The following is a 102,500-nucleotide window of genomic DNA, read 5'->3' as shown; positions in this document are numbered from 1 at the left end:
TAACCGAATAGGGGAGGCGTAGCGAAAGCGAGTCTTAATAGGGCGTCTAGTCGCTGGGAATAGACCCGAAACCGGGCGATCTATCCATGGGCAGGTTGAAGGTTGGGTAACACTAACTGGAGGACCGAACCGACTACCGTTGAAAAGTTAGCGGATGACCTGTGGATCGGAGTGAAAGGCTAATCAAGCTCGGAGATAGCTGGTTCTCCTCGAAAGCTATTTAGGTAGCGCCTCATGTATCACTGTAGGGGGTAGAGCACTGTTTCGGCTAGGGGGTCATCCCGACTTACCAAACCGATGCAAACTCCGAATACCTACAAGTGCCGAGCATGGGAGACACACGGCGGGTGCTAACGTCCGTCGTGAAAAGGGAAACAACCCAGACCGTCAGCTAAGGTCCCAAAGTTATGGTTAAGTGGGAAACGATGTGGGAAGGCTTAGACAGCTAGGAGGTTGGCTTAGAAGCAGCCACCCTTTAAAGAAAGCGTAATAGCTCACTAGTCGAGTCGGCCTGCGCGGAAGATGTAACGGGGCTCAAACCATACACCGAAGCTACGGGTATCACTTAGGTGATGCGGTAGAGGAGCGTTCTGTAAGCCTGTGAAGGTGAGTTGAGAAGCTTGCTGGAGGTATCAGAAGTGCGAATGCTGACATGAGTAACGACAATGGGTGTGAAAAACACCCACGCCGAAAGACCAAGGTTTCCTGCGCAACGTTAATCGACGCAGGGTTAGTCGGTCCCTAAGGCGAGGCTGAAAAGCGTAGTCGATGGAAAACAGGTTAATATTCCTGTACTTCTGGTTATTGCGATGGAGGGACGGAGAAGGCTAGGCCAGCTTGGCGTTGGTTGTCCAAGTTTAAGGTGGTAGGCTGGAATCTTAGGTAAATCCGGGATTCTAAGGCCGAGAGCTGATGACGAGTGTTCTTTTAGAACACGAAGTGGTTGATGCCATGCTTCCAAGAAAAGCTTCTAAGCTTCAGGTAACCAGGAACCGTACCCCAAACCGACACAGGTGGTTGGGTAGAGAATACCAAGGCGCTTGAGAGAACTCGGGTGAAGGAACTAGGCAAAATGGCACCGTAACTTCGGGAGAAGGTGCGCCGGTGAGGGTGAAGGACTTGCTCCGTAAGCTCATGCCGGTCGAAGATACCAGGCCGCTGCGACTGTTTATTAAAAACACAGCACTCTGCAAACACGAAAGTGGACGTATAGGGTGTGACGCCTGCCCGGTGCCGGAAGGTTAATTGATGGGGTTAGCTAACGCGAAGCTCTTGATCGAAGCCCCGGTAAACGGCGGCCGTAACTATAACGGTCCTAAGGTAGCGAAATTCCTTGTCGGGTAAGTTCCGACCTGCACGAATGGCGTAACGATGGCGGCGCTGTCTCCACCCGAGACTCAGTGAAATTGAAATCGCTGTGAAGATGCAGTGTATCCGCGGCTAGACGGAAAGACCCCGTGAACCTTTACTATAGCTTTGCACTGGACTTTGAATTTGCTTGTGTAGGATAGGTGGGAGGCTTTGAAGCGTGGACGCCAGTTCGCGTGGAGCCAACCTTGAAATACCACCCTGGCAACTTTGAGGTTCTAACTCAGGTCCGTTATCCGGATCGAGGACAGTGTATGGTGGGTAGTTTGACTGGGGCGGTCTCCTCCTAAAGAGTAACGGAGGAGTACGAAGGTGCGCTCAGACCGGTCGGAAATCGGTCGTAGAGTATAAAGGCAAAAGCGCGCTTGACTGCGAGACAGACACGTCGAGCAGGTACGAAAGTAGGTCTTAGTGATCCGGTGGTTCTGTATGGAAGGGCCATCGCTCAACGGATAAAAGGTACTCCGGGGATAACAGGCTGATACCGCCCAAGAGTTCATATCGACGGCGGTGTTTGGCACCTCGATGTCGGCTCATCACATCCTGGGGCTGAAGCCGGTCCCAAGGGTATGGCTGTTCGCCATTTAAAGTGGTACGCGAGCTGGGTTTAGAACGTCGTGAGACAGTTCGGTCCCTATCTGCCGTGGACGTTTGAGATTTGAGAGGGGCTGCTCCTAGTACGAGAGGACCGGAGTGGACGAACCTCTGGTGTTCCGGTTGTCACGCCAGTGGCATTGCCGGGTAGCTATGTTCGGAATAGATAACCGCTGAAAGCATCTAAGCGGGAAACTAGCCTCAAGATGAGATCTCACTGGGACCTTGAGTCCCCTGAAGGGCCGTCGAAGACTACGACGTTGATAGGTTGGGTGTGTAAGCGCTGTGAGGCGTTGAGCTAACCAATACTAATTGCCCGTGAGGCTTGACCATATAACACCCAAGCAATTTGACTACTCGAAAGAGCATCAGATTGCGGTGTGTGAAGACGCAATGAACCGAAAGTTCGACTGTGCACAAAGCCACACACAAATACCGAAGCTGTCACATACCCAATTTGCTGAAGCGAGGCCATCTGGCCACGGTTCGGTACCCGAATTTCTTGACGACCATAGAGCCTTGGAACCACCTGATCCCATCCCGAACTCAGTAGTGAAACGATGCATCGCCGATGGTAGTGTGGGGTTTCCCCATGTGAGAGTAGGTCATCGTCAAGATTAAATTCCGAAACCCCTATCTGCGTACGCAGGTAGGGGTTTTGTTTGTCCGGTGGAAAAGTACCTGAACCCTTCCTCACAAATTTGCACAGTTATTTTCGGTTCAGGCCACTAGAATAGGCCCACCTTTTTCGGAACAAGAGTCTCATATGCCAGATCCGGTTGACGCCCCAAGGCTGTCAGATTTACCGCTGGACGACTTGATAGCGTGTCATGAGTGCGACCTGCTGATGCGCAAGCCCGAACTCGCCCATGGCGAGAAAGCGCTCTGTCCACGCTGCGGTTATGAGCTCTATGCGCATCGGCACAATGTCATTCAGCGCAGCCTCGCCTTGGTCATCGCCGCACTGTTGTTATACATCCCGGCGAACTTTTTACCGATCATGCAGCTCAATCTACTCGGGCAAACGTCGCAAGACACTGTCTGGTCTGGCGTCCTCGGCCTGTTCAATACCGGCATGCAAGGCGTCGCAGTGGTCGTGTTCCTGTGCAGCATGGGCATTCCATTACTGAAGTTGCTCTGTCAGTTGGCCGTGCTCCTGAGCATTCGCTTTAATGTCGGGCGCAGTTACGGCTTATTGCTCTATCGCATTTATCACCACCTTCGGGATTGGGGAATGCTCGAGGTTTACCTCATGGGCGTGCTGGTCGCGATCGTCAAGTTGGCCGATATGGCAGCCATCACCGTCAGTCTTGGCTTGGCGTGCTTCATCAGTTTGTTGTTGGTCCAGGTGTGGTTGGAGGTGGTGATGTCGCCTCACCAGATCTGGCAGGCTTTGTCAGGAGAGGATGCCCATGCGGGCGATTGATGCAGGCATTCTGATGTGTATCGAATGCCATGAGTTGAACAAGCAGCAACCGGACATCGACGAGCAGATCTGCACCCGTTGCGGTGCGCAAGTGCATGCCCGTCGGCCAAACAGCTTGAAGCGCACCTGGGCATTACTGGTCACCGCCGCGATTCTCTACATCCCGGCGAATATGTTGCCGATCATGACCGTCAGCTCGCTGGGCAAAGGCGATCCGAGCACCATCATGTCCGGCGTGATTCAGCTGGTTCAGCACGGCATGATTCCGATTGCTGCCGTGGTATTTATCGCCAGCATCTTGGTGCCCACCTTCAAACTCGTCGGCATCGCGTTGCTGTTGTTTTCGGTGCAACGCCGCCAGCCCCTGTCGGCACGCCAGCGCATCGTGATGTACCGATTTATCGAATTCATCGGCCGCTGGTCCATGCTCGACATCTTCGTGATCGCCATCCTGGTGGCGGTCGTGAATTTCGGACGGCTTGCCAGCGTCGAAGCCAATCTCGGCGCCATCGCCTTCGCCAGTGTGGTGATTTTGACCATGCTTGCCGCAGTTACTTTCGATCCCCGACTGATTTGGGATAACACGGAGTCGGACGACGACCATGACTGATTTGCCAACCGCTAAAACCCGACCGGCCTCCAACTGGTCTGCAATCTGGGTCCTGCCATTGATCGCCCTGATCATCGGCGGCTGGCTCGGCTGGCGTGCTTACAACGAAACCGGGATCGAGATTCAAGTGCGCTTCGAGAGCGGCGAGGGCATCCAGGCCAACAAGACCGAAGTGGTCTACAAAGGCATGTCGGTCGGCAAAGTGAAGACCCTCAAACTCGACGACGAAGGCAGCTCCAAAGGGGTGATCGCCACTGTCGAAATGAACAAGGACGTCGAGCAATACCTCAAGACCAGCACGCGTTTCTGGCTGGTCAAGCCGAGCGTCAGTCTGGCCGGTATCACTGGCCTGGAAACACTCGTGTCGGGTAACTACGTGGCCATCAGTCCCGGTGAAGGCGAGCCGACGCGCAAATTCAAGGCGCTGGCCGAAGAGCCGCCGCTGTCGGACTCCAAGCCCGGTCTGCACCTCACCATCAAGGCTGATCGTCTCGGTTCACTGAATCGCGGCAGCCCGGTGTTCTACAAACAGATCAAAGTCGGCCAGGTCAAAAGTTACCTGTTGTCCGAGGATCAGAGCACGGTCGAGCTCAAGGTCTTTATCGAGCCGACTTACGCCAGCCTCGTGCGCAAACACACGCGGTTCTGGAACTCCAGCGGCATCAGCATTGACGCCAACCTGTCCGGCGTGAAAATCCGCAGCGAATCCCTGGCCAGCATCGTTGCCGGCGGCATCGCGTTCGCCACACCGGAGAACCGCAAGGACAGCCCGGCCACCGATCCGAGCCTGCCATTCCGGCTCTATGAAGACTTCGATGCGGCGGCAGCGGGGATTCGGGTCAAGGTCAAACTGAGTGATTTCGAAGGCCTGCAGGCTGGCCGCACGCCGGTCATGTACAAAGGCATTCAAGTCGGTAACTTGAAAGCGCTGAAGATTGATCCGGACCTGTCCGCCGCCACTGCCGAATTGACCCTGGATCCGCTGGCCGAGGATTACCTGGTCGCGGGCACGCAGTTCTGGGTGGTCAAGCCGTCGATTTCGCTGGCCGGCATCACCGGGCTGGAAGCGCTGGTGAAGGGCAACTACATTGCCATTCGTCCCGGCGACAAGGGCGGCGAGCCGCAGCGCGAGTTCGTCGCGCGGCCCAAAGCGCCGCCGCTCGACCTGCGTTCGCCGGGCTTGCACCTGGTGCTGTTCACCGAAAGCCTGGGGTCGCTGGAAGTCGGCAGCCCGATTCTCTACAAGCAGGTCAAAGTCGGTTCGGTGCAGAGCTATCAGTTCTCCAAGACCAAGAAACAATTGATCATCGGTGTGCACATCGAGAAGGAATACGAAGGACTGGTCAACGCTTCGACGCGCTTCTGGAACGCCAGCGGCGTCACGCTCAGCGGTGGTTTGACCGGCGGCATTCAGGTCAAAAGTGAATCGTTGCAAAGCCTGATGGCCGGCGGTATCGCTTTCGAAACCCCGGAAGCCAAAGCGCCGCTGCAAAAGAAAATCCCGCGTTTCCGTCTGTTCCCGAGTCACGACGAAGCGAACCAGAAAGGCGCTGTGGTCACCATCAAAGTTGATCGCGCAGACGGCTTGCGCACTGGCACGCCGATCCGTTTCAAAGGTCTGGACGTCGGCAAGATCGAGGACGTCGACCTCACGGACGATTTGCAGTCAGTGATACTCACGGCGCGGATCACCGAAGTGCCGGAGCGCATTGCGCGAGTTGGCAGTCAGTTCTGGGTGGTCAAACCCGAGCTTGGGTTGATCAAGACCTCGAACCTGGAAACGCTGGTCACCGGTCAATACATCGAAGTACAACCGGCAGCGAAAAACCAGGGGCCGCAGAAGAACTTTGTGGCGTTGGCCAATCCGCCGGAGCTGACCAAAGCCGAGGCCGGTTTGAGCCTGGTCTTGAGCGCGGCCCGTCGCGGCTCGCTGAAAACCGGGGTGCCGGTGACATACCGCGAAATCACCGTGGGCAAAGTGACCGGTTATGAACTGGGCCAAACCGCGGATCGCGTGTTGGTGCACATCCTGATCGAGCCGAAATATGCGCCACTGGTGCGCAGCGGCACGCGTTTCTGGAACAGCAGTGGGTTCGGCTTCGATTACGGCTTGTTCAAAGGCGCGACGATGCGCACCGAATCGCTGGAAACCCTGATTCAGGGCGGCATCGCTTTTGCCACGCCGGACGGCGAGCGCATGGGCAACCCGGCGCGACCTGAGCAGACCTTCCCGTTGTTCGACAAGTTTGAGGATGAGTGGCTGACCTGGGCGCCGAAGATTTCGCTCGGCAAGTAATGTTTGGGGTGGTTGTGCTGCCGCCATCGCGAGCACGCTCGCTCCCACAGTTTGATCGCATTCTCATGAAATAAACGCGGTCACCTGTGGGAGCGAGCTTGCTCGCGATGGGTCCCTGAAACTCACAACAAACCCCAAGCCATAAAAAAGGGCCGCGATCCAAACTGATCGCGGCCCTTTTTTTGCCTTTCAGCTAAAGCCGATCAAACCGCATCCAGCTCCGGCTCATCCGCTCCCACGTGCGCCGGCGCCTTCACCTCATCGTGGCGACGGATGTACTTCCAGTCCGCCTCATCAATGTAGATGCCGTTTGGCCCGCTGCCACCTTCCAGGTCGATCGCCACACTGGCGCAAACCTGCGGTTTCACACTCGCCAGAATCGGCACAAAGCCCAGTTGCAGACTGGTTTCCAGCAGCGCTGCCTGGTTCTTCTCGTCGATATCTGCCGCCTCGTCGAGGTAGTACGGCAGGCGCACGCGACCGGCCTGGTCGCGGTCCATCAAGTGCAGCAACAAATACATGTTGGTCAGCGCCTTGATCGTCATCGTCGTGCCGTTCGATGCCGCGCCATCGATGTCGGTATGAATCACCGGTTGACCGTTGACCTTGGTGATCTCGAAAGCCAATTCGAACAAATCCTTGAGCCCGAGCTGGTTGTGGTTCGCCGCCACCAGCCGCGCCAGGTATTCCTTGGCTTCTTCGTTCTTGTTGTCCTGATCGGCGCTTTGGCTCAGGTCGAACACCGACAGCGTTTCGCCTTCTTCATACTGGCCAGCGCTGTGGATGATCTGGTCGATGTGCTTGAGCGCTTCTTTGTTCGGCGCGAGGACGATGCGGAAGCTCTGCAGGTTGGAGACCTGACGCTTGTTGATCTCGCGGTTGAACAGCGCCAGTTGATGCTCGAGGCTGTCGTAGTCGCTGCGAATATTGCGCAAGGTCCGCGCGATATCGGTAACCGCCGCACGGCGCGCCTTGCCGAGGGTCAGCGCTTCGTCGGTGCGGTGCGCATAGGCGTTGATCAGCAATTGCAGACGCCGCTCCATGTCGTCTTCGCTGTCGAACTTGGCCACGCCCTTGAGGCGAACCTGCGCGTACAACGCTTCGATCTGCCCGTCGCTGCGCTGCAAACCCTGCCAACTGTCTTGGTAGTCGTTGAGCAGCGGCAACAGGTTATCCATGGAATCGTCGATCGGGTCCATGAACGGCGTGCCGAACGGCAAGTCGGCCGGCAACAACTGGCGGCGGCGCAGGGCGTCGTCGAGCGTGCGTTGCTTGGCTTCCATGTCGCCGATCTGCCGCCCGACCAGTTGCAGCTTGGCCGAGAGTTGCTGGACGCGTTCGGTGAAGGCGTCACTGGAACGCTTCAACTCTTCCTGCGCGGCTTCCATCTGCGCCAGTTGCTCAAGCTTGTCGTCTTCCTCGGCGCTCAGGGTTTGTGCGCGACGGAAATCTTCCAGCGCTTTCTGCGCGTCCAGCACTTGCTGGTACAGCGCTTCTGTCTGAGTCTTGCTCGCCGCGCGGTCGGCTGCCACGGCTTGCTGGGTTTTCAGCTGCTTGAGTTCTTTGTCCAGGCGTTCTTTCTGATCGCGCAACGCGGCGCGGTCCGCCAGGGCTTGCAGGGCCGGCGGCTCGATGTGCGAGATGTCGATCGACAGCCCCGGCACTTCGAAACGCTCACCTTTGAAGCCATCGAGAATCAGCTCCAGCGATTTCACCCACTGGCCATCTTCGTCGAGGGTAATCCCGTGTTCGCCCAACGGCAGGCTGAACAGCGCGCTGTTGAACAGACGCATAAGGCGCTCGACGTCTTGCTGTGAAAACTCTTCGCGCAGACGTGCGTAGCTGTTGTTGTCGGCATGATCGAGTTGCTGTTTCACCGACTTCAGGCGTTTTTCCAGTTCGCGCAAACGCTCTTCGAGGTCTTCGGCGCTGAACTGCCGCGACTGCGCCAGCGCACCGGCCAATTCGTCGTGCGCATCCTTGGCCGCGAGCAGTTGTTGCTCCAGAACCTTGACGTCGGTGACCAAGGCAAAACGATGCTTGAGCACCGACAATTCGCCGAGCCAGCGCTGGATGCCGGTGATTTCGCGCTCCAGGCGCATCAGTTCCTGAGTGCCGCCGCGCTGATCGTTTTGCAGCGCGTCCTGCTCGTTGCGGTAATGTTCGGCCTGAATCGTCAGCTCTTCCTTGCGCGCACTGGCGTAGTCCGACCATGTGCCGAGCAACGAATCGAGCAGCGGCGAAATGCGATGCAGCTTGCCGCGCAGGATATTGCGCTGGGCCACGCCCGACGCCAGCGCTTCAACCAACGGGCCGGCGGTGACCAGCGAGTTGTAGTCCTGTTCCATGCGTCGTACATCGCGGAAGGCTTCTTCGCACGCGGCGATGTAATCGACGCTACCGGAACGCAAGCTGTGCTCGAAGGCATCGAGGAACAATTGCTTGAGTTTGGCCGCGGTGATTTCGCGCATGTGCAGCAAGTTGATGAACAACGCGCGGAAGGTCTTCAGGCTCTGCTCGCTGGTGGAACGCAGCGGAATCAGCGTCAGGTCCAGCGGCACCGACGTGTGGCCGCCAACCAGCAAACGGCGCAATTCATCAGGCTTCAGTTCGTAGGCTTTCAGGCCTTCGCGCTCAAGGTTGGTGAACAGTTCTTTCTGGCGCAGGCAGGTGTCGTTCTTCTGGTAATGCGCCAGGTCCAGCTTGCCGGCGTAGGCAAAAAACTGGTGACCGAAACCACCGCCCGGGCCGCGACCGACCACGCCGATGACGTGTGGACCGTGGGGCAGCGAGACTTCCACCAGGATGTAACTGGTGTCCGAGGCGAAGTAGAAGCGCCGCGATTGTTCCAGGCTGTACTTGCCGAAACTCATGTCCGACATGCGCGCCAGAATCGGGAACTGCAAGGCGTTGATCGACGCCGATTTACCGAGGTTGTTCGCGCCGTAGACCGACAACGGTTCTTCCAGCGGAAACAGGCCGAGGCTGTAACCGGCGGTGTTCAACAGGGCGAAGCGGCGAATGCCGTAGCGTTCCTTGCTCATGCGTCGGTCTCCTGTTCTTCGGCAATGGCGCGGGCCATGGCGTCTTCTTCGCTTTCTTCAGCGAAGTCGCTCAGATCGAGCGGGTCATCGGTTTCCAGCAGTTTTTCGTCACTGTCGTCATCGATCAACACTGGCACCGGCAGCGGCAACACGCTGTGCAGACTGGCCGCCAGATCGCGGTCCTGCTGAACCGACAGGCAGACATCGAGGAAGCGGTGCATCGGCGGCAGGAAGCGGTAGATACCGTTTTCTTCGCCGGCGAAACCGAGTTGCGTCATGCGGCGCATGATTTTTTCTTCGAGTTCTTCGACGGTCTGCACTTCGGCCTGAATGAACAGGTCGCGGTACTTCTCCAGCAGCGACGGCAATTCATCGCGGCCGAGGCTGCCACCGTCGAGCACGGCGACCGGGTCGCGGCCCTGATCGGCCAGATGCTCGACGAGGATGAAGGTGAACAGCGCCAGGCGTTGTGCGGTTTTATTCACCGCTGCGGCAGCGAGTTCCGGGACGAAGTAATAAAAGCCACGGGTGTCGCAGACCAATTCAAAGCCCAACGCGCGAAACAGCGTGCGGTACTGGTCCTGGAAGTTCGACAGTTGCGCGTACAACTCCGGGTCGCGGCGGCTGACGTGGTAGCCCTTGAACAGCTCGCGAAAAATCGGCGCCAGCTGAGACAGTTCGGATAGATCAAGATGCATTGGGGATGCTCGCAGAATCCTCGGCGGCGCTGTCGCGGGCCGAGAGCAGGGCGAAGGAGCGCAGGCTGACCTGATGCTCATGAGTGTGGTAATCGCGGCGTTCCAGACGTTCGCGTTTGAAGCGTTTTTCCCGCGACAGGCGCGAGAACCAGTAAAGCAATTCGTCGGTGGCGCCGTCCGGTTCCTGCTCCAGCAGCCAGGTCATCAGGTCCGGCATCGGCAGCGCGTCTTCGCAGCGTTCGAGCATTTCCCGGACCGTGCGCGGGGCGCGCGGCGCTTCACCTTTCTGGGTTTTATGCGCCTTGGGGAAACGCGCCGGTTTCGGCTCGAAACGCGCCAGCGCATACACGTAGGCTTCAACCTGACTGGCGCTGCCGAGGAACGTGCTTTGCGGGCGAGTGAACATCGGCATCGCCGCTTGCGGCACCGCGTCGATGCCTTTGCGACGGATGGCCGACAAGGCCAGCGCGGCGCCACGGGTGACGGCGTTGTGGCGGCGCGCTTCTTCACGCAGCGGCAGCAGCAGTTCCCGGGCGTGACGCAACGTCAGTTGGGCGCTGGTCTGCATTTCGAGGATGCGCGCGTGGGTGCGCAGCAACATGTCGTCATCAACCAGATGACCGAGGCGCTGCTGTTCGGTGAGCATCTTCAGCAGAACGTTTTCGACCTTGCGCACGCCTTGCTCGAACGCACCGTCGGCGTTCACCAGTTGAATCATCGGTTCGACGTATTCGTCCCAGGTCGCCAGCACTTCGGCGTAACGCTGACGCAGCGGAATCTGTCGATCGCTGGTCTTCGCGCGCTCGGCGACCGCGATCAGCGCCTGTTCATCGTTGGCGAGTTTCTTCAGGACATCGCGCACGCGCATGTCGAGCAGGCGCAATTGACGCGCCAGATCGTGGCCGTCGCGGATGTCGAAAGCGTCCTGGATGTAGCCGGCCAGACGTTCGAGGTGACGCAGATACGCTTCGATTTCCAGGCACAGGCCCAAGCGGTGCTCACGGCGCAGGTAGGCGAGGAAATCGTGGATCTGCGCGTTCAGCTCGAAACGGTTCGGGCTTTTCGCCACGGGCACCAGAATGTCGAGGCGGATCCACACGTCCAGCAGGCTGGTGATGTCCTGCGGGGTACTGTCCAGTTGCTGGGCGGCCAACTGTGAACGCAGTTCGTTGAGGCTCAAAGTGCCTTGGTCGAAGTGCTCGCACAGTGGCTCCAGAAGTGCCCAGTGTTCAGCGAGGGCGCGCAAGACGCGCTTGGGTTCGATCATCGGGATGGCCGGCTGGTTGTCGAATAAAAGCGGCGATTGTACTGCATCGCGCCCGTTGCGATTCACTCTCGGGACGGGCAGTCGTTGTTTGCAGGTTCAAGAGATCGATCAAGCGCGGGCGATCTTCGGCGAAGGGCGGTAGAATCAGCGCACTTTCAGTTATCCACAAGTGGCCGACCTTTGCTTATCGAGTCCCGTCGCCGCGCTTATTTGACCGCCATGCAGGTGGTCAACTGGCTGCCGCGCACCGAATTGCCCTTTGCCGCGCCCTCGCGTCCCGAACTGCTGGAGATGCCCGAGCCGTTGGTCGTTGCGCCGCTGCTGCCGGTGTCAGTAGCCGCGCCGGTGGCCGAAGCGCCCGCAGAACCGGTGATCAAACCGAGCGAGCGGGTCAAGATCGAAGTGCCGCGTCCATCATTGGCCAGCACCCGTTCGGGCGCCAAGGTCGAAGAAGAGGCGGCGCCGGCCGTGGCCAAGGCGCCGGTGGTGCCGCCGCCGCGCTTTGCCCTGCAGTTATTGCGCGCCGGGCGCTGCTTGTTGCTGGTCGAGTTACCCACAGGCGAACCGTTCCAGACTCGCGACCCGGCCTATATGTTGCTCAAGGACATGCTGCGCGCCGCCGGTCTGCCGGACAGCCCGCAAATCGTCGGCGAACCGGTGCGCTGGCCGTTGCTGGTGCGCGGCACCATGGATCAAGGCCCGGAGGCCGCGCGCGACTTCGTGCAGGGTTTCCTCTCGGCGAGGATCGAAGACGCGCCGTGCGTCTGCCTGTGGCTGATTGGTCTGCCGGCGGTGCGTTTTGCCGGCGAAGCGAACGCCGAATCCTTCAACCGTGAACTCCAGGTCGAAGGCCTGGGCTCGGTCTGGGCCCTGCCGGGTCTGGAACTCTTAATGGAAGAGCCACAGCGTAAGGCTGATGTCTGGCAAGCCATGCGTCGGCTGATGGCGCGTTGGAAAGAATCAAATGAGTGACGCTGTATCGTTCCGCCCGATGACCGAGGCGGACCTCGACGCTGTACTGAAGATCGAATACGCGGCGTATAGCCATCCGTGGACGCGCGGGATTTTTCTCGATGGCCTCGGCAAATACCAGATCTGGCTGATGTTCGAAGGCTCGCAGCAAGTCGGCCACGGCGTGGTGCAGATCATTCTTGATGAAGCGCATCTGCTGAACATCACGGTCAAACCGGAGAATCAGGGCCGAGGCCTGGGTTTGACGCTGCTTGAGCATTTGATGTCGCGGGCGTATGCGGCCGAGGCGCGGGAATGTTTTCTGGAAGTGCGCGACAGCAATCGCGGCGCGTTTCGTTTGTATGAGCGTTACGGGTTTAACGAGATTGGCCGGCGTCGGGATTATTATCCGGCGGTGGGCGGGCGTGAAGACGCCGTGGTCATGGCTTGCACATTGGTTGACTGAATTTTAAAAGCTTCATTTAAAAGCTTCGCGGGCAAGCCTCGCTCCTACAGGGTATTTGTTTCGTACATGAAACCTGTGGGGCGAGCTTGCTCGCGATGGCGATCTATCAGGCGCTACGGATCAACGATTGCCGTCCAGCGGATCCCGCTGGGCCAGCTCCGCTTCATCCAGTCCATTGCCGCCGCCAATCTCGTCTTCATCGACAATGCTCAAATCCCAATCCGCTTGATCAGCTTCACCCGCTTCAGACGCGTCGCGCGCGCCGTCTTCACGGATCAGCGTTTCCGGGCTCATGTCGTCGTCGGTAGGTTCATGGTCATCGCTGGAGGCGCCGGTCATGCCGGCTTCGCGTACGCGTTCGCTGGGCATCAGGCGTTCGCGTTCGTTTTCCGGCAGTTCGTCGCCGATCTTGGCGCTGGGCTCTTCGTCGTCAAAGTCCAGCTCGTGCATCGAACCCATGCGATCTTCGTTATCATCGATCGGCTCGGGTTGCACCGCATCGTACGGACGTCGTGAATCAGTCATGGCAATTCCTCATACTGTGGGCCTTACTAAGGTGGACCCGCTGTGTGGCCGAGAATTCCACCGACATGGAGCGCCGGTTGGCTGTGACCGATTTCAGGGCATCAGGGCTATCTGCATCGCGCGCGTGACCTCGACGGGCGGCCGTCTGTCAAAGCTGCGCATCATTCTTGAGGCTTCTATGCATGAACGAATTACAAGATCTGATTGATAACAACGAGCGCTGGGCTGACGCGATCACCAAAGAAGATCCTGATTTCTTCGCCAAACTGGCCCGCCAGCAGACCCCGGAATACCTGTGGATCGGCTGTTCCGACGCGCGCGTGCCGGCGAACGAGATCGTTGGCATGCTGCCCGGCGACCTGTTTGTCCACCGCAACGTGGCCAACGTGGTGTTGCACACCGACCTCAATTGCCTGTCGGTGATTCAGTACGCGGTGGACGTGCTCAAGGTCAAACACATCCTGGTCACCGGCCACTATGGCTGCGGCGGCGTGCGCGCTTCGATGCAGGATCGGCAGTTGGGTTTGATCGACGGCTGGTTGCGCTCGATTCGTGATCTCTATTACGAGAAACGCGAAGAGCTGGCCAAGTTGCCGACCGAGGAAGAGCGCGTCGACCGCCTCTGCGAGCTCAACGTGATCCAGCAAGTGGCCAACGTCGGCCACACCAGCATTGTGCAAAATGCTTGGCATCGCGGGCAGAACCTGTCGATCCATGGCTGCATCTATGGCATCAAGGATGGTCGCTGGAAAAGCCTGAACGCGACGATCAGCGGTTTCGAGCAACTGCCACCGCAATATCGTTTGCGTCCGGCCGGCGATTCCTAACGCTCGGCTATCTGCAGCTGGCAACACAAGCGCCTTCGCGTGTGAACCTGGGTTCATGCGCGAAGGCGTTTTGCGTTTTAGAGCTTAGAGCTGGGGTGCCGGAGTGGCTGGCGCCGGGGCCGGTGCTTGCAGCTGTTTGAGTTCGGATTTGACCGGTGGGGTCGCGCATTTGGTCGCTGCGTCTGCCGGGCTCAAATCGCGGATCGAGGTGTAAAACAGCTCACAGGTCTTTTCTTTCTGGGTCACTTGCCACGTCTGCGTGCAGCTTTTCAGCTGAACCGCTGCATCGCCTCCCGGTTTGCTGCCCATCCCGGCCTGCCAGCACGCGGCGCTCAAATCCTGGCCCATGACCTTCAGGCCGGCGGCATCAGCTTTCGCCTCGGCGTCGGGGCCGGTGTAGGTCGCCGGGTCGGCGGCATACCAGATGTAACTCGGGTGATTGGAACCCAGCACCGGCACCTTGACCCCGGCGCTCGGGCTGATGCTCGCCAGGCCCAGCACGCCGACGGTCGCGCCGTATTGCTGTTTGATCCAGTTCCGAACCGGCGCGCCGAACGCAACCATTGGCAACGCCACGCCTTTGGCATTCTGGCTGACGTCCTTGACCATGGTCGTCTGATAATCCTTGAAGTAGTCGTAGACGCCTTCCAGATCCTTGCCGGCGCTGGACGGCGCGGCAATCGGCGCGATATCGATGATGGTCTGGTAACCCGGCGTCTGCTCGGGCGCAATGCCATTGGCGGTGAGCAGCGTCGCCCAGCGATCGGTGGTCGCGGATCGCAGATAATCCTGCGCCTGGGTCAGCGAATAATCCGGTGGAAAGTGCAGCAATTCGACACTTTTGCGATTCTCCAGGGCCATGCCCAACGGCAGGAACAGGTACCAGCTATACGCCCATTTGCCATCGGCATTCAGCTTGCTGGCGCCGGTGTAGGCCAGGTCGCCGGCATCGAGCAGCGCCGCCAGCGGTTTTTCATAACCTTTGGGCACGCCGCTGATTTCGACGTAAAGCTGATCGTTGTCGGTTTTTACCAAGACCTTCGCCGCACTGTAACCGTCGCGTTGCACGCTTTGGGTCAGGTAATGCTCGACGGTCTGCTCCAGCGTCCAGTTGCGAAAGCAGATCACGTTGCAATTGTTGGGATACGCGAAGAGCCGGGTGACGCGTTCGGTATTGCCCAGTTTCAGGTCGACATCGGCGTGGGCAGCGGCGCTCAACGTGAGCGCGGCGAGGGTAAGTCCTGCGAGTTTGAACATGCTCAGATCCTTTTCAGCGTGAGCCCCTCTTGCGGGGTGAGCGCCATACTGGATCAGCAGAAGTAGACAAAGAAGTAGTTGGAAACAGAATTTTTGCGCCATGCCGAGTCTTCGCTGTTTCCCGTCAACCCGCGAAAGGCCCCCAGTTCATTTGACTGAGGGCCGCCGACCGTTTGCGATTTACAGCAAGTGCAACGCGAGGTGACTGCCCGCGCGCAAATATTCGACTTGGGCAATCACTGCGTCTCTGACGATGGCTTCGCCGGTATCGGTCAACTTGGCTTTCTTCGCATCGATCACCGCCAGTTGCAGCAACTGCATGGAGACATCCATGGATTTTTGAAACGCGGTCAGATTGTTGTGCTGGCCAAATTCACAGATCACCGCGTCCATGCGCCGGTCGGCGTCGTCACGAAGCGTCCGGTATTCAACCAATGAAATTCGGCCGTCCTGGTACATCTCATTGATCATTTCTTCCAGCGATTTGGATATTGCAGGCATTGTTCAGGTCGTCCTTGGATAAAGCGGCAAGTAGTTGAAGATTCCGTTTCTGCGCACAGGAACGCGCCGCCAAAGTCTAATTCAGCCGTCTATGGATAAGAGATAGGAAGGGGCCGAGATTTATGTCAGGTGATGGCAGAGGTGTTTGTAGGAAGAGTCGATTTGGAGTGGAAGTTGATTAAATAACCGCCGCTCCCTCATTGGATTGGCGGTGTATTGGAGTTGATTTACGGCATCACCGGCGCCGTATAAACCAGCGTCGTCCCCAACGCCCACAGCAGCAGCAACACCAGCGGCGTATGCACCAGCAATTGCACGAACGAGAACCCGATCAAGTCGCGCGCCTTGAGGCCGAGTACGCCGAGCAGCGGCAGCATGTAGAACGGGTTGATCAGGTTCGGCAGGGCTTCGGCGGCGTTGTAGATTTGCACGGACCAGCCGAGGTGATAGTTGAGGTCGTTGGCCACTTGCATGACGTACGGCGCTTCAATGATCCATTTGCCGCCCCCGGACGGGATGAAGAAACCGAGGATCGCCGAGTACACGCCCATCAACAGCGCGTAGGTATCGTGGGACGCGATCTGTACGAAAAAGGTTGAGATGTGGTGGGCCAACGTCTGCGCGTCGGTGCCTTTGACGGTGGTCATCAGTGCGGCAATCGAGCCGTACAGCGGAAACTGGATCAGCACGCCGGTGGTGGTCGGCACCGCACGGGATACCGCATCGAGGAAGCTGCGCGGGCGCCAGTGCAGCAGCGCGCCGAGCATCAGGAACAGGAAGTTGTACGTGTTCAAACCGGAGATCGCGCTGATTGCCGGCTTGGTCGAGAACTCGTGAAACAGCCAGCCTGCCGCCAGCAACACCAGCAAAATCGTCAGCAGCGGGCTGTGCTCCAGCCACTCGCCGGGACGCGTGCGCGGTTGCAGCGGCGGCAGATTGAAGCTCGGATCGACCCCGCACGCAGCGGCGTCACGCGCAGTGTTCGGGCCGGGCGCGGTGGCGTAGGCGATGATCAGCGAGACCACGATCAGCGCCAGCAACAGCACGCCGGATTGCCAGAGAAAGATCGTTTCGGTGAACGGAATAACGCCGGTGATCGACAGAATCGACGGCGGCAGGCTCGCCGGGTTCGCCTGCAATTGCGCGGCGGACGACGACAGGCCCAGCGCCCACACAGCGCCGAGGCCCAGATACGCGGCGGCACCGGCGGCGCGATAATCCATTTTCAGGTCGACGCGGCGGGCTAGCGCGCGCACCAGCAAACCGCCGAATACCAGCGACAATCCCCAGTTCAACAACGAGGCGACCATCGAAATCAACGCCACCCACGCCACGGCGGAGCGCCCGTTTTTCGGGATCCGCGCCAAGCGGTCAATCAGCTTCACGGCGGGCGGCGAACTGGCCACCACATAACCGCCGATCACCACGAACGCCATCTGCATGGTGAACGGAATCAAACTCCAGAAACCGTCGCCGAACGCCATGGCGGCGTCGGTCGGTTTGGCGCCCATGGCCATCGTCGCCACGGCAACAATGATCACCGCGAGCGCGGCAAATACCCACGAATCGGGAAACCAGCGTTCGGCAAAACTGGAGCAGCGCAGGGCAAAACGGGCATAGCGGCTATCGTCGATATCAGCGGCCACGGGACTACCTCGAATTCTTATGATTATTGTGATGTTCCGGGCCGCAAGTGCCCGGCGGGTCAGGTGCCAACAGTAAAACAATCGATCGATTGTTGTGAGGGTGTTTTGGCCAAATCGGACTTTGGTCTAAGGCCTCACGCACGGTTCTAACGGCAAAGTCAGGCACGCGCCGGTCGTCATTATTTTGGCCAACCCCGGGCGCGCACTCTTCAGAAAATATCCACAGGGCCGATGGCTAGGCTGCATCCCGCACAATTTCCTGCCCATCGGTGCTTTCCTCATGTTCAACAAACGCTTGAAGCAGGAGCTCTCGGCTCTTCGCGAAGAACTCTCCAGCCTCCTGCAAGTGAAGCAAAGCCTGGAAAGCGAGATGCTGGTTCTGACACTCGAACCCGATGGGCGGATTCAATCGATCAACCAGAATTTCCTCGACGAGATGCTCTACAAGAGCAGTGATCTGGTCGGGCGGCCACTCGAAGACATCGTGCCGGCGCACGTGAAATCCGATGAATTCCATCACCGCTTCAAATCAGCGCTGACCCGTGGCGAACACTTTGCCGGCGCCGTGCGTCTGTTGCGCGGCAACGGTGACGAGGCGTGGCTGCGTTCGATCCTGCAACCGGTGCGTTCTTCTGACGGGCGAATTCGGCATTTCTCGATTTTTTCCAGCGACCTGACCCGCACCATCGAAGCGTCCCGCGAACACGAAAATCTGATCGGCGCGCTGGTGCGTTCGACGGCGGTGATCGAGTTCGACCTCGATGGCAATGTGCTGATGGCCAATGATCGCTTTCTCAACGGCATGGGTTACAGCCTGGCGCAGATCAAGGGCAAACATCACCGCACGTTCTGTGAGCCGCAGGAATACAACAGCGCCGAGTATCAGAACTTCTGGCGGCGCTTGAACAACGGCGAGTTTGTCGCCGATCGTTTCAAGCGCGTCGACAGCCATGGCCGCGTGGTGTGGCTGGAGGCGTCCTACAACCCGGTGGTCGACGCCAATAACAAGCTCTACAAAGTGGTGAAATTCGCCACGGTGATTACCGATCAGGTCAATCAGGAACAAGCCGTTGCCGAGGCCGCGAACATTGCCTACAGCACGTCGATCCAGACCGACAGCAGCGCCCAGCGCGGCACGGCGGTGGTCACGCAAGCGGTCAGCGTAATGCGTGATTTGGCCAAGCATATGCAAACCGCCGGGGAAGGCATCGAAGCGCTGAACGAGCAATCGCAGGTGATCGGCAATATCGTCAAGACCATCAGCGGCATCGCCGAACAGACCAATTTGCTTGCGCTCAACGCCGCCATCGAAGCAGCGCGCGCGGGTGAACAGGGGCGCGGATTTGCCGTGGTCGCCGACGAAGTGCGGCAACTGGCCTCGCGCACCAGCCAGGCCACCGAGGAAATTGTCAGCGTGGTGCGGCAGAACCAGGACATGGCGCGCAACGCCGTGAGCCTGATGAGCGGCGGCAAACTGCAGGCCGAGCAAGGGTTGGCGCTGGCGGCGGAGGCGGGCACGGTGATCGTCGAGATTCAGGACGGCGCGCAGAAAGTGGTGAATGCGGTCGGCCAGTTCGCTAATCAACTGGCGACTTGATGCGCGGCGGGCGGTTGCCGTTACAATCGCCGCTTTACCCTTGGAGCAGACATCCATGACCGTTTCCCATCGCCGTCCGGTGCCGTTATCCAAGGCCTATCGCCTGCTCAATCACGGCCCGACCGTGCTGGTCAGCGCCGCCCACGATGGCCAGCGCAACATCATGGCCGCCGCGTGGGCGATGCCGCTGGACTTCGAACCGCCGAAAGTCGCGGTAGTGCTCGACAAGTCCACCTGGACCCGGCAACTGCTCGAGGCGTCGGGCACATTCGTATTGAACGTGCCGTGTGCCGCACAAGCCGACATCGTCCAGACCGTCGGCTCGACGTCGGGCCTGGCGCTGAATCAACAGCACGGCGAGGACAAGTTTCAGGCTTACGACTTGCAGACTTTCAGCGGCGAATTGATCGACGCGCCGATGCTCGAAGGCTGCGTCGCGTGGCTCGAATGCCGACTGCTTCCCGAGCCGCACAATCATCAGCAATACGACCTGTTCCTCGCCGAAGTGATCGCCGCGCAAGCGGACGACCGCGTATTCAGCGAAGGGCGCTGGCACTTCGAAGGGCACGATGATTTGCGCACCTTGCACCACGTCGCCGGCGGGCACTTCCTGAAGATCGGCGATCCGCTGGACGGCAAGACGCTGGTGAAATAAGCCAAACGCAAAACCACCTGTAGGAGTGAGACTGCTCGCGATACCGGAGTGTCAGCCACCATCAATATCGCCTGACCCACCGCCATCGCGAGCAAGCTCGCTCCCACAGGGAGACCGGCGATCCGCTGGATGGCCAGGCATCAACCAGTAATCCCAAACACCCAAACCCTGTAGGAGTGAGCCTGCTCGCGATAGCGGAGTGTCTGCCACCACCAATATCGCCTGACACACCGCCATCGCGAGCAGGCTCACTCCTACAGGGGGTAGTGGTGGTTTAAATTCACAGGGTTCGCCGTGGAAATTGGTGATCCGCTGGGCGGCCAGGCGTTAACCTCGTAATCCCGAACACCCAAAACCCTTGTGGGAGCGAGCTTGCTCGCGATGGCGGAATGTCAGATGACATTGATGGCGCCTGACACTCCGCTATCGCGAGCAGGCTCGCTCCTACAGGGATCTGCTGGCCAATCGCTGATCAATTCAGCGCGGCAACTACCGGTTCATCCACCACCGCAGCCTGCCGGTCCAGCGTTTCCGGCATCGCCACCAGCAGCAATACCAGCGCGGCCGCTGCGACCGCCGCCAAGGTCAAGAACGCCGCGCTGTAACCCGCTTGCTGAACCACCAGACCAGCCAAGCCGTTGCTCAGCGCGGCGCCGAGGCCAAATACCGTCGACAGCGCGCCGAGGCTGACATTGAAGCGCCCGGTGCCTTGGGTCAGGTCCTTAATCACCACGGGAAACAACGCGCCGAAGATTCCCGCGCCGACGCCGTCGAGCAATTGCACGGCGACCAGCCAGTACGGATCGTCCGACAGCGTATAGAGCACGCCGCGCAACGGCAGAATCAGGAAACCGGCGAGCAGCAACGGTTTGCGTCCCCACACATCAGCTTTCCAGCCCACCAGCAACGCCACCGGCACCATCACCAACTGCGCAGCGACGATGCAGGCAGACGTCAGCGGCGTGGCCATTTGCAGATTGACCAAGGACAACTTCTGACTGACCAGCGGCAGCATGGCGGCATTTGCCAGATGAAACAGTCCACAGCAGATCGCAAAAATCAGCAGCGGCCGATTGTGCAGCAGCACGTTGAGCCCGGAAGGCTGTTCGCCGTGTGCCGGGCCTTGCGGATCGAAGCCTCGGGCGACGTCATGGTCGATGGCTTGCGGCGCGATAAAACTGATCGCAATCACACTGGCCAGCGCCATCACTGCCATCAAATAAAACACCGCCACCGGACCGAACAAATAGGCAAAACCACCGGCCAACAACGCCGCAGCCGCGTTGCCGGCGTGGTTGAAGGTTTCATTGCGTCCGGTGCGGCGGGTGAAGGCGCGCGGCCCGGTAATGCCCAGCGAAATCGCGGAAATAGCCGGGGCAAACGCCGATGCGGCGACCGCGCTCAGTGCTTGGGTCAGCGCCACCCAAGTGAACGAAGTAATGAAGGGCAGCAGCAGACAACTCACCGTCACCAGCAGCGCGGCGGCGATCACGACTGTGCGTTTGCGCCGGGTGCGGTCGATCAGCGCGCCCGCCGGGGTTTGCGTCAGCAGCGCGGCGATACCGGCAACGGTCATCACCAGGCCGATACTCGCCGGATCCCAGTTGTGCACCGCCAACAGATAAATCGCCAGGTACGGCCCGAGGCCGTCGCGCACGTCGGCGAGAAAGAAATTCAGCCCGTCGAGTGAGAGGGCGTTGCGACGATCGGTCGAAGCGTTCAAGGGCGGCCTCACAGGACGGGGCGCAGGCGCGTGCTGCGCATTCACAAAGACTCTTCAGCAATGACCGCCGGCCGCAGCGCGAAGTTGCAGTCGCTTTAAATCATCGGTGCCGCCGTGTTATGAAGCAGCACGTTCACGATGAGGCCAGGCAATGAGCAAGTTACGCGTTGGGATTATTTTTGGCGGCCGCTCGGCCGAGCATGAGGTGTCGCTGCAATCGGCGAAAAACATCGTCGATGCGCTGGATCGCTCACGCTTCGAACCGGTGCTGATCGGCATCGACAAGCAGGGCCACTGGCACCTCAACGATCCCTCGAACTTCCTGCTCAACCAGGAAAACCCGGCGCTGATCGCCCTCAATCAATCCAATCGCGAGTTGGCGGTGGTACCGGGCAAGGCCAGTCAGCAATTGGTCGAAACCTCCAGTCAGGAACTGCTGGGCCACGTCGATGTGATCTTCCCGATTGTCCACGGCAGCCTTGGCGAAGACGGTTGCCTGCAAGGACTGTTGCGCATGGCCGATTTGCCGTTCGTCGGTTCCGATGTGCTCGGCTCGGCAGTGTGCATGGACAAGGACATCACCAAGCGCCTGCTGCGTGATGCCGGAATCGCCGTCGCGCCTTTCGTTACCCTCAACCGCGCCAGTGCTGCGCGTATCGACTTCGCCGAGGTGCAAGGCAAACTCGGCTTGCCGCTGTTCGTCAAACCGGCGAATCAGGGGTCTTCGGTCGGCGTCAGCAAAGTCACCCATGAAACCGAATACGCGGCAGCAGTCGAACTGGCGCTGGGCTTCGACGAAAAAGTCCTGGTCGAATCCGCCGTTATCGGTCGCGAAATCGAATGCGCGGTGCTCGGCAATGACCAACCGATTGCCAGCGGCTGCGGCGAGATCGTGGTGCGCAGCGGCTTCTATTCCTACGACAGCAAATACATCGACGACCAGGCTGCCGAAGTCGTGGTCCCGGCCCACATCAGCGCCGAGTCCAGCGAACGCATCCGCGCCTTGGCGGTAGAAGCGTTCCAGTTGCTCGGCTGCTCCGGGCTGGCGCGGGTCGACGTGTTCCTGACCGACAGCGGCGAAGTGCTGATCAACGAAATCAACTCACTGCCCGGCTTCACCCGCATCAGCATGTACCCCAAACTTTGGCAGGCGACGGGCATGAGCTATAGCGAACTGGTGAGCCGCCTGATTGATTTGGCGGTGCAGAGGCATGAGGTGCGCAAGGGGTTGAAGATTAGTCGGTAGCGGATTGTTTGCGCCCCGAGTTCGTCGGCTCTATCTGAACATGCATCGACTCAAATGCCTCGATGAGGGTGATCATGGCTTCAAAGTAGACACCTTCCAGCGTTCCTGGCTCAGGCTCGTTGTCGAAGAGAGCGGACACGGTCCGTAACACCGCGCGGTATTGGGCGTCGGTGTTAATCGGATGGATATCGCTGTTCATGAATGACTCCATCTCGACGTTATCAGCGCCGATGATTTTTGGATTACCGGGAATGTGGACCGAATTTTACGTGCGTGTCTTCAAGTTGCGTGTAGGAAAACGCTGCGCTTGCCGGCAGGATCGGGAACATCTTCCACCAAAAAAGGCTTACCTCGCGGTAAGCCTTTTCTCCTGCCAGCGTAAGAATCAATCCCCCAATGCTTCTCCCTCACGTCGCGGGTCGGCCCCGCCGGCCAGTGCAGATTTTCCCTGTGGGTCCTTGATCCGAACGATCGCTTGGGTGCCGCTGGTCATGTCGATTTCGTTCACCGCGTGTCCCTTGTCGCGCAGCGCCTGGATCAGCGCCGGGCTGAATTGTCCTTGCTCGAGTTCGGTCGGGCCGTTGCGGCTGCCGAAGTTGGGCAGGTTGATTGCGGTTTGCGGGTCGAGGTTCCAGTCGAGCAGGCCGATGGCGGATTTGGCGACGTATTCGATGATCTGCGAGCCGCCGGGGGAACCGAGGGTGGCGAGGAATTCGCCGCTCTGGCGATCGAAAATCAGGGTTGGCGCCATCGACGAGCGTGGGCGCTTGCCGGGTTCGACGCGGTTGGCGACTTTCTGCCCGTTTTCTTCGGGGATGAACGAGAAGTCGGTCATCTGATTATTGAGCAGGAAGCCTTGGACCATCAGGTGCGAGCCGAACGCCGATTCGACGGTGGTGGTCATCGACACCGCGCCGCCCAGATCATCGACCGCGACCACTTGCGAGGTGGAAATGCGCAGCGGCGAACGGTCGGGCGCGTAGGCCACTTGAATGCCCGGCGGCGTGCCGGGTTTGGCCGTGCCCGTGCTCCGCTCGCCGATCAGCGCGGCGCGGCTGGCGAGGTAGTTCGGGTCGATCAGGCCTTTGACCGGCACCGGCACGAAGTCGCTGTCGGCGACATATTGCGCGCGGTCGGCGTAGGCCTGGCGTTCGGCTTCGGAGATCAGATGCACCGCTTCAGGCGTCGGTTCGATGCCGGCGGGTTTGTTGGTTTTCACTGGTTTCTGCGGCGCGAGCGCGAAGCGCGGGTCGCGGGTTTCCAGGGCTTGCAACGTGCCGAGAATCTGCGCGATGGCGATCCCGCCGGAGGAGGGCGGCGGCATGCCGCAAACTTGCCAGCGCTTGTAATCTGTGCACAGCGGCGCGCGTTCCTTGGCCTGATAACCCTGAAGATCGTTCAGCGACAAACTGCCGGGGTTTTGATGGCCCTGGACTTTGGCGACAATTTCTTCGGCAATCGGCCCTTTGTACAACGCGTCGGGACCTTCTTTGGCGATCCGTTTCAGCGCGGCCGCGAGGGGCGGATTCTTCAGCAATGTGCCGGTGGCTTTCGGGCTGCCGTCGGCGTTGAGAAAGTACGCCATCATGTCCGGCGAACGGCGCATCGACGAGTCGGAAGCAATCAGTTGATGCAAGCGCGGCGAGATCGCAAAGCCTTGCTCCGCGAGTTTGATCGCTGGTTCGAACAGCGTCGCCCACGGCAAGCGCCCGTGTTGCCGATGCGCCAGTTCCAGCGCGCGCAACACCCCCGGCGTACCCACCGAACGACCACCGATTTGCGCCTGAGTGAACGGCATCGGTTGGCCATCGGCCTGCAGGAAAAGTTTCTCGGTGGCGCCGGACGGAGCGGTCTCGCGGCCGTCATACGTGCGCACAGCTTTGCCGTCCCACAACACAATCAACGCACCGCCGCCGATGCCCGAGGATTGCGGCTCCACCAGGGTCAACACCGCTTGCATGGCAATTGCCGCATCAATCGCCGAACCACCCTGACGCAACATCGCCCGCCCGGCCTCGGCCGCCAGTGGATTGGCTGCCGCCGCCATGTGTTTCGAGGCGTGACGAGTTTGCAGATCAGTGCGAAAACCCGAAGCGGCTTCCGGGGCGAGGGGCAGAGTAGCGGTGGGTGGGGCGTTGCATGCGGCGAGGGTCAGCGCGGTGGCGATCAACGAAATCGCTGACAGGCGATAACGACTGAGGTGGAAGGCTGAGAACACGTGAGGCACTCCGTCCGTGGGAAAGGTCTGGCGACTGTATCGGCCGACCGGGCAGGACGCAAACCAGCGCCGAGCGCGACAGTGCTTTTGTCCTTCATCAACCGGTGGATTTTCTGTAGGTCGAAGGCCACCGCGCCGTCAGACATCAACTCTTCCCGGCGCTGGCTGCGATGCGCGCCCAACGCTTTGATTCACAAGACTTTTTTCGAGGCATAAAAAAACGGCCTACCTTTCGGTAAGCCGTTTTTAGTACTTGGTGGCTACACAGGGACTTGAACCCCGGACCCCAGCATTATGAATGCTATGCTCTAACCAACTGAGCTATGTAGCCAAGTGGCGCGCATTATTCACCTGGAATGCAGATGCGTCAAGCGTAAATCTAAAATATTTCTCTACACTTTCAACCGCTTATCCTCCTGACCTGAAAATACGGGGCGAAACGGCGGCTCAACTCAGCTGAAATCTCCCGGTATTGGCGCTTAACGCCTTGCTGCCTTGGCTCAACGTGTCGGCGGCGAGGTTCACGGCGCGTGCGCCTTCGAGCAATCTCACCGCAGCCTGATCGACTTGTTGAATGTTGCCGCTGACTTCATCGGCGGTGCTGGCCTGTTCTTCGACGGCGGTGGCGATTTGGGCGAGGGTGTCGGTGACGCTTTGCACAGCGCTGGCGATTTCGCCCAGGCGTTCGCCGAGGCCGGTGACGGCTTCGGCATCGGACTGCGCCTGGCCGCACGCCGCTTCCATCAAACTGACTGCTTCGTTGACCGTGTTGCGCAAGCTGTCGACCGTGCCGGCGATTTGCGCGGTGGACGATTGCGTGCGCTGGGACAAACTGCGCACTTCATCGGCGACCACCGCAAAGCCGCGACCTTGTTCACCGGCGCGCGCCGCTTCGATGGCGGCGTTGAGCGCCAGCAGGTTGGTCTGCTCGGCGACGCCACGAATGGTGTCGACCACCAATTGAATCTGTTGCCCTTGCTCACTGACTCGGCCCAACGCGGCGGCGGTGTCGTTGAGGCGCTGATTGAGCTGCTGGATGCTTGCCGTCGTGCGTTGGCTGTCGCGGCTGCTGTCGGCGGCGATGCGTTGCGTATGCTGCGCGCTGCCGGACGCCTGTTCGCAACTGTGGGCGACGCCTTGCGAGGTCGCGGCCAATTGCGTGGCAGCGGCGGCGATCTGGCTGATCTGAATCTGTTGCGCCTCGACTTCGCCGAGGGCGCCGCTGGAATGATCGTTGAGCGTGCGCACCGCGTTGCTCAGTTGCAGCGTCTCGTGATCGACGCCGAGCAAACTGTTGCGCAGTTGCACCACGGCTACGTTGAGCGCGGTGCTGATCGCCGCCAGTTCATCGCGTCCCTGCACCGGCACTTGCACGCTCAAATTGCCGTCACGCAGCGCTTCGGCGAGCACGGTGATGCCGCTGGCGCTGCGGCGGATCGACGCTTGCAGACACACAAACAGATACAGCGCCGCCAGCAGCAGGCAACCGAGCACGCTCGCAACAAGGATGAATTGGCGGATCGCCGAGTTGTGGTAGTAATCCAGGCGTTGATCCAGCGACGTCAGCGATTGTTGACGCAGCGACGCGAGGTCGCCGAGCAGCGAATCGAGATTGCGCTCGAAGTCTTCAGGTTTGAGGTTGATGCTGCCGCCGAACACGCCGTCATCGAGCACTTTGAGGCTGGCATCCAGATGTTGCAGGCTGTCGTGATATTGCCCGGCCCAGGTTTGCAGCGCGCTCGGCAATCGCGCTTCGAGCAGGCCAGCAGTTTTCACCAGTTGCTCGCGGGCGTCACCGATGCGGCCACGCAAATCGCGCAATTGCAGACGGCTTTGCAAAGTGAATTGCCCCGACACCACCGACGCCTGGCCGACGGCGGCGAGGCGGCCGACGCGTTCAATCAGGTCCGGCGCATGCTGGGTCGAGATCTGCGTGAGCAAATAGGTTTCCAGCCACGGCGCCAGCGTCAGGCGATTGTCCATGGCGATCTGTTCGCGCAACGCTTGCAGGGCGCTCAGGGCATTGGTGAAACGATCGTAACCGTCCGGCCACCAGCCGACGCTGCTGAGGCTTTTCGAGTCGAGGCCATTCAGCGCGGTTTGCAGGGCTTGAAAACGCGCCAGCGTTTGCGCTTCGGCGCCTTCATTGCTCAGCGCGTTGCCCAGGTCGGTGGTGGCTTGGGCGACGGCGGGTTGCACGGCGTCGAACGCGCCCATCGCGGCGATGGTCGCCGGGGTCGGCTGACGATTGGTTTCGGTGGCGCGCCAACGAGCGGCGCGATCACGTTGCGCGGCGAGCAGGTTGTCCAGCGCATCCAGCGCAAGCAGTTGCCGAACGCCGGCACGTTCGCCGGAAATAAGCTGCAGTTTGTCCCGATAATCCAGGCCGATCATCCACAAGCTGCCGGCCAGCGGCAGGATGAACAGCAGAAACAGCAATTGAAATTTGCGCGCGAAGCCAAAACGCCCCAGCAGCCCGATCCCCGGTGATAAAAAAGCCTGCATGCCCCATGACTCCTGTGAGCACCACGCACCATTGGCGTGCGCCGAGATCGTTGCGACCGCGACTTGTGCCCTTTTAAAAGGCCTCGAAAGTTCACCCTCGCCAGCTCTGTAGGCCGGCTCTGTAGCGAAACTTCCCATTCTCGACTGCCTTTGTAAGGCGGCCGCGTTGAAGCGGAGAAGCAAGGCAAGATTCAGACCATGGCGTTGCGCTATCACCTGCTGGTCGACGAAAGTGCAAGTCGTTAGCTCGCTAAGGGGATGGCGCTGCTGCACTTAAAAATGGCACATTGGCGCACCTGCCCGCGTGCACCCATCTGCTGTATGGAAACTCTCATGGCTCTCACCAACGTCCAAGCCGGTGCTACGCCGGCATCTGCGACACCGCAAAGCAGCCCGCTGGTCATGCGCATCATCGGCGCGGTGGCGCTGGCGCATTTGATCAACGACCTGATTCAGTCAGTGCTGCCATCGATTTACCCGATGCTCAAAGCCAACTATGGCCTGACCTTTACCCAGGTCGGTTTGATCACCCTGACGTTCCAACTGACAGCGTCGCTGCTGCAGCCGTGGGTCGGTTATCACACCGATCGACATCCGAAACCGTGGCTGCTGCCGGCCGGTACGGTGTGCACGCTGATCGGTATTTTGATGATGTCGGTGGTCGGCAGTTTCCCGATGATTCTGCTGGCGGCGGGGCTGATCGGCATTGGTTCGTCGACCTTTCACCCGGAAGCCTCTCGCGTGGCCCGACTGGCTTCGGGCGGCCGCTACGGTTTGGCGCAATCGACGTTTCAGGTCGGCGGCAATGCCGGTTCGGCGTTTGGTCCTTTGCTGGCGGCGGCGATCATTATTCCGTTCGGCCAGGGCCACGTGGCGTGGTTCGGACTGTTCGCGGTGTTTGCGCTGTTCGTGCTCTATCGCATCAGCCGCTGGTACGCCAATCACCTGAACCTGTTCAAGCTCAAGCAGGGCCAGGCTGCAACGCACGGCTTGTCGAAAAATCGGGTGATCAGCGCGTTGGTGGTGCTCGGTTTGCTGGTGTTCTCCAAGTATTTCTACATGGCGAGTTTCACCAGTTATTTCACCTTTTACCTGATCGAGAAATTCGACCTGTCGGTGGCCAGTTCGCAACTGCACCTGTTTCTGTTTTTAGGAGCGGTGGCGGCGGGGACGTTCTTCGGCGGGCCGATTGGCGACAAGATCGGGCGTAAAGCGGTGATCTGGTTTTCGATTCTCGGCGTTGCGCCGTTCACGCTGATTCTGCCGCACGTCGATCTGTTCTGGACCAGCATCCTCAGCGTGGTCATTGGCTTCATCCTCGCCTCGGCGTTCTCGGCGATTGTGGTGTACGCGCAGGAATTGGTGCCGGGCAATGTCGGAATGATCGCCGGGGTATTCTTCGGTTTGATGTTTGGTTTCGGCGGGATTGGCGCGGCGTTGCTGGGGCACCTGGCGGATGTTCACGGGATCGAATACGTGTACTTCCTGTGCTCGTTCCTGCCGCTGTTCGGGGTGCTGGCGATCTTCCTGCCGCGTACCAAAAAGGCCTGATGAAACCGCGATCCCGGTAGGAGCGAGGCTTGCCCGCGAAGGCGCCTTCACTGACGCCAAAAGCTTCGCGGGCAAGCCTCGCTCCTACGAGGGATGGGTCGTCAGGGAAATCACGGGCAGAAAAAAACCGCGCATCAAGCGCGGCTTTTTCTTGCACGGGTGAACGCCGTCAAACCTTGGCGGGGTTTTGCTTCTCCGGATCGATGCCATAAAGCGTAATCGCCTCGGCGACTTTTTCCCTTGGCAAGGTGCCTTCGTCGGCCAACGCTTTCAACGCGGCGACCGCGATGAAGTGGCGATCAACTTCGAAGAATTTACGCAACGATTCGCGCGTGTCCGACTGGCCGAAACCATCGGTTCCCAACGCGACGAAGCGCCGTTTTGGCACGAATGGGCGAATCTGGTCGGCGAAGATTTTCATGTAATCCGTCGCCACCACCACCGGACCTTGCTTGTCCTGCAGGCAGCTTTCGACGTAGCTGACACGTTGCGTGTCTGCCGGGTGCAGCAGATTCCAGCGCTCGACATCCTGACCTTCGCGGCGCAATTCGGTCAGGCTGGTGACGCTCCACACGTCGCTGGTGACGCCGAAGTCGGCTTCCAGCAACTGTGCGGCGGCGTTGACTTCGAGCAGGATCGAACCGCAACCCATCAACTGCACATGCTTGCCTTCGCTCGGCGACGCGCTGGCCGAGAGCGTATACATGCCTTTGAGAATGCCTTCCTCGGCACCTTCGGGCATGTCCGGGTGAGCGTAGTTTTCGTTGAGCAGGGTGATGTAGTAATAGATGTCCTCGTTATCGACATACATGCGGCGCATGCCGTCCTGGATGATTACGGCCAATTCGTAGGCGTAGGTCGGATCGTAGGAAACGCAGCACGGCACGGTCGAGGACAACACGTGGCTGTGGCCATCGTCGTGTTGCAGGCCTTCGCCCATCAGCGTGGTGCGGCCGGACGTTGCGCCGAGCAAGAAGCCTCTGGCGCGCGCATCGCCAGCGGCCCAGGCGAGATCGCCGATGCGCTGGAAACCGAACATCGAATAGAAAATGTAGAACGGCACCATCGTCACGCCGTGGTTGCTGTACGACGTGCTGGCGGCGATCCACGAAGAAACCGCCCCGGATTCGTTGAGGCCTTCCTGCATGATCTGGCCGTCACGGGCCTCTTTGTAGTAGCTCAGTTGGCCAGCATCCTGCGGCGTATACAGTTGGCCGACGTGGGAATGAATGCCGATCTGGCGGAACAGGCTTTCCATGCCGAAAGTACGCGATTCATCCGGCACAATCGGCACGATCACCTTGCCGATATTCGGGTCCTTGAGCAGCGTGCCGAGTATGCGCACGAACGCCATGGTGGTGGAAATTTCGCGGGTGCCGGTGCCTTTGAGTTGCGTGTCCATGACCGACAGCGGCGGGATCTGCAGCGGCTCGGAAACACTCACCCGAGCAGGAATGTAACCGCCCAATTGCGCGCGCCGGGCTTGCAGATAACGCGCTTCGACGCTGTCCTCGGCCGGCTTGAGGTAAGGCATGTCGGGCAATTGATCGTCAGTGATTTCCAGCGAGAAACGGTCGCGGAAGGCACGGATCGCGTCTTCACCCATCTTCTTCAATTGGTGATTGATGTTCTGTCCTTCGCCCGCTTCACCCATACCGAAACCTTTGACGGTTTTCGCGAGGATGACGCTCGGCCCGCCGGTGTGGCGCATGGCGGCGGCGTAGGCGTTGTAGACTTTTTCCGGGTCGTGACCGCCGCGCGAGAGCTTCCAGATTTCGTCGTCGGTAAGGTCGCTGACCAATTCCAGCAGTTCGGGGTATTTGCCGAAGAAGTGTTCGCGAACGTAAGCGCCGTTCTGCGATTTGTAGTTCTGATATTCGCCGTCCACGCATTCCATCATGCGTTGGCGCAGCAAGCCGCTTTTGTCCTTCTCCAGCAAAGCATCCCAGCCACCGCCCCAGATGACTTTGATCACGTTCCAGCCAGCCGCGCGGTACAGGCTTTCGAATTCCTGAATGACTTTGGCGTTGCCGCGCACCGGGCCGTCGAGGCGCTGCAAGTTGCAGTTGACGACGAAGATGATGTTGTCGAGTTTCTCGCGGCCGGCAAGGGAAATCGCCGCCAGTGATTCCGGTTGATCCATCTCGCCATCGCCGAGGAACGCCCAGACTTTGCGTCCCTGATGTTCCTTCAAGCCACGGTCTTCGAGGTAGCGCATGAAGCGCGCCTGGTACGCGGCGGTGATGGGCCCAAGGCCCATGGACACGGTGGGGAATTGCCAGAAGTCCGGCATCAGCCGTGGGTGCGGATAGGACGACACGCCATCGCGGTCGGTCTCGCGGCGGAAGTTGTCCAGTTGTTCTTCGCTCAGACGCCCTTCGAGGTAAGCGCGGCCATAGATGCCCGGCGAGGAGTGGCCCTGGATATACACCATGTCGCCGCCGAACTGCTCGGTGCGGCCACGGAAGAAATGTTCGAAACCGACGTCATACAGGACCGCGGCCGAGGCGTAGGAGGCGATGTGCCCGCCGACGTTCGAATGCTTGCCGGCGCGCAGCACCATGGCCAGCGCATTCCAACGGATGTAGGCGTTGATGCGCCGTTCCACTGCCAGATCACCGGGGTAGGGTTGCTGGCGGTCCACTGCCACGGTGTTGACGTAGGGCGTGGTCACGCGCCCGTAGAAATCGCCGTGTTGGGCGACATCGAAGTCCAACAACTGGTCGATCAGGTAATGGGCTCGAGGGCGGCCTTCGACGCTCAGAACCGATTCGATGGATTCGAGCCATTCGCGAGTTTCTTGTGGATCCTCGTCGCGAAACATTGATTGTTGTGCCATCGTCGTCTCCTTGAAAGTGCAGCGGCAGCACCGGTTTATCGGTACCTGGCGAAGGGGATTGTCAGGCGCCAATCCCTTGGAATGCGTGTAGTTGCAATTGCAACCAGTTGCGGAATTTATCGTGCTGCGCGTTACAATTGCAACTAAATCGATTTCATTGGAAGGGTGCAGCATGTCTTCAAGCGAGCCGGATACCTGGTTCAGATTCGTCAGGGCGCATCGCTGTCTGATCCGCGAAATCGAACGTCGTCTGGCCGCCGCCGGGCTCCCGGCCTACGCTTGGTACGACGCGCTGTGGGGGCTGGAAAGCGGCCCCAATGGCACGCGACGCATGAATGAACTGGCCGATGTCATGGCCATCGAACGCTACAACCTCACTCGTCTGATCGATCGTCTGGAGGCCGAAGGCCTGGTCGAGCGCAGCCGTGCCAGCGACGACGGGCGTGGCGCGTATGCCGCGATCACCGAAAGCGGCAAAGTGCTGCGCAAGAAGATGTGGCTGATCTACGAAGGCGCGGTCGATGAGTTGTTTCTGGCGCAATTCGATGAACAGCAACAACGCTTTTTCAGTGATGCGCTGGAGCGCGCAGCGACGGCCGCGCGCAACAGTTCCAAACCGGCGTAAGCGCTGGGTTCATTGCAATTGATAACGCTGCATTGCTTGCTCGACATACACCTGCGGGACTTTGTCGTCCTCGGCCAGGGCGCGCAGGGCCAGGGTGACAATCCAGCGTTTATCCACGGTCTGGCCCGGGGTCGGTTCGGCTGGCATTGAGGCGGTCGAGTCGGCGCCGAGTGCAACGAAACGCGCGTTAATGTGCGCGCCGATCTGATCGACCACGTGCTGCGCATAACCGGTCACCGCGATCACTGGGGAATTTCCGGCGTTCAGGCATTCGCGCAGGTGCGAAGAGCGCCGGGGCACGTCCGGATGCACGCGACTCCAGCGTTGCGCGCGATCGGCATCCCGCGCCAGGCGCGTGTAGCTGGGGCAACTCCACAATTCGCTGGCCACGCCCCAATCCTCGCGCAGCATCTGCGCGGCAGAAATCACTGAACGCAAGGCCAGTCCGGCGCCAAGCAGGCGGACTTTCGGCTGCTCGGCGTTGCCCACGGTTTCGCTGATTTTGTACATGCCTTTGAAGGCCTGGTGTGCGCTGTGGTTGCTCATCGGCCCGGTGAAATCGTTGGGCTCATCGTGCAGCGCCATGTAATAAAACCCGTCGCTGCCCTCGACATACAAACTCTGCAACGCGGCAATCGCAATCGCCCGGGCCTCGGCGCCGCTGGCCGGATCGAACGGCAGACATTGCGGGTTGGCCGCGAGCCACAGCGGCACCCACGGGTGCGCGCCTTTGGGCCAGGCGCTGGACAGTGTTTCGATGTCATTGCAGACAATCCCGCGTTGCGCCGCTTCGCTCGATAACGCGCACAGTTCGGCTGAGGTCGCGGAGCTGGTGAGGTACAACAAGGGTTTTTCGCTGGCGCAGGCTTGCGGGCTGAAGCGCAGCGGCCAGGCGCTGATGCGGGTGTGGGTGTGGTCAGGGCTGCTTTCGACGCCCGGTGGCTGGTTGGATCGCACCACCCAGACGTTTTTTGAGGTCTGTGGATCGCGTTCCAGACGGTCGGCGATATCGATCATGGTGTAGAGCGGCGAAGCGCATTGCGCGTGGGATTGATCGGCGAGGGCCTGGATTTTTTCGATGCAGGCCTGGGCTGCCAGGCCGGTCTCGCGGGTGGTGTTGAAGCTGGAAAAACCGATCATATTTCAACTCGCTCCGTGCGTTCCGTCGTCCTTGCACCATACTGCACGCCTCAATATGATTGCAAATGCAATGACATTCAACGCCGCCAAACGGAGTTTTGTCCGATGAATACGTCTTACCCGCTCACGCTCTACACCGCCGATACGCCCAATGGGCAGAAGATCAGCATTTTCCTCAAAGAGGCCGGCATCGACTGCGAACAGGTGAAATTCAATCTGTCCGAAGGGCGCCAGCATTCGCCGGAATACTTGCAGATCAACCCAAACGGCAAAATCCCGGCAATCGTTGATCATGAAGCCGGAGTGTCGGTTTTTGAATCGGCGGCCATCCTTGGTTATCTGTCGCAGAAGTTCGATTGCTTGCAGCCAAAATCCGCCGCAGAGCAGCTTGTCGTGCAGCAATGGCTGTACTTTCAGGTCGGCGCCATTGGCCCGATGCTGGGCCAGTTGTGGTGGTTTTTACACGGCACTACATCGGCGAATGAGCAGGCGATCACGCGCTATCGCAACGAGGCGTTGCGCATCTATGGCGTGGTCGACAAGCAATTGGCGAAAAGCACCTATCTGGCCTCGGACAACTATTCGATTGCCGACATCGCAGCGTTCCCCTGGTTGCGCACCCACGAAGAGCTCGCGCTGGATATCTCATCCTTCAGCCACGTCAACCGCTGGTTGCAGGCCATCGAGTCGCGACCGGCCGTGCAGGCCGGGCTGGCTGACTCGCGGGAAACGCGCGCAAGTTAACGTCCTTCATTCAACACGAGCCTGATGTCCGAGAGCCGCGTTATCCCGTCGGGAAAAGGCGGCTCTGTTATTTGAAGTATTTACACAATCAATTAGCGTATGCTTTTATTCGATTAATGATCAGCCCGAAGTTAATACGTTCAGTGTGCAACCATGCTATTGCGGCAATCCCGCTCGAACGCAATTAGGTAGTGATCATTTATCTTTACTACAAGAAGGACTCTTGGGTTGGATATCGAAACATAATCGATGCCAAACGGGGATTCAAGAATCTGAATACTATAAGAAAACAGGATTTCTGATGAGTACTCGATTATTAAATTGCGACGTTATGGCCAAGCACGAGTCTGAGCCGGATTACCAATTGCGTTGTGCCTTTGAAAAGCACTTGCAGTCTCTCAATGGTTGTCACTATGCGTATTTTGTTACGCATAAAGGCCTGGACGTCAAACCGCGAATCATTTCCAACTACCCTGAGCGTTGGCTCAGGGCTTATAGAGCTGCCAACTATCATTTGATCGACCCGGTGATCAATCACGGGTTGAAATGCGTGGCTCCGTTCTCCTGGCGAGAAGCGCTCGACGCCAAGGAGTCAGCCCAGAGCGATGATGTATTCGCCTTGTCGCAGAAGTACCAGATCTCGATGGGCTACACCTTCAACCTGCATGACTCCAACGGGTTGTTCGCCGCGCTGAGCATTTGCAACACCGAGCGCCGCGTCGATTTCGAGCAAGTCATGAAGCAGCGCGCGGCGGAAATCCAGATGACCCTGATCCAGTTTCACAACAGCCTGACCGCCACTTTTGCGCCGAACGAGCTGTTTCCCGCGTCGGCGGATACCAGCCTGTCGGACCGGGAAATGGGCGTACTCAAGTGGGTGGTGATGGGCAAGGCTTATCGAGAGATCGCAGCGATGCACGCGATTTCCGTGCGCACCGTGAAGTTTCATATGTCCAACGTGGTCCACAAACTTCAGGTGCGCAACGCCAAGCAGGCAGTCTACAAGGCCGTCAGCCTGGGCCTGGTCTGACCGGCAGGCCGATTACCTGGGCGCCGGTGGCTGGCAATTGATGTCCACCACCGCGCTCAGCGGCTGGCCATTCTTCGCTTCGATCGCCTCGACGAGGCGTTGATCGTTTTCGCGCGAAACCGGCATGTTCAGCAGCAGCACCTTCTCACCCGGCGAGGCTTCGCCGCTGTCGAGAATTTCGTAGTGCCAGCCGGCCTTGCGCACGATGCGCGACATGGCCTGGCTGACCACCGTGATGATCGATTCCAGACCGGCGCGGGCGGCGTAGGTGTGCATCGCCAGCAAGAGCATTTCAGTCAGGCCCAGTTGCCCCAGTCCCAATGCACGGGAGCGCGTCTTGTCGACGAAAAATCGGCTGGACTCGGCGATCCGGCAATTCTTCGGCAAGGTGTGCCCGAAGAAACTGCGGAACGGGCCTTCGACCATATACGGGTAAACGGTGTTGATCAGGCGCAGGCTGGCGAGTGAAACGCCTGAGCAGGTGCCGACAAGATAAGTCGAATGCGCATTATCGTATTCATCGACTTCATGCCCGCCGCAAATATTGACTCGCCAGTTAAGCCGGTCGGCGAATACTTCTTTTCTTAATCCATACAAGTTTCCCAATAACTCCGGGGAAGCTTGCGAGTGCTCGACGTTATAAAAACTTACTTTATTCATAATTGTTATTGTCCATCCCTGGAAGAAAAGGCGGTCGCGATTTTATCCCGCGCGCGGGGAGGATGAAGTGAAGTGCCGGGAAAATCAACTGTACCTAGATACAGTTACCAAGGTTCATTGGTCAGTTGCTCGGTTAAATGCTCAATCGTTGTTGATTCGCACCAAGGTACAGTTGTCGGTTGTATTGGCAGCGTCAAGTATAGGCGGGCGATATCCAACGGCTGGTCATTCAACTCTTACAGGAATAACAATATGAGTGTCGTGAGCACGCGTCTGAAAACCAAAGAAGACATCACGCAACACGAAATATCCGCCTTGAAGACCCGGTTCAATCTTGCAGATGCCCATACGCACCAGGATCAGAGCCTCACCCAACAAAAGATCGTCGATAGCCTGCCTGAGTTGTGGTATCGCGCTCAGGGGCAGACTCAGTACAAGAGCGAGCAGGAATTCATCAAGGCCTTCTTTACCTTTCACGGCCAGGAACATGCGCTCAAGCGCCATGACGAGATTTACCTGGTGTACGCCGCGTCGGTGGCCATGCACATCACCGCGACTTACTTGCGCAAGCGCGACATGAGCGTCGGCCTGATCGAACCGTGTTTCGATAACCTGCACGACTTGCTCAAGCACATGGAAGTGCCGTTGTCGCCACTGGACGAATCGCTCTTTCAGTCACCCCGCGATGTCTATGCCAACCTGCAAACGGCGGCGGCGAAGGTCGATGCGATATTCCTCGTTGATCCCAACAACCCGACCGGTTCGAGCATGTTCGCCAATGGCGCGCAGACGTTCATGGAAGTAGCGCGTTACTGCCGGGACCATGGCAAGTTGCTGATTCTGGATTTCTGCTTTGCCGCGTTCATCAAGACTGCGGGCGGTAACCGCGTTGACGCGTATGCCATTCTCGATGAGATCGGCACCCAATACATCATCATGGAAGACACCGGTAAAACCTGGCCGCTGCAAGACACCAAGTGCGCCACGATCATGTCCAGCCGCGCGCTTAACGCGGACATTTACAGCATCGTCACCAGCGTCCTGCTGAATGTGTCGCCGTTCATCCTCAATGTCGTGACGCAGTACATCAACGACAGCAGCGACGACGACTTCGAGTCTGTGCGCTCGGTCCTCGATATCAATCGCGAGGCTGCGCAAAAGCACCTGCACGGCAACTTTCTCAAGTACCTGACGCCCATGATCGAGACCAGCGTGGCGTGGTTTGAAATCCTGCGTGACGGTGTATCGGCCGATGATCTGCAAGCCTATCTGATGAACTACGACGTCTACGTCCTGCCCGGCAAGTACTTCTTCTGGAGCAAACCGCAGACCGGGCAGAAGTACATTCGCCTGGCGCTGGCGCGCAAACCCGAAGAGTTCAAGTTGGCAGTCGAGACCATTGCTGTAGCGCTGGAGAATTATCATGAGTGAGGCCGGCGTGCCGATTATCGATGCCACGGTGTTCATGGGCATGCATCACAGCGATCCAGACATTCGTGCGAAATCACTGGGTTTCTTCAAGCAGTTTTACCAAGGCCAGGCGCTGATGAGCTTCGGCCAGATAGGTATCTGTGATGCGATCATCTGGAAAAAGAGCCGCGAGTTGCAGGATCTGTATTACCCGTTCATGGATGTTCTGCACACGGAAATGAACATCCAGCGTCAGGGTTACTGCAATAAGGTGCTGCGCCGCGCCTGCCTGGAGGCGGATTGGGCGCATTTGAACGTCGAGCAAAAACTGCTCGCCGCGCAAGTCGTCGAACATCGCCAGCCGCTGTATACCCACGACCAGGCGTTGCATCAACTGACTGCGCTGAAGCCATTCCTGCAGTCTTTCCCGCTATGGACTTCCGGCGCGGCGTTCCCACCCTCGTTGCAGGCACTCTTCGAGCAATCTCGGGACATGCTGATCGAGCAAGAGGACTTCCGAAATGTCAGCTAAGAGTATTTTCGTTCCGCTTATCACGCCACTGGATGAGCACTCGCGCATCTGTGAGTCGAGCGTGCGCCAGTTGTTGCAGTGTTCACATCCGTACGTGGACGGCTACATTCCGTGCCTGACTTCCGGTGAAGGCTGGCGACTGGAGCGGCGTGACTGGTTGCGCATGCTCGAACTTACGCTGGCGCATGCGCAGGACAAAACGGTGATCGCCGGAATCGAGCGCGCCACTACCGCCGAAGTTCTTGAATACGCACTGTTGGCGCAAGAGGCGGGGGCGCACGCCATCATGTTTACCTCGCCGTTTGCGCCGGGCACGACCCAGGAGCAGATCATCGAGCACTATCGTGAAGTTCACGATTCGACTTCGCTCGACCTCTACATCTACAACGAGTCAGCGCTGTCCGGTAATGAAAAAACCTTCGAGACCTTACTTGCCATTGGCGAACTGCCGCGGGTGATCGGGATCAAGGATTCGCCTTCCGAGCCGCGCACGCAAAGAGAAATCGAGCGGTTGCGCGCTGAAGGTCTGGATTACTTCATTGGTTGGGAAATGCTCCTGGCGCGGGATTTGGAGTCTGACGGCAATGTTGTTTCGTTGGCCAATCTGGAGCCGGCGCTGTGCCGGTTGGCGATCAGTGCGCGGCAACAGCCGGTGGGCGAAATGATCGAGACACTCAACGGCTATTTCGACTTGGGCGCCGATGACTGGTACGCCCAGGTCAAGAAAGAACTCAAGGCCCGAGGTGTGATCAGCTCAGACAAAGTGTTCGCAGAAAAGGGGTCGGCATAATGAGCGATCTGCAGAAAGAACTGTTCCTGGCCAATCGCGCCTGCATCAAGAAACTTGAGCCGTTGAATAGCCGTATTGCTGCGTTTGAACATGACTGGATCTATTCCACTATCGAAAAGACGCGCACGGCGGATGCACCAACCGATCTCGCCGGATTACGTCAACGTCTGGCCGCGTTGGTTGAAGAAGATCGCAGCGAAGTTCCGCCGAGCGCAGTGTATGTGGCTGAGCAGATGACGCGGGACGAGTTCAAGATTCTCGTTCAGGAGTTTGCTCTGGACGGTCTGACCGAGGCGCAGGTGTTTTATCACTTGATGCCGCGACTTAGCCTGGCGGCGCAAATGCCGGTGTTGCGGATGATGATCGACGAGTTCGGCTCCGGCAATCTCAAGCGCTCGCACACCACGCTGTATGTCGACTTGCTCAAAGAACTGGAAATGCCGGTCGACCTGGAGTTTTACATCGACGCCAACTCCTCGGCGGGTTATTCGTTTCCCAACATGTTTTGCTGGTTGGCGATGCGCGCCGATGATCCGTCGTACTTCGCCGGGGTGATTACGTACTTCGAGACTGTCGTGCCGTTCTTCTTCGAGTGTTACACCGCGATTTGCGAGCGATTGCAGATCAAGGCGCACACCTATTATTCGGAGCACGTACACATCGATGTATTCCACGCGATAGAAGGCCAGCGCTTGCTCAAAGCGATGGACGTCACCGGTGATCTGGATCCGGTAAAAGCCTGGAACGGCATTTGTATGGGGCGCGATATCACTAACGCTGCATTTGATGCCGCCGTGGCAAAGGCGCAACGTCAAAAGCACTTCGATAAGGAGCGGATGATTGAACGAGCCTTCTGAATTTGATCATTCCGGCACTTTCACCGTCACCGTCGACAATCAGCAATACCAAGTGCCGCACGCCTGTCCGCACCGGGATGGCTGGTTAGTCCACGGCACGATCAATGAGCAGCGCAAAAGCATTACCTGCCCGTTGCACTTCTCGGTGTTCAGTCTGGAAACCGGTGAGCAACTAAGCGGCCCGCCGTGCGGCCGTCTCGATGTGAAGCGCATGGCTTAAGGCTCTTCATTGCGGCTGCTTGACGGCACTTATCTGCGCCCATAAAAAATCCCCGTATCAATTAATGATCACGGGGATTTTTTTGGTTTATCGCGATTCGTGGAAAGCCACGGCCTGCTTTAAACGTTGAAGCGGAAGTGCATCACGTCGCCGTCCTTGACGATGTAATCCTTGCCTTCCAGACGCCATTTGCCTGCTTCTTTGGCACCGGCTTCGCCCTTGTACTGGATGAAGTCGTCGTAGGCGATGACTTCAGCGCGGATGAAGCCTTTTTCGAAGTCGGTGTGGATCACGCCAGCGGCTTGTGGTGCGGTGGCACCGACGCGGACGGTCCAGGCGCGGACTTCTTCGACGCCGGCGGTGAAGTAGGTCTGCAAGTGCAGCATCTCGTAGCCGGCGCGGATCACGCGGTTCAGGCCAGGTTCTTCGAGGCCCAGGGCTTCGAGGAACATGTCTTTCTCTTCGCCGTCTTCCAGTTCGGCGATTTCGGCTTCGATCTTGTTGCAGACCGGAACCACCATGGCGCCTTCTTCTTCGGCGATGGCTTTGACGATGTCCAGCAGCGGGTTGTTCTCGAAACCGTCTTCAGCGACGTTGGCGATGTACATGACCGGCTTGGTGGTCAGCAGGTGGAAACCACGAATCACCGCTTTGTCGTCGGCGCCCATGGTTTTCATCAGCGTGCGCGCTGGTTTGCCGAGGGTGAAGTGCGCGATCAGTTGCTCGAGCAGGGCTTTCTGGACTACGGCGTCCTTGTCACCACCCTTGGCGTTGCGCGCGACTTTCTGCAGTTGCTTCTCGCAGCTGTCGAGGTCGGCGAAGATCAATTCCAGGTCGATGATTTCGATGTCGCGTTTCGGGTCGACGCTGTTGGAGACGTGAATCACGTTCTCGTCTTCGAAGCAGCGGACCACGTGGGCGATGGCATCGGTTTCGCGGATGTTGGCGAGGAACTTGTTGCCCAGGCCTTCACCTTTCGAGGCGCCAGCAACGAGGCCGGCGATGTCGACGAATTCCATGGTGGTCGGCAGGATGCGCTTAGGATTGACGATGGCTGCCAAGGCTTCCAGACGCGCATCCGGCATCGGCACGATCCCGGTGTTCGGCTCGATGGTGCAGAAGGGGAAGTTCTCGGCCGCGATCCCGGATTTGGTCAGGGCGTTGAACAGGGTGGACTTGCCGACGTTAGGCAGGCCGACGATGCCGCAATTGAATCCCATGGTGTATCCCCTCGGATTAGAGTCAGGCCTTCTGGCTGTGCAGGTTTTTCATCGCGCGGTTCCATTCCCCGGCGAGGATATCCGGCAGCACGCCGAGGGCAAAGTCGATGCTGGCATCGAGTTTTTCCTGTTCGGCGCGTGGCGCACGACCCAGGACGAAATTTGAAACCATACTGGCAACGCCCGGGTGGCCAATGCCAAGCCGCAAGCGGTGAAAGGTATTCTGATTGCCCAGTTGCGCAATGATGTCGCGCAACCCGTTGTGACCGCCATGGCCGCCGCCCTGCTTGAGCTTGGCAACGCCCGGAGGCAAGTCGAGTTCGTCATGCGCCACGAGGATTTCTTCAGGCGTAATGCGGAAGAAATTAGCGAGTGCCGCGACGGCCTGGCCGCTGCGGTTCATGTACGTGGTGGGAATCAGCAGACGAACATCCTGACCCTGATGCGAGTAGCGCCCGGTCAGGCCGAAATATTTACGATCCGCCACAAGGTTTACGCCTTGCGCGTTCGCGATGCGCTCAACAAAAAGGGCCCCTGCGTTATGCCGGGTCTGTTCGTATTCAGCGCCTGGATTTCCCAGGCCAACGATCAGTTTTATGGCAGTCACGATAGGGGCCCTTCCTTGGAGTGGTGGATAACATCGCCGCAATCAGGGAGTGCGGCGAAAGTGGACGACAAGTGCTCATTTACCATTATGTAAACTCCGCGTTTTCGCCCGCTTTCTCGCTACGTACTAGTCCGCGATGTTACCGGTCACTCCGGCGAACAGAGTGAAATTACTCTGCTGCGCCTTCTTCTGCTGCTTCGTCTTCTTCTGGAGCAACACGTGGAGCGTGAACGTTGGCTACTGCCTTGTCGTCACCGTGTGCCAGAGCAACAAACTCAACGCCTTTAGGGGCTTTGAGGTCGGACATGTGGATGATGTCGCCGATTTCGGCCTTGGACAGGTCGACTTCGATGAACTCAGGCAGGTCCTTCGGCAGGCAGCTAACTTCGATTTCCGAAGTCACGTGCGAAACTTCGCCGCCTTTCTTGATCGGAGCTTCTTCGCCGATGAAGTGTACAGGCACGATAGCGGTCAGCTTCTGACCAGCTACAACGCGTACGAAGTCAGCGTGCAGTACGTGGCCTTTAGCCGGGTGACGCTGCAGAGCCTTGATGATGACGTTCTGCTTTTTGCCGCCGATGTTCAGCTCGATGATGTGGCTGTAAGCCGCGTCGTTTTCGAGCAGTTTGGCAACTTCTTTAGCCAGCATGCTGATGGATTCAGGGGCTTTTTCGCCACCGTAAACTACAGCAGGTACCAGGCTTGCGAGACGACGCAGGCGGCGGCTCGCACCTTTCCCCAGGTCGGAACGCACTTCAGCATTCAGAGTAAAATCGTTCATGTTGTATCTCCAAAATAACCACATTCGCCCCAGCGGTTGCGACCAGCGCTAAAGGCGATATGGGCAAAAAAGCCCCGCCCCGACAGGAATGCCGGGGCGGGGCGCTTTTCGTCAACGAGACATTCGAGAAGGGCAGGGCCCTTAACGGAACATCGCGCTGATCGATTCTTCATTGCTGATGCGGCGAACCGCCTCGGCAACTACCGGCGCGATATCCAGTTGACGGATACGCGAGCAGGCTTGAGCAGCAGCGGACAACGGGATGGTGTTAGTCACCACCAGTTCGTCCAGCATGGAATTTTCGATGTTTTCGATCGCCCGACCGGACAGCACAGGGTGCGTGCAGTAAGCGAAAACCTTGGCAGCGCCATGCTCTTTCAGGGCCTTGGCCGCGTGGCACAGAGTGCCGGCGGTATCGACCATGTCATCGACCAGAATACAGGTACGCCCTTCGACATCACCGATGATATGCATCACTTCAGAGTGATTGGCTTTCTCACGGCGTTTGTCGATGATCCCGAGATCCACGCCCAGGGATTTGGCAACGGCACGTGCACGCACGACGCCACCAATGTCCGGAGAGACGATCATCAGGTTTTCGAAGCGCTGATCTTCAATGTCATCCACCAATACCGGGGAGCCGTAGATGTTATCTACCGGAATATCGAAGAAACCCTGGATTTGGTCAGCATGCAAATCAACCGTGAGCACACGATCGATGCCGACTACGGTAAGCATGTCAGCGACGACTTTCGCGCTGATAGCCACACGTGCGGAACGCGGACGGCGATCCTGACGGGCATAACCAAAGTAAGGAATAACAGCAGTGATACGAGTAGCCGAGGAGCGGCGGAAGGCGTCAGCCATCACTACCAGTTCCATCAGGTTATCGTTGGTCGGAGCGCAAGTCGGCTGAATAATGAAGACATCTTTACCGCGGACGTTTTCATTGATCTCGGCAGTAATTTCGCCGTCGGAAAACTTGCCGACAGAGATGTCACCGAGAGGGATATGCAGCTGACGTACAACACGCCGAGCCAGATCGGGGTTAGCGTTCCCCGTAAAGACCATCATCTTGGACACGCGCAGTACCTGAAGGCTGAGGGTAACCTGGATGAGTATAGGAAAATGGCAGGGGCGGCTGGATTCGAACCAACGCATGGCAGGATCAAAACCTGCTGCCTTACCGCTTGGCGACGCCCCTGTATCTGTTGCAACGATTACCCAGTAATCGGTTCTTTTAGAGCAGACTTTGAAGCTTGCGATGCAACATCGAAATGTTGCTTCCCTTTGCTACAAACCCTGTAAGGGTCTCTGTCAGAAGGGCCGAGACTTTATCAGCTTCAGCTTTGCTTGGGAAGCCCCCAAACACACAACTTCCAGTTCCGGTAAGTTTTGCTTCGGTAAATTTACCTAACAAATTCAATGCGTTACGTACCTCTGGATAACGCCTTGCTACTACCGGCAAGCAGTCATTTCGACTGTTTCCCTTGGGAACGGGGCGCACTTTAATGGCAGAAGAGTTACGTGTCAACAACGGATCGGAAAAAATTTCTGCTGTACTTACAGATACTTGCGGCACCAGCACGAGATACCACGGTTCTTCGGGCTCTACGGGGGTGAGTTTCTCGCCGACGCCCTCGGCGAAAGCCGCGTGCCCACGGACGAAAACCGGCACGTCGGCGCCCAGGGTCAAACCCAGCGTGGCCAGGCGATCTTCATCCCAGCCCAGTTGCCACAGGTGATTAAGCCCGAGCAAAGTGGTCGCCGCGTTGGAACTGCCGCCGCCGATCCCGCCACCCATCGGCAAGACTTTGTCGATCCAGATGTCGATGCCGAGCGTACAAGCGGACTGCGCCTGAAGTTGTTTCGCGGCGCGCACGATCAGGTTGCTGTCGTGAGGAACGCCGTCGAATTCGGTGTGCAAACGGATCACGCCGTCATCGCGCACGGCGAAAGTGATTTCATCGCCGTAATCGAGAAACTGAAAAATCGTCTGCAACTCGTGATAACCGTCTTCACGGCGCCCGAGAATGTGCAGCATCAAGTTGAGTTTGGCCGGGGAGGGCAAGGTCAAACGCGCAGCAGTCATGTTCACTGCCCCAGTTTGCGTGGTTGCCATTCCTTGATCACCAGCGTGACATCAAGGTCGGTGCCGTGCAGTTTGATCCGCTCGGGCAACCAATAGCCGTTTTGCTCGGCGTAACTGAGGTATTCGACTTTCCAGCCATCCTGTTCGAGGTTGGCCAGGCGGCTGTCAGTGTCCAGCGTCAGGCGGCTTTTGCTGTCCGGCGCCGGGAGCCCGCGAACCCACCAGGCCAGGTTGGACACCGGCAATTTCCAGCCCAGTTGCTCTTCGAGCAAGGCTTCCGGGGTCGGCGCTTCGTAGCGACCCTGATTGGCGACTTCCAGCGATACCTTGCCCGGGCGACCGGTCAGGCGAGCGGCGCCGCGACCCAGTGGGCCGGACAGACGAATGTCGTAGTAATCCTGACGCTGCAGCCAGAACAACGTGCCGCTGCCCGAATCCTTCGGTGCGCGAATGCCGATCTTGCCGTTGATTTGCCAGCCGTCGAGGCTGGTCATCTGCTGTTTGTAGACGTTCCATTGGGCCGGGTTGCCGTGGCCCTGGACGGATTCACGAGCGCCGAAACCCGCGCAACCGGCGAGCAGGGCAATAAAACTGAAAACAATAACGTGGCGCAAAAACATAATCTTAAAGAGTCTCTGATCCGGTCAGGCGCTTGATGGTGCCGCGCAGGGTAGGGCTGTCGGGTTGATCCTTGAGGAACTTGCCCCAGATCTGTTTGGCTTCGCGTTGTTTGCCGTTGGCCCACAGGACTTCGCCGAGGTGAGCAGCGACTTCCTGATCGGGGAAGCGCTCCAGCGCCTGGCGCAGCAAACGTTCGGCTTCGTCGAGATTGCCGAGGCGGAAATTCACCCAGCCAAGACTGTCGAGGACCGCCGGGTCTTCCGGATTGATCTGGTGCGCCTGTTCGATCAGCACTTTGGCTTCTTCGTAACGGGTAGTGCGGTCGGACAAGGTGTAGCCGAGGGCGTTCAGCGCCATGGCATTGTCCGGATCGCGCTTGATGATCAGGCGCAGGTCTTTTTCCATTTGCCCGAGATCATTGCGTTTTTCCGCAAGCATCGCGCGGGTGTACAGCAGATTCAGATCGTCCGGGTATTGCTGCAAGGCTTTCTGCAACACGCCCCAGGCGCGGTCGCCCTGTTTGTTGGCGGACAGGGTTTCGGCTTCGATCAGGTACAGCTGAATGGCGTAATCGGGCTGCTCATCGCGTTCGGTGGCGAGTTTTTTCTGCGCTTCGGCGGTCTTGCCGTTGTTCATCAGGATATCGGCCTGACGCAATTGCGCCGGCAGATAATCGTTGCCGGGGCCGACCTGGGCGTACTCGCTCAGTGCGCCTTGTGGGTCGTTGCGCTCTTCAGCGATACGGCCGAGGTTCAAATGCGCCGAATCGACGTGGCTTTCGCGAGCGATCAAATCTTCGAGGTAGCCTTTGGCCTCTTCCCAGGCCTTGGCTTCCAGGCACACCAGCGCCAGTGAATAACGCAACTCGTCGTCTTCCGGGTATTGCTGAACCAGGCTGGAGAACTCGACTTTGGCGTCGTCCATGCGGTCCTGCTCGACCAGCATGCGCGCGTAAGTCAGGCGCAGGCGTTTGTCGTCCGGGTACTTCTTGATGCTTTTTTGCAGCAGCGGCAGTGCTTCGTCGCCACGATTGAGCGTTTGCAGCAAACGCGCACGCAGCAGGATCGGGGCAATTTCGCCGTCGTCCGGCGGGTTGTCTTCGAGCAGGGCCAGCGCGCCTTTGGCGTCGCCGTCCTGTTGCATGAGCAAAGCCTTGCCGAAAATCAGCTGGCTGTTCTTCGGATGACGCTGCAACAAACGGTCAAAACTTTTCATCAAGCCGTTGCGCGTGTCCTGGTCGGTATCGGCCGCGGACAAAGCGAGGAAGTCGAAATGGGTGTCGCCCTTGCCCAGCAGGACTTTCTCCATATACACCATGGAGTCGTCATAACGCCCGGCACGCGCCAGTTGCACGGCGGCGGCGCGTTGCGCTTCGAGGTCGTCCGGGGCGTTTTTGGCCCAGATCAGTGCGGTATCCAGAGCGGCCTGATCGGCGCCCAGGTACTCGGCGATCCGGAAGGCCCGCTCGGAAATGCCCGGATCCTGCGTGTTGATGGCCTGGGTCACGTAGTTGTCCAGCGCAATGTCGAAACGATTGCGCTGGCCAGCCAGTTCGGCGCTCAACAGGCTGAACACGGTTTCTTCACTGAAGGAACCGTAAACCTTGGGCTTTTCAGGGGCCGGAGTGCTGTCTTCGACCGGCGGCGTACCGTCCGACGAAACGGGTGCCATGGCCTGGCAGCCGCTGAGGAACACAAGGGCAAGGAGCAACGCGGAAGATCTATTCATATAAGAGAAGGACGACTAACCTGCGGTCGGAGCATCATGACACAAGCCTTCGGCCAAACATAACCGAGTCTCAATTGATGCCTTTATAGAGGCAAGACATTGGGACAATAGTCAGCGGTAGTTGTTCTGGCTGTGTCGAAGTAGGACAATTGCCGGCTTCACGTCACCATCAGCGACCTTGAATGGCCTTCCTTGCACTCGGTATCAACCACAAGACTGCTTCAGTAGACGTCCGCGAGCGCGTGGCCTTTACCCCTGAGCAACTGGTGGAGGCGTTGCAGCAGCTCTGCCGACTGACCGACAGCCGCGAAGCTGCGATCCTTTCCACCTGCAATCGCAGTGAGCTGTACATAGAACAGGACCACCTTTCGGCGGACATTATCCTGCGCTGGCTGGCCGATTATCATCATTTGAGCCTCGATGAGCTGCGTGCCAGCGCTTATGTGCACGAAGATGATGCGGCAGTTCGTCACATGATGCGGGTCGCCTCCGGGCTCGATTCGCTGGTGTTGGGCGAACCGCAGATTCTCGGCCAGATGAAATCGGCCTACGCCGTGGCGCGCGAGGCCGGGACCATCGGCCCGCTGCTCGGCCGACTGTTCCAGGCAACCTTCAATGCCGCCAAACAAGTGCGCACCGACACCGCCATCGGCGAAAACCCGGTGTCCGTGGCGTTTGCCGCCGTCAGCCTGGCGAAACAGATTTTCAGCGACTTGCAACGCAGCCAGGCGCTGCTGATCGGCGCCGGCGAAACCATCACCCTGGTCGCCCGCCATCTGCACGAGTTGGGCGTAAAACGCATCGTAGTCGCCAACCGCACCCTCGAACGCGCGAGCATTCTCGCCGAACAGTTCGGCGCCCACGCCGTATTGCTCTCCGACATTCCCGCCGAACTGGTGCGCAGCGACATCGTCATCAGTTCCACCGCCAGCCAGTTGCCGATCCTCGGTAAAGGCGCGGTGGAAAGTGCGCTGAAACTGCGCAAGCACAAGCCGATCTTCATGGTCGACATCGCCGTGCCGCGCGACATCGAGCCGGAAGTCGGCGAGCTCGACGACGTGTACCTGTACAGCGTCGACGATCTGCACGAAGTGGTCGCGGAAAACCTCAAGAGTCGCCAGGGCGCTGCGCAAGCGGCCGAAGAAATGGTTTCGATTGGCGCCGACGACTTCATGGTGCGCCTGCGCGAACTGGCGGCGGTCGATGTGCTCAAGGCCTATCGTCAACAAAGCGAACGCCTGCGCGACGAAGAATTGCAAAAGGCCCAGCGTATGCTGGCCAACGGCAGCAGCGCCGAAGACGTGCTGGTGCAACTGGCGCGTGGCTTGACCAACAAATTGCTGCACGCACCTAGCGTACAGTTGAAAAAGTTGACTGCCGAAGGCCGCCTCGATGCGTTGGCCATGGCCCAGGAACTCTTTGCCCTCGGTGAGGGCTCGTCGGATAGCTCGGATAAAAAACTGCAATGAAAGCGTCACTGCTCAATAAGCTGGACATCCTCCAGGACCGTTTCGAGGAATTGACCGCTCTGCTTGGCGATAGCGAAGTCATTTCCGATCAGAGCAAATTCCGCGCTTATTCCAAGGAATACGCGGAGGTCGAGCCGATTGTCGAAACCTATAAACAGTTGCTCAAAGTGCAAGGCGACCTCGAAGGTGCGCAGGCACTGCTCAAGGACAGCGACCCGGACATGCGCGAAATGGCCGTGGAAGAAGTGCGCGAAGCCAAAGAGCAACTGATCGAACTCGAAGCGCAGCTGCAACGCATGCTGCTGCCCAAGGATCCGAACGACGGGCGCAACGTCTTCCTCGAAATCCGTGCCGGCACCGGCGGCGACGAGGCGGCGATCTTTTCCGGCGACTTGTTTCGGATGTATTCGCGTTACGCTGAGCGACGTGGCTGGCGCGTGGAAATCCTTTCGGAAAACATCGGCGAGCACGGAGGCTTCAAGGAAGTCATCGCCCGCGTTGAAGGCGAGAATGTCTACGCCAAGCTCAAGTTCGAATCCGGCGTGCACCGCGTGCAGCGGGTTCCGGCGACTGAATCCCAGGGACGCATCCACACCTCCGCGTGCACCGTCGCCGTGTTGCCCGAGCCGGATGAGCAGGAAGCCATCGAGATCAACCCGTCCGACTTGCGCATCGACACCTACAAGTCGTCCGGCGCCGGCGGCCAGCACGTCAACAAGACCGACTCGGCGATCCGCATCACGCACTTGCCGTCCGGCATCGTCGTCGAGTGTCAGGAAGAGCGTTCGCAGCACAAGAACCGCGCCCGGGCGATGGCCTGGTTGTCGGCCAAACTCAATGACCAGCAGACCAGCGCCGCCGCGAACGCCATCGCCAGCGAACGCAAGTTGCTGGTCGGTTCGGGTGATCGCTCCGAGCGCATCCGCACCTACAACTTTGCCCAGGGCCGGGTCACCGACCACCGGGTCAACCTGACGCTGTATTCGCTCGATGAAATTCTTGCCGGTGGCGTGGAAGCGGTGATCGAGCCGTTGTTGGCCGAGTTCCAGGCTGACCAATTGGCGGCGATAGGTGAATAAATGACGATCATTGCCAGTTTGTTGCGGGCTGCCGATCTGCCCGACTCGCCGTCGGCGCGCCTCGATGCCGAGCTGTTGCTGGCCGCCGCGTTGGGCAAGAACCGCAGTTTTCTGCACACCTGGCCCGAGCGCATCGTGCCGAGTGAAGCGGCGCTGACGTTCGCCAGTTATCTGCAACGCCGACGTGGCGGTGAGCCGGTGGCCTATATTCTCGGCCAGCAAGGTTTCTGGAAACTTGATCTGGAAGTCGCGCCGCACACGCTGATCCCGCGTCCCGACACCGAACTGCTGGTTGAAACAGCGCTGGAATTATTGCCCGCGACGCCAGCCAGGGTTCTCGACCTCGGCACCGGCAGCGGCGCGATTGCCTTGGCGCTGGCCAGCGAGCGTCCAGCGTGGAAAGTCACCGCAGTCGATCGGGTGATCGAAGCCGTGGCGCTGGCCGAACGCAACCGTCAGCGCCTGCACCTGAAAAACGCCACGGTGCTGAGCAGTCACTGGTTCAGCGCGCTGGACGGTCAACGGTTTGAATTGATCATCAGCAACCCGCCCTACATCGCTGCCGCCGACCCGCATCTGGTCGAGGGTGACGTGCGTTTCGAACCTGCCAGTGCGTTGGTCGCCGGTGTCGACGGGCTCGACGATCTGCGGCTGATCGTCGCCCAGGCGCCGGATTACCTCGAAGCGGGCGGCTGGTTGATGCTCGAACACGGTTACGATCAAGCCGAAGCGGTGCGTGATCTGCTGCTGAGCCGAGGTTTTGCAGAAGTCCACAGCCGCAGCGATCTGGGCGGCCACCAACGAATCAGCCTGGGACGCCTGCCGTGCTGAATGATCAGGAATTGCTGCGCTACAGCCGCCAGATTCTGTTGCAACACGTCGACATCGAGGGCCAATTGCGGCTCAAGCAAAGCCGTGTATTGATCGTCGGCCTCGGCGGACTCGGTTCGCCGGTGGCGCTGTACCTCGCGGCTGCCGGGGTTGGCGAGTTGCACTTGGCGGACTTCGACACAGTCGATCTGACCAACCTGCAACGCCAGATCATCCACGACACCGACAGCGTCGGCGTAAGCAAGGTTGATTCGGCGATCCGCCGCTTGAGCGCGATCAATCCGCAGATTCAATTGATCGCCCATCGTGCGGCGCTCGACGAAGACTCGCTGGCCGCCGCCATTGCCGCCGTGGATCTGGTGCTCGACTGCTCGGACAATTTCTCCACCCGCGAGGCGGTCAACGCCGCGTGTGTCGCTGCCGGCAAACCGCTGGTCAGCGGCGCGGCGATTCGCCTCGAAGGGCAGTTGTCGGTATTCGACCCGCGCCGCGCCGAGAGCCCGTGTTACCACTGTTTATACGGGCACGGCAGCGAAGCCGAACTGACCTGCAGCGAAGCCGGGGTCATCGGCCCGTTGGTCGGCCTGGTCGGCAGCCTGCAAGCGCTCGAAGCGCTGAAGTTGCTGGCCGGTTTCGGCGAGCCGCTGGTGGGGCGCTTGTTGCTGATCGATGCTTTGGGCACGCGTTTTCGCGAGCTGCGGGTCAAGCGTGATCCGGGTTGCAGCGTCTGTGGGCCCAAACATGCGTGAAGCGCCGGTTGGCGTGTTCGATTCCGGCGTCGGTGGGCTCTCGGTGCTGGCCGAGATCCAGCGCCTGCTGCCGAACGAGTCGCTGCTGTACGTCGCTGATTGCGGCAACATTCCCTACGGCGAGAAAACCCCGCAATTCATCCAGCAACGTTGCAGCGCCATCGCCGGTTTTCTTCAGCAGCAGGGCGCCAAGGCCCTGGTGGTCGCCTGCAACACAGCGACCGTCGCTGGCGTTGCCGATTTGCGCCGCGATTATCCGCAATGGCCAATCGTGGGCATGGAACCGGCGGTGAAACCGGCAGCGGCGGCCACGCGCAGTGGTGTGGTCGGCGTGTTGGCCACCACCGGCACCTTGCAGAGCGCCAAGTTCGCCGCGTTGCTCGACCGTTTTGCCACCGATGTGCGGGTCATCACCCAGCCGTGTCCGGGCCTGGTCGAGCTGATCGAGAATGGCGATCTGCACAGCCCGGCGTTGCGCCAGTTGTTGCAAGGCTATGTCGAGCCATTGCTGGCGGCCGGTTGTGACACGATCATTCTCGGCTGCACGCATTACCCCTTCCTCAAGCCATTGCTCAAGCAGATGATCGCGGACGATATCAGCCTGATCGACACCGGCGCCGCCGTCGCGCGGCAATTGCAGCGGCTTCTGGCCGAAAAAAACCTGCTCGCCGCGGGCCCATCGCGCACGGCGCAGTTCTGGACCAGCTCTGATTCAGAACATTTCAGAAATATCTTGCCAATCCTCTGGAATAACGCCGGAAATGTGCGAAGCTTCGATTTGTAAAAAAAATGTGAAAAAAGCCTAAAAAGGGCTGAACTTCTGAGTAACCGACGGCTTCTATAGCTTGTCTGTTGAGCTGTAAAAAAAATCCACACGAAATTGTTATGGGAAAGGATGTTTCTAAATGAAACGACTGTTCTGCTTGGCTGCGATTGCGGCCGCACTTATGGGGCAAAGTTTGACTGCACAGGCGGCAGGTGTTGAGTTCGGGGTGGGCGCTACCAGCGACTCAACCATGACTTACCGGCTGGGCATGCAATTTGATTGGGATCAGAGCTGGTTGCAGAGCGACGTCGGTCGCGTCACCGGTTACTGGAGCGGCGCTTACACCTACTGGGATGGCGACAAGACCTCGGGCACTTCCAGCCTGTCGTTCTCGCCGGTATTCGTTTACGAATTCGCCGGTCAAAACGTCAAGCCGTATGTCGAGGCAGGCATCGGTGTTGCGTTGTTTTCCAACACGCAAATGGAAGACAACAACATCGGCCAGTCTTTTCAGTTTGAAGACCGCATCGGTTTCGGCCTGCGCTTCGCCGGTGGACATGAAGTCGGGATTCGCGCGACGCATTATTCCAACGCCGGGATCAGCAGCGACAACGATGGTGTAGAAAGCTACGCGCTGCACTACACGATGCCGCTGTAAGGTCAAAAGCCGTGGGAGCATGGCTTGCCCGCGATAGCTGTCTCAAATTCAACAGAGATGTTGACTGATTGATCGCTTTCGCGGGCAAGCCTTGCTCCCACAGCCTCGCTCCCACAGCCTCACTTCTAAGCGGGCTGCGCGTTAATCAACGATAAACCGACACAATCCCCTGCCGCTCTTCAATGCATTCCGGTGAGCCCGTCTCGAACTCCCGGCAAATCAGCGGACGCTTTTCGTAAATCGTGCACATCATCGTGTTGCGATCCAGCGCTGCACACCAGCCGTCGTCCAGACGCAACATCACTTCGCCGCCCCAATCATCGACATCGATAAACCGTTCGGGCACGCCTGTTTCGGTGATCAGCATGACTTCGAGCTGACAGCAGCAGGCTGAGCAGGTCGAGCAAGTGATCGCCGGTTCGGCGATTTGCGTGTGTGGGATGGTTTTCATGGCGCGCAGTGTAAGGCAGTGCGCCGCGGCTGTGTGAAAGGCCTGACGGACGCTCAGTCGTGAGCGTCTGCCGCCAGGCGTTGCGCCATGAAATGCAGCGCCGGAAACAGCAGTGCCCACAGCACCCCGAGCCCCAGTAACGTCACGACTTGGCCGTAGGGAAACTGCACGCCGGCCAATTGGCTGCCGGCGTAATACGACAGCGGCCCGCCGATGGCGCCGAGCAGGCTGGCCAGCCACCACGGCTTGGCGCTCCATTGCAGGCAATGGCGCAACGTCGTCGCCAGCAGCGCCCAGAGCAACATCAGCCACAGCGGAATCAGCGGCGCGACGTCGGTGAACTCGAACACGCCCAGCCAACGCAACGAACTGTCGACCGTGGTCCCGAGCAGCACCACGCTCAGAATCAACCGGCCTTCGTCGACCCAGCGACTTATCCACAGCAGGTGAATCACCAGCGCCGCCACTGCCACCCATAACCACAGGCTGTCGCCGCCGAGCACGCAGGCGAACCAGCCGAGCTGAAACAGCGCCGCATTGACCAAGCGTTCAAGCATCAAAACGCCCCAGCAATGGCGCGGTGATTGCCGCCGGTTTTGCCAGCAACAACTGCGCGGTGCCGATGGTGCGTTCGAGGAAACCACCTTCGCAGTAGCACAGGTAAAACTCCCACAAACGCAGGAAATAATCGTCGTAGCCCAATTCGGTCAAACGCCCGTGGGCGTGGCGAAAGTTCTCGTGCCACAGCCGCAGCGTGCGCGCGTAGTGCAGGCCGAAATCTTCCATGTGCAGCAGGTTCATGTCGGTGTCGCGGCTGACGATTTCGAGCATCTTGTGCATGCACGGCAACGCGCCGCCGGGGAAGATATAGCGCTGGATGAAATCGACGTTGGTCCGCGCCTGTTCGTAGCGTTGATCGCGGATGGTGATCGCCTGCAACAGCATCAAACCGTTGCTCTTGAGCAACTGCGCACATTGCTTGAAATAGGTAGGCAGGAAACGATGGCCGACCGCTTCGATCATCTCGATCGAAACCAGTTTGTCGTACTGCCCGGTGAGGTCGCGGTAGTCCGAGAGCAGCAAGGTCACTTGCTTCTGCAAGCCAAGGGTTTCGATGCGTTGCGCGGTGTAGGCGTATTGCTCTTTGGACAGCGTGGTAGTGGTTACCCGACAACCGTAATGCTGCGCCGCGTAAAGCGCCATGCTGCCCCAGCCTGTGCCGATCTCCAGCAAATGGTCGGCCGGTTTCAGATCGAGCTTCTGGCAGATCCTTTCGAGTTTGTTCAGTTGCGCCTGTTCCAGGGTGTCTTCAGGACGCAGGAACTGCGCCGCCGAATACATCATCGTCGGGTCGAGAAACTGTTCGAACAGGTCATTGCCGAGGTCGTAATGCGCGGCGATGTTTTTCTGCGAGCCCTTGCGCGTATTGCGATTGAACCAATGCAGGCCTTGCACGAAGGGCCGGCCGAGTTTGGCCAGACCGCCCTCCATCGCATCCAGCACTTCGAGGTTACTGACAAACACCCGGACCACCGCCGTCAGGTCCGGCGACGTCCAGTAACCGTGGATAAAAGCCTCGCCCGCGCCAATCGAACCGTTGCTCGCAACCATGCCCCAGGCGGCTGAGTCGAGAATCTGGATCTCCCCAAGCAGATGGTCGCCAGCGGTGCCGAAGACATGCCGTTCGCCGTCCTCGATCACCACCAGTTGGCCGTGTTTGAGGTGCGCCAATTGCCGCAGAACGCCCCGGCGCAGCAGCGAGCCGGACCAGCCATTGCTGCTGAGTAGATTGGCTTTGGCCGAAACGCTAGAGGATTTCATGATGGCGATCCTGTGGTGCAACGGTTGCGGTTTGAAAGCTGCCATCGGCAGCCTGATGGGCAAAAATCGGAGCTCGTTTGAATAACAGTCGCAGCGCCTGCCAATAGATCGCCAAGCCGGTTTTCGCGGTCATCCACGGAAAGCGCCGCAGGTAACGGTGCAGGCTGGCGCGATCAAGGGCTTCGCGTTGCAGGTTGAGCGTGGCATCGAACAGCTTCAGTTCGCCTTGCCAGTCCGCCATGTGCACGCCAAGCCGTTGTGCAGCGGGGCTGAAGCTCATGCGGTATTCGAGATCGCGCGGTAGAAACGGCGACACATGAAACGCCTTGGCCACCGCAAAGTGCTGATGCTGGCCGTGCAGCGATTCGGCCGCTTGCGCCGGCAGCACGTAGTGATAGCGCTCGCGCCACGGCGTGTTGGTCACTTCGCAGAGAATCGCCGCCAGTTGCCCGTCCGCCTCGTGGCAGTAGAAAAAACTCACCGGGTTGAACGACAAGCCCCAACTGCGCGCCTGGGTCAGCAAACAGATCGAGCCTTGCGGCTGATGGCCGATGGCTTCGCCGACCTGTTGGCGCACCGCATCGATCAGGCGCATGCCGCTGCCGGTAAACGCCTTCAGGTAATCACGCTCTCGAAACGAGAACGGCGCGAACCGGCTGGCACCGGCAAACGGCGACAACCCGAGCACCGCATCCTGCTCGTCGAGGTCCAGGTACAGCAGCCCGATCCGGTAACGGAACGCATGCGCTCTGGGCGCAAAACGCCGATGGCCGATCCAGCCGCTGTAGAGGGCGCTGTTCATAGCACCTCACCCAACGACCGGGCCACGCGCAATGCGCTGACCACCCCGTCTTCATGAAAACCGTTGGCCCAATACGCGCCGCAGTAATAGGTGTGCTGCGCGCCGTCCAATTCTTCCCAGCGCTGCTGCGCCGCCACGGCTTTCAAGCTGTATTGCGGATGGGCGTAAGTGAATTTGGCGAGGACCTTGCTCGGGTCGATGCCGGCGCTTTGGTTGAGGCTGACGCAGAACGTGGTGTCGCTCTGCAAGCCTTGCAGGATGTTCATGTCGTAGGTGACGGCGGCGTGGGTGGTGCCGGCGCCATTGAGACGGTAATTCCAACTGGCCCAGGCGAGTTTGCGTTTCGGCAGCAGACCGATGTCGGTGTGCAACACCACTTCGTTGTCGGCGTAGGGCAGGGCGCCGAGGATCGATTGCTCGGCCGAACTCGGTTCGGCCAGCAGCTTCAGCGCCTGATCGCTGTGACAGGCAAAAATCACTTTGTCGAAACGTTCGCTGCCGGCAGCGCTGTGGATAACCACGCCGTCAAGGTCGCGCTCAACGCGGGTTACCGGGCAATTGAGGCGAATCCGCTCTTTGAAAGAAGCCGTCAGCGGCGCGATGTAGGCGCTGGAACCGCCCTCGATCACGCACCATTGCGGCCGGTCGTTGACCGACAACAAGCCATGATTCTTGAAAAACCGCACGAACAGTTGCAGCGGAAAACCGAGCATGTCGGCCATCGACATCGACCAGATAGCCGCGCCCATCGGCACGATGTAATGCAGGATAAAACGCTCGCTGTAACCATTGGCCTGCAGATAATCATTGAGCGTGGTGTCGGCGGCGATGCGTTGTTGCTCAAGGTCGCGCAAGGCTTCTTTGTTGAAGCGCAGGATGTCGCGCAACATCTTCCAGAACCCCGGCGACAGCAAATTGCTGCGCTGGGCGAACAGGCTGTTGAGGTTGTTGCCGTTGTACTCCAGGCCGCTGTCCGGATCGTTGACCGAAAAGCTCATTTCGGTCGGTTTGAACCTGACACCGAGCTGCCCAAGCAGGCGGATGAAATTCGGGTACGTCCAATCGTTGAACACGATGAACCCGGTATCCACCGCGTGCGTCTGGCCATCAACCGTAACGTCAACGGTGTGGGTATGCCCGCCGACCCAGTCGCTGGCCTCGAACACGGTGATGTCGTGACGGCGATTGAGCAGATAGGCGCTGGTCAGCCCGGAAATGCCGCTACCGATAATGGCGATGTTCACGGTTGATCCTTGATCGGCGGACTGCTGCGCACCATGCGTTTGCCGATCGCCAGTTTTACCCGGTTAGGCATTTTCGACAGTGGCCACAGCGCAGCCATGAACAGCGCCGGGAAGGCGATTTCCAGCGGCCGGTTCTGCAGTTTGTTGAAAATGTGCCGCGCGGCTTTATCCACAGGCCAACTGAGCGGCATCGGGAAATCGTTTTTTTCGGTCAGCGGCGTATCGACAAAACCGGGGCTGACCACGGTGACTTCAATGCCTTCATCGGCCAGATCGATACGCAACGACTCGAACAGATAACGCAGCCCGGCTTTCGACGCGCCATACGCTTCGGCGCGTGGCAGCGGCAGGTAGGTCACCGAACTGGCGACGCCGACCAGATGCGGCGCAGTGCCGGCGCGCAACAAGGGCAGGGCGGCTTCGATGCAATAACTGCTGGCGAGCAGATTAGTGCGCACCACGTGTTCGATGATCGAGGCGTCGAACTGCTTGGCATCGACGTATTCGCACGTCCCGGCGTTGAGAATCACCGTGTCCAGCGAACCCCAGTCCTCGGTAATCTGTTCGCCGATTTCGCGCACGGTCTGGCTGTTGGTCAGGTCGCCGGGGACCACCAGCACTTGTCCCGGATAACGCTGGGCGAGGACATTGAGCGGCGCCAGCGAACGTGAACTCACGGCCAGGTGCGCGCCGGTCCTCAGTATTTCTTCGGCCAAAGCGGCGCCAATGCCGCTGCTCGCGCCCGTCAACCAGTAACGCCGTGGCGGTGTGAGGTTCATCCCATGCTCCTTTTCAGCCAGGCAATGACCCGGCCCAATACAGGTAGATGTTCATAAAGCAGTGCGCCGGCATCGAAATAATCGCGGTGCCGATAAACCTTGTCGCGCCAGAGCAAGTGCGAGCAGCCGTCGACTGTGATCAGCCGTCCGCCGTCGAGGCGCGGATGGCGGTAGCTCATCACCCAACGCAGATAACCTTCGCCCTCGCGGACGTGGTCGAAGCCGCGAAAGTCGAAACTCAGTTCGCTGACATTGGCGTAGAGCTTGGCGAAATAGGCGTGCAGGTCGCTGAGCCCGTGCACGTCATGCAGCGGATCGGTGAAGTGCACGTCGTCGCTGTACAACTCGCCGAGGCGCTGCAAATTGTCCTTGTTCAGCCCGGCGAATTGCCGCGCGAAGTGTTCGAGGAACTCACTCATCGCGACCTCCGGCAACCGCTTGGCGTGACGGCAGATTCTTGAACGCCGCCAGTGCCCGGGCGCGCGAATTGCTCAGGTTGACGATCGGCGACGGGTAATCGGCGACGCCAAACAAGCCGCCGACATTCGCCGGGTTGTGCACTTCTTTTTTGTTCAGCGCGGCCAGTTCCGGCAGCCAGTGCTTGATGAACAGACCCTGCTCGTCGAATTTTTCCGATTGGCTCAGCGGGTTGAAAATGCGGAAGTACGGCGCCGAATCGGTGCCGGTGGATGAGCTCCACTGCCAGCCGCCGTTGTTCGCCGCCAAGTCGCCGTCGATCAAGTGGCGCATGAAAAAGCGCTCGCCTTCACGCCAGTCGATCAGCAGGTTTTTCGTCAGGAACATCGCCACGACCATGCGCAGGCGGTTATGCATCCAGCCGGTTTCGAGCAATTGGCGCATCGCCGCGTCGATGATCGGCAGGCCGGTGCGCGCTTCTTGCCACGCCTTGAGTTCTTCCGGGGCATCGCGCCAGGCCAGCGCTTCGGTTTCCGGGCGAAAGGCGCGGTGCCGCGAAACCCGTGGGTAGCCGACCAGAATGTGTTTGTAGAATTCGCGCCAGAGCAGCTCGTTGACCCAAGTCACCGCGCCGACCTTGCCGCTGTCGAATTCGCCCTGATTGCTTTGCAGCGCAGCGTGCAGGCACTGGCGCGGGGAAATCACCCCGGCGGCCAGATACGCCGAAAGTTGGCTGGTGCCGGGTTTGGCCGGGAAGTCGCGCTCGCTGAGGTAATAGTCGATTTGCGCATCGGCGAACGTCTCGAGGCGCCGCCGCGCTTCAGCTTCACCCGCCAGCCACAGCGCGCGCAAGCTGTCTGGCGGCGTGGCAAAACCGTCGACGCTGGCGGGGATTTTGTCGCTGCTGATGGTCATTTTCGCCTGCTTGCCGGGCGCGGCGACGATCCCGGGCAGCGAGTGGCGCAGTCGCTCGTAGCAGACTTTGCGGAACTGGCTGAAGACCTGAAAGTAGGTGCCGGTCTTGGTCAGCACGGTGCCGGGGGCAAAGAACAGCTGATCGAGATAACTGTGGAACGTCACGCCCACCGCATCCAGCGCGTGCGCCACCGCTTGATCGCGCCGCGTCTCGTTGATGCCGTATTCCTCGTTGACGTGCACCGCGCCGATCTGCAGTTCCTCGCACAGCTCGAGCAGGACTTTCGGTGCCTGGTCCCAATGCGCCGCGCTGCGGATCAGCAACGGAATATTCAACTGGCCCAGCGCCGTGCTCAGTTCGCCGAGGTTGCGCAGCCAGAAATCGACTTTGCACGGCGCGTCATCATGTTCCTGCCATTGCTGCGGGCTCAGCAGATACACCGCGACGGTCGGGCCACGCGCGGCGGCGGCCGAAAGGGCGGTGTTGTCATGCAGGCGCAAGTCGCTGCGCAGCCAGATCAGTTGCATGGGATGGTCCGTGCCCGACATTAGATAAGTCCTCGCTGGACCAGCTCCTGATGCGCCGCCAACGGATCTTCGGCGATGAACAGTTCAGCGATTTCAGTGGTTTTCGCCGACAGCTCGGCGTGGTGAATGATCACCGTTGGCCCGACGATGATTTTTGCGCAACTGACGCCATTCAACAGTTTTGGCAACTGCGCCAGGTTCATCGCTTTGCTTGAATACAGCAACACGCCGCGGGCTTGCAGGTGTTCAACCGCCAACGCCAGTTCGCCGACCGGCAATGGCCAGTCAAATACTTCCACCGGGCAATCGGCGCTGCTGATCAGCCACGCGGTCAGCCACAGATGCGGTTCCAGCGCCAGGTCGGAATGGTTGATCAGCAGTAGCGGGGCACTGCGTAACTGGCGATTGTTGTGATAAATCCGCGCGCCGAACTTGCTCCGCAGCCACGAGTAAAAGAACACCCGTTCCATCTGCGCGCCGAACTGGCCTTGCCAGCGCTGTTCCAGTTCGCTCAGCAATGGCATCAGCAGTTGTTCGCATAAGGTCCGTGGCGGGTACAGCGCCATGGCTTGGTTGACGGTGTCGTCGAGGGTGCGCTCGGCCAGTTCGGTGACGGCTTGCAGCAAGGTCTGGCGCAGCAGTTGCCAATCGTTTTCGACCGAGTCGGTAAAGGCTTGCGGGGTGTCGAGCAGTTGCTTGACCTGGCTGACGGCAACGCCACGGTTGAGCCAGGTGAGGATGGTCAAAATCCGCTGCACGTGTTCGGCGGAGAACAGCCGATGACCCTTGGGCGTGCGTTGCGGCACGATCAGCCCGTAACGCCGTTCCCAGGCGCGCAGGGTGATGGCGTTGACGCCGGTCTGCCGCGCGACTTCGCGAATCGGCAGCCAGCCTTCGTCCAGGGCTTTCTTGAAATCGGCGCCGAGGTCTTCCTGGGCGCTGGTGTCGGGGATCGTATTCATTTAAATCGCATTTCGCAGACTGAGATTTTCCGGGTGCGGCTGCAGGTAAACCTGCTGCGCAATGTACGGATCAGGGTATTGGCGGAAATAATGTTTGAGCAGCGTCAGCGGCACCACCAACGGCACGATGCCGAGGCGATATTGGCCGATAACGTGCAGTACTTCCTGTTTGTCTTCAGCGCTGATCACCTGTTTCAGGTAACCGAAAATGTGCTGCAAGACATTGGTGTGCGTGCGGCGCGTGGCGCATTTTTTCAGGGCCTCCATCAGCTCGCTGAAATAACGCGGACCGAGTTCTTCCGGATCGGTCTGGCCCATGTTGCCGAGCAGGTTGCCGAGGGTTTTGTACTGCACCGGATTGTGCGCCATCAGCAGGTATTTGTAGCGCGAGTGAAAGTCAATCAGCGCGCGCCGCGTCAGGCCTTCGCGGCGCAGTTGCTGCCAGTCGCTGTAGGCAAATACGCGGGTGAGGAAGTTCTCGCGCAGCACCGGATCGTTGAGGCGGCCGTCTTCTTCGACCGGCAGGTCCGGATGTTCGGCGCAGAACGCCTGGGCATACACGCCGCGCCCGCCACCGTCCACCGGCGCGCCGTTGGCGTGGTAGACCTTGACCCGCAACAAGCCGCAGGACGGCGACTTCTGCATGAAGATGTAGCCGCAGATGTCGTGCAGTTCGGCGGCCATTTGTTGACCGTACTCGGCGAGGGGTTGGGTGACGTTGATCGCGGGGTGGACGGTGCCGACGGCTTGCGGATGATCGGGGTCGCCGACCAGGCGAATTGGCTCGCGCGGGATGCCGAGGCCGATCGCGACTTCCGGGCACACTGGCACAAAATCGAAATAGTCGGTGAGGGTGCGACTGCACAGCCGCGACTCCTTGTGCCCACCATTGAAACGCACCTCGGCTCCCATCAGGCAGGCGCTGATTGCGATTTTCGGTTTGGCGGGGGCATTGGACATCGGAGCACCTCGAATCTAAACCTGTACAGAGCATGGGACCTGTACAACATGTAGTTCATCATAGATTCAAAGCTGTACAAGTCAAATTGTTTGTATAAGTTTTAGCGAAGTGCCTGAGAATTAAGTAGGAGCGGCTGCTGCAGGAAGACCTATTTCCAGCCCAATAACCAACTATCGCTGTTTTTCAGCACCTGCCAATCCAGCCGCTCGCTGCGCTGGGTCAGCACCGCTTGCAGTTCAACCTGCAGCACCGTGCCTTCCTCGTCGCGGAAAACCTCGGTCACCAGAAAATGCTTCTCGCGGTTTTTCGGCAGGGCTGCTGTCCACTTCGACAGCAGCAATTTACCCGGATTAATGCGGTTCATTGCAGGTGCTCATGCAAACGGCGGGCGGCTTCCTGGCCGCTGAGCCAGGCACCTTCGACGCGACCGGACAAACACCAGTCGCCGCACACGTACAAGCCCAGATCGGCATCGGCCAGCACGCCCCATTCATGGCTGGCGGCAGGGCGTGCATAGAGCCAGCGGTGGGCGAGGCTGAACGTCGGTGCGGGCATGGCGCTGTGCAGCAGTTCGGCGAACGCGCCGTGCAATTGCTCGATCACGGCTTCTTTGGACAGGTCGATGTGTTGCCGGCTCCAGGCGCTGGTCGCGTGCAACACCCAAGTGTCCAAGGTGTTGTCGCGTCCCGGTTTGCTGCGGTTGCGGGCCAGCCAGTCGAGCGGGCTGTCCTGCACAAAGCAGCCTTCCATCGGCGTATCCAGCGGCGTGTCGAAGGCCAGCGCGATCGCCCAGGTCGGTTCCATTTTCACCCCGGCAGCGGCGCCGGCGAGTTTCGGCGCGGCAGCCAACAGGGCAGTGGCTTGCGGCGCCGGCGTGGCGATCACGACGTGGCTGAACGGACCGTGAGTGAAGCCTTCGGCGTCCTGCAAATGCCAGTGTTCTTCACCGCGAAAAACTTCGGTGATGCGGCAAGCGAACTGCACTTCGAGGTCGCCGAGCAGGGCGCGGGTGATCGCGCTCATGCGTGGCGTGCCGACCCAGCGCGTCTGCTCGTCCGGCGACAGATTGAGTTGGCCGCCCTGATAGGTATAAAGCTGCGGCGTCCATTCGGCCACCCAGCCATTGGCTTGCCAGCGCTGTACTTCGGTGACGAAGCGGCGGTCGCGGGCGGTGAAATACTGCGCACCCATGTCCAGAGCGCCGGCATCGCTGCGTTTGCTCGACATGCGTCCACCGCTGCCACGGCTTTTATCGAATAGTTGAACGACATGCCCGGCCTGCGTCAGGGCCTGGGCGGCGGAGAGTCCGGCGATGCCGGTGCCGATGATTGCGATAGGTACAGTCATAGGGGCCTCGTTTACCTTTCTGTACAGACTACGCCGTGGTTTAAAGCTGTACAATATTGTTTTTTGGTATAACTTTCAGCGTTCTCGTTCTGACAGGTTGGCCTATTGTTAAGCGCATAGCGTTGTTAAGCACAGAGCGTTGTTAAACACGCAGCGTTGTTAAACATTAGCGTGCTAAACCAAGAGCCTGCCCGATACCAAAGATCCCTGCTTATAAAAATAGACTAGTGATCCGGGTAAAACGCCACGCGAGGAAGAAGTCATGCGCATATTGCTGACCGGCGGTACTGGTTTGATAGGACGTCAGCTCTGCCGACACTGGTCGAGCCAAGGGCATCACCTGACGGTCTGGAGTCGTTCGCCGGAGAAAGTCGCCGGTATTTGTGGTCCCGAGGTGCGCGGCATTGCCCGTCTTGAAGACTCCGGGCAAGAACCGCTGGACGCGGTGGTCAACCTGGCCGGTGCGCCGATTGGTGACCGTCTGTGGACACATAAACGCAAGGCGTTGCTCTGGAGCAGTCGCATCACCTTGACCGAAACCTTGCTGGCGTGGCTGGAAAGCCGCGGGCAGAAACCCGAGGTGTTGATCTCCGGCTCGGCGGTGGGCTGGTACGGCGATGGCGGCGAGCGCGAGTTGAGCGAGGATTCGCCGCCGGTCATCGATGATTTCGCCAGCCAGTTGTGCATCGCCTGGGAGGAAACCGCGCAACGCGCCGAAGCCATGGGCATTCGCGTGGTGCTGGTGCGCACCGGGTTGGTGGTGTCGGCCGAGGGCGGCTTTTTGTCGCGGCTGTTGCTGCCGTTCAAAATGGGCCTGGGCGGGCCGATTGGCACCGGTCGGCAGTGGATGCCGTGGATTCATATCAAGGACCAAATCGGCGCGATTGATTTTCTTCTGCAGCGCATCGACGCCAGCGGTCCATATAATGCCTGCGCGCCGCAGCCGGTGCGCAATCGCGAGTTTGCCAAGACGCTGGGCAGCGTGCTCCACCGCCCGGCGTTCATGCCGCTGCCGACGCTGGTGTTAAAGGTCGCGCTGGGCGAAATGTCATTGCTCTTGCTGGGCGGCCAGAAGGCTGTTCCGGCGCGCTTGCTGGAAGCGGGTTACACCTTCCAGTTCACTGATTTGCGCGCGGCTCTGGACGACGTGTCCAGCCGCCTCTGAAATAGGACGTTGCATGACCGATCACGCGTTGCTTCTGGTCAATCTGGGCTCACCTGCCTCCACTTCGGTGGCGGATGTGCGCAGTTACCTCAACCAGTTTTTGATGGACCCGTATGTGATCGACCTGCCGTGGCCGGTGCGGCGCCTGCTGGTGTCGCTGATCCTGTTCAAACGCCCGGAGCAGTCGGCTCACGCCTACGCCTCGATCTGGTGGGAGGAGGGCTCGCCGCTGGTGGTGCTCAGCCAACGCCTGCAACAAGCGATGACCACGCAGTGGACCCAGGGCCCGGTGGAATTGGCGATGCGATACGGCGAGCCGTCGATCGAGACGAAGTTGCTGCAACTGGTCAAGCAGGGCCACCGCAAAATCACTCTCGCGCCGCTGTATCCGCAGTTTGCCGACAGCACCGTGACCACGGTGATCGAAGAAGCCAAACGGGTGATCCGCGAACGCAAACTTGATGTGCAGTTGTCGATTCTCCAGCCGTTCTACGATCAGCCGGAATACCTCGATGCGCTGGTCGCCAGCGCCAAGCCTTATCTGGAGCAAAGCTACGATCATCTGCTGCTGAGTTTTCACGGTTTGCCGGAACGGCATCTGACCAAACTCGACCCGACGGGCCAGCACTGTTTCAAGAATCAGGACTGCTGCAAGAACGCTTCCCCGGCAGTAATGGCGACGTGTTACCGCGCGCAATGCCTGCGCACCGCCGAGCAATTTGCCAAGCGCATGGGGTTGCCGGACGGCAAGTGGTCGGTGTCGTTTCAGTCGCGTCTGGGCCGAGCGAAATGGATCGAACCCTACACCGAAGCGCGGCTTGATGAGTTGGGCAAAAGTGGCGTGAAGAAGATCCTGGTGATGTGCCCGGCGTTTGTTGCCGATTGCATCGAGACCCTGGAAGAAATCGGCGATCGCGGTCTGGAACAGTTCCGCGAAGCCGGCGGCGAAGAGTTGGTGCTGGTGCCGTGCCTCAACGACGACCCGCAATGGGCCAAGGCGTTGAGCGTATTGTGCGAGCGAGCGCCGTTGGCACTCTAAAAGCATCGCGAGCAAGCTCGCTCCCACATTGATCATTGGTGATCACATATTCTGTGTTCACAGAAGATCCACTGTGGGAGCGAGCTTGCTCGCGATGGCTATCTAACTGGCAACAAAGACCTTGAGCCCTTACAGCAACGGGTCATCCGCTTTCTTGTGCTTCCAGCTGTCATTGCCCGGCAGCAACAGGTTCAGCGCAATCGCCACCACCGCGCACAGCGCGATGCCTTTGAGGCCGAAGTCGTCCGGACCGGTGCCGGTGCCGACCAGCACACCGCCAATCCCGAACACCAGGGTCACCGAGACAATCACCAGATTGCGCGCCTCGCCCAGATCGATCTTGTGGCGGATCAGCGTGTTCATGCCCACCGCCGCAATCGAACCGAACAACAGACACAGAATCCCGCCCATCACCGGCACCGGAATGCTCTGCAGCAGCGCGCCGAACTTGCCGACGAACGCCAGGCTGATAGCGAAAATCGCCGCCCAAGTCATGATTTTCGGGTTGTAGTTCTTGGTCAACATCACCGCGCCAGTCACTTCGGCATACGTGGTGTTAGGCGGGCCGCCAAACAGACCCGCCGCCGTCGTCGCAATGCCATCGCCGAGCAAAGTGCGGTGCAGACCGGGTTTCTTCAGGTAATCGCGACCGGTCACGCTACCCACGGCAATCACTCCGCCGATGTGCTCGATGGCCGGGGCCAGCGCCACCGGGACGATAAACAGAATCGCCTGCCAGTTGAACTCCGGCGCGGTGAAGTGCGGAATCGCAAACCATGGTGCGGCGGCAATCTTCGCCGTATCGACCACGCCGAAATAGAACGCCATGGCAAAACCGACCAGCACGCCGGAGATGATCGGCACCAGGCGAAAAATCCCTTTGCCGAACACCGCGACAATCAGCGTGGTCAGCAGCGCCGGCATCGAGATCAGCATCGCAGTCTGATAGTGAATCAGCTCCGAACCGTCGCCAGCCTTGCCCATCGCCATGTTGGCGGCAATCGGCGCCATGGCCAGGCCGATGGAGATGATCACCGGACCAATCACCACCGGTGGCAGCAGCCGATCAATAAAACCGGTGCCTTTGATCTTCACCGCGAGGCCGAGGAAGGTGTAGACGAAACCGGCCGCCATTACCCCGCCCATGGTCGCTGCGAGGCCGAACTGGCCCTTGGCGAGAATGATCGGGGTGATGAAGGCAAAGCTCGACGCCAGGAACACCGGCACCTGACGCCCGGTGACGATCTGGAACAGGATCGTCCCCAGACCTGCGGTGAACAGCGCCACGTTCGGGTCGAGGCCGGTAATCAGTGGCATCAACACCAGGGCGCCGAACGCCACGAACAGCATCTGGGCGCCGGACAGCACCGTGCGCCAGAGCGGATCGTTGAACTCTTCCTGCATGCTCAAGCGTCCTTCTGCTTGGTGCCGAAGATCTTGTCGCCGGCATCGCCCAGGCCCGGGATGATGTAGCCGTGCTCATTGAGTTTTTCATCAATGGAGGCGGTGTAGATGATCACGTCCGGGTGCGCCTTCTCGACGGCAGCAATGCCTTCGGGGGCCGCGACCAGGACCATCGCGCGGATGTCACGGCAACCGGCTTTTTTCAGCAAGTCGATAGTGGCGACCATCGAACTGCCGGTGGCGAGCATTGGGTCGATGATCATGGCCAGGCGTTCGTTGATTTCCGGCACCAGTTTTTCCAGATAGGTGTGCGCCTGCAGGGTTTCTTCATTGCGGGCCACGCCGACGGCGCTGACTTTGGCGCCCGGGATCAGGCTCAGCACGCCTTCGAGCATGCCGATACCGGCGCGCAGGATCGGCACCACGGTAATCTTCTTGCCGGCGATTTTCTCCACCGACACAGTGCCGCACCAACCTTCGATGTCGTAGGTTTCGAGCGGCAAATCTTTGGTAGCTTCATAGGTCAGCAGGGCACCGACTTCCTGAGCGAGCTCACGGAAATTCTTCGTGCTAATGTCTGCGCGGCGCATAAGGCCAAGTTTATGACGGATCAGCGGATGGCGGATCTCTTGGATGGGCATGGGGAAAGGCTCCGGCGGCGGGCAAAAAAACCGGCCTAGATTAATCTATCCGAGGGTGTTGTCCTATAGACATACAGTACGTTAGTCCACAAACGCTTGATTCGGCCTCGCTGGATGCGTACCTTTGCCCGCTTTTCCTGCATAAGCCACCCCTTGGAGAGCGCCATGTCCGCTGATCTCGAGCATATCCGTCAAATCATGCGAGAGGCTGACTGCCTGTACACCGAAGCTGAAGTCGAGGCGGCCATCGCCCGCGTCGGTGCACACATCAACGAACAACTGGCTGACACTAACCCGGTGGTTTTCTGTGTGATGAACGGCGGGCTGATTTTCGCCGGCAAGTTGCTCACCCATCTGCACTTCCCGCTGGAAGCGTCTTACCTGCACGCTACCCGCTATCGCAACGAAACCAGCGGCGGCGACCTGTTCTGGAAAGCCAAGCCTGAAGTGTCGTTCCTCGATCGCGACGTGCTGATCATCGACGACATCCTCGACGAAGGTCACACCCTCGGCGCGATCATCGACTACTGCAAACACGCCGGTGCCCGCGCTGTGCACACTGCCGTGCTGATCGACAAGGACCATGACCGCAAGGCGCGTCCGGACCTCAAAGCCGATTTCGTCGGCCTGCCGTGCATCGACCGTTATATCTTCGGCTACGGCATGGATTACAAAGGTTACTGGCGTAACGCCAATGGCATTTTTGCCGTTAAAGGAATGTAAGCAATGACCACGCCGAGCTTTCTTGATCAAACCCTGTTCGCGGAATTGGCCGAGAAGGCTGCGGCTAATCCTCGTGGGCGCCAGCATCACAACTTCCATCAAATGGAAGACGCCTGCCACCGCATGGCGGTGGGGCTGCAGCCGAGCACTTACATTCCGCCGCATCGACACTTGGGCGACAACAAGGCTGAAACCCTGTTGGTGCTCAAGGGCCGCCTCGGTTTGTTGATTTTTGACGAGTCAGGCGCGGTGGTGCGCAAGCAAGTTCTGCAGGCGGGCGGCGACTGTGTCGGCGTCGATCTGCCGACCGGGGTGTTCCACGGTCTGGTGGTGCTGGAAGCCGACAGTTTGATGTTCGAGTGCAAGGCAGGCCCTTATCGCCCGGTCGGCGAGGGTGAGCTTGCCCACTGGGCGCCGCGTGAAGGCGAGCCGGGTGTCGCCGAATACCAGGCGTGGATGCACGCGCAGTTTGATTGATCGGTAATCCCTGTCATTAATCCTCTGTGGGAGCGAGGCTTGCCCGCGAAAGCGCTGTGTCAGCCGACAAAGGTGTTGGATGTGCCGGCCTCTTCGCGGGCAAGCCTCGCTCCTACGATGGATCGGGGTTTGCCCATTCTTTTGCCATGTTAGAGTGCTCGGCCCCGTCCCCCGGAGCCTGTCATGAGCCTTTTGACCCGCTGCTGCGCCGTCCTGTTACTGTCCGCAAGCCTGCCGCTGGCCGCCGCGCCGGCGCCGATGCACGCGCAGTTTCTGCCGCCGGACGACTTGAACCTGCGAGACGCCGAGCCTGAGCAGCAACAACTGTTGCAAGTCACCGACTATTCGGTGGTGGTCGGCAGCCAGCGTCAATCCTCGCAACAGCCGATCCCGGTGACGTCGCCATTGCTGATCCGCCTCAAGGGCAAATCCCTGAACAAAGGCGCGACCATCAATCAGGTGCTGGTCAATTTTGATGGCGAAAGCAAAAGCCTGAAAAAGCCGATCTACGACGAAAAAAGCAAAACCCTGACGATGTATTACCCGCTGGCGCAGTACCGCGTGGTGATTGACCTGCTGCGCAACGACACGGTGTATTGCCAGTTCCTCAGCTACGCCAATGGCCATGTCTGGGCCGATCTGCACACCGGCAGTGTGCGTCCGCGTTGAGCCCGGCGGCCAGTGAGGGGTAAACTGCCCGCCCCGTGAAATGTCTGCGAGCTGGAGTCGGCAATGCGTAAAGATAAGAAGCAAGTGATTGGTGACGAGATCGGCGATGAGCAGATCAAACTGTTCCTCGATTTTGAACCGGTCGACGCCACTTCACCGTCGCTGCACAAACTGATCAAAGCCTACCGCGGTCTGCGCATCGACGATTTCGAGCGCTTCCTGACGTTTTTCGTAGAGGCCGGTTTTGACCTGGACGGCAAGGATGAGCACGGCAATGACTTCGTCGCGGTGATCAAGGACCAGCGCAATGCGGCCGAGTACATCGAGCTGATCGCCAAGGCGCGCGGCTGATTTGCTGATCCGGTGATTTGGCGGTGTTGCTGCTGGCCTCATCGCGAGCAGGCTCACTCCTACATTTGATTGGTGTACACCCATCTCTTGTAGGAGTGAGCCTGCTCGCGATGAGGCCGTCACCAGCTCCGCAAATCCTCGATAAGCCATTCCACCGCCCATAAAAAAACGCCCCGCTCTCAACCAGAGCGGGGCGTTTTTTGTGGAGCCGAATCAAGCGTAGCTTTCGGTCTCGGTACTGGCTTCAACCAGTTCCAGCGCGACGTTGTTGTGCGCGTTGATCTTGCGATACAGCGCTGCGTCGCTTTCCAGGACTTTTTCACGGGCCGGGAAGATTTCCGCCAGTTTCGCCGCCCATTCACCGGACGCCTTGTTCGGGAAGCACTTCTCGATCAGCTCAAGCATGATCGAAACCGTCACCGAAGCGCCTGGCGAAGCGCCGAGCAGTGCCGCCAGAGAACCATCCTTGGCCGCCACCAGTTCGGTACCAAACTGCAGAACGCCACCCTTTTTCGGGTCCTTCTTGATGATCTGCACCCGTTGGCCGGCCACTTCCAGGCGCCAGTCTTCAGCCTTCGCTTGCGGGTAGAAACGACGCAGCGATTCCAGGCGTTGCTCCATCGACTGCATCACTTCGCTGACCAGGTACTTGGTCAGGTCCATGTTGTTTTTCGCCACGGCCAGCATCGGGCCGATGTTGCCGGCGCGCACCGACAGCGGCAGGTCCATGAAGGAACCGTGCTTGAGGAACTTGGTGGTGAAACCGGCGTATGGCCCGAACAGCAGCGACTTCTTGCCATCGACCACGCGGGTGTCCAGGTGCGGCACCGACATTGGCGGCGAACCGACCGCTGCCTGGCTGTACACCTTGGCCTGGTGATGCTTGACCACTTCCGGGTTATCGCAACGCAGCCACTGGCCGCTGATCGGGAAGCCGCCGAAACCTTTGCTTTCTTCGATGCCCGACGCCTGCAACAGCGGCAATGCCGCGCCGCCCGCGCCGAGGAAAACGAACTTGGCGTCGACTTCACGGCTGTTGCCGCTGTTGACGTCCTTGATGCTGACGGTCCAGCCGTTGGCGTTACGCTTCAGGCCGGTGACGCGCTTGCAGTACTTGACCTGCGCATCGGGTGCGCTGGTCAGGTGCTTGAGCAGTTGATTGGTCAGCGCGCCGAAATTGACGTCGGTGCCATTCATCACGCGGGTCGCGGCGAGGACTTCGTCGGCCGGACGGCCCGGCATCATCAGCGGCATCCACTCGGCCATTTTGGCTTTGTCTTCGGTGTATTCCATGTCAGCGAAAGCGTGGTGCTTGCTCAGCACCTCGAAGCGCGACTTGAGGAAAGACACACCGCTGTCGCCCTGCACGAAGCTGAGGTGCGGCACCGGGCTGATGAACGATTTGCACGAGCCGAACGTGCCTTTTTTGGTCAGGTATGACCAAAACTGTTTCGACACCTCGAACTGCGTATTGATGTGCACGGCTTTCTTGATGTCGACGGAGCCGTCGGCGGCCTGCGGCGTGTAGTTCAACTCACACAGCCCGGCGTGACCGGTACCGGCGTTGTTCCACGGGTTGGAACTCTCCGCAGCACCGGAATCCATCAGCTCGACGACTTCCAGCTTGATCGCGGGGTCGAGCTCTTTGAGCAGTACAGCGAGGGTGGCACTCATGATGCCGGCCCCAACGAGTACTACGTCGACTGCTTCGTTATGCGCCATTTAACGCGTCTCCAAAATCTGCAGCACCAAATTGTCGGCATAGCTGCCAGGCGTGCCGGGGCGTGTCATGTGTGCCCCAGGTACTCATGGCCAGAATCGCCATGTCCGAATCTTCGCAATTTTTCGCAACTTCGACGGACGCTACCGGCCGGGTCAATGAGGTCTATGAACTCACTTCAACGCGCGACTGGCAATTCGACTTATGGTCGAGACATCCGTTTGTGCAACCAAATCCGTAGCGGACAGGCTTCAGGCTCCGGTATTCGAGGCGTACCCGGTCCTGTGTCGTTGGGCTGTTTCAGACGCTAATGGTGCATGTTCAGACGCAAAACTATTCATTTGCTCGCCACACTCTTGTGAAGTTGTGAAAACCCGTTTTTTTCACGCTCTTTTGAAGACGTGAACCTCAAAAAGGGCTGTCCCAGCCTGGCACCGTGCCCGGATGGATTGCCGCCATGAAGTACATGACAGGCAAAACGGGCAAACAGCTCAGTGACCGAGCGTAATGACAGCTCTGCAGATGCGCGAAAAGTGGGGGTTTTGCTCAGGGAACAGCAAGCACGCCAGCTTCACTCGATCTGTGTGGGCGGCTCTCTGTGGGCGATTCGGGGGGCCAATGCCTGGGCATTGACGATGCTGCGAGGCCCGATCAGGAGACGTCCTTATAATCGGGGGGAGATTGTATCTAAGAAACGCAGGGAAATGGTCGCGATTAATGACTTTTATTAGGCGTCCGGTCAGATGGACAACAACGCGTGCACCCGTGAACGAGGCTGACGCTGGCGCACACGGGCACTTGGGGGCAGGGGATGGTGTAACCAGTTGAGGCGGATTTCTTCGATTTCGACCCAGCCATCGCCCATCGGCTGCAGGCTGCATTGCTTGAATGCCTGGCAATGACCGTTGCGATCGAGCAGGGCAAAGCTGCGGTGCAGCGGGCGTGGCGCGAACAGCGAGATCAGATAACGCATGGCGAAGTACCTTGTGGGGTGACTGCTGTGAAGGTTGCCAGTGCGCGATGACGTCAGCGTGTATGGGCGGTGACAGATGTGTGACAGGAACCGCTTTGCGCAGGGTTGGTCAGAGTTTGGGTTATTCGTTGAAGTCCCCTAGTTCGCTGCAGTGGCCCACCGCTATACTGCGGGCCTGTTTGTGCCTGATTCTGGAGAGAAGAGCATGTTGCAACGCCTGTTGTTCGGTTTGATCACTGTGACCAGTTTGACCCTGGTTGGCTGCGCCCACAGCCCGCAACAACTGAACCCGGAGCCGAAGCTGACCACTCAGCTGGCACCGGTTGGCCATGGCCAGCAAGTGGTGGTGCGGGTGGTCGACGGTCGCCCATCGCCAACCCTCGGCACCCGTGGCGGTTTGTACCCGGAGACCAGCGCAATCACCGTGCAAGGCGCGCAGATCCTGCCGAAATTGCAGGCTCAGGCCGAAGCGGCCGTGCGTTTGCTCGGTTTCACCCCGGTGTCCAACGGCATGAACGCGCCGCAGTTGACCGTGACCCTGGCCGAGCTGAAATACCAGTCGCCTAAAGAAGGCATGTACGTGACCGAAGCGACTATCGGCGCCACTTTCCGCTCCGACGTGCAGAACGCCAACCGCCGCTACAGCGGTCGTTACGGCGCTTCCCTGGACCAGCGTTTCGGCATGGCGCCGAACCAGGAAACCAACACCAAGCTGGTCAGCGACGTGTTGAGCGACGCACTGACGCGCTTGTTCAAAGACCCGACGGTCAGCCAGATCCTCGGCGAATAACTTTTGCGCCGATGTGAAAAAGCCCGGTGCCAGTGATGGTTCCGGGCTTTTTTGTGTTTGCTGGTTTCCGCGAATACCCCCGATCCCTTGTGGGAGCGAGGCTTGCCCGCGAAAGCGGTGTATCAGCCAACATCAATGTTGAATGTTCCGCCGTCTTCGCGGGCAAGCCTCGCTCCTACAGTCCGAAAAAAGGGCTCAGGCGGCTTGGGAGTAGAAATCCAGCACGCTCACCCCGGTCAGCAAATCCATCTCGGGCAAGTCCGCATGTTGGTGTCCGCCCAGCACGCAATACACCAGCCAGTGGCGATCCTGCACATTGAAGGCGAGGCTGCCGACGAGGTTTTGCTGTTCTTCGCTTTGGGCGATGAGGTAGAGGCGGTCCTGGTTTTCGGCGTGCAGCATGGCGGGCTCAGTGTCGGTTTCGAGGGGCGACAGACTGGCGCATGCAGATGACGATGACGTGACACCGATCAGGAATCGGCCAAGTGGTTCGTTATTTGTCGCAGGCTTTCGGTAGAATCCGCGACGCGGTCGTCGGTCCGGCGCCTGTCATCTCAAGTTCTGCCGAGGTCCGTGATGTCGTTGCATTTGATTTCGTTGTTCACCAACCATCCCGCCAAGTTGATCAACCTGCTGGCCTTGCTGCTGGCGTTCCCCGGCAGTTGGCTGCTGCACGCCACGCGCCGCCGCGAACAGCGCGCCCAGGCAGTGCTTGAAGCCGCCGCACAGAACCGTCGCGTGGATGACGCGACACTGATGCACAATGGCGCGACCCAGCGCATGAACCGGTTTTTCTACCGATTCGGCTTCGCCTGCCTGGGCGTGGCGCTGATCATCTCGTGGGTCAGCACACAGTTCTGAATCGCCGGTAACAAATTCAGCAACGCCCATTCATTTGTGGTGAGAGTTTTGCTCATGGCAGGGGGGCTTGCCTGTGGCGAGGGGGCTTGCCCCCGTTCGGCTGCGAAGCAGTCGCAAGATTCTGGGGTCGCTGCGCAACCCAACGGGGGCAAGCCCCCTCGCCACAAAAGCTCCCTGCCCCAGAAACTCCATTTGCCACAGAAGCTGCCTTCCACAGAAGCTCCACCTGCCGCAGACGCCCCTTCCCACAAGTGTGGTGCTTGGCCACTGATTACAGCGGCAACCCGGCCTTCACCCGATATTGATTTCTCACTGGCGTCGCATATTGCAGCACCAGGTACGGGCGGTGCTCTTCAGGGCAGGCCTGCAACCGGCTTTGCCATTCTTCCTGAGCCTTGGCCAGTTCGTCCGCTGCAAACACCTCGGCGGCTGTCGGCACTTGCAGTTGCGGGTCGGCGTCCTGCCATTGCGCGTAAGCCAGGTAATGCACCGGGAACAACCGGTAGCCGCCGAGAATCTGCTTGTCCATTTCGACCGCCAATTGCTTGGTGTCGTCGAACAGCTCGGTGATCGGCGCGGCAAAGTTCACGTGCACCCGGCCCTTGTAGCCGGTAATGCCCTTGGCAATGCTGACGTCATCTTCGCCCGGCGCCTTGTTGTACGTGCCGGTGGTGGCGCGGATGAACAATTCGCGGGCCTTGGCCTGATCGCACGGGTCGTATTCATAGCTGATCGACACCGGGGTCAGGTTCAGCGACTGAATCACTTCGCCGAACGGCTCGTCCTTGCGGCTCATGTGGAACATCTTGAGGATCGCCGACTCGGTACGGTCGTCGCCGTCCTTGGCCCGACCTTCGGCCTGAGCGATCCAGATCGACGCGCAATCGTTGCGGATCGAGTGATTGATGTAAGCCGACAGCAACTGGTACGCGGCCATTTTCTCGCGACGCCCGGTGATCGAGCGGTGCACGATAAAACTCTTGTTCAAACGCATCAGGTCGCTGACAAAAGGCTTTTGCAGCAGGTTGTCGCCGATGGCAATGCGCGGCGTCGGCAGGCCGGCGTGGTACACCGCATAGTTGACGAAGGCCGGGTCCATGACGATATCGCGGTGGTTGGCGATAAACAGATAGGCGCTGCCGGACTTGAATTGCTCGACCCCGGTGTACGTCACGCCGTCGGTAGCGCGCTCGATGGTGTGGTCGACGTAGACTTCGACTTTGTCTTGCAAAGAGGCCACCGAATTGACGCCGGCGAACTCACGGCGCAGTCGATGAGCTATAAGAGGTTTGAGCATCCAGCCGAAAGCACCGGCGTAACGCGGGAAACGGAAGTGAATGAGGATATCTAGAAGCGCCTTGTCGCCGAGCAGCCGCGCCAGCACCGCTGGGACTTCGCTGTCGTCGTAAGGTCGGATGGCATCGAATTCGCCCATCATGCTCTCTTGTTAGAAACGGCTAGGGTAAGTAAAGGTTTTGATCGAAAACCAACAGGGCAAGGTCTGAAAAAAGTAACTGGACAAAAATAGCCCTGCAAATAGACCGGCGATTATACGCACAAGTCACCTGGGAGACCGCGATGCTGGAAAGCGCTGAGTATGAATGTCCGTATTGTGGGGAAGCGGTAGAGACAACGGTGGATTTGTCCGCAGGTGATCAGACCTATATCGAGGACTGTCAGGTGTGCTGCCGGCCGATAACCTTTGTGCTGCAGGTTCATGGCGAGGAATGGCACCTCGAAGTGTTCAGCGAAAACGAATAAGGGGCGCCCATGCAGCGAATCTACGAACCGGAAAACCTCATGGAAGGCGAGCTGCTGCAAGGCATGCTCGCCAGCGAGGGGGTCGAAGCGCATCTGGTGGGGCGCGATTTGCTTGGCGGCACCGGGGAATTGCCGGTTTTCGGCTTGCTTGGTTTGTCGGTGGATAACGACCAGGCCGACTACGCCCGCGAGTTGATCGCCGCGTACAATGCCGCGCTGCCGATGCCCGGTGATGAACCGGAAAGTTTTCCCGGCACGCTGGTCTGTTAGGCTGGCGTTCGTTTTATTGAGAGTCGTGTTGCCCCATGTGTGGACGTTATGCCCTGTTTCGCTGGAACCCCGCCTTCGCGGCCCTGCCTGGCTTCCCCGCCGATCAGCAGGCCCAGTGGAATATTTCCCCCAACGATTCAGTGTTGATGCTGCGCGCCGGCGCCGACGGTCAGCGCGAATTGGCCCGTGCGCGCTGGGGCCTGACGCCGCCGTGGCTGACCGACCTGTCGCGTACTCCGGCGCATGCCCGCGCCGAAACCGTGGCCGAGCAACCGATGTTTCGCCAGGCGCTGCGCGAACGCCGTTGTCTGCTGCCGGCGAATGGTTTCTACGAATGGCGCGGCAACCAGCGCAAACGCCCGTACTGGCTGACGCCGGGGGAGGGCTCGGCGCTGTTTTTCGCGGCGATCTGGGAAGCCTATCCGGTGCAGGAACAAGTGTGGCTGAGCACGGCGGTCATCACTCAAGCGGCGGCCAGTCAGCGGCGGCCGTTGATTCTGGACGAGGCGGGACAAGCCGCGTGGCTCGATCCTGAAACCCCGTTGCACGTGCTGCAAGGCTTGCTCGCGGGTGAGCCGGCGGCGCTGCGCGAACGCGTGCTGGCGAATCTGGTGAATGATCCGAAACTCAACGGCCCGGAGTGTCTGACTCCCGGTTAGCCATTGATCGTTGCCGCGTGGGAACGATCGGTGGGGTGCGCACGTCTGAGATTTCCTGTCGGGCGCAACGCCTTTTCTGAAAGTGCGTGTTACACGTCTGTTGTATCTGGCGCCGATACAATTCAACCCCTACGATACGCGGCATCTTTCAGGGAGATTTTTGATGAACAAGACTTTGGTTGTAAGCGCACTCAGCGCAGCCTTGCTGCTCGCCGGTTGTCAGTCGGTCAACACCACCAGCGGCGGCGCCGTCGGGGTTGAGCGCAAGCAGTACATGTTCAGCATGCTGTCGAGTCAGGAAGTCGACCAGATGTACGCGCAGTCTTATCAAAAGACTGTCGGCGAAGCGACAACCGCCGGCGTGCTCGACAAGACCAGCACCGATGCCAAACGCATTCAGGCGATTGCCAACCGGCTGATTGCCCAGGCACCGAACTTCCGCCCGGATTCGGCGCAGTGGAAGTGGGAAGTCAACCTGATCAAAAGCGATGAGCTCAATGCCAACTGCGGTCCTGGCGGCAAGATCATTTTCTACACCGGTTTGATCGACAGCCTGAAACTCACCGACGATGAAATCGCCGCGGTAATGGGCCATGAAATCGCCCACGCCCTGCGCGAGCACGGTCGTGAAGCGATGTCGAAAGCTTATGGAATGGAAATGGCCAAGCAGGGCGCGGGTGCTTTGTTCGGTCTGGGCAAGGACAGCCTGGCGCTGGCCGATACCGTCGCCAACTATGGCATGACGTTGCCCAACAGCCGTTCCAACGAGAACGAAGCCGACCTGATCGGCCTGGAACTCGCAGCACGCGCCGGCTACAACCCGAACGCCGCAATCACCTTGTGGAACAAGATGAGCAAGGCTTCGGAAGGTTCGCCACCGGAGTTCATGAGCACTCACCCGGCGTCGACCAGTCGCATTGCTTCGTTGCAGGCGGCTATTCCGAAGGTCATGCCGCTGTACGAGAAAGCGCCGAAGTCCTGAGTTGTAGCGACTGCCGCCATCGCGAGCAAGCTCGCTCCCACATTGGATCTCTGGTGTACACAGACCCTGTGGGAGCGAGCTTGCTCGCGATGAACGATAACGCGGTCTACCGACTTACCCCGTCAAACCCACCCACTGCTCTGCATCGCCTTGTACACCGCGACAACCGCCAGCACCAGGAACGCCGACGCCGCCAACCGGCGAATCAACGTCAACGGCAATTTGTCCGCCGCAAAATTACCCGCCAATACCACCGGCACGTTGGCAATCAACATGCCCGCCGTGGTGCCGATAATCACCAGCCACAAATCCGGATATTGCGCCGCGAGCATCACCGTCGCGACTTGCGTCTTGTCGCCCATTTCGGCGAGGAAAAACGCAATCAACGTGGTCAGGAACGGCCCGAACTTGCGCGCGGTGCTCGCTTCGTCATCGTCCATTTTGTCCGGCACCAGGGTCCACAAAGCCGTCGCGGTGAAACTCGCAGCGAGAATCCAGTGCAGCGTCGCATTCGAGAAGAAACTGCCAAACCAGGCACCTACCGCACCGGCTGCCGCGTGGTTGGCCAGGGTGGCGGCAACGATGCCGGCAATGATCGGCCAGGGTTTGCGGAAGCGCGCCGCCAGAATCAGCGCGAGCAATTGCGTCTTGTCGCCGATTTCGGCCAAGGCAACGATCGCAGTGGGAACGAGAAGAGAATCCAGCATCAGGGTTTTCCTAAGGGGCGGGTCGACACGGCTATGACACGTACGACCTCCCCGCCCCGGGTAAGGTGTTCGTGTCATAGGTCTTGTCAAACCCTGGCGATCCGTCTGTGCGGACGCTTGGGTCGCATACGCCATGGTCTGTTGACCAAGTATGTTGACGTATGCCGGACGAGCATGGCGCTCGTGGGAGACTACTCCCCTAGGACGGAGCGGATTCTGCCTAGGCAAATCCGTTTGGGCAAGCCTCTTTTTTAAAAGAGTTTTTAGCTGCGTTTGGCCCGGTAGATTCGGAAACCCTGACCTTCAGCCTTGATCGCGCAGACCCCGAGGTGCTCCTCGATCAGCGGTTGATACTTCAAAAAGCTGTTGGCGACTAACCGCAGTTCGCCACCTTTTTTCAGATGTTTGGCCGCTTTTCGCAACAAGTTCTCGGTGGCGAAATAATCGGTGTGCACCCCGACATGAAACGGCGGATTGCTCAGAATCGCGCTCAAATCCATCGGCGCCGCATCAATTCCGTCACCGGTAATCACCTCGGCTTCCAGGCCGTTGGCGGCCAACGTCAGACGACTGCTGGCGGTGGCAAACGCGTCGACATCAAGCAACGTCACCTGATTGTGTGGATAACGCCGTTTGACCACTGCGCCCAAAACCCCGGCGCCGCAACCGAAGTCGAGCAAGTGGCCGCTGGGCAATTTATCCAGGTGTTCCAGCAACAAAGCGCTGCCGCGATCGAGGCGACCGTGACTGAATACCCCCGGCAGGCTCACGACTTTCAGCGGACCTTCGGCCAGTGGCAATTCGTATTCCTGCGCCAGACTTTCCAGCGATTTCGCTACCGGAGCGTTGGCCACGGTGACCAGCCACAGTTGGCAATGGCGTGCGCTGTCGAGTTTGCGCGGTTTACCGAACGGGTTGAGTTGCTTGGCGGCGCCTTCGATGCCGCTGCGTTTTTCCCCGACCAGGTACAGCTCGCGTCCGGCCAGCCGCGAGGCGAGGGCGTTGAGAATGTAATCGGTCAGGTCTTTGGACTTGGGCAGAAACACCACCGCCGCGTCGAACTCGCGTTCCGGCGCGTTCACGCCAAAGTGGCTGCGCTCGGCGAAACGTGCGTCCAGCGCCGCTTGATCGCCGGCATGCCAGCACCAGCCGTGAGCATCGGGCAGGCGGCCGAGCAAATCGTCGGCGGGCAAACCGGCGAGCAACAGCGAACCTTGAAACAACTCGGCCTGACGAAGCAGTACTTCACTGCGCGGATCCATACTCTGCCCCTTGAAAAAAAGTGCGGCAGTTTATCAACTGACGACCCGCAGCGCTGTACCGCTGAAGAAGGCTTGGGTGTTTTCGGTCAACTGGCCAACGATCCGTTGCCGCGCTTCGCGACTGCCCCAGGCGTTGTGCGGGGTGACGATCAACCGCGGGATGTCTGCCGCCAGCAGCGGATTGCCGTTGACCGGCGGCTCGACGCTCAAGACGTCCGTGGCCGCACCGCCCAGGTGACCGTTGCGCAAGGCATCGGCCAGCGCCTGTTCGTCGATCAAACCACCGCGCGCGGTGTTGACCACGAAAGCGCCGGGTTTCATCGAGGCCAATTCGCGTGCGCCGATGAAGTGGCGGGTGTGTTCGTTGAGCGGGCAGTGCAGGGTCAGGGCGTCGATTTGCGGCAGCAATTGCTCCAGCGGCAAACGATCCGGGCGCGCCGGGCGGCCGGGAATCTGCCCGAGCAACACGCGCATGCCAAACGCTTCGGCCAGCCGCGCCACAGCGCCGCCGAGTTCGCCGTGGCCGAGCAAACCGAGGGTTTTGCCCTCTAGTTCAACGATCGGGTAATCCAGCAGACAGAACTGTTTGGCCTGCTGCCAACGACCTTCGCCGACGGCTTTCTGGTAATCGGCCAAGCGTGTGGCGAGGTTCAGTAACAGCATGATCGTGTGCTGCGCCACCGATGGCGTGCCGTAGCCCTGGCAGTTGCAAACGGTGATGCCGTGGGCACGCGCGGCGGCGAGGTCGACGTTGTTGGTGCCGGTGGCGGTGATCAGGATCAGCTTCAGATCGGGGCTGGCGGCGATGGCGGCGGCGTCGATGAGGATCTTGTTGCTGATCGCGACGGTAGCGCCCTTGAGGCGCTCGATTACCTGGTCCGGCGTGGTCTGGGCGAACAGTTGCAAGTCGCTGAAGCAGTCGCGCAAAGGCGTCAGGTCAAGGTCACCGAGGTCCAGGGACGGGTGGTCGAGGAAAACGGCGCGGCGAGAGTTCGTCATCAACTGTACCTTTTGTGCAATGAACTGAAGGCGTAACCTGCCGAGCCTACCAGATGAAACATATGGTTACTCATAGCTGCACTGGACCCCGATTTTGAAGCAGGCGGTCTTTTGTGGCGAGGGGGCTTGCCCCCGTTGGGACGCGAAGCGTCCCGCGTTTATGAGTCATCAGGTTTCATCAAAGTACCGAGTGAACCCATTTACGACTGCTGCGCAGCCGAACGGGGGCAAGCCCCCTCGCCACGGGTGCGAAGTTTTTCCGAGCTAATGTTGATTGCCTGCCCCAAAGGACCCGCCATGTACTGGACAGAATTCTTGACCGTCGCGCTGATTCACTTGCTGGCCGTGGCCAGTCCCGGACCGGACTTTGCTGTGGTGGTGCGCGAAAGCGTGACCCACGGTCGGCGCGCCGGGACCTGGACTGCGCTGGGTGTCGGCAGCGCGATTTTCCTCCACGTCGGCTATTCGCTGCTCGGCATCGGCCTGATCGTGTCGCAATCGATCGTGCTGTTCAATGCGTTGAAATGGGCCGCCGCCGCGTACCTTTTGTACATCGGCTTCAAAGCCCTGCGCGCGCAACCGGCGAAACCGCTGGCGGACGATTTGCACAAGGAAGTCGGCGAACGCACCGCGCGTGGCGCCTTCACCTCAGGCTTCGTCACCAACGGCCTGAACCCGAAAGCCACGCTGTTTTTCCTCTCGCTGTTCACCGTGGTCATCAACCCGCACACACCGCTGGCAGTGCAGGCCGGTTACGGGATTTATCTGGCGGTGGCGACGGGCATCTGGTTTTGCCTGGTGGCCATGCTGTTCAGCCAGCAACGGGTGCGCGCCGGGTTCGCGCGCATGGGCCACTGGTTCGACCGGGCCATGGGCGCGGTGCTGATCGCCATCGGCGTCAAACTCGCGTTCACCGAAATGCATTGATCGCCCACCAGCGGTGACAAATCCTGCAAATGCTGGCGCAGAGCTAGCATTTGTACGGCTCTGCAAATCATTCCTTTGGCTGATTTGGCGGCAATCCAACGGCTTTAGAGTGCTCACCTCTCCAAGCCAAGACCGAGCAGTCAGAAAAGGGATTCTTATGTTGCAGACTCGCGTTATCCCGCCAGCCGAAGGCGCTTACCAGTATCCGCTGCTGATCAAACGACTGCTGATGTCCGGCGCTCGTTACGAGAAAACCCGCGAGATCATTTACCGCGACCAGTTGCGCTACAGCTACCCGACGCTGATCGAGCGCGTCGCGCGGCTGGCTAATGTGCTGACGGCGGCGGGCGTCAAGGCCGGGGATACCGTGGCGGTGATGGACTGGGACAGCCATCGTTATCTGGAATGCATGTTCGCCATCCCGATGATCGGCGCGGTCATCCACACCATCAACGTGCGCCTGTCTCCGGAACAGATTCTCTACACCATGAACCACGCCGAGGACCGCTTTGTGCTGGTCAACAGCGAGTTCGTGGGCCTCTATCAAGCCATCGCCGGGCACCTGACCACGGTCGATAAAACCCTGCTGCTGACTGACTTGCCGGAAAAAACCGCCGACCTGCCGAACCTCGTTGGCGAATACGAGCAACTGCTGGCGGCCGCGAGCCCGCACTACGACTTCCAGGACTTCGACGAAAACTCGGTCGCGACTACGTTCTACACCACCGGCACCACCGGCAACCCGAAAGGTGTGTATTTCACCCACCGGCAACTGGTGCTGCACACCATGGGCGTGTCGACGATCATGGGGTCGATCGACAGCGTGCGCCTGCTCGGCACCAACGACGTGTACATGCCGATCACGCCGATGTTCCACGTTCACGCCTGGGGCCTGCCGTACGTGGCGACGATGCTTGGGTTGAAGCAGGTTTATCCGGGCCGGTACGACCCGGAATACCTCGTCGAGTTGTGGCGCAAAGAGAAGGTCACCTTCTCGCATTGCGTGCCGACCATTCTGCAAATGGTCCTCAACGCCAAAGCCGCGCAGAACACTGATTTCGCTGGCTGGAAAATCGTCATCGGCGGCAGTGCGCTGAACCGCTCGTTGTACGAAGCGGCGAAGTCTAAAGGCATTCAACTGACCGCCGCGTATGGCATGTCGGAAACCGGACCGCTGGTGTCCTGCGCGCACCTTAACGACGAATTGATGGCCGGCACCGAAGACGAACGCACCACTTACCGGATCAAGGCCGGCGTGCCGGGGCCATTGGTGGAAGCGGCGATTGTCGACAGCGAAGGCAACTTCCTTCCCGCCGACGGCGAAACCCAGGGCGAGCTGGTACTGCGCGCGCCGTGGCTGTCCGAAGGTTATTTCAACGAACCGCAAAAGGGCGCCGAACTCTGGGCCGGCGGCTGGCTGCACACCGGCGACGTCGCAACGCTCGACAGCATGGGCGTGATCGATATTCGCGACCGGATCAAGGACGTGATCAAGACCGGCGGCGAGTGGATTTCCTCGCTGGACCTCGAAGACCTGATCAGCCGTCACGCAGCGGTACGCGAAGTAGCAGTGGTGGGCATCGCCGATCCGCAGTGGGGCGAGCGCCCGTTTGCGCTGCTGGTGGTCCGTGAGGGCCACGAGATCGGGGCGAAAGAACTCAAGGAACACCTCAAGCCGTTCGTCGAGTTGGGCCACCTGAGCAAGTGGGCGATCCCGAGCCAGATAGCCCTTGTTACGGAAATTCCCAAGACCAGTGTCGGCAAGCTCGACAAGAAGCGTATCCGCCTCGACATCACTGAATGGCAGGCCAACAACAGCACCTTCCTCTCGACGCTTTAAGCGCGTTTTATGCCCCGCTGGCGTGCCGAAAACGGCACGTCAGCCCCACCAAGCAAGCGCTTGGCTTGTGAAATCCGAATTTTCAGCCATCCTTGCCGTGCCGACACCTGTCGGACTGGCGAAAGGACTGTTCCAGAGTGGCCGGCAGCTGCAAATCACACTTTAGAGGGATCAAGCAGTACTACCTGCTGGCTATAGTCCGCTCAAGGATTTTTAAGAACGGAGCAAACGCACTAACGGGGCGATGCACATTGGGATTGAATTCGGGATGCGTTGGCTTCCGGTCATCCACAACGTTTTTAAAAGTACTCACTGCCATAACAATAATGCACATGGAGTAGCGTCGATGACATCAGTAAACCAGTTCTGGCGCCGGGCAAAACTGCCCCTGGCGGTCAGTCTCGCCTCTTCGCTCGCCGGGCCTGCATTCGGCGTCAGTTTCAACGTCGGTGAAATCGAAGGTCAGTTCGACTCATCCCTGTCGATCGGTGCCAGTTGGTCTACTGAGAGTCCGAACAAGAACCTCATCGGCGTCAACAACGGCGGCCGCGGCCTGTCGCAGACCTCCGATGACGGCCACAACAACTTCAAGAGCGGCGAAACCTTCTCGAAGATCTTCAAGGGTATTCACGACCTCGAACTGAAGTACGGCGACACCGGCGTGTTCGTCCGTGGCAAATACTGGTACGACTTTGAACTGAAGGACGAAAGCCGCCAGTTCAAGGACATCAGCGACAGCAACCGCAAGGAAGGCGCCAAGTCCTCCGGCGGGCAGATCCTCGACGCCTTTGTCTACCACAACTACTCGATTGCCGATCAGCCGGGCTCCGTGCGTCTGGGCAAGCAAGTGGTCAGTTGGGGTGAAAGTACCTTCATCGGCGGCGGCATCAACTCGATCAACCCGATTGACGTGTCTGCGTTCCGTCGTCCGGGCGCCGAGATCAAGGAAGGCCTGATCCCGGTCAACATGTTCTACGTCTCGCAGAGCCTGACCGAGAACCTCTCCGGTGAAGCGTTCTACCAGCTCGAATGGGACCAGACCGTTGTCGATAACTGCGGCACGTTCTTCTCGCAGCCAGACATCGTTGCCGACGGTTGCACCGACAACCTGCGCGTGCTGAACAAGCGTTCGCAGATCCCGGCGATTGCCTTGGGGCCATTGGCCGGCGCGGGCGTCAACGTCAACGAGGAAGGCGTGCTGGTACGTCGTGGCGCCGATCGCGATGCGCGCGACAGCGGCCAGTGGGGCGCGTCGTTGAAGTACATGTTCGACCCGCTGGACACCGAGTTCGGTGCCTACTTCATGAACTACCACAGCCGCGCGCCGATCTTCAGCGCCACCGGTGCGCCACAGTCGGTTTACAACACCGCTGGCGCGCTGCCAGGACCGTTCGCTGCGCTGGCGCCGCTGCTGGTCGCGGGTAACTCGAAATACTTCATCGAATACCCGGAAGACATCCGTCTGTACGGCTTGAGCTTCTCCACCACCCTGCCTACCGGTACGGCGTGGAGCGGTGAACTGAGCTACCGTCCGAACGCGCCGGTACAACTCAACTCCACCGACATCCTGTTTGCCGGCGTGCGTCCATTGGGCGGCGCGCTGTCCAACGCTTCGCTGCTCAACGGCGTACCGGGTCAGGACCTGCACGGTTATCGTCGCAAGGAAATCACCCAGTTCCAGACCACCCTGACGCACTTCTTCGACCAGGTCATGGGCGCCAGCCGTCTGACCGTCGTCGGTGAAGTGGGCGTGACCCACGTCGGCGGCCTGGAAAGCACTTCCGATATCCGTTATGGCCGTGATCCGGTCTACGGTCCGGGTGAATTGCCAGCCACCGGCACCGCCAATACCTGCGCCAACATCCTCAACGCCAGCACCATCAACGGCGCGGGCGCCGGTTCGCCACAGAACAACCGCAGCCGCAATTGCAACGACGAAGGTTTCACCACGTCCACTTCGTGGGGCTACCGTGGTCGCGCCATCTGGGAATACAACGACGTATTCGCCGGGGTCAACCTCAAGCCGAACGTGGCCTGGTCGCACGACGTCAGCGGTTACTCGCCTGGCCCTGGCGGCAACTTCGAAGAAGGTCGCAAAGCGGTCAGCCTGGGTGTCGATGCCGAATACCAGAACACCTACACCGCGAGCCTGGCCTACACCAACTTCTTTGATGGCAAGTACACCACCGTGGATGACCGCGACTTCCTCGCACTCAGCTTCGGCGTGAACTTCTAAGCACTGTTTTTTCAGGACGAACACACATATGAAAATAACAAAGAGTCTGTTCCACGCCGGTGTTCTGGGGCTTTCGCTGCTGGCGACAAGTGTCATGGCTGCGGTGCCTGCCGCCGAAGCCGACAAGCTGGGCAAAAGCCTGACGCCAATGGGCGCCGAGATGGCCGGCAACGCCGACGGTTCGATCCCGGCGTGGAAACCGCTGGCGAAGAATGCCGGCACCGTCGACAGCAAGGGCTTCCTGTCTGACCCGTACGCCAGTGAAAAACCGCTGTTCACCATCACCGCGCAGAACGTCGACCAGTACAAAGCCAAGCTTGCGCCGGGCCAGTACGCGATGTTCAAACGCTACCCGGAAACCTTCAAGATGCCGGTTTACCCGTCGCATCGCGGCGCTACCGTGCCGGATGACGTGTTTGCCGCCATCAAGAAAAACGCCACCAACACCAATCTGGTGTCTGGCGGCAACGGCTTGGAAAACTTCGAAACGGCGGTGCCGTTCCCGATCCCGAAAACCGGCGTCGAAGTTATCTGGAACCACATCACCCGCTATCGCGGCGGCAGCGTGACCCGTCTGGTGACCCAGGCGACCCCGCAGCCGAACGGCTCGTACAGCCTGGTGTACTTCCAGGATCAGTTCGTGTTCCGCGACAAAATGAAGGATTACGATCCGGCCAACCCGGGCAACATTCTGTTTTACTTCAAGCAGAAAGTGACCGCGCCGGCACGTCTGGCCGGTGGTGTGCTGCTGGTGCACGAAACCCTCGACCAGGTTAAGGAGCCGCGTTCGGCGTGGGTTTACAACGCCGGTCAGCGTCGTGTGCGCCGTGCCCCGCAAGTGTCGTATGACGGCCCGGGTACTGCGGCTGACGGCCTGCGTACTTCCGACAACCTCGACATGTACAACGGTGCACCGGACCGCTACGACTGGAAACTCGAAGGCAAGAAAGAGATGTACATCGCCTCCGACAGCTACAAGCTCGACGATCCGAAGCTGAAGTATTCCGACATCATCAAGGCCGGCCACATCAACCAGGACCTCGCACGCTACGAGCTGCGCCGCGTCTGGCACGTGGTTGCAACCTTGAAGGAAGGCCAGCGCCACATTTACGCCAAACGTGACTTCTACATCGACGAAGACACCTGGCAAGCAGCGGTGATCGACCACTACGACGGTCGTAACCAGCTGTGGCGTGTGGCAGAAGCTCATGCCGAGAACTACTACGACAAGCAAGTGCCGTGGTACGCCCTGGAAACCTTGTATGACCTGCAATCGGGTCGTTACCTGGCGCTGGGCATGAAGAACGAAGAGAAGTCGGCTTATGATTTCGGCTTCACCGCCACCACCAGCGACTTCACCCCGGCCGCACTGCGCCAGGATGGTGTTCGCTAAGCGCGCCACCCGAGAGGCCGCACCCTCGAAAAACGCCCCGACTGGTTCGGGGCTTTTTTTTGGAAGTCCATAAAGGCCTTCCGTAGCAGCTGCCGAGCAGCGCGAGGCTGCGTTCGGCTGCGTAGCAGTCGTAAAACCGGAGCGCGCGGTCTTCCTGAAACACCGCGCTGCCTGATTTCACGACTGCTTCGCAGCCGGACGCAGCCTTCGGCAGCTGCTACAGGGAATTCAGGCTGGGTTATCGGGTTGTAGTCTTTTTGTAGCCATTTGTAGCAACAACCTTCAATAGCTCTGCGTTTACCGCTAGTCTGCGGACATCTGCAACGCCGCCATCAGCCTTTCAAACAAGAGCCGGCCATGACTGATCTGTCCCCACTCGCGGGTCCTGCAAGCGTTGCCGTCGCGGCACTGGATGGCCGTTTCTTCCGGCCACCGCTGCCTGACGGCCATGTGCTGCGACCGCGTCTTTGCGAGCGCCTGAGCCAGGGGTTGAACGGTCGATTGCTGTTGGTCAGCGCCCCGGCCGGGTTCGGCAAGAGTTCGTTGGCGGTGGAGTTCTGCCAGAGCCTGCCGGCGCATTGGCAGAGTCTGTGGCTGGGCTTGAGCCCGCGCGACAACGATCCGGGGCGTTTCCTCGAGCGTCTGCTCGAAGGCCTGCAAGACTATTTTCCGCAACTGGGCAGCAAAGCACTGGGCCTGCTGAAAATGCGCCAGCGCCATCAACCCTTTGCCTTCGAAGAATGGCTCGACGGCTTGCTCGATGAACTGGCCGTGCACCTGTCCCCGAAGTCGCCGCTGTTACTGGTCCTCGACGACTATCACCTGGCCCAAGGCCCTGTGCTCGATCGCTGTCTGCAATTCTTCCTCAATCATCTGCCCGAAGGCCTGCTGGTCATGGTCACCAGCCGGCAGCGCCCGGACTGGCACCTGGCGCGGTTGCGCCTGTCGCGGCAATTGCTCGAACTGCATGAACAAGACCTGCGCCTGACCCACGACGAAGCCCTGACCTTGCTTGATCGCCACAGCAGCTCACTGCGTGGCGAAGCGTTGGAGAACCTGATCCAGCGCAGCGAGGGTTGGGTCGCCGGGCTGCGGTTCTGGCTGCTCGCGGCGTCTGAGGCCGGCAGCAACGGCAACAACAGCGCACTGCCGCAGTCGCTGCACGGCGGGGAAGGGCTGATCCGCGATTACCTGCTCGAAGAAGTCATCGATTGCCTGCCCGCCGAAGTGCAGGCGTTTCTCTACGACACCGCGCCGCAAGAGCGTTTTTGCAGCGAACTGTGCGACGCCGTGCGCGAGGCCCATGACAGCGCGGAAATCCTGCGTTTCTTGCTCGCTCATCAAGTTTTCCTCGTACCGCTGGACGAACACGGCCACTGGTATCGCTATCACCATTTGTTTTCCGATCTGCTGCGCACCCGTCCGACCACGCAGGCGTTGGTCCCGGCCGCGAGCCTGCATTTGCGCGCGTGCCGCTGGTTCAACGCGCAAGGTTTGCTCGATGAAGCGGTGGAGCAAGCCTTGCGCGCCGGGCATCTGGACGTCGCGGCAAACCTGGTGCAAAACCTTTCCGAAGAACAACTGCTGGCCGAGCAAAATGTCGGCATGCTGCTGCGCTGGAAAATGGATTTGCCCGACAGCCTGCTGATCAGCACGCCGCGCCTGATCGTGCTCTACAGCTGGGCGTTGGGGCTCGCTTGCCAGTTGGACGCCGCCGAAGAATTGGCCAATCACTTGAGCCGGTTTCTCCCTGCACCCTCGGCCACTGCGCAAAAATCGATGCTGGCGCAATGGCTGGCGCTCAGCGGAATCATTGCCCGAGGTCGCGGCCATCGCGAATTGACCTTGCTGTATTGCAGCGAGGCGCTGGAAAGCCTGCCGGCGAAACGTTACGGCCAACGCCTGATGTGCCTGTCGACCTTGTCCAACCTGGCGATTGCCGATGGCGATTTATGGCGCGCGCGCGGGTTGAATCGCGAATCGCTGGAGTTGGCGCAACGCGTCGGCAATCCGCTGTTCGAAGCGCTGGCGCATTACGACCGCGCCCGCGTGTTGCAGGCGCGGGGCGAGATTTTGCGTTCGCTGGACGAAGTCCGCCAAGGCCTGCAGCGTCTGCACGGTTTGTCGCCGCAGCGCCTGTATGCGGTGCGCGCGCGGCTGATTCTGTACGAAGGTTTCCTGTTGGCGCTGCGCCTGCAACCGCAAGCCGCGCGGTTACGTCTGCAAGCCGGATTGAGCGAGGCGCGGGCCTGTCGCGACATCAGCGTGTTGATCGGCCATTGCGTGATCGCCCGGCTCGAAGGCAACAGCGGCGAATTCGCCAAAGCCTTCGCCGAACTCGCCGAAGCCGAACGGCTGATGCACATCTGGGACGTCCCGCCGATTTACTACCTGGCGATGATTACCTTGGTCAAATGCGAATTGTGGCTGGCGCAGGGCCGCACCGATCTGGCTGAAGCCTGGCTCGCGCGACTGGGCCAGACCTACAACGGCGAACGTGCCGCCGCGCCACCGGAATTTCATCCACAGCTGCCGCTGCACATCGAATTGCAGCAAGCCTTGCTCGACGTGATCAAAGGTCAGCCGATGTTGGCGGAAGGGCGGTTGAATGCGCTGCTGGAGCATGGCCAGCAAACCGGCCGGCAGATGCTCAGCGTGATGGCGCTGACGCAGAAAATCAGTCTGTTGCTGGCAGGTGGGCGTGAGCCGGAGGCGCGCAGGGCGTTGGCCCAATCGCTGGAAGCGGCGGCGGGCGGCGTGCTGCAACCGTTCGAAGGTTTGCTGGCCGAACACCCGGACTGGCTGCGCGGGCAACTTCAACTCACTGCGCCAACCGCTGTTGCGCAAACCCTCATTGAGCAATTGCCTGCCGCCGTTGCCCGGCCTGCCGTGGAGTTATCCCCAGGCGCGGATCACCTCAGCACTCGTGAACTGGCGGTCCTGCGCCTGATCGCCCGAGGCTGCTCGAATCAGGAAATCAGCGATCAACTGTTTATTTCCCTGCACACAGTGAAAACCCACGCCAGCCATATCAACAGCAAACTCGGCGTGGAACGGCGCACGCAAGCGGTGGCGCGGGCGAAAGAACTGGGCGTGTTGCAGTGAAGCCTCTGACCGGGCGAAACCTTGAGTCAGAGGCTTTCACTTATTGAGGTAGCGCTTCGCGCGGGCGTAGCGACAACAGACCGATGGCGCTGTCGTGGTCGGGGGCGTGTTGCTGCAGGTTGTCGGCGAGCGCGGATTTGAGGTTCTTGCGCGGCAACGTCGCATTCGACTCCAGCCATTGCAGGATCGCCGCGGCCGGAACGCCATCGTCGCAAAGGCTTTGCGCGCTGCCTTCGCTGATGAGCGCGAAGCCGGTCAGGGCCTCAATCGGCCCACGCATCAACTTGAGGCGCGACGCGGCTTTCGGCTCGGTCAGCAAGGGCTTGGCAGCGGCAGGCTCGGCGGTTTCTGCGGCAAACAGGGTTTGCAGTTGTCCCGCAGCATCGACGCTCACCATCAAGCCGTCGCTCAAATGGCCGGCCATATAACGTCCACCCGAGTAAGCAACAAACGACAAACTGCAGGCCAGTTCGCTGCTATCGCAGCCGAGCTTGGTCGATTTGCGTCGAAATGCATCGAGGCAACGATTGACTAGGCGTTGGGCAGCTTTGGCGTTGTGCTTGTCCATGTTTTGCCAGAGGCTTTCGAAGTTCTTGCAGACAAAACCCAGCGCTGCGGTGACCGCAACCTGCGCGCCGATGGCGGAGTGAGCCCTGAAACTCGCGCCGTCGGCCGCGGCAATGCACGTCACGTCGTTGGATTCGCGGGCGGCGGCATAGGCCCGGCCAGGCGTGTCAGTCTGAAGCTGCGCGCGACCTGCAACAAATGCACAGGCGGTTTTGGTACTGAAGTTCATCGTGAGCTCGGACATGGTCGGATCGTTTCCAGCGCGGGGCAAAACAGCGCGCGTGCTTGCTGCCGTCTTGTATCAAAACAGGCGGGGCGCGAGGATACCCTATCAATTTTGCGGATCACAACCGCAGCACCGCGCTCAGGCACCAGGATCAAACCCATGCAGCCCACCCATCAAACCCCGAATACCGCGCTTATCCGCGAAACTTTCCCCGTCGGCCCGTTGCAATGCAACTGCACGATCATTGGCGACCCGATCAGCAAAAAAGCCATCGTGGTCGATCCGGGCGGCAATCACGAACTGATCCTCGCGCGCCTCGATGCCTTGGGTTTGCGGGTAGTGAGCATCATCCACACCCACGCGCACCTGGACCATTTTCTCGCCTCCGGGCAGTTGAAAGAGAAAACCGGCGCGACTCTGCACTTGCACAAGGAAGATCAATTCCTCTGGGACAACCTGGAAATGCAATGCCAGATGTTTCGCGTGCCTTACGTGCCGGTGCCGTCGCCGGATCGCTGGCTGGACGACGATGAGGAACTGGCGTGCGGTTGTGGCGTGGCGATTCACACGCCGGGGCATACGCCTGGGTCGATGAGCTTCTGGTTTTCCGAGGCGAAATTGTTGATTGCCGGGGACACGCTGTTTCGCCGCGGGGTAGGGCGCACGGATTTGTGGGGCGGCGATCAGGCGACTATCGTTCGTTCGATCAAGCAGCGTTTGTACACGCTGGACGAGGACGCGACCGTGGTGACCGGGCACGGACCGGACACGCGTCTGGGCGATGAAATGCGCGAGAACCCGTTTGTGCGGGCGTGACTGGCGGCAGGGAATTTTTGCCCGCGACGACGATCCAAAGCCCGCATAGGCCGATGCCTTGGTCCTGCATATCAGAATGCAAAAGTAGGAGCTCTTCATGTTCACCAAGCAGCGTTTGATTATTGTCGCAACTGCTGTGGCCCTGTTGTCCGGCTGCGCTTCACCTAATCCTTACGACAACCAGGGACAAGCCGATGGCGGCTCCCAAGGCGTGAGCAAAACCGCCAAATACGGTGGCCTCGGGGCTCTCGCGGGCGCATTGGCCGGCGCGGCGATCGACCATAACAACCGTGGCAAAGGCGCGCTGATTGGCGCTGCGGTGGTGGGTGCATCGGCTGCCGGTTACGGTTATTACGCCGACCAGCAAGAGAAAAAGCTGCGCGCGAGCATGGCCAATACCGGCGTTGAAGTGCAGCGCCAGGGTGATCAGATCAAGTTGATCATGCCGGGTAACATCACGTTCGCCACCGATTCGGCGAATATCGCGTCGAGCTTCTACCAGCCGCTGAATAATCTTGCCGGTTCGCTCAAAGAGTTCAGCCAGAACCAGATCGAAATCGTCGGCTACACCGACAGCACTGGCAGCCGTCAGCACAACATGGACCTGTCGCAGCGTCGCGCGCAGAGCGTAGCGACTTACCTGACCTCGCAAGGTGTCAGCGGCGCCAACCTCTCGGCGCGCGGCGCCGGCCCGGACAACCCGATTGCCAGCAACGGCGACGTCAACGGCCGCGCGCAAAACCGCCGCGTCGAAGTCAACCTGAAAGCCATCCCGGGCCAGCAATACGGCGCCGATCAGCAGCAAGGCACCGTGCAGCAATACCCGTAGCGTACCCATGGACGAACGCCATTCCTGTAGGAGCGAGGCTTGCCCGCGAAGGCATCGTGTCAGACGACAACAATATCGCCTGACACGGCCCCTTCGCGGGCAAGCCTCGCTCCTACAAGGTTGACGCGATTCCTGTGGGAGCAAGGCTTGCCCGCGATGAGGCCCGACAAGCCACCGCAAATATCCGATCAACCACAAAAAAGCCCTCGGACAATCACTTGTCCGAGGGCTTTTTGTATTGCGCGAAACCTGCTTACTTCTTCAGGCCGTAATGCTCATCGAGCATGCCCGGTGCGTTCGGGGCTTTTGGAGCGTAGTCGCGAGGCGGTTCCTGATTGCGCGGCGGCGTCAGGCGTTCCCGTGGCGCCACAGCAGCGTCGGCGTGCAGCGCAGCCAGCAAGCGTTGGCGAGTCTGCTCGTCCAGGGCCAGACGGTTAGCACCCTCGGCGAGATGATCCTGCACTTCCTGGTAGCTCGCAGTCAGTTTCTTGACCAGCGTGGCAGTGCTGTTGAAGTGGGTAACCACCTCGTTCTGATAACTGTCGAAACGTTCCTGAATATCATCCAGCTGACGTTGCGTGCGGTTAGGCGCGGCGTTCGGCACCAGACGAGCGATCAGGAATCCAATGGCGACACCCACAACCAGGGCAAGAGTCGGCAACAACCAAACTAAGAGCGAGTGTTCCACGAGTCCTTCCTCTATAAACGGCTTTGCTTTACGTTAACGGCTCGAACCTGCGCTGTATACCGCGATGTACTCGCAATAGATCGGCACAGACAATTTGCTAGACGAGTCGACCCGATTCGAGGTCACGGAGTTCCTTCCTTGCTTATGCGCGAAACCCCTGTAGTGATTGATGGCCCCGTCGGCCAACTGGAAGCCCTTTACCTGGGCGGCGACGAACCTCGCGGCATCGCGCTGATCTGCCATCCGAACCCGGTGCAGGGCGGCACCATGCTCAACAAAGTCGTTTCGACCTTGCAGCGCACCGCGCGCGACGCCGGTCTGATTACCTTGCGCTTCAATTACCGGGGCGTCGGCGCCAGTGCCGGCACGCACGACATGGGCACCGGCGAAGTCGACGATGCCCAGGCAGCGGCCGCGTGGCTGCGGGCCAAACACCCGGATCTGCCGCTGACGCTATTCGGGTTTTCCTTCGGTGGATTTGTTGCCGCAAGTCTCGGCGGACGCCTGGAAGCGCAGGGCGAACAGCTGAAACATCTGTTCATGGTCGCACCCGCAGTGATGCGCCTCGGTGATCAGGACCCACTGCCGGAACACGGCGCGCTGACCGTGATCCAGCCCGAAACCGACGAAGTCATCGATCCCCAAGCGGTCTACGACTGGTCAGAAAAACTCCAGCGCCCCCATGAGCTGTTGAAAGTGGCAGAATGCGGACACTTTTTTCATGGCAAGCTCACCGATCTCAAGGATCTGGTGCTGCCGCGTCTTTCGAATTGATTGCAGTCTGACAAGCGATTACCCATGACGACCCGTACCCGAATTCTCACCGGCATCACCACCACCGGCACGCCGCACCTGGGCAACTACGCCGGCGCCATTCGCCCGGCGATCCTCGCCAGCCGCGACAGCAATGCCGATTCGTTCTACTTCCTGGCCGACTACCACGCCCTGATCAAATGCGATGACCCGCTGCGCATCCAGCGCTCGCGTCTGGAAATCGCCGCGACTTGGCTGGCCGGTGGCCTAGATGTCGACCGCGTGACCTTCTACCGCCAGTCCGACATCCCGGAAATCCCCGAGCTGACCTGGCTGCTGACCTGCGTTGCGGCCAAGGGCCTGCTCAACCGCGCGCACGCCTACAAGGCCTCGGTGGACAAGAACGTCGAGACCGGCGAAGACCTCGACGCCGGCATCACCATGGGGTTGTACAGCTACCCGGTGCTGATGGCTGCCGACATTCTGATGTTCAACGCGCATAAAGTGCCGGTCGGTCGTGACCAGATCCAGCACGTGGAAATGGCCCGCGACATCGGCCAGCGCTTCAACCATCTGTTTGGTCAGGGCAAAGAATTCTTCACCATGCCAGAAGCGCTGATCGAAGAAAGCGTCGCCACGCTGCCGGGTCTTGACGGTCGCAAGATGTCGAAAAGCTACGACAACACCATTCCGTTGTTCAGCAGCGCCAAGGAAATGAAAGACGCGATTTCGCGGATCGTCACCGATTCGCGCGCGCCGGGCGAAGCCAAGGACCCGGACAATTCGCACCTGTTCACCTTGTTCCAGGCCTTCGCCACCCCGGCGCAGTCCGACGAATTCCGCAGCGAACTGTTGCAGGGCCTCGGTTGGGGCGAAGCGAAAAATCGTTTGTTCCAGCTGCTCGACAGCGAACTGGGCGAGTCCCGCGAGCGTTATCACCAGTTGATCGAACGCCCGGCAGACCTCGAAGACATGCTGCAGATCGGCGCCAAAAAGGCCCGTTCGGTGGCCACGCCGTTCCTGCAGGAATTGCGTGAAGCGGTCGGCCTGCGGTCTTTCGTGGCGCAGACCCAAGTCGCGGCGACCACCAAGAAGAAAGCTGCGAAAGCCGCGCGTTTTGTCAGTTTCCGCGAGGACGACGGCAGCTTCCGCTTCCGTTTGCTCGCCGCCGATGGCGAGCAATTGCTGCTGTCGCGCAACTTCGCCGACGGTAAAACCGCCGGTCAGGTGACCAAACAACTGCAAGCCGGCCAACCACTGGACGTGCGCAGCGAAGACTTGAGCTTCAGCGTCTGGCTGCAAGGCGAGTGTGTCGGCGACAGCCCGGAGTTTGCTGACAGCGCCGCACGCGACGTGGCCATCGAGGCCTTGCGCGTTGCACTGACACCGATTCAGGAATAAATCAGCGGCTCGACCCGACCAAGGGCCGATTGCCATTCCCCCGGGCCGTCGCTACAGTGACGGCCCGTTTTTGTTGCCTTGCTAACGAATTATGACGCCCCTAGAACGATATCAAGCTGATCTGAAACGCCCGGACTTCTTCCATGACGCCGCGCAGGAAACTGCTGTGCGTCACTTGCAGCGCCTGTACGACGATCTGGTCGCGGCCTCGAACGTCAAGCCGGGCCTGTTCGGCAAACTGTTTGGCAAGAAAGATCAGGCGCCGGTCAAGGGCCTGTACTTCTGGGGCGGCGTTGGCCGTGGCAAGACCTACCTGGTCGATACGTTCTTCGAAGCGCTGCCGTTCAAGGAAAAGGTGCGGACGCACTTCCACCGCTTCATGAAGCGCGTGCACGAAGAAATGAAAACCCTCGGCGGCGAGAAAAACCCGCTGACCATCATTGCCAAGCGTTTCTCCGACGAAGCGCGGGTGATCTGTTTCGATGAGTTCTTCGTGTCTGACATCACCGACGCGATGATCCTCGGCACCTTGATGGAAGAGTTGTTCAAGAACGGCGTGACCCTGGTCGCGACCTCGAACATTGTTCCCGACGGTTTGTACAAGGACGGCCTGCAACGCGCGCGCTTCCTGCCGGCGATTGCGCTGATCAAGCAGAACACCGACATCGTCAACGTCGACAGCGGCGTCGATTATCGTCTGCGCCACCTCGAGCAAGCGGAGCTGTTCCACTTCCCGCTCAACGAGGAATCCAACGAAAGCCTGCGCAAAAGCTTCCGCGCGCTGACGCCGGAATGCACCGCTGCCATCGAAAACGATGTACTGATCATCGAAAACCGCGAAATCCGTGCCTTGCGCACCTGCGATGACGTGGCGTGGTTCGACTTCCGCGAACTCTGCGACGGCCCGCGCAGCCAGAACGATTACATCGAACTCGGCAAGATCTTCCACGCCGTGCTGCTCAGCGGCGTCGAGCAGATGAGCGTCACCACCGACGACATCGCCCGGCGTTTCATCAACATGGTCGACGAGTTCTACGACCGTAACGTCAAGCTGATCATCTCGGCCGAAGTCGAACTCAAAGACCTCTACACCGGCGGTCGCCTGAACTTCGAATTCCAGCGCACGCTGAGCCGTCTGCTGGAAATGCAATCGCACGAATTCCTGTCGCGCGCGCACAAGCCGTAGGGCATCTTCGGAACATGAAAAAGGCCTGCACATGCAGGCCTTTTTTTATGTCGAAATTCCCGATTCACCACCACCCCCTGTAGGAGCGAGGCTTGCCCGCGAAAGCGCAGTGTCAGGCAAAAAAGTTTCGACTGACACACCGCCTTCGCGGGCAAGCCTCGCTCCTACATCGGCGAATGGGTTCGCTGGGAGATCTCACTCGTCTTTGAGGTAACGCGCCAAATCCCCCTGTCGCTGGCAACCGATCAGCAGCCACAACAAGATTCGTGCCTTGCGCGGGCAGAGAAATCCGGCCATTGCCGCGCCTTTGCGGATCAAGTCCATCTCGCCGCCGATAAAGCCATAAGAGCACTGCGCCGTAGACCCCGACCCCGTGCGGGTGGCGACGATCACCGGGATTTTCTGCGTAATGCCTTCGATCACCGCCGCCCATTGCCCGGAAACATGCCCGGCGCCGAAACCTGCGATTACCAACCCGTCGTAGCCCAGATCGACAATGTTCTCGAGTAACAGCGTGTCGGCGGACAGCGACGCTTCCAGCAGCGCGACTTTGGCGCAGCGTTGCGGCATCGGCAAAACCCGTCTCTGCGCGGGAGGGCGCAGATAGCGCACGGTGTTTTCGATGAGCAGGCCGACAGGACCGGACACCGGTGAGGCAAACGCCTGCAGCGCCAGCGAATCGATTTTACGCACCGCGTTGGCTGCGTGAATCTGCCCGTTCATCACCACCTGAACACCGCGATGACGACTGTTTTCAGCCAGTGCGACGCGGCAGGCATCCTGCAAGTTCGCCGGGCCATCCGCGCCGGCCTGGGCCGCTGAACGCATGGCGCCGGTCACGATCAACGGCTCGTTGTGGTTCCACAGGTAATCGAAGAACGTCGCGGTTTCTTCGAGCGTGTCGGTGCCTTGGGTGATGACCACACCCACCGCACCTTGGCTGATTTGCTCATTGGCCCAGTGCAACACGCTCAGCAGGAACTCGAAATCCAGTGAAGCGCTGGGCAGCAGGCCGAGGGTTTCCACGTTAATCCGGGCCAGCGTCGATAACTCTGGCAACGATTGCAGCAAGGTTTCACCGCTGACGGTCGGGATAACCCCTTCACCGGCATGGCTGGCTTGCATGCTTACGGTGCCGCCGAGCGCTGCGATGGCCAGTTTGGGCAGGTCCATGTGATACCTCGATTGCCTGTCAGGAGACGGGACTGTATCGGCAGTGTCTGCGAGATACAGCCCCAGGGCGACGCGCATCATTGAGCGATCAGCAATCCGATAAACGGAATGATCAGCAGTGTACTGATGGCCATCGACAACACATTGCCGATAAAACCGTGCATGTACGACGGCAGGCGTTTACTGATCGCGCAGGCGAGCGGAGGCGCGATCAATGCGCCGAGCAACGCGCTCATCACCATGACCTCCAGACTGCCGCCGTGGGTCAGAACCGCTGCCGGCACCACCGAGACCAATGGAACGTAGGTGGGATACCAGCCGAGCGCCATCCAGTGACGACGCCAGATCAGCACGCCGATCAGCGAGGTCAACGCCTGCGCCGCGAGCAATTGCGGGAGCAGACCTGTGCCATACACCGGACTGGTCGGGTTCAAGGTAAACGCCAGCAAGGCGCCCGCGATCAACCCGAGGCTGGCCCATTCATTGCCGAAAAATGGCGCTTCGGAAAAGTCTGCCAGCACCCGGCGCAGCGTCCACACAACGCCGTAGTCGGGTGTTTTCGCGACGACGGGCGAGGGCGCAGCAGTGGCTGGCTTTGCGCTCCAGTCCGACTTCACCAGCCCCGGCACGTAGCGACAGAGCAAAAAAGCGCCGACGCTGGCGACAGCCATGCCCATGACGTTGCCGATTACCACCGGCAGCCCCAGCGGATTGCACACGTAATTGACGATCAGCAAACACAACGGCGTGACAAACACCGCGCCCATGATTGCGCCGTTGATCGCGACCTTCCAACCGCCGCCGAATATCAGCACCATCGCTGCCGGCAACGACACAAACGCGGCAAATGTCGGTTGCCAACTGGTGGCCGTAACGGTCCAGCCCCACAGCAGGTTACTCAGCAGCAGTCCGAGCAACGAACTGGTGACCAGCCATGGCCATAAGCCGCTGCCGTAGCTGATCGCAAAGCCTTGCCAGGCTTTACCGGTGCGATTGGCCCAATAGGCGAGGTAGGCGCCTGCGAGCAATCCGATTGAAGCGAACTCATGTTTGTAGAAGGCGACCTCGCTGATGTCACCGATGATCCAGCGCAACCAGGCACTTGGCTCCGGCAGGCTCGTTACCATGTGACTGTAGTCCGGCCAATGCGCCGACCAGGTTGTGCGGTAAGTGAATGAAAGCCAGGTGATCAACAGGGCGGTACCGATCAACAACCAAATGATCGTTACGTCCAGCGGTGACCTGCCCGCCAGGCGGTTCTGCGCTTTTGTGTTTTCCATCAGTCATGGCCCCTTATCAGCGCGGCAGACAAGGGTGCTGGGTGTAACCGAGCATCGCGTCATACAGGTCGGCGCGACGATCGCGATGCAGATCGTTGAGGCTGTTCCAGATCGGCGCACTGCGCGAACTGGTGAGGTCGATGTCGGCAAACAGGATTTCCTGCCTGTCCGCCGACGCGACCTGGCCAATCGGCCAACCGTTGGTGCCGGCGATCAGCGAGCAACCGAGGTAACGCGCCCCGCGCTCTTCGCCAATCCGGCTCGCCGCCGCGATAAACACATTGTTGACGTGCGCCGCGGTCATCGTCAGATACGACGCCATGCACTTGCCGGCCTCATCGAACAGCGGCGGCGGGGTCCATACCCAATTGTTCAAGCTGCAAATAATGTCGGCGCCTTGCTGACTCAAAATACGCGGCACTTCCGGGAACCAGATGTCCCAGCAAATCAACAGACCGATCCGGCCAATCGGTGTGTCGAACACCGGGAAACCCGTGTTGCCCGGGGTGAACCAGAGTTTTTCCAGGTTCCACAAGTGCGCTTTGCGGTACTTGCCGATAAAGCCGTCAGGCCCGACCAGCACGCCAGTGTTGAACAGCTGCGCGCCGTCGCGTTCGGTCAAACCGGCGACCAGGTAAACGTTGTGCTGGCGGGCAAAATTCACCCAGCTCTGCACGGTCGGGCCAGCGGGTACGGCCTCTGAATGCGCAAACGCATCCTGCCGATTGTTGAAAAAGTAACCGGTGGTTGAAAGCTCCGGCAGCACGATCAGATTTGCGCCGTCATTGGCTGCTTGCAGCGCTAAATCCAGGGTGTTGCGCAGATTGGCTTCGCGGTTCTCTAGCCCGACTTGTGGATCGAATTGCACGACTGCTACACGAACAGGGCTGGTTGGCTCACTCATTCCCGATGACCTCTTTTTATTGTTGTTCACGCTGTTTGATTGGCGTGTTCATAAGAGTCGAATCGGCAAAAGCGTGTAAGTCAGCCACTTCCGTTTAACTTGTAGTACTTATCCTTAAGTACAAATTGTTCTGCGGGCAGGGCGTCAGGGGGATTAGCTCCTGACGACGTAATGCGGGTAGTCACTCAGCGCAAAACCACCGTTGAAGGTCGCGGCGGTCTTGCTGCAAATATGGATGACCGCATCCACGGCACCGCGAAAACACGGTTCGGTCCAGCCGGCATCCACCGAGAATGATTCACCGGAAAAATACAAACCCGACACGTGCCCGAAGTCGCGGTTGTACTTCATCAGGCTGACCGCATCGTAGTAGGTGCCGGGCCGGTACAACTTGGCACAACCCAGCGCGTTTTTATCGCTCATCCAGCGATGCACCACGGCTTGATCAAGGCCAATGTACGGCGAGATTTTTTCCTGGATATTGGCCGAGTTCATCAGGATGCGGTCCAGTTCATTGGCGCAGCGGGTGACCAGCTCCTTGTCGCTGAAGAGGGCGAGTTTGCTGGCGTCATCCTCCCAGGTGTAACTCAACAAAATGCAGTCGTAGCTGTAGTTGTCGTTGTAGCGGTAGGTGTAGACATCGTGGATGAAGCTGTCGGTGACGATGGCTTGTGGGATGTTGGTGTTCTTCGACAGGAATGATTTTTTTAACGGTGCAAAGACTTTGCAACTGGTCTCCCAGTGCGCGGTTTTATAGGCGTTGATGGTCGCGAAGGGCAGCATGTGCGGGGTGAAGTTTTCGAGCCGGATCCGGGTTTCGATCAGCCAGGAGGGCAGGGTCATGATCACCGAGTCGAAGTCATCGAACTGCTCCAGCGCGTGCTCGGGTTGGCTGTGTTTCCAGTCGTAGTAAACGCGGATTTTCTGGTTCGGCAGTTTTTGCAGTTTCGTCACGGAGGAGTCGGTGAGCAAGCCGTTGCCTCGTTCCGCGCAGTGTTCGTAGAAAGACTTCGTGGTTTCTTCGGTTCGCATGAACAACAGGCATTCGTTGAGCGCGGCGAGCCCGACGTAGCGCGGGCGCTCGAAGCTCAAGCCCCTGGAGTCGAAAACCGCTTCGTCGTGCAAACTTGGCGAATCCAGCGGCTCGCCCATCGCGTCCACACGGCCGAGGATCAATTGCAATCGGCTGCTGAACCCGAAAATGGCGGTGCGCAATGGATAGAGCGAGCAGACGTCGTAAAACGCTCCCCAACTGCCGTCGCCGATGCCGATGGCGTAGAAAATCGCCGACTCTTCTGGTGACATGCCCATTCCGCCGAAGTCTCCCGGCGCGTGCTCATCCCAGGCGAGCACGGCCGGCATGCGCACCAGATCGCGGAATGAAACCCTCTCGTATTTTTCGACGATGGCGGCCCACATCGCTTCCCATGCCTCGCCGGCGTAAGCGTCTGCGACGTGGCGGGTCATGCGATCGGCGAAGGCTTTCCACTTTGCATAGACCCTTTGCAGGTCTGCGCCGGGTGGCGGTGTCTGGCCATCAGCGTTCTTCCAGATCAGCATGTGTGGGCTTGGCCCGTCGCCCATGCTGCCTTCGCGCAGATAGATCCCGGTCGAGCTGACCCATTGGCTGCCGGGATTGGCGAAGTCTGCATGCGCGAGGTCGAAGGCTTTGGCGTAGTAAGCCATCAGCGAGCGGCCTTCCGTGGCTGCCTCGCCGGCGCGATTGAAGAAGGGCATACGCATCGCGCCCATTTCAAACGGTGTATGCGGTTTGCTCGATTTCGCGCTTCCGGCAACCGTCAGGTGGCGGCCGCCGATGCGTCGGGCTTGCTCGATCAAGGTGATGTCGGTGAAGCCGCATCGATACAGTTCGCGTGCCGCCGTGAGCCCAGTGACACCGGCACCGATGATGCAGATTTTGTGTTGCAGGTCAGTTGCCGTGGCGATGCCGTTTTCCTGTTCAACCAGTGCTCGATAGTCGAAGCACAAGTCAGGCGGATTGGGAAAACGCGCTTTCCACTTGTCTTTGGCCGAGCGCTTGGTTCGATGGCTGCCGAGTACGGATGACGGGTAGCTGTAGCCTGAGCCGATGGTCATTGTCGATCTTCCCTGATGATGTTGACTGGGAAGATCTTGAGGGATCGAGCGGGCGGCGGATATCAGCCAAGTGCCGCGCGTAGAGGGTCTGAATTCCGTTTGTTATGTGGGAAAAATACCTGTTCAGGCGCGCTGCAAAGCCACCCCTGTAGGAGCGAGGCTTGCCCGCGAAAGCGCAGTGTCAGGCAATAAAGTTTTGACTGACACACTGCCTTCGCGGGCAAGCCTCGCTCCTACATTTCTGGGGGCTGGTTGGCCTCAAGCCGCTTGCTGGAACTGCTGCCGGTACTGGTTCGGCGACAGCTCTGTGTGCTGGCGAAACAGGCGCGCGAAGAAGCTGGCGTCGTCGTAGCCCACTTCGTAGCTGATGGTTTTGATGCTTTTGCGGCTGCCGGACAGCAAGCCCTTGGCGGTTTCGATGCGCAGACGTTGCAGGTAGTGCAGCGGTTTGTCACCGGTGGCGGTCTGGAAGCGGCGCATGAAGTTGCGGATGCTCATGCCGTGTTCGCGCGCGACGTCTTCGAAGCGGAATTTGTCGGCGAAGTGTTCTTCGAGCCAGTGCTGGATCTGCAGGATGATCACGTCCTGATGCAGCTTCTGCCCGCCGAAGCCGATGCGGCCCGGCGCATAACTGCGCTGCACTTCGTAGAGAATGTCGCGGGCCACGGCTTGGGCGACGTTGGCGCCGCAGAAGCGTTCGATCAGGTAGATGTAGAGGTCGCACGCCGAGGTAGTGCCGCCGGCGCAAAACAGGTTGTCGGCGTCAGTCAGGTGCTTGTCCTGATTGAGCTGGACGCGCGGGAAGCGCTCGGCAAACGCGTTGAAGAAACGCCAGTAAGTGGTCGCTTCCTTGCCGTCGAGCAGCCCGGCCTCGGCGAGCCAGAACACCCCGGTGGCTTCGCCGCACAACACTGCGCCGCGTGCGTGTTGCTCGCGCAGCCACGGCAGCACTTGTGGATAACGTTTGCAGAGTGTGTCGA

94 protein-coding genes, 2 tRNA genes, 2 rRNA genes, 2 pseudogenes and 1 riboswitch (1 of these 101 running past the window's edge) are annotated in these 102,500 nt (G+C 59.6%); of the genes and pseudogenes, 49 read left to right on the top strand and 51 right to left on the bottom strand.

What is annotated here, in order from left to right; all coding sequences use genetic code 11:
• From BI292_RS00505 to BI292_RS00485, 5 genes are all read left to right on the top strand, one after another.
• Positions 1-2,295: ribosomal RNA gene (locus BI292_RS00505) — 23S ribosomal RNA — on the top strand (it extends 597 nt beyond the left edge of the window).
• Positions 2,296-2,463: 168 nt separating this feature from the next.
• Positions 2,464-2,579 (top strand): 5S ribosomal RNA (gene rrf / locus BI292_RS00500).
• 149 nt (positions 2,580-2,728) lie between these two features.
• Positions 2,729-3,388 carry a paraquat-inducible protein A gene (locus BI292_RS00495; RefSeq protein WP_101206537.1) on the top strand — a complete coding sequence of 220 codons (660 nt, stop codon included), beginning with the start codon at positions 2,729-2,731 and terminating at the stop codon, positions 3,386-3,388.
• On the top strand, positions 3,375-3,998 hold the full coding sequence (locus tag BI292_RS00490) for a paraquat-inducible protein A (RefSeq protein ID WP_092277953.1): 624 nt from the start codon (positions 3,375-3,377) through the stop codon (positions 3,996-3,998). The genes BI292_RS00495 and BI292_RS00490 overlap by 14 nt, the downstream gene beginning before the upstream one ends.
• Positions 3,991-6,294: an intermembrane transport protein PqiB gene (locus tag BI292_RS00485; RefSeq protein ID WP_092277955.1), complete on the top strand. Its 2,304-nt coding sequence runs from the start codon at positions 3,991-3,993 to the stop codon at positions 6,292-6,294. The genes BI292_RS00490 and BI292_RS00485 overlap by 8 nt, the downstream gene beginning before the upstream one ends.
• A 203-nt stretch (positions 6,295-6,497) precedes the next feature.
• Here the strand turns inward: BI292_RS00485 and mksF are convergent, their stop codons facing one another.
• Genes mksF through mksB form a run of 3 tightly spaced genes read right to left on the bottom strand, consistent with a single transcriptional unit; the run spans position 6,498 to position 11,303 of the window.
• Positions 6,498-9,338 (bottom strand): Mks condensin complex protein MksF, encoded by a 2,841-nt coding sequence (gene mksF, locus BI292_RS00480; protein WP_101206536.1) that lies wholly within the window; start codon positions 9,336-9,338, stop codon positions 6,498-6,500.
• Positions 9,335-10,036: an Mks condensin complex protein MksE gene (gene mksE / locus BI292_RS00475; RefSeq protein WP_092277959.1), complete on the bottom strand. Its 702-nt coding sequence runs from the start codon at positions 10,034-10,036 to the stop codon at positions 9,335-9,337. Before mksE ends, mksF begins: the two co-directional genes overlap by 4 nt.
• The gene (gene mksB / locus BI292_RS00470) at positions 10,026-11,303 is read right to left on the bottom strand and encodes an Mks condensin complex protein MksB (protein ID WP_178076507.1); all 1,278 of its coding nucleotides are present in this window, start codon (positions 11,301-11,303) and stop codon (positions 10,026-10,028) included. Before mksB ends, mksE begins: the two co-directional genes overlap by 11 nt.
• 219 nt (positions 11,304-11,522) lie before the next feature.
• Between mksB and BI292_RS00465 the strand changes: the two genes are divergently transcribed.
• Positions 11,523-12,275, top strand: coding sequence for an energy transducer TonB (locus tag BI292_RS00465; protein WP_092277963.1), 753 nt, complete (start codon positions 11,523-11,525; stop codon positions 12,273-12,275).
• Positions 12,268-12,720: a ribosomal protein S18-alanine N-acetyltransferase gene (gene rimI, locus BI292_RS00460; protein WP_092277965.1), complete on the top strand. Its 453-nt coding sequence runs from the start codon at positions 12,268-12,270 to the stop codon at positions 12,718-12,720. The genes BI292_RS00465 and rimI overlap by 8 nt, the downstream gene beginning before the upstream one ends.
• A 120-nt stretch (positions 12,721-12,840) precedes the next feature.
• On the opposite strand, the gene BI292_RS00455 is transcribed toward rimI, so the two are convergent.
• Positions 12,841-13,245 (bottom strand): serine kinase/phosphatase, encoded by a 405-nt coding sequence (locus tag BI292_RS00455; protein WP_092277967.1) that lies wholly within the window; start codon positions 13,243-13,245, stop codon positions 12,841-12,843.
• Between the two features lie 182 nt (positions 13,246-13,427).
• Between BI292_RS00455 and can the strand changes: the two genes are divergently transcribed.
• On the top strand, positions 13,428-14,072 hold the full coding sequence (gene can / locus BI292_RS00450) for a carbonate dehydratase (protein WP_092277968.1): 645 nt from the start codon (positions 13,428-13,430) through the stop codon (positions 14,070-14,072).
• An 84-nt stretch (positions 14,073-14,156) separates the two neighbouring features.
• Here can and BI292_RS00445 read toward each other — a convergent pair whose 3' ends face one another.
• The 3 genes from BI292_RS00445 to BI292_RS00435 all read right to left on the bottom strand — a co-directional run bounded on the left by BI292_RS00445 (position 14,157) and on the right by BI292_RS00435 (position 17,476).
• Positions 14,157-15,329, bottom strand: coding sequence for a hypothetical protein (locus tag BI292_RS00445; protein ID WP_101206533.1), 1,173 nt, complete (start codon positions 15,327-15,329; stop codon positions 14,157-14,159).
• 180 nt (positions 15,330-15,509) lie between these two features.
• Positions 15,510-15,830, bottom strand: coding sequence for a hypothetical protein (locus tag BI292_RS00440; RefSeq protein ID WP_101206531.1), 321 nt, complete (start codon positions 15,828-15,830; stop codon positions 15,510-15,512).
• Positions 15,831-16,057: 227 nt separating this feature from the next.
• The gene (locus BI292_RS00435; protein ID WP_092277973.1) at positions 16,058-17,476 is read right to left on the bottom strand and encodes a short-chain fatty acid transporter; all 1,419 of its coding nucleotides are present in this window, start codon (positions 17,474-17,476) and stop codon (positions 16,058-16,060) included.
• 280 nt (positions 17,477-17,756) lie between these two features.
• Between BI292_RS00435 and BI292_RS29370 the strand changes: the two are divergent.
• From BI292_RS29370 to BI292_RS00425, 3 genes and pseudogenes are all read left to right on the top strand, one after another.
• Positions 17,757-18,485, top strand: a pseudogene (locus BI292_RS29370) (PAS domain-containing protein); the annotation flags it as partial.
• 156 nt (positions 18,486-18,641) lie between these two features.
• Positions 18,642-19,073 (top strand): methyl-accepting chemotaxis protein, encoded by a 432-nt coding sequence (locus BI292_RS29365; protein WP_371918698.1) that lies wholly within the window; start codon positions 18,642-18,644, stop codon positions 19,071-19,073.
• A 55-nt stretch (positions 19,074-19,128) separates the two neighbouring features.
• The gene (locus BI292_RS00425) at positions 19,129-19,728 is read left to right on the top strand and encodes a flavin reductase family protein (protein WP_092277975.1); all 600 of its coding nucleotides are present in this window, start codon (positions 19,129-19,131) and stop codon (positions 19,726-19,728) included.
• A 472-nt stretch (positions 19,729-20,200) separates the two neighbouring features.
• Here the strand turns inward: BI292_RS00425 and BI292_RS00420 are convergent, their stop codons facing one another.
• Positions 20,201-21,451: an MFS transporter gene (locus BI292_RS00420; protein WP_101206528.1), complete on the bottom strand. Its 1,251-nt coding sequence runs from the start codon at positions 21,449-21,451 to the stop codon at positions 20,201-20,203.
• 151 nt (positions 21,452-21,602) lie between these two features.
• Here BI292_RS00420 and ddlA point away from each other — a divergent pair, with 151 nt between their 5' ends.
• Positions 21,603-22,697: a D-alanine--D-alanine ligase gene (ddlA, locus tag BI292_RS00415; RefSeq protein WP_101206526.1), complete on the top strand. Its 1,095-nt coding sequence runs from the start codon at positions 21,603-21,605 to the stop codon at positions 22,695-22,697.
• 19 nt (positions 22,698-22,716) lie between these two features.
• Here the strand turns inward: ddlA and BI292_RS00410 are convergent.
• The 4 genes and pseudogenes from BI292_RS00410 to BI292_RS00395 form a co-directional block, all read right to left on the bottom strand.
• Positions 22,717-22,896: pseudogene (locus BI292_RS00410) on the bottom strand (transcriptional regulator); the annotation flags it as partial.
• A 186-nt stretch (positions 22,897-23,082) separates the two neighbouring features.
• Complete coding sequence (gene ggt, locus BI292_RS00405; RefSeq protein ID WP_101206524.1) at positions 23,083-24,915, bottom strand: gamma-glutamyltransferase; 1,833 nt, start codon at positions 24,913-24,915, stop codon at positions 23,083-23,085.
• 254 nt (positions 24,916-25,169) lie between these two features.
• Positions 25,170-25,246 (bottom strand) — tRNA-Met (locus tag BI292_RS00400).
• Positions 25,247-25,362: 116 nt separating this feature from the next.
• A complete protein-coding gene (locus BI292_RS00395; RefSeq protein WP_101206523.1) occupies positions 25,363-27,420 on the bottom strand; it encodes a methyl-accepting chemotaxis protein in 2,058 nt (685 codons plus the stop codon).
• A gap of 333 nt (positions 27,421-27,753) precedes the next feature.
• On the opposite strand from BI292_RS00395, the gene BI292_RS00390 reads away from it, so the two are divergent.
• On the top strand, positions 27,754-28,971 hold the full coding sequence (locus BI292_RS00390; RefSeq protein WP_101206521.1) for an MFS transporter: 1,218 nt from the start codon (positions 27,754-27,756) through the stop codon (positions 28,969-28,971).
• Positions 28,972-29,140: 169 nt separating this feature from the next.
• Here the strand turns inward: BI292_RS00390 and aceE are convergent, their stop codons facing one another.
• A complete protein-coding gene (gene aceE, locus BI292_RS00380) occupies positions 29,141-31,810 on the bottom strand; it encodes a pyruvate dehydrogenase (acetyl-transferring), homodimeric type (protein ID WP_101206517.1) in 2,670 nt (889 codons plus the stop codon).
• Between the two features lie 172 nt (positions 31,811-31,982).
• Between aceE and BI292_RS00375 the strand changes: the two genes are divergently transcribed.
• Positions 31,983-32,435 (top strand): MarR family winged helix-turn-helix transcriptional regulator, encoded by a 453-nt coding sequence (locus BI292_RS00375; RefSeq protein ID WP_092278031.1) that lies wholly within the window; start codon positions 31,983-31,985, stop codon positions 32,433-32,435.
• A 9-nt stretch (positions 32,436-32,444) separates the two neighbouring features.
• On the opposite strand, the gene BI292_RS00370 is transcribed toward BI292_RS00375, so the two are convergent.
• Positions 32,445-33,575, bottom strand: a complete 1,131-nt coding sequence (locus BI292_RS00370) for a pyruvate dehydrogenase (protein ID WP_101206516.1) — start codon at positions 33,573-33,575, stop codon at positions 32,445-32,447.
• A gap of 105 nt (positions 33,576-33,680) precedes the next feature.
• Between BI292_RS00370 and BI292_RS00365 the strand changes: the two genes are divergently transcribed.
• The gene (locus tag BI292_RS00365; protein ID WP_092278035.1) at positions 33,681-34,319 is read left to right on the top strand and encodes a glutathione S-transferase family protein; all 639 of its coding nucleotides are present in this window, start codon (positions 33,681-33,683) and stop codon (positions 34,317-34,319) included.
• Between the two features lie 301 nt (positions 34,320-34,620).
• A complete protein-coding gene (locus BI292_RS00360; RefSeq protein WP_256592592.1) occupies positions 34,621-35,349 on the top strand; it encodes a LuxR family transcriptional regulator in 729 nt (242 codons plus the stop codon).
• 12 nt (positions 35,350-35,361) lie between these two features.
• Here BI292_RS00360 and BI292_RS00355 read toward each other — a convergent pair whose 3' ends face one another.
• Complete coding sequence (locus BI292_RS00355) at positions 35,362-36,009, bottom strand: acyl-homoserine-lactone synthase (RefSeq protein ID WP_101206512.1); 648 nt, start codon at positions 36,007-36,009, stop codon at positions 35,362-35,364.
• A gap of 252 nt (positions 36,010-36,261) precedes the next feature.
• On the opposite strand from BI292_RS00355, the gene BI292_RS00350 reads away from it, so the two are divergent.
• The 5 genes from BI292_RS00350 to BI292_RS00330 are packed head-to-tail and all read left to right on the top strand — an operon-like array spanning position 36,262 to position 39,818.
• Positions 36,262-37,440, top strand: a complete 1,179-nt coding sequence (locus BI292_RS00350; RefSeq protein ID WP_101206511.1) for a pyridoxal phosphate-dependent aminotransferase — start codon at positions 36,262-36,264, stop codon at positions 37,438-37,440.
• The gene (locus BI292_RS00345) at positions 37,433-37,951 is read left to right on the top strand and encodes a DUF6190 family protein (RefSeq protein ID WP_101206510.1); all 519 of its coding nucleotides are present in this window, start codon (positions 37,433-37,435) and stop codon (positions 37,949-37,951) included. Before BI292_RS00350 ends, BI292_RS00345 begins: the two co-directional genes overlap by 8 nt.
• Positions 37,941-38,741 carry a dihydrodipicolinate synthase family protein gene (locus tag BI292_RS00340; protein WP_101206508.1) on the top strand — a complete coding sequence of 267 codons (801 nt, stop codon included), beginning with the start codon at positions 37,941-37,943 and terminating at the stop codon, positions 38,739-38,741. Before BI292_RS00345 ends, BI292_RS00340 begins: the two co-directional genes overlap by 11 nt.
• Positions 38,741-39,598, top strand: a complete 858-nt coding sequence (locus BI292_RS00335) for an iron-containing redox enzyme family protein (protein ID WP_092278047.1) — start codon at positions 38,741-38,743, stop codon at positions 39,596-39,598. Before BI292_RS00340 ends, BI292_RS00335 begins: the two co-directional genes overlap by 1 nt.
• Complete coding sequence (locus BI292_RS00330) at positions 39,582-39,818, top strand: Rieske 2Fe-2S domain-containing protein (RefSeq protein ID WP_092278049.1); 237 nt, start codon at positions 39,582-39,584, stop codon at positions 39,816-39,818. The genes BI292_RS00335 and BI292_RS00330 overlap by 17 nt, the downstream gene beginning before the upstream one ends.
• 119 nt (positions 39,819-39,937) lie before the next feature.
• Here BI292_RS00330 and ychF read toward each other — a convergent pair whose 3' ends face one another.
• From ychF to BI292_RS00290, 8 genes are all read right to left on the bottom strand, one after another.
• A complete protein-coding gene (gene ychF, locus BI292_RS00325; protein ID WP_092278051.1) occupies positions 39,938-41,038 on the bottom strand; it encodes a redox-regulated ATPase YchF in 1,101 nt (366 codons plus the stop codon).
• A 22-nt stretch (positions 41,039-41,060) separates the two neighbouring features.
• Positions 41,061-41,645, bottom strand: a complete 585-nt coding sequence (gene pth / locus BI292_RS00320; RefSeq protein ID WP_092278053.1) for an aminoacyl-tRNA hydrolase — start codon at positions 41,643-41,645, stop codon at positions 41,061-41,063.
• 169 nt (positions 41,646-41,814) lie between these two features.
• Positions 41,815-42,426, bottom strand: coding sequence for a 50S ribosomal protein L25/general stress protein Ctc (locus BI292_RS00315; RefSeq protein ID WP_092278055.1), 612 nt, complete (start codon positions 42,424-42,426; stop codon positions 41,815-41,817).
• 141 nt (positions 42,427-42,567) lie between these two features.
• The gene (locus BI292_RS00310; protein ID WP_003208392.1) at positions 42,568-43,509 is read right to left on the bottom strand and encodes a ribose-phosphate pyrophosphokinase; all 942 of its coding nucleotides are present in this window, start codon (positions 43,507-43,509) and stop codon (positions 42,568-42,570) included.
• Positions 43,510-43,555: 46 nt separating this feature from the next.
• A tRNA-Gln gene (locus BI292_RS00305) sits at positions 43,556-43,630 on the bottom strand.
• 36 nt (positions 43,631-43,666) lie between these two features.
• Positions 43,667-44,518, bottom strand: a complete 852-nt coding sequence (gene ispE, locus BI292_RS00300) for a 4-(cytidine 5'-diphospho)-2-C-methyl-D-erythritol kinase (protein ID WP_092278057.1) — start codon at positions 44,516-44,518, stop codon at positions 43,667-43,669.
• A 2-nt stretch (positions 44,519-44,520) separates the two neighbouring features.
• Positions 44,521-45,138: a lipoprotein insertase outer membrane protein LolB gene (gene lolB / locus BI292_RS00295; protein ID WP_101206506.1), complete on the bottom strand. Its 618-nt coding sequence runs from the start codon at positions 45,136-45,138 to the stop codon at positions 44,521-44,523.
• A gap of 4 nt (positions 45,139-45,142) precedes the next feature.
• Complete coding sequence (locus BI292_RS00290; protein WP_101206504.1) at positions 45,143-46,867, bottom strand: tetratricopeptide repeat protein; 1,725 nt, start codon at positions 46,865-46,867, stop codon at positions 45,143-45,145.
• 182 nt (positions 46,868-47,049) lie between these two features.
• Between BI292_RS00290 and hemA the strand changes: the two genes are divergently transcribed.
• From hemA to BI292_RS00260, 6 genes are all read left to right on the top strand, one after another.
• On the top strand, positions 47,050-48,336 hold the full coding sequence (hemA, locus tag BI292_RS00285) for a glutamyl-tRNA reductase (RefSeq protein WP_092278063.1): 1,287 nt from the start codon (positions 47,050-47,052) through the stop codon (positions 48,334-48,336).
• Complete coding sequence (gene prfA / locus BI292_RS00280) at positions 48,333-49,415, top strand: peptide chain release factor 1 (RefSeq protein ID WP_092278065.1); 1,083 nt, start codon at positions 48,333-48,335, stop codon at positions 49,413-49,415. Before hemA ends, prfA begins: the two co-directional genes overlap by 4 nt.
• Entirely contained in the window at positions 49,416-50,246 is an 831-nt protein-coding gene (prmC, locus tag BI292_RS00275; protein WP_101206503.1) for a peptide chain release factor N(5)-glutamine methyltransferase, read from the top strand. It abuts the gene before it with no gap.
• Positions 50,240-50,995 (top strand): molybdopterin-synthase adenylyltransferase MoeB, encoded by a 756-nt coding sequence (locus BI292_RS00270; protein WP_101206501.1) that lies wholly within the window; start codon positions 50,240-50,242, stop codon positions 50,993-50,995. Before prmC ends, BI292_RS00270 begins: the two co-directional genes overlap by 7 nt.
• Positions 50,988-51,779: a glutamate racemase gene (gene murI, locus BI292_RS00265; protein WP_101206500.1), complete on the top strand. Its 792-nt coding sequence runs from the start codon at positions 50,988-50,990 to the stop codon at positions 51,777-51,779. The genes BI292_RS00270 and murI overlap by 8 nt, the downstream gene beginning before the upstream one ends.
• 121 nt (positions 51,780-51,900) lie before the next feature.
• Complete coding sequence (locus BI292_RS00260; protein ID WP_092278073.1) at positions 51,901-52,419, top strand: acyloxyacyl hydrolase; 519 nt, start codon at positions 51,901-51,903, stop codon at positions 52,417-52,419.
• Between the two features lie 145 nt (positions 52,420-52,564).
• On the opposite strand, the gene BI292_RS00255 is transcribed toward BI292_RS00260, so the two are convergent.
• The 12 genes from BI292_RS00255 to BI292_RS00200 all read right to left on the bottom strand — a co-directional run bounded on the left by BI292_RS00255 (position 52,565) and on the right by BI292_RS00200 (position 62,646).
• Positions 52,565-52,870 (bottom strand): YkgJ family cysteine cluster protein, encoded by a 306-nt coding sequence (locus BI292_RS00255; RefSeq protein ID WP_092278075.1) that lies wholly within the window; start codon positions 52,868-52,870, stop codon positions 52,565-52,567.
• A 53-nt stretch (positions 52,871-52,923) separates the two neighbouring features.
• Positions 52,924-53,427 carry a DUF2878 domain-containing protein gene (locus BI292_RS00250; RefSeq protein WP_101206498.1) on the bottom strand — a complete coding sequence of 168 codons (504 nt, stop codon included), beginning with the start codon at positions 53,425-53,427 and terminating at the stop codon, positions 52,924-52,926.
• On the bottom strand, positions 53,420-54,691 hold the full coding sequence (locus BI292_RS00245) for a cyclopropane-fatty-acyl-phospholipid synthase family protein (RefSeq protein ID WP_101206497.1): 1,272 nt from the start codon (positions 54,689-54,691) through the stop codon (positions 53,420-53,422). The genes BI292_RS00250 and BI292_RS00245 overlap by 8 nt, the downstream gene beginning before the upstream one ends.
• Positions 54,678-55,493, bottom strand: coding sequence for a DUF1365 domain-containing protein (locus BI292_RS00240; protein ID WP_092278081.1), 816 nt, complete (start codon positions 55,491-55,493; stop codon positions 54,678-54,680). Before BI292_RS00240 ends, BI292_RS00245 begins: the two co-directional genes overlap by 14 nt.
• Positions 55,490-56,737 carry an NAD(P)/FAD-dependent oxidoreductase gene (locus tag BI292_RS00235; protein WP_101206495.1) on the bottom strand — a complete coding sequence of 416 codons (1,248 nt, stop codon included), beginning with the start codon at positions 56,735-56,737 and terminating at the stop codon, positions 55,490-55,492. The genes BI292_RS00240 and BI292_RS00235 overlap by 4 nt, the downstream gene beginning before the upstream one ends.
• Complete coding sequence (locus BI292_RS00230) at positions 56,734-57,516, bottom strand: SDR family oxidoreductase (RefSeq protein ID WP_101206494.1); 783 nt, start codon at positions 57,514-57,516, stop codon at positions 56,734-56,736. Before BI292_RS00230 ends, BI292_RS00235 begins: the two co-directional genes overlap by 4 nt.
• Positions 57,513-57,935 carry a nuclear transport factor 2 family protein gene (locus tag BI292_RS00225; RefSeq protein ID WP_101206492.1) on the bottom strand — a complete coding sequence of 141 codons (423 nt, stop codon included), beginning with the start codon at positions 57,933-57,935 and terminating at the stop codon, positions 57,513-57,515. The genes BI292_RS00230 and BI292_RS00225 overlap by 4 nt, the downstream gene beginning before the upstream one ends.
• Positions 57,928-59,376: a deoxyribodipyrimidine photo-lyase gene (phrB, locus tag BI292_RS00220; RefSeq protein ID WP_101206636.1), complete on the bottom strand. Its 1,449-nt coding sequence runs from the start codon at positions 59,374-59,376 to the stop codon at positions 57,928-57,930. Before phrB ends, BI292_RS00225 begins: the two co-directional genes overlap by 8 nt.
• Before the next feature lie 20 nt (positions 59,377-59,396).
• Positions 59,397-60,338, bottom strand: coding sequence for a MerR family transcriptional regulator (locus BI292_RS00215; protein WP_101206491.1), 942 nt, complete (start codon positions 60,336-60,338; stop codon positions 59,397-59,399).
• On the bottom strand, positions 60,339-61,298 hold the full coding sequence (locus BI292_RS00210; RefSeq protein ID WP_101206489.1) for a 2-thiouracil desulfurase family protein: 960 nt from the start codon (positions 61,296-61,298) through the stop codon (positions 60,339-60,341).
• 149 nt (positions 61,299-61,447) lie between these two features.
• On the bottom strand, positions 61,448-61,663 hold the full coding sequence (locus BI292_RS00205; RefSeq protein ID WP_092278093.1) for a TIGR02450 family Trp-rich protein: 216 nt from the start codon (positions 61,661-61,663) through the stop codon (positions 61,448-61,450).
• The gene (locus BI292_RS00200; RefSeq protein ID WP_092278095.1) at positions 61,660-62,646 is read right to left on the bottom strand and encodes an NAD(P)/FAD-dependent oxidoreductase; all 987 of its coding nucleotides are present in this window, start codon (positions 62,644-62,646) and stop codon (positions 61,660-61,662) included. The genes BI292_RS00205 and BI292_RS00200 overlap by 4 nt, the downstream gene beginning before the upstream one ends.
• 262 nt (positions 62,647-62,908) lie before the next feature.
• On the opposite strand from BI292_RS00200, the gene BI292_RS00195 reads away from it, so the two are divergent.
• Both BI292_RS00195 and hemH read left to right on the top strand, forming a co-directional pair.
• The gene (locus tag BI292_RS00195) at positions 62,909-63,811 is read left to right on the top strand and encodes a TIGR01777 family oxidoreductase (protein ID WP_101206487.1); all 903 of its coding nucleotides are present in this window, start codon (positions 62,909-62,911) and stop codon (positions 63,809-63,811) included.
• Positions 63,812-63,824: 13 nt separating this feature from the next.
• Positions 63,825-64,850: a ferrochelatase gene (gene hemH, locus BI292_RS00190; protein ID WP_092278099.1), complete on the top strand. Its 1,026-nt coding sequence runs from the start codon at positions 63,825-63,827 to the stop codon at positions 64,848-64,850.
• Positions 64,851-64,979: 129 nt separating this feature from the next.
• On the opposite strand, the gene BI292_RS00185 is transcribed toward hemH, so the two are convergent.
• A complete protein-coding gene (locus BI292_RS00185; RefSeq protein ID WP_092278101.1) occupies positions 64,980-66,254 on the bottom strand; it encodes a uracil-xanthine permease family protein in 1,275 nt (424 codons plus the stop codon).
• Between the two features lie 2 nt (positions 66,255-66,256).
• Complete coding sequence (upp, locus tag BI292_RS00180) at positions 66,257-66,895, bottom strand: uracil phosphoribosyltransferase (RefSeq protein ID WP_092278103.1); 639 nt, start codon at positions 66,893-66,895, stop codon at positions 66,257-66,259.
• Between the two features lie 165 nt (positions 66,896-67,060).
• Between upp and BI292_RS00175 the strand changes: the two genes are divergently transcribed.
• From BI292_RS00175 to BI292_RS00160, 4 genes are all read left to right on the top strand, one after another.
• Entirely contained in the window at positions 67,061-67,618 is a 558-nt protein-coding gene (locus tag BI292_RS00175) for a hypoxanthine-guanine phosphoribosyltransferase (protein WP_054045644.1), read from the top strand.
• Positions 67,619-67,621: 3 nt separating this feature from the next.
• A complete protein-coding gene (locus BI292_RS00170) occupies positions 67,622-68,095 on the top strand; it encodes a WbuC family cupin fold metalloprotein (RefSeq protein ID WP_101206485.1) in 474 nt (157 codons plus the stop codon).
• 183 nt (positions 68,096-68,278) lie between these two features.
• Positions 68,279-68,764, top strand: a complete 486-nt coding sequence (locus BI292_RS00165; RefSeq protein ID WP_101206484.1) for a hypothetical protein — start codon at positions 68,279-68,281, stop codon at positions 68,762-68,764.
• Between the two features lie 63 nt (positions 68,765-68,827).
• Complete coding sequence (locus BI292_RS00160; protein WP_092278109.1) at positions 68,828-69,115, top strand: PA4642 family protein; 288 nt, start codon at positions 68,828-68,830, stop codon at positions 69,113-69,115.
• A gap of 213 nt (positions 69,116-69,328) precedes the next feature.
• Here BI292_RS00160 and mqo read toward each other — a convergent pair whose 3' ends face one another.
• Positions 69,329-70,837, bottom strand: coding sequence for a malate dehydrogenase (quinone) (gene mqo / locus BI292_RS00155; protein WP_101206483.1), 1,509 nt, complete (start codon positions 70,835-70,837; stop codon positions 69,329-69,331).
• 737 nt (positions 70,838-71,574) lie between these two features.
• Positions 71,575-71,808: a hypothetical protein gene (locus BI292_RS00150; RefSeq protein WP_092278113.1), complete on the bottom strand. Its 234-nt coding sequence runs from the start codon at positions 71,806-71,808 to the stop codon at positions 71,575-71,577.
• A gap of 205 nt (positions 71,809-72,013) precedes the next feature.
• Between BI292_RS00150 and BI292_RS00145 the strand changes: the two genes are divergently transcribed.
• A complete protein-coding gene (locus BI292_RS00145) occupies positions 72,014-72,598 on the top strand; it encodes a YajG family lipoprotein (RefSeq protein ID WP_092278115.1) in 585 nt (194 codons plus the stop codon).
• Between the two features lie 195 nt (positions 72,599-72,793).
• Here the strand turns inward: BI292_RS00145 and BI292_RS00140 are convergent, their stop codons facing one another.
• Positions 72,794-73,000 carry a hypothetical protein gene (locus tag BI292_RS00140; RefSeq protein WP_101206482.1) on the bottom strand — a complete coding sequence of 69 codons (207 nt, stop codon included), beginning with the start codon at positions 72,998-73,000 and terminating at the stop codon, positions 72,794-72,796.
• Positions 73,001-73,174: 174 nt separating this feature from the next.
• Here BI292_RS00140 and BI292_RS00135 point away from each other — a divergent pair, with 174 nt between their 5' ends.
• Positions 73,175-73,459: a hypothetical protein gene (locus BI292_RS00135; protein WP_101206481.1), complete on the top strand. Its 285-nt coding sequence runs from the start codon at positions 73,175-73,177 to the stop codon at positions 73,457-73,459.
• Positions 73,460-73,730: 271 nt separating this feature from the next.
• Here BI292_RS00135 and BI292_RS00125 read toward each other — a convergent pair whose 3' ends face one another.
• Entirely contained in the window at positions 73,731-74,894 is a 1,164-nt protein-coding gene (locus BI292_RS00125) for a 1-acyl-sn-glycerol-3-phosphate acyltransferase (protein ID WP_178076506.1), read from the bottom strand.
• A 143-nt stretch (positions 74,895-75,037) separates the two neighbouring features.
• Here BI292_RS00125 and BI292_RS00120 point away from each other — a divergent pair, with 143 nt between their 5' ends.
• The 4 genes from BI292_RS00120 to BI292_RS00105 all read left to right on the top strand — a co-directional run bounded on the left by BI292_RS00120 (position 75,038) and on the right by BI292_RS00105 (position 77,131).
• Positions 75,038-75,220: a CPXCG motif-containing cysteine-rich protein gene (locus BI292_RS00120; protein WP_092278123.1), complete on the top strand. Its 183-nt coding sequence runs from the start codon at positions 75,038-75,040 to the stop codon at positions 75,218-75,220.
• A gap of 9 nt (positions 75,221-75,229) precedes the next feature.
• The gene (locus BI292_RS00115; RefSeq protein WP_092278125.1) at positions 75,230-75,490 is read left to right on the top strand and encodes a putative signal transducing protein; all 261 of its coding nucleotides are present in this window, start codon (positions 75,230-75,232) and stop codon (positions 75,488-75,490) included.
• Positions 75,491-75,525: 35 nt separating this feature from the next.
• Positions 75,526-76,149, top strand: coding sequence for an SOS response-associated peptidase (locus tag BI292_RS00110; protein ID WP_092278127.1), 624 nt, complete (start codon positions 75,526-75,528; stop codon positions 76,147-76,149).
• 163 nt (positions 76,150-76,312) lie between these two features.
• The gene (locus BI292_RS00105; RefSeq protein WP_101206479.1) at positions 76,313-77,131 is read left to right on the top strand and encodes a M48 family metallopeptidase; all 819 of its coding nucleotides are present in this window, start codon (positions 76,313-76,315) and stop codon (positions 77,129-77,131) included.
• 122 nt (positions 77,132-77,253) lie between these two features.
• On the opposite strand, the gene BI292_RS00100 is transcribed toward BI292_RS00105, so the two are convergent.
• The 3 genes from BI292_RS00100 to BI292_RS00090 form a co-directional block, all read right to left on the bottom strand.
• The gene (locus BI292_RS00100; RefSeq protein WP_092278131.1) at positions 77,254-77,838 is read right to left on the bottom strand and encodes a TMEM165/GDT1 family protein; all 585 of its coding nucleotides are present in this window, start codon (positions 77,836-77,838) and stop codon (positions 77,254-77,256) included.
• 89 nt (positions 77,839-77,927) lie between these two features.
• Positions 77,928-78,050: riboswitch (yybP-ykoY riboswitch) on the bottom strand.
• A 51-nt stretch (positions 78,051-78,101) separates the two neighbouring features.
• On the bottom strand, positions 78,102-79,100 hold the full coding sequence (locus tag BI292_RS00095; RefSeq protein ID WP_101206478.1) for a class I SAM-dependent methyltransferase: 999 nt from the start codon (positions 79,098-79,100) through the stop codon (positions 78,102-78,104).
• 33 nt (positions 79,101-79,133) lie between these two features.
• Positions 79,134-80,099: a 2-hydroxyacid dehydrogenase gene (locus tag BI292_RS00090; RefSeq protein ID WP_101206477.1), complete on the bottom strand. Its 966-nt coding sequence runs from the start codon at positions 80,097-80,099 to the stop codon at positions 79,134-79,136.
• A gap of 297 nt (positions 80,100-80,396) precedes the next feature.
• Here BI292_RS00090 and BI292_RS00085 point away from each other — a divergent pair, with 297 nt between their 5' ends.
• The 5 genes from BI292_RS00085 (at position 80,397) to BI292_RS00065 (ending at position 89,600) form a co-directional block, all read left to right on the top strand.
• Positions 80,397-81,026: a LysE family translocator gene (locus BI292_RS00085; RefSeq protein WP_101206476.1), complete on the top strand. Its 630-nt coding sequence runs from the start codon at positions 80,397-80,399 to the stop codon at positions 81,024-81,026.
• A 157-nt stretch (positions 81,027-81,183) separates the two neighbouring features.
• Positions 81,184-82,866: a fatty acid--CoA ligase gene (locus BI292_RS00080; RefSeq protein ID WP_101206475.1), complete on the top strand. Its 1,683-nt coding sequence runs from the start codon at positions 81,184-81,186 to the stop codon at positions 82,864-82,866.
• Between the two features lie 346 nt (positions 82,867-83,212).
• Positions 83,213-85,102: a DUF1302 domain-containing protein gene (locus BI292_RS00075; RefSeq protein ID WP_092278141.1), complete on the top strand. Its 1,890-nt coding sequence runs from the start codon at positions 83,213-83,215 to the stop codon at positions 85,100-85,102.
• Between the two features lie 28 nt (positions 85,103-85,130).
• Positions 85,131-86,495 (top strand): DUF1329 domain-containing protein, encoded by a 1,365-nt coding sequence (locus BI292_RS00070; protein WP_092278143.1) that lies wholly within the window; start codon positions 85,131-85,133, stop codon positions 86,493-86,495.
• A gap of 357 nt (positions 86,496-86,852) precedes the next feature.
• Positions 86,853-89,600, top strand: coding sequence for a LuxR C-terminal-related transcriptional regulator (locus BI292_RS00065; RefSeq protein ID WP_101206474.1), 2,748 nt, complete (start codon positions 86,853-86,855; stop codon positions 89,598-89,600).
• A gap of 40 nt (positions 89,601-89,640) precedes the next feature.
• On the opposite strand, the gene BI292_RS00060 is transcribed toward BI292_RS00065, so the two are convergent.
• Positions 89,641-90,411, bottom strand: a complete 771-nt coding sequence (locus BI292_RS00060; protein ID WP_101206473.1) for a protein phosphatase 2C domain-containing protein — start codon at positions 90,409-90,411, stop codon at positions 89,641-89,643.
• 141 nt (positions 90,412-90,552) lie between these two features.
• On the opposite strand from BI292_RS00060, the gene BI292_RS00055 reads away from it, so the two are divergent.
• Both BI292_RS00055 and BI292_RS00050 read left to right on the top strand, forming a co-directional pair.
• On the top strand, positions 90,553-91,209 hold the full coding sequence (locus BI292_RS00055; RefSeq protein WP_101206472.1) for an MBL fold metallo-hydrolase: 657 nt from the start codon (positions 90,553-90,555) through the stop codon (positions 91,207-91,209).
• Positions 91,210-91,306: 97 nt separating this feature from the next.
• Complete coding sequence (locus BI292_RS00050; RefSeq protein ID WP_092278151.1) at positions 91,307-92,038, top strand: OmpA family protein; 732 nt, start codon at positions 91,307-91,309, stop codon at positions 92,036-92,038.
• Positions 92,039-92,291: 253 nt separating this feature from the next.
• Here BI292_RS00050 and BI292_RS00045 read toward each other — a convergent pair whose 3' ends face one another.
• Entirely contained in the window at positions 92,292-92,726 is a 435-nt protein-coding gene (locus tag BI292_RS00045; RefSeq protein WP_092278153.1) for a YhcB family protein, read from the bottom strand.
• A 144-nt stretch (positions 92,727-92,870) separates the two neighbouring features.
• Here BI292_RS00045 and BI292_RS00040 point away from each other — a divergent pair, with 144 nt between their 5' ends.
• The 3 genes from BI292_RS00040 (at position 92,871) to zapE (ending at position 96,066) form a co-directional block, all read left to right on the top strand.
• Positions 92,871-93,500 carry an alpha/beta hydrolase gene (locus tag BI292_RS00040; RefSeq protein ID WP_101206471.1) on the top strand — a complete coding sequence of 210 codons (630 nt, stop codon included), beginning with the start codon at positions 92,871-92,873 and terminating at the stop codon, positions 93,498-93,500.
• A 24-nt stretch (positions 93,501-93,524) separates the two neighbouring features.
• Positions 93,525-94,880, top strand: coding sequence for a tryptophan--tRNA ligase (locus tag BI292_RS00035; protein ID WP_101206470.1), 1,356 nt, complete (start codon positions 93,525-93,527; stop codon positions 94,878-94,880).
• Between the two features lie 91 nt (positions 94,881-94,971).
• A complete protein-coding gene (gene zapE, locus BI292_RS00030; RefSeq protein ID WP_092278159.1) occupies positions 94,972-96,066 on the top strand; it encodes a cell division protein ZapE in 1,095 nt (364 codons plus the stop codon).
• A 195-nt stretch (positions 96,067-96,261) separates the two neighbouring features.
• On the opposite strand, the gene BI292_RS00025 is transcribed toward zapE, so the two are convergent.
• From BI292_RS00025 to BI292_RS00005, 5 genes are all read right to left on the bottom strand, one after another.
• On the bottom strand, positions 96,262-97,239 hold the full coding sequence (locus tag BI292_RS00025) for an asparaginase (RefSeq protein ID WP_101206469.1): 978 nt from the start codon (positions 97,237-97,239) through the stop codon (positions 96,262-96,264).
• A gap of 77 nt (positions 97,240-97,316) precedes the next feature.
• Complete coding sequence (locus tag BI292_RS00020; RefSeq protein ID WP_101206468.1) at positions 97,317-98,519, bottom strand: hypothetical protein; 1,203 nt, start codon at positions 98,517-98,519, stop codon at positions 97,317-97,319.
• A gap of 16 nt (positions 98,520-98,535) precedes the next feature.
• Positions 98,536-99,423, bottom strand: a complete 888-nt coding sequence (locus BI292_RS00015) for a nitrilase family protein (RefSeq protein ID WP_101206467.1) — start codon at positions 99,421-99,423, stop codon at positions 98,536-98,538.
• A gap of 153 nt (positions 99,424-99,576) precedes the next feature.
• Complete coding sequence (locus BI292_RS00010) at positions 99,577-101,520, bottom strand: FAD-dependent oxidoreductase (protein WP_101206466.1); 1,944 nt, start codon at positions 101,518-101,520, stop codon at positions 99,577-99,579.
• A 258-nt stretch (positions 101,521-101,778) separates the two neighbouring features.
• Positions 101,779-102,500 (bottom strand): GlxA family transcriptional regulator (locus BI292_RS00005; protein WP_101206465.1); only part of this gene is annotated, 722 nt, incomplete at its 5' end.

The sequence above is a fragment of the Pseudomonas sp. 43NM1 genome (genome assembly GCF_002836905.1).
In the GTDB taxonomy this organism is placed as follows: Bacteria; Pseudomonadota; Gammaproteobacteria; order Pseudomonadales; family Pseudomonadaceae; genus Aquipseudomonas; species Aquipseudomonas prosekii.
The sequence above is the reverse complement of the archived record's forward strand: the minus strand, read 5'-3'. Positions and strand labels throughout refer to the sequence as shown.

Coding starts and splice junctions, on each gene's coding strand:
- BI292_RS00010 (WP_101206466.1), bottom strand. CDS start 101,520: ATGACCATCGGCTCAGGCTACAGCTACCCGTCATCCGTACTCGGCAGC.
- BI292_RS00255 (WP_092278075.1), bottom strand. CDS start 52,870: ATGAAAACCATCCCACACACGCAAATCGCCGAACCGGCGATCACTTGC.
- BI292_RS00345 (WP_101206510.1), top strand. CDS start 37,433: ATGAGTGAGGCCGGCGTGCCGATTATCGATGCCACGGTGTTCATGGGC.
- BI292_RS00250 (WP_101206498.1), bottom strand. CDS start 53,427: ATGCTTGAACGCTTGGTCAATGCGGCGCTGTTTCAGCTCGGCTGGTTC.
- BI292_RS00175 (WP_054045644.1), top strand. CDS start 67,061: ATGTCCGCTGATCTCGAGCATATCCGTCAAATCATGCGAGAGGCTGAC.
- BI292_RS00100 (WP_092278131.1), bottom strand. CDS start 77,838: ATGCTGGATTCTCTTCTCGTTCCCACTGCGATCGTTGCCTTGGCCGAA.
- BI292_RS00165 (WP_101206484.1), top strand. CDS start 68,279: ATGAGCCTTTTGACCCGCTGCTGCGCCGTCCTGTTACTGTCCGCAAGC.
- BI292_RS00135 (WP_101206481.1), top strand. CDS start 73,175: ATGTCGTTGCATTTGATTTCGTTGTTCACCAACCATCCCGCCAAGTTG.
- BI292_RS00025 (WP_101206469.1), bottom strand. CDS start 97,239: ATGGACCTGCCCAAACTGGCCATCGCAGCGCTCGGCGGCACCGTAAGC.
- BI292_RS00050 (WP_092278151.1), top strand. CDS start 91,307: ATGTTCACCAAGCAGCGTTTGATTATTGTCGCAACTGCTGTGGCCCTG.
- BI292_RS00485 (WP_092277955.1), top strand. CDS start 3,991: ATGACTGATTTGCCAACCGCTAAAACCCGACCGGCCTCCAACTGGTCT.
- BI292_RS00350 (WP_101206511.1), top strand. CDS start 36,262: ATGAGTGTCGTGAGCACGCGTCTGAAAACCAAAGAAGACATCACGCAA.
- BI292_RS00355 (WP_101206512.1), bottom strand. CDS start 36,009: ATGAATAAAGTAAGTTTTTATAACGTCGAGCACTCGCAAGCTTCCCCG.
- BI292_RS00035 (WP_101206470.1), top strand. CDS start 93,525: ATGACGACCCGTACCCGAATTCTCACCGGCATCACCACCACCGGCACG.
- BI292_RS00065 (WP_101206474.1), top strand. CDS start 86,853: ATGACTGATCTGTCCCCACTCGCGGGTCCTGCAAGCGTTGCCGTCGCG.
- BI292_RS00365 (WP_092278035.1), top strand. CDS start 33,681: ATGAATACGTCTTACCCGCTCACGCTCTACACCGCCGATACGCCCAAT.
- BI292_RS00185 (WP_092278101.1), bottom strand. CDS start 66,254: ATGCAGGAAGAGTTCAACGATCCGCTCTGGCGCACGGTGCTGTCCGGC.
- BI292_RS00195 (WP_101206487.1), top strand. CDS start 62,909: ATGCGCATATTGCTGACCGGCGGTACTGGTTTGATAGGACGTCAGCTC.
- BI292_RS00340 (WP_101206508.1), top strand. CDS start 37,941: ATGTCAGCTAAGAGTATTTTCGTTCCGCTTATCACGCCACTGGATGAG.
- BI292_RS00070 (WP_092278143.1), top strand. CDS start 85,131: ATGAAAATAACAAAGAGTCTGTTCCACGCCGGTGTTCTGGGGCTTTCG.
- BI292_RS00455 (WP_092277967.1), bottom strand. CDS start 13,245: ATGACTGATTCACGACGTCCGTACGATGCGGTGCAACCCGAGCCGATC.
- mksE (WP_092277959.1), bottom strand. CDS start 10,036: ATGCATCTTGATCTATCCGAACTGTCTCAGCTGGCGCCGATTTTTCGC.
- BI292_RS00075 (WP_092278141.1), top strand. CDS start 83,213: ATGACATCAGTAAACCAGTTCTGGCGCCGGGCAAAACTGCCCCTGGCG.
- BI292_RS00085 (WP_101206476.1), top strand. CDS start 80,397: ATGTACTGGACAGAATTCTTGACCGTCGCGCTGATTCACTTGCTGGCC.
- zapE (WP_092278159.1), top strand. CDS start 94,972: ATGACGCCCCTAGAACGATATCAAGCTGATCTGAAACGCCCGGACTTC.
- prfA (WP_092278065.1), top strand. CDS start 48,333: ATGAAAGCGTCACTGCTCAATAAGCTGGACATCCTCCAGGACCGTTTC.
- BI292_RS00395 (WP_101206523.1), bottom strand. CDS start 27,420: ATGCAGGCTTTTTTATCACCGGGGATCGGGCTGCTGGGGCGTTTTGGC.
- BI292_RS00080 (WP_101206475.1), top strand. CDS start 81,184: ATGTTGCAGACTCGCGTTATCCCGCCAGCCGAAGGCGCTTACCAGTAT.
- BI292_RS00160 (WP_092278109.1), top strand. CDS start 68,828: ATGCGTAAAGATAAGAAGCAAGTGATTGGTGACGAGATCGGCGATGAG.
- BI292_RS00490 (WP_092277953.1), top strand. CDS start 3,375: ATGCGGGCGATTGATGCAGGCATTCTGATGTGTATCGAATGCCATGAG.
- BI292_RS00170 (WP_101206485.1), top strand. CDS start 67,622: ATGACCACGCCGAGCTTTCTTGATCAAACCCTGTTCGCGGAATTGGCC.
- BI292_RS00140 (WP_101206482.1), bottom strand. CDS start 73,000: ATGCTGCACGCCGAAAACCAGGACCGCCTCTACCTCATCGCCCAAAGC.
- hemA (WP_092278063.1), top strand. CDS start 47,050: ATGGCCTTCCTTGCACTCGGTATCAACCACAAGACTGCTTCAGTAGAC.
- phrB (WP_101206636.1), bottom strand. CDS start 59,376: ATGCAACTGATCTGGCTGCGCAGCGACTTGCGCCTGCATGACAACACC.
- hemH (WP_092278099.1), top strand. CDS start 63,825: ATGACCGATCACGCGTTGCTTCTGGTCAATCTGGGCTCACCTGCCTCC.
- BI292_RS00105 (WP_101206479.1), top strand. CDS start 76,313: ATGAACAAGACTTTGGTTGTAAGCGCACTCAGCGCAGCCTTGCTGCTC.
- BI292_RS00120 (WP_092278123.1), top strand. CDS start 75,038: ATGCTGGAAAGCGCTGAGTATGAATGTCCGTATTGTGGGGAAGCGGTA.
- BI292_RS00020 (WP_101206468.1), bottom strand. CDS start 98,519: ATGGAAAACACAAAAGCGCAGAACCGCCTGGCGGGCAGGTCACCGCTG.
- BI292_RS00315 (WP_092278055.1), bottom strand. CDS start 42,426: ATGAACGATTTTACTCTGAATGCTGAAGTGCGTTCCGACCTGGGGAAA.
- BI292_RS00445 (WP_101206533.1), bottom strand. CDS start 15,329: ATGTTCAAACTCGCAGGACTTACCCTCGCCGCGCTCACGTTGAGCGCC.
- BI292_RS00360 (WP_256592592.1), top strand. CDS start 34,621: ATGAGTACTCGATTATTAAATTGCGACGTTATGGCCAAGCACGAGTCT.
- BI292_RS00335 (WP_092278047.1), top strand. CDS start 38,741: ATGAGCGATCTGCAGAAAGAACTGTTCCTGGCCAATCGCGCCTGCATC.
- BI292_RS00240 (WP_092278081.1), bottom strand. CDS start 55,493: ATGAACAGCGCCCTCTACAGCGGCTGGATCGGCCATCGGCGTTTTGCG.
- BI292_RS00205 (WP_092278093.1), bottom strand. CDS start 61,663: ATGAACCGCATTAATCCGGGTAAATTGCTGCTGTCGAAGTGGACAGCA.
- prmC (WP_101206503.1), top strand. CDS start 49,416: ATGACGATCATTGCCAGTTTGTTGCGGGCTGCCGATCTGCCCGACTCG.
- mqo (WP_101206483.1), bottom strand. CDS start 70,837: ATGGCGCATAACGAAGCAGTCGACGTAGTACTCGTTGGGGCCGGCATC.
- upp (WP_092278103.1), bottom strand. CDS start 66,895: ATGCCCATCCAAGAGATCCGCCATCCGCTGATCCGTCATAAACTTGGC.
- BI292_RS00370 (WP_101206516.1), bottom strand. CDS start 33,575: ATGATCGGTTTTTCCAGCTTCAACACCACCCGCGAGACCGGCCTGGCA.
- BI292_RS00225 (WP_101206492.1), bottom strand. CDS start 57,935: ATGAGTGAGTTCCTCGAACACTTCGCGCGGCAATTCGCCGGGCTGAAC.
- lolB (WP_101206506.1), bottom strand. CDS start 45,138: ATGTTTTTGCGCCACGTTATTGTTTTCAGTTTTATTGCCCTGCTCGCC.
- mksB (WP_178076507.1), bottom strand. CDS start 11,303: ATGATCGAACCCAAGCGCGTCTTGCGCGCCCTCGCTGAACACTGGGCA.
- BI292_RS00055 (WP_101206472.1), top strand. CDS start 90,553: ATGCAGCCCACCCATCAAACCCCGAATACCGCGCTTATCCGCGAAACT.
- BI292_RS00090 (WP_101206477.1), bottom strand. CDS start 80,099: ATGACGAACTCTCGCCGCGCCGTTTTCCTCGACCACCCGTCCCTGGAC.
- BI292_RS00060 (WP_101206473.1), bottom strand. CDS start 90,411: ATGTCCGAGCTCACGATGAACTTCAGTACCAAAACCGCCTGTGCATTT.
- rimI (WP_092277965.1), top strand. CDS start 12,268: ATGAGTGACGCTGTATCGTTCCGCCCGATGACCGAGGCGGACCTCGAC.
- can (WP_092277968.1), top strand. CDS start 13,428: ATGAACGAATTACAAGATCTGATTGATAACAACGAGCGCTGGGCTGAC.
- BI292_RS00390 (WP_101206521.1), top strand. CDS start 27,754: ATGGCTCTCACCAACGTCCAAGCCGGTGCTACGCCGGCATCTGCGACA.
- BI292_RS00110 (WP_092278127.1), top strand. CDS start 75,526: ATGTGTGGACGTTATGCCCTGTTTCGCTGGAACCCCGCCTTCGCGGCC.
- BI292_RS00125 (WP_178076506.1), bottom strand. CDS start 74,894: ATGGGCGAATTCGATGCCATCCGACCTTACGACGACAGCGAAGTCCCA.
- BI292_RS00095 (WP_101206478.1), bottom strand. CDS start 79,100: ATGGATCCGCGCAGTGAAGTACTGCTTCGTCAGGCCGAGTTGTTTCAA.
- BI292_RS00425 (WP_092277975.1), top strand. CDS start 19,129: ATGACCGTTTCCCATCGCCGTCCGGTGCCGTTATCCAAGGCCTATCGC.
- BI292_RS00015 (WP_101206467.1), bottom strand. CDS start 99,423: ATGAGTGAGCCAACCAGCCCTGTTCGTGTAGCAGTCGTGCAATTCGAT.
- BI292_RS00440 (WP_101206531.1), bottom strand. CDS start 15,830: ATGCCTGCAATATCCAAATCGCTGGAAGAAATGATCAATGAGATGTAC.
- BI292_RS00375 (WP_092278031.1), top strand. CDS start 31,983: ATGTCTTCAAGCGAGCCGGATACCTGGTTCAGATTCGTCAGGGCGCAT.
- aceE (WP_101206517.1), bottom strand. CDS start 31,810: ATGGCACAACAATCAATGTTTCGCGACGAGGATCCACAAGAAACTCGC.
- BI292_RS00290 (WP_101206504.1), bottom strand. CDS start 46,867: ATGAATAGATCTTCCGCGTTGCTCCTTGCCCTTGTGTTCCTCAGCGGC.
- ddlA (WP_101206526.1), top strand. CDS start 21,603: ATGAGCAAGTTACGCGTTGGGATTATTTTTGGCGGCCGCTCGGCCGAG.
- BI292_RS00215 (WP_101206491.1), bottom strand. CDS start 60,338: ATGAATACGATCCCCGACACCAGCGCCCAGGAAGACCTCGGCGCCGAT.
- BI292_RS00260 (WP_092278073.1), top strand. CDS start 51,901: ATGAAACGACTGTTCTGCTTGGCTGCGATTGCGGCCGCACTTATGGGG.
- BI292_RS00115 (WP_092278125.1), top strand. CDS start 75,230: ATGCAGCGAATCTACGAACCGGAAAACCTCATGGAAGGCGAGCTGCTG.
- BI292_RS29365 (WP_371918698.1), top strand. CDS start 18,642: ATGCGTGATTTGGCCAAGCATATGCAAACCGCCGGGGAAGGCATCGAA.
- BI292_RS00230 (WP_101206494.1), bottom strand. CDS start 57,516: ATGAACCTCACACCGCCACGGCGTTACTGGTTGACGGGCGCGAGCAGC.
- BI292_RS00150 (WP_092278113.1), bottom strand. CDS start 71,808: ATGCGTTATCTGATCTCGCTGTTCGCGCCACGCCCGCTGCACCGCAGC.
- BI292_RS00200 (WP_092278095.1), bottom strand. CDS start 62,646: ATGACTGTACCTATCGCAATCATCGGCACCGGCATCGCCGGACTCTCC.
- BI292_RS00465 (WP_092277963.1), top strand. CDS start 11,523: ATGCAGGTGGTCAACTGGCTGCCGCGCACCGAATTGCCCTTTGCCGCG.
- murI (WP_101206500.1), top strand. CDS start 50,988: ATGCGTGAAGCGCCGGTTGGCGTGTTCGATTCCGGCGTCGGTGGGCTC.
- mksF (WP_101206536.1), bottom strand. CDS start 9,338: ATGAGCAAGGAACGCTACGGCATTCGCCGCTTCGCCCTGTTGAACACC.
- BI292_RS00210 (WP_101206489.1), bottom strand. CDS start 61,298: ATGTCCAATGCCCCCGCCAAACCGAAAATCGCAATCAGCGCCTGCCTG.
- BI292_RS00495 (WP_101206537.1), top strand. CDS start 2,729: ATGCCAGATCCGGTTGACGCCCCAAGGCTGTCAGATTTACCGCTGGAC.
- BI292_RS00245 (WP_101206497.1), bottom strand. CDS start 54,691: ATGAAATCCTCTAGCGTTTCGGCCAAAGCCAATCTACTCAGCAGCAAT.
- ychF (WP_092278051.1), bottom strand. CDS start 41,038: ATGGGATTCAATTGCGGCATCGTCGGCCTGCCTAACGTCGGCAAGTCC.
- ispE (WP_092278057.1), bottom strand. CDS start 44,518: ATGACTGCTGCGCGTTTGACCTTGCCCTCCCCGGCCAAACTCAACTTG.
- BI292_RS00145 (WP_092278115.1), top strand. CDS start 72,014: ATGTTGCAACGCCTGTTGTTCGGTTTGATCACTGTGACCAGTTTGACC.
- BI292_RS00040 (WP_101206471.1), top strand. CDS start 92,871: ATGCGCGAAACCCCTGTAGTGATTGATGGCCCCGTCGGCCAACTGGAA.